At 39.1% G+C, this 115343-nt stretch carries 109 protein-coding genes, 3 tRNA genes and 2 pseudogenes (2 of these 114 only partly in view); 70 read left to right on the top strand and 44 right to left on the bottom strand.

Annotated elements, in window-relative coordinates; translation table 11 throughout:
* Positions 1-797: the 5' portion of a hypothetical protein gene (locus CAP51_RS12520; protein ID WP_087621095.1), read on the bottom strand. It extends 382 nt beyond the left edge of the window; 797 of the gene's 1179 nt are visible here — the first part of the coding sequence; the start codon lies at positions 795-797; its stop codon lies off the left edge, out of view.
* Positions 798-1174: 377 nt separating this feature from the next.
* On the opposite strand from CAP51_RS12520, the gene tauA reads away from it, so the two are divergent.
* From tauA to tauD, 4 genes are read left to right on the top strand one after another with little or no spacing between them, the layout of a single operon-like run.
* Positions 1175-2179 (top strand): taurine ABC transporter substrate-binding protein, encoded by a 1005-nt coding sequence (gene tauA, locus CAP51_RS12515; RefSeq protein WP_087621094.1) that lies wholly within the window; start codon positions 1175-1177, stop codon positions 2177-2179.
* A gap of 12 nt (positions 2180-2191) precedes the next feature.
* The gene (locus CAP51_RS12510) at positions 2192-3001 is read left to right on the top strand and encodes a taurine ABC transporter ATP-binding protein (protein WP_087621093.1); all 810 of its coding nucleotides are present in this window, start codon (positions 2192-2194) and stop codon (positions 2999-3001) included.
* Complete coding sequence (tauC, locus tag CAP51_RS12505) at positions 3001-3876, top strand: taurine ABC transporter permease TauC (protein WP_087621092.1); 876 nt, start codon at positions 3001-3003, stop codon at positions 3874-3876. The genes CAP51_RS12510 and tauC overlap by 1 nt, the downstream gene beginning before the upstream one ends.
* A gap of 17 nt (positions 3877-3893) precedes the next feature.
* Complete coding sequence (tauD, locus tag CAP51_RS12500) at positions 3894-4763, top strand: taurine dioxygenase (RefSeq protein ID WP_087621091.1); 870 nt, start codon at positions 3894-3896, stop codon at positions 4761-4763.
* Positions 4764-4770: 7 nt separating this feature from the next.
* Here tauD and coaE read toward each other — a convergent pair whose 3' ends face one another.
* From coaE to pilB, 4 genes are read right to left on the bottom strand one after another with little or no spacing between them, the layout of a single operon-like run.
* Positions 4771-5370: a dephospho-CoA kinase gene (gene coaE, locus CAP51_RS12495; protein ID WP_087621090.1), complete on the bottom strand. Its 600-nt coding sequence runs from the start codon at positions 5368-5370 to the stop codon at positions 4771-4773.
* Positions 5371-6228 carry a prepilin peptidase gene (locus CAP51_RS12490; RefSeq protein ID WP_087621089.1) on the bottom strand — a complete coding sequence of 286 codons (858 nt, stop codon included), beginning with the start codon at positions 6226-6228 and terminating at the stop codon, positions 5371-5373.
* Positions 6228-7457 (bottom strand): type II secretion system F family protein, encoded by a 1230-nt coding sequence (locus CAP51_RS12485; protein ID WP_087621088.1) that lies wholly within the window; start codon positions 7455-7457, stop codon positions 6228-6230. Before CAP51_RS12485 ends, CAP51_RS12490 begins: the two co-directional genes overlap by 1 nt.
* 21 nt (positions 7458-7478) lie before the next feature.
* On the bottom strand, positions 7479-9188 hold the full coding sequence (gene pilB, locus CAP51_RS12480; RefSeq protein ID WP_425426814.1) for a type IV-A pilus assembly ATPase PilB: 1710 nt from the start codon (positions 9186-9188) through the stop codon (positions 7479-7481).
* Between the two features lie 186 nt (positions 9189-9374).
* Here pilB and tpiA point away from each other — a divergent pair, with 186 nt between their 5' ends.
* The 9 genes from tpiA to CAP51_RS12435 all read left to right on the top strand — a co-directional run bounded on the left by tpiA (position 9375) and on the right by CAP51_RS12435 (position 16613).
* On the top strand, positions 9375-10142 hold the full coding sequence (gene tpiA / locus CAP51_RS12475; RefSeq protein WP_087621086.1) for a triose-phosphate isomerase: 768 nt from the start codon (positions 9375-9377) through the stop codon (positions 10140-10142).
* 9 nt (positions 10143-10151) lie between these two features.
* Positions 10152-10478: a preprotein translocase subunit SecG gene (secG, locus tag CAP51_RS12470; RefSeq protein ID WP_087621085.1), complete on the top strand. Its 327-nt coding sequence runs from the start codon at positions 10152-10154 to the stop codon at positions 10476-10478.
* A 55-nt stretch (positions 10479-10533) separates the two neighbouring features.
* A tRNA-Leu gene (locus CAP51_RS12465) sits at positions 10534-10618 on the top strand.
* A 325-nt stretch (positions 10619-10943) separates the two neighbouring features.
* A tRNA-Met gene (locus tag CAP51_RS12460) sits at positions 10944-11020 on the top strand.
* Positions 11021-11115: 95 nt separating this feature from the next.
* Positions 11116-11192, top strand: a tRNA-Met gene (locus tag CAP51_RS12455).
* 250 nt (positions 11193-11442) lie between these two features.
* On the top strand, positions 11443-11961 hold the full coding sequence (rimP, locus tag CAP51_RS12450; RefSeq protein WP_087621084.1) for a ribosome maturation factor RimP: 519 nt from the start codon (positions 11443-11445) through the stop codon (positions 11959-11961).
* 40 nt (positions 11962-12001) lie between these two features.
* Positions 12002-13486, top strand: coding sequence for a transcription termination factor NusA (gene nusA, locus CAP51_RS12445; RefSeq protein ID WP_087621083.1), 1485 nt, complete (start codon positions 12002-12004; stop codon positions 13484-13486).
* 14 nt (positions 13487-13500) lie between these two features.
* Positions 13501-16212: a translation initiation factor IF-2 gene (gene infB / locus CAP51_RS12440; RefSeq protein WP_087621082.1), complete on the top strand. Its 2712-nt coding sequence runs from the start codon at positions 13501-13503 to the stop codon at positions 16210-16212.
* On the top strand, positions 16212-16613 hold the full coding sequence (locus CAP51_RS12435) for a ribosome-binding factor A (protein WP_087621081.1): 402 nt from the start codon (positions 16212-16214) through the stop codon (positions 16611-16613). Before infB ends, CAP51_RS12435 begins: the two co-directional genes overlap by 1 nt.
* A gap of 74 nt (positions 16614-16687) precedes the next feature.
* Here CAP51_RS12435 and CAP51_RS12430 read toward each other — a convergent pair whose 3' ends face one another.
* From CAP51_RS12430 to lpxO, 11 genes are all read right to left on the bottom strand, one after another.
* Complete coding sequence (locus tag CAP51_RS12430; RefSeq protein ID WP_087621080.1) at positions 16688-17473, bottom strand: hypothetical protein; 786 nt, start codon at positions 17471-17473, stop codon at positions 16688-16690.
* A 127-nt stretch (positions 17474-17600) separates the two neighbouring features.
* Entirely contained in the window at positions 17601-18020 is a 420-nt protein-coding gene (locus tag CAP51_RS12425) for a Na+/H+ antiporter subunit G (protein WP_087621079.1), read from the bottom strand.
* Positions 18021-18031: 11 nt separating this feature from the next.
* Positions 18032-18307, bottom strand: a complete 276-nt coding sequence (locus CAP51_RS12420) for a monovalent cation/H+ antiporter subunit F (protein WP_087621078.1) — start codon at positions 18305-18307, stop codon at positions 18032-18034.
* Positions 18304-18849: a Na+/H+ antiporter subunit E gene (locus tag CAP51_RS12415; protein WP_087621077.1), complete on the bottom strand. Its 546-nt coding sequence runs from the start codon at positions 18847-18849 to the stop codon at positions 18304-18306. The genes CAP51_RS12420 and CAP51_RS12415 overlap by 4 nt, the downstream gene beginning before the upstream one ends.
* 3 nt (positions 18850-18852) lie before the next feature.
* On the bottom strand, positions 18853-20649 hold the full coding sequence (locus tag CAP51_RS12410; protein ID WP_087621076.1) for a monovalent cation/H+ antiporter subunit D: 1797 nt from the start codon (positions 20647-20649) through the stop codon (positions 18853-18855).
* Positions 20649-21017, bottom strand: coding sequence for a Na+/H+ antiporter subunit C (locus tag CAP51_RS12405; protein WP_087621075.1), 369 nt, complete (start codon positions 21015-21017; stop codon positions 20649-20651). Before CAP51_RS12405 ends, CAP51_RS12410 begins: the two co-directional genes overlap by 1 nt.
* Before the next feature lie 4 nt (positions 21018-21021).
* Positions 21022-23844: a monovalent cation/H+ antiporter subunit A gene (locus CAP51_RS12400; protein WP_087621074.1), complete on the bottom strand. Its 2823-nt coding sequence runs from the start codon at positions 23842-23844 to the stop codon at positions 21022-21024.
* A gap of 272 nt (positions 23845-24116) precedes the next feature.
* Complete coding sequence (locus CAP51_RS12395) at positions 24117-25052, bottom strand: tRNA dihydrouridine synthase (protein ID WP_087621073.1); 936 nt, start codon at positions 25050-25052, stop codon at positions 24117-24119.
* A 156-nt stretch (positions 25053-25208) separates the two neighbouring features.
* The gene (locus tag CAP51_RS12390; protein WP_087621072.1) at positions 25209-25475 is read right to left on the bottom strand and encodes a hypothetical protein; all 267 of its coding nucleotides are present in this window, start codon (positions 25473-25475) and stop codon (positions 25209-25211) included.
* Positions 25476-25623: 148 nt separating this feature from the next.
* Entirely contained in the window at positions 25624-25974 is a 351-nt protein-coding gene (locus tag CAP51_RS12385) for a hypothetical protein (RefSeq protein WP_087621071.1), read from the bottom strand.
* 86 nt (positions 25975-26060) lie between these two features.
* Complete coding sequence (gene lpxO / locus CAP51_RS12380; protein ID WP_087621070.1) at positions 26061-26975, bottom strand: lipid A hydroxylase LpxO; 915 nt, start codon at positions 26973-26975, stop codon at positions 26061-26063.
* A gap of 503 nt (positions 26976-27478) precedes the next feature.
* Here lpxO and fadB point away from each other — a divergent pair.
* Positions 27479-29632: a fatty acid oxidation complex subunit alpha FadB gene (fadB, locus tag CAP51_RS12375; RefSeq protein WP_087621069.1), complete on the top strand. Its 2154-nt coding sequence runs from the start codon at positions 27479-27481 to the stop codon at positions 29630-29632.
* Between the two features lie 12 nt (positions 29633-29644).
* Positions 29645-30817, top strand: coding sequence for an acetyl-CoA C-acyltransferase FadA (gene fadA, locus CAP51_RS12370; RefSeq protein ID WP_087621068.1), 1173 nt, complete (start codon positions 29645-29647; stop codon positions 30815-30817).
* A 45-nt stretch (positions 30818-30862) separates the two neighbouring features.
* Here the strand turns inward: fadA and CAP51_RS12365 are convergent, their stop codons facing one another.
* The gene (locus CAP51_RS12365; protein WP_087621067.1) at positions 30863-31357 is read right to left on the bottom strand and encodes a hypothetical protein; all 495 of its coding nucleotides are present in this window, start codon (positions 31355-31357) and stop codon (positions 30863-30865) included.
* Between the two features lie 215 nt (positions 31358-31572).
* Entirely contained in the window at positions 31573-32226 is a 654-nt protein-coding gene (locus CAP51_RS12360; RefSeq protein WP_245809154.1) for an RBBP9/YdeN family alpha/beta hydrolase, read from the bottom strand.
* Positions 32227-32301: 75 nt separating this feature from the next.
* On the opposite strand from CAP51_RS12360, the gene CAP51_RS12355 reads away from it, so the two are divergent.
* The 3 genes from CAP51_RS12355 to CAP51_RS12345 all read left to right on the top strand — a co-directional run bounded on the left by CAP51_RS12355 (position 32302) and on the right by CAP51_RS12345 (position 34496).
* On the top strand, positions 32302-32661 hold the full coding sequence (locus tag CAP51_RS12355) for a MerR family transcriptional regulator (RefSeq protein ID WP_087621065.1): 360 nt from the start codon (positions 32302-32304) through the stop codon (positions 32659-32661).
* A 132-nt stretch (positions 32662-32793) separates the two neighbouring features.
* Entirely contained in the window at positions 32794-33480 is a 687-nt protein-coding gene (locus CAP51_RS12350; protein ID WP_425426806.1) for a YidX family protein, read from the top strand.
* 188 nt (positions 33481-33668) lie between these two features.
* A complete protein-coding gene (locus tag CAP51_RS12345; protein WP_087621063.1) occupies positions 33669-34496 on the top strand; it encodes a DUF4198 domain-containing protein in 828 nt (275 codons plus the stop codon).
* Positions 34497-34604: 108 nt separating this feature from the next.
* On the opposite strand, the gene CAP51_RS12340 is transcribed toward CAP51_RS12345, so the two are convergent.
* Complete coding sequence (locus CAP51_RS12340; RefSeq protein WP_087621062.1) at positions 34605-34994, bottom strand: hypothetical protein; 390 nt, start codon at positions 34992-34994, stop codon at positions 34605-34607.
* Between the two features lie 87 nt (positions 34995-35081).
* Between CAP51_RS12340 and CAP51_RS12335 the strand changes: the two genes are divergently transcribed.
* Positions 35082-35480: an MAPEG family protein gene (locus CAP51_RS12335; protein ID WP_087621061.1), complete on the top strand. Its 399-nt coding sequence runs from the start codon at positions 35082-35084 to the stop codon at positions 35478-35480.
* Between the two features lie 113 nt (positions 35481-35593).
* Positions 35594-36121, top strand: a complete 528-nt coding sequence (ppa, locus tag CAP51_RS12330; protein ID WP_087621060.1) for an inorganic diphosphatase — start codon at positions 35594-35596, stop codon at positions 36119-36121.
* Between the two features lie 81 nt (positions 36122-36202).
* Here ppa and CAP51_RS12325 read toward each other — a convergent pair whose 3' ends face one another.
* Complete coding sequence (locus tag CAP51_RS12325) at positions 36203-37477, bottom strand: OprD family outer membrane porin (protein ID WP_087621059.1); 1275 nt, start codon at positions 37475-37477, stop codon at positions 36203-36205.
* 404 nt (positions 37478-37881) lie between these two features.
* Between CAP51_RS12325 and CAP51_RS12320 the strand changes: the two genes are divergently transcribed.
* Positions 37882-38631 (top strand): TorF family putative porin, encoded by a 750-nt coding sequence (locus CAP51_RS12320; protein WP_087621058.1) that lies wholly within the window; start codon positions 37882-37884, stop codon positions 38629-38631.
* A 106-nt stretch (positions 38632-38737) separates the two neighbouring features.
* On the opposite strand, the gene CAP51_RS12315 is transcribed toward CAP51_RS12320, so the two are convergent.
* Both CAP51_RS12315 and CAP51_RS12310 read right to left on the bottom strand, forming a co-directional pair.
* Positions 38738-40222 (bottom strand): YifB family Mg chelatase-like AAA ATPase, encoded by a 1485-nt coding sequence (locus CAP51_RS12315; protein WP_087621057.1) that lies wholly within the window; start codon positions 40220-40222, stop codon positions 38738-38740.
* Positions 40223-40283: 61 nt separating this feature from the next.
* On the bottom strand, positions 40284-40508 hold the full coding sequence (locus CAP51_RS12310; protein WP_087621158.1) for an accessory factor UbiK family protein: 225 nt from the start codon (positions 40506-40508) through the stop codon (positions 40284-40286).
* 233 nt (positions 40509-40741) lie between these two features.
* On the opposite strand from CAP51_RS12310, the gene glnK reads away from it, so the two are divergent.
* From glnK to CAP51_RS12280, 7 genes and pseudogenes are all read left to right on the top strand, one after another.
* Positions 40742-41080 carry a P-II family nitrogen regulator gene (gene glnK, locus CAP51_RS12305; RefSeq protein WP_087621157.1) on the top strand — a complete coding sequence of 113 codons (339 nt, stop codon included), beginning with the start codon at positions 40742-40744 and terminating at the stop codon, positions 41078-41080.
* A 62-nt stretch (positions 41081-41142) separates the two neighbouring features.
* A pseudogene (locus tag CAP51_RS17710) lies at positions 41143-41478 on the top strand (OmpA family protein); the annotation flags it as partial.
* A gap of 27 nt (positions 41479-41505) precedes the next feature.
* Positions 41506-42834, top strand: coding sequence for an ammonium transporter (locus tag CAP51_RS12300; RefSeq protein ID WP_425426813.1), 1329 nt, complete (start codon positions 41506-41508; stop codon positions 42832-42834).
* Between the two features lie 158 nt (positions 42835-42992).
* A complete protein-coding gene (gene nrdR, locus CAP51_RS12295) occupies positions 42993-43475 on the top strand; it encodes a transcriptional regulator NrdR (protein WP_087621056.1) in 483 nt (160 codons plus the stop codon).
* A complete protein-coding gene (gene ribD / locus CAP51_RS12290) occupies positions 43475-44545 on the top strand; it encodes a bifunctional diaminohydroxyphosphoribosylaminopyrimidine deaminase/5-amino-6-(5-phosphoribosylamino)uracil reductase RibD (RefSeq protein WP_087621055.1) in 1071 nt (356 codons plus the stop codon). The genes nrdR and ribD overlap by 1 nt, the downstream gene beginning before the upstream one ends.
* A 2-nt stretch (positions 44546-44547) precedes the next feature.
* Complete coding sequence (locus tag CAP51_RS12285; protein WP_087621054.1) at positions 44548-45843, top strand: DNA adenine methylase; 1296 nt, start codon at positions 44548-44550, stop codon at positions 45841-45843.
* Positions 45844-45906: 63 nt separating this feature from the next.
* A complete protein-coding gene (locus CAP51_RS12280) occupies positions 45907-46566 on the top strand; it encodes a riboflavin synthase (protein ID WP_087621053.1) in 660 nt (219 codons plus the stop codon).
* A gap of 418 nt (positions 46567-46984) precedes the next feature.
* Here CAP51_RS12280 and CAP51_RS12275 read toward each other — a convergent pair whose 3' ends face one another.
* The 3 genes from CAP51_RS12275 to CAP51_RS12265 are packed head-to-tail and all read right to left on the bottom strand — an operon-like array spanning position 46985 to position 50732.
* A complete protein-coding gene (locus CAP51_RS12275) occupies positions 46985-49180 on the bottom strand; it encodes a polysaccharide biosynthesis tyrosine autokinase (RefSeq protein WP_087621052.1) in 2196 nt (731 codons plus the stop codon).
* 21 nt (positions 49181-49201) lie between these two features.
* On the bottom strand, positions 49202-49630 hold the full coding sequence (locus CAP51_RS12270; protein WP_087621051.1) for a low molecular weight protein-tyrosine-phosphatase: 429 nt from the start codon (positions 49628-49630) through the stop codon (positions 49202-49204).
* A gap of 1 nt (position 49631) precedes the next feature.
* Positions 49632-50732: a polysaccharide biosynthesis/export family protein gene (locus tag CAP51_RS12265; RefSeq protein ID WP_087621050.1), complete on the bottom strand. Its 1101-nt coding sequence runs from the start codon at positions 50730-50732 to the stop codon at positions 49632-49634.
* 424 nt (positions 50733-51156) lie between these two features.
* Between CAP51_RS12265 and rfbB the strand changes: the two genes are divergently transcribed.
* The 11 genes from rfbB to CAP51_RS12210 all read left to right on the top strand — a co-directional run bounded on the left by rfbB (position 51157) and on the right by CAP51_RS12210 (position 61627).
* Positions 51157-52233 (top strand): dTDP-glucose 4,6-dehydratase, encoded by a 1077-nt coding sequence (rfbB, locus tag CAP51_RS12260; RefSeq protein ID WP_087621049.1) that lies wholly within the window; start codon positions 51157-51159, stop codon positions 52231-52233.
* A gap of 19 nt (positions 52234-52252) precedes the next feature.
* On the top strand, positions 52253-53164 hold the full coding sequence (gene rfbD, locus CAP51_RS12255; RefSeq protein ID WP_087621048.1) for a dTDP-4-dehydrorhamnose reductase: 912 nt from the start codon (positions 52253-52255) through the stop codon (positions 53162-53164).
* Complete coding sequence (gene rfbA, locus CAP51_RS12250; RefSeq protein ID WP_087621047.1) at positions 53161-54057, top strand: glucose-1-phosphate thymidylyltransferase RfbA; 897 nt, start codon at positions 53161-53163, stop codon at positions 54055-54057. The genes rfbD and rfbA overlap by 4 nt, the downstream gene beginning before the upstream one ends.
* A gap of 74 nt (positions 54058-54131) precedes the next feature.
* A complete protein-coding gene (rfbC, locus tag CAP51_RS12245; protein WP_087621046.1) occupies positions 54132-54710 on the top strand; it encodes a dTDP-4-dehydrorhamnose 3,5-epimerase in 579 nt (192 codons plus the stop codon).
* Positions 54711-54727: 17 nt separating this feature from the next.
* Positions 54728-55966 carry a flippase gene (locus CAP51_RS12240; RefSeq protein ID WP_087621045.1) on the top strand — a complete coding sequence of 413 codons (1239 nt, stop codon included), beginning with the start codon at positions 54728-54730 and terminating at the stop codon, positions 55964-55966.
* A 33-nt stretch (positions 55967-55999) separates the two neighbouring features.
* Positions 56000-56776 (top strand): hypothetical protein, encoded by a 777-nt coding sequence (locus CAP51_RS12235; protein ID WP_087621044.1) that lies wholly within the window; start codon positions 56000-56002, stop codon positions 56774-56776.
* A gap of 5 nt (positions 56777-56781) precedes the next feature.
* Positions 56782-57675: a glycosyltransferase family 2 protein gene (locus CAP51_RS12230; RefSeq protein ID WP_245809152.1), complete on the top strand. Its 894-nt coding sequence runs from the start codon at positions 56782-56784 to the stop codon at positions 57673-57675.
* 1 nt (position 57676) lies between these two features.
* Positions 57677-58564 carry a glycosyltransferase family 2 protein gene (locus tag CAP51_RS12225; RefSeq protein ID WP_087621043.1) on the top strand — a complete coding sequence of 296 codons (888 nt, stop codon included), beginning with the start codon at positions 57677-57679 and terminating at the stop codon, positions 58562-58564.
* Positions 58565-58586: 22 nt separating this feature from the next.
* Positions 58587-59783: an O-antigen ligase family protein gene (locus CAP51_RS12220; protein ID WP_087621042.1), complete on the top strand. Its 1197-nt coding sequence runs from the start codon at positions 58587-58589 to the stop codon at positions 59781-59783.
* 10 nt (positions 59784-59793) lie between these two features.
* Entirely contained in the window at positions 59794-60813 is a 1020-nt protein-coding gene (locus tag CAP51_RS12215) for a glycosyltransferase family 4 protein (protein ID WP_087621041.1), read from the top strand.
* Between the two features lie 16 nt (positions 60814-60829).
* The gene (locus CAP51_RS12210) at positions 60830-61627 is read left to right on the top strand and encodes a glycosyltransferase (RefSeq protein WP_087621040.1); all 798 of its coding nucleotides are present in this window, start codon (positions 60830-60832) and stop codon (positions 61625-61627) included.
* Positions 61628-61651: 24 nt separating this feature from the next.
* Here the strand turns inward: CAP51_RS12210 and CAP51_RS12205 are convergent, their stop codons facing one another.
* Complete coding sequence (locus CAP51_RS12205; RefSeq protein WP_087621039.1) at positions 61652-63073, bottom strand: mannose-1-phosphate guanylyltransferase/mannose-6-phosphate isomerase; 1422 nt, start codon at positions 63071-63073, stop codon at positions 61652-61654.
* Positions 63074-63141: 68 nt separating this feature from the next.
* Complete coding sequence (locus CAP51_RS12200; RefSeq protein WP_281249275.1) at positions 63142-64209, bottom strand: undecaprenyl-phosphate glucose phosphotransferase; 1068 nt, start codon at positions 64207-64209, stop codon at positions 63142-63144.
* Between the two features lie 236 nt (positions 64210-64445).
* Here CAP51_RS12200 and CAP51_RS12195 point away from each other — a divergent pair, with 236 nt between their 5' ends.
* The gene (locus CAP51_RS12195) at positions 64446-65918 is read left to right on the top strand and encodes a capsule assembly Wzi family protein (RefSeq protein ID WP_087621154.1); all 1473 of its coding nucleotides are present in this window, start codon (positions 64446-64448) and stop codon (positions 65916-65918) included.
* A gap of 374 nt (positions 65919-66292) precedes the next feature.
* Entirely contained in the window at positions 66293-67159 is an 867-nt protein-coding gene (locus CAP51_RS12190) for an outer envelope protein (protein ID WP_245809151.1), read from the top strand.
* A gap of 90 nt (positions 67160-67249) precedes the next feature.
* On the opposite strand, the gene uraH is transcribed toward CAP51_RS12190, so the two are convergent.
* Genes uraH through puuE form a run of 3 tightly spaced genes read right to left on the bottom strand, consistent with a single transcriptional unit; the run spans position 67250 to position 69080 of the window.
* Positions 67250-67576, bottom strand: a complete 327-nt coding sequence (uraH, locus tag CAP51_RS12185) for a hydroxyisourate hydrolase (protein WP_087621036.1) — start codon at positions 67574-67576, stop codon at positions 67250-67252.
* 9 nt (positions 67577-67585) lie between these two features.
* On the bottom strand, positions 67586-68089 hold the full coding sequence (gene uraD / locus CAP51_RS12180) for a 2-oxo-4-hydroxy-4-carboxy-5-ureidoimidazoline decarboxylase (RefSeq protein WP_087621035.1): 504 nt from the start codon (positions 68087-68089) through the stop codon (positions 67586-67588).
* Between the two features lie 19 nt (positions 68090-68108).
* Complete coding sequence (puuE, locus tag CAP51_RS12175) at positions 68109-69080, bottom strand: allantoinase PuuE (protein ID WP_087621034.1); 972 nt, start codon at positions 69078-69080, stop codon at positions 68109-68111.
* 256 nt (positions 69081-69336) lie between these two features.
* Here puuE and CAP51_RS12170 point away from each other — a divergent pair, with 256 nt between their 5' ends.
* The 4 genes from CAP51_RS12170 to dsbD all read left to right on the top strand — a co-directional run bounded on the left by CAP51_RS12170 (position 69337) and on the right by dsbD (position 73072).
* The gene (locus tag CAP51_RS12170) at positions 69337-69690 is read left to right on the top strand and encodes an HPF/RaiA family ribosome-associated protein (protein WP_087621033.1); all 354 of its coding nucleotides are present in this window, start codon (positions 69337-69339) and stop codon (positions 69688-69690) included.
* Positions 69691-69855: 165 nt separating this feature from the next.
* On the top strand, positions 69856-70395 hold the full coding sequence (locus CAP51_RS12165; RefSeq protein WP_087621032.1) for an ankyrin repeat domain-containing protein: 540 nt from the start codon (positions 69856-69858) through the stop codon (positions 70393-70395).
* A gap of 15 nt (positions 70396-70410) precedes the next feature.
* Positions 70411-71184 carry a transporter gene (locus tag CAP51_RS12160; protein WP_087621031.1) on the top strand — a complete coding sequence of 258 codons (774 nt, stop codon included), beginning with the start codon at positions 70411-70413 and terminating at the stop codon, positions 71182-71184.
* 109 nt (positions 71185-71293) lie between these two features.
* Entirely contained in the window at positions 71294-73072 is a 1779-nt protein-coding gene (dsbD, locus tag CAP51_RS12155; protein ID WP_425426812.1) for a protein-disulfide reductase DsbD, read from the top strand.
* Here the strand turns inward: dsbD and CAP51_RS12150 are convergent.
* The 3 genes from CAP51_RS12150 to CAP51_RS12140 form a co-directional block, all read right to left on the bottom strand.
* Entirely contained in the window at positions 73064-73936 is an 873-nt protein-coding gene (locus CAP51_RS12150; protein ID WP_171294777.1) for a GGDEF domain-containing protein, read from the bottom strand. The two genes, dsbD and CAP51_RS12150, sit on opposite strands and share 9 nt — an antisense overlap.
* 380 nt (positions 73937-74316) lie before the next feature.
* Positions 74317-74673, bottom strand: a complete 357-nt coding sequence (locus tag CAP51_RS12145; protein WP_087621153.1) for a RidA family protein — start codon at positions 74671-74673, stop codon at positions 74317-74319.
* Positions 74674-74762: 89 nt separating this feature from the next.
* On the bottom strand, positions 74763-75218 hold the full coding sequence (locus tag CAP51_RS12140) for a DUF441 domain-containing protein (protein WP_087621028.1): 456 nt from the start codon (positions 75216-75218) through the stop codon (positions 74763-74765).
* Between the two features lie 516 nt (positions 75219-75734).
* On the opposite strand from CAP51_RS12140, the gene CAP51_RS12135 reads away from it, so the two are divergent.
* Positions 75735-76490, top strand: coding sequence for a PA3715 family protein (locus CAP51_RS12135; RefSeq protein ID WP_140404439.1), 756 nt, complete (start codon positions 75735-75737; stop codon positions 76488-76490).
* 44 nt (positions 76491-76534) lie between these two features.
* Here the strand turns inward: CAP51_RS12135 and CAP51_RS12130 are convergent, their stop codons facing one another.
* Complete coding sequence (locus CAP51_RS12130) at positions 76535-77356, bottom strand: exodeoxyribonuclease III (RefSeq protein WP_087621026.1); 822 nt, start codon at positions 77354-77356, stop codon at positions 76535-76537.
* A gap of 47 nt (positions 77357-77403) precedes the next feature.
* Between CAP51_RS12130 and pyrE the strand changes: the two genes are divergently transcribed.
* From pyrE to CAP51_RS12110, 4 genes are all read left to right on the top strand, one after another.
* The gene (gene pyrE / locus CAP51_RS12125) at positions 77404-78054 is read left to right on the top strand and encodes an orotate phosphoribosyltransferase (protein ID WP_087621025.1); all 651 of its coding nucleotides are present in this window, start codon (positions 77404-77406) and stop codon (positions 78052-78054) included.
* Positions 78055-78808: 754 nt separating this feature from the next.
* A complete protein-coding gene (gene rpsO / locus CAP51_RS12120; protein WP_087621024.1) occupies positions 78809-79078 on the top strand; it encodes a 30S ribosomal protein S15 in 270 nt (89 codons plus the stop codon).
* Between the two features lie 267 nt (positions 79079-79345).
* The gene (pnp, locus tag CAP51_RS12115) at positions 79346-81448 is read left to right on the top strand and encodes a polyribonucleotide nucleotidyltransferase (protein WP_171294789.1); all 2103 of its coding nucleotides are present in this window, start codon (positions 79346-79348) and stop codon (positions 81446-81448) included.
* A 349-nt stretch (positions 81449-81797) separates the two neighbouring features.
* Complete coding sequence (locus CAP51_RS12110; protein ID WP_087621022.1) at positions 81798-83108, top strand: dicarboxylate/amino acid:cation symporter; 1311 nt, start codon at positions 81798-81800, stop codon at positions 83106-83108.
* 29 nt (positions 83109-83137) lie between these two features.
* Here CAP51_RS12110 and CAP51_RS12105 read toward each other — a convergent pair whose 3' ends face one another.
* Positions 83138-83356: an HP1242/YdcH family protein gene (locus CAP51_RS12105; protein ID WP_087621021.1), complete on the bottom strand. Its 219-nt coding sequence runs from the start codon at positions 83354-83356 to the stop codon at positions 83138-83140.
* Positions 83357-83609: 253 nt separating this feature from the next.
* On the opposite strand from CAP51_RS12105, the gene CAP51_RS12100 reads away from it, so the two are divergent.
* On the top strand, positions 83610-84695 hold the full coding sequence (locus CAP51_RS12100) for a magnesium transporter CorA family protein (RefSeq protein ID WP_087621020.1): 1086 nt from the start codon (positions 83610-83612) through the stop codon (positions 84693-84695).
* Positions 84696-84970: 275 nt separating this feature from the next.
* On the opposite strand, the gene CAP51_RS12095 is transcribed toward CAP51_RS12100, so the two are convergent.
* From CAP51_RS12095 to CAP51_RS12080, 4 genes are all read right to left on the bottom strand, one after another.
* Positions 84971-85291: a chaperone modulator CbpM gene (locus CAP51_RS12095; RefSeq protein ID WP_087621019.1), complete on the bottom strand. Its 321-nt coding sequence runs from the start codon at positions 85289-85291 to the stop codon at positions 84971-84973.
* A gap of 11 nt (positions 85292-85302) precedes the next feature.
* Positions 85303-86253, bottom strand: coding sequence for a DnaJ C-terminal domain-containing protein (locus CAP51_RS12090; RefSeq protein WP_087621018.1), 951 nt, complete (start codon positions 86251-86253; stop codon positions 85303-85305).
* A 210-nt stretch (positions 86254-86463) separates the two neighbouring features.
* Positions 86464-87336 (bottom strand): Hsp33 family molecular chaperone HslO, encoded by an 873-nt coding sequence (hslO, locus tag CAP51_RS12085; protein WP_087621017.1) that lies wholly within the window; start codon positions 87334-87336, stop codon positions 86464-86466.
* Positions 87337-87391: 55 nt separating this feature from the next.
* Positions 87392-89230 carry a monovalent cation:proton antiporter-2 (CPA2) family protein gene (locus tag CAP51_RS12080; RefSeq protein WP_087621152.1) on the bottom strand — a complete coding sequence of 613 codons (1839 nt, stop codon included), beginning with the start codon at positions 89228-89230 and terminating at the stop codon, positions 87392-87394.
* A gap of 456 nt (positions 89231-89686) precedes the next feature.
* On the opposite strand from CAP51_RS12080, the pseudogene CAP51_RS12075 reads away from it, so the two are divergent.
* The 8 genes and pseudogenes from CAP51_RS12075 to CAP51_RS12040 form a co-directional block, all read left to right on the top strand.
* Positions 89687-90916, top strand: a pseudogene (locus CAP51_RS12075) (acyl-CoA dehydrogenase family protein); the annotation flags it as partial.
* 171 nt (positions 90917-91087) lie between these two features.
* Positions 91088-92554 (top strand): MFS transporter, encoded by a 1467-nt coding sequence (locus CAP51_RS12070; protein WP_087621015.1) that lies wholly within the window; start codon positions 91088-91090, stop codon positions 92552-92554.
* A 526-nt stretch (positions 92555-93080) separates the two neighbouring features.
* A complete protein-coding gene (locus CAP51_RS12065) occupies positions 93081-94244 on the top strand; it encodes an AMP-binding protein (RefSeq protein WP_087621014.1) in 1164 nt (387 codons plus the stop codon).
* 10 nt (positions 94245-94254) lie between these two features.
* Complete coding sequence (locus tag CAP51_RS12060) at positions 94255-95076, top strand: ABC transporter ATP-binding protein (RefSeq protein ID WP_087621013.1); 822 nt, start codon at positions 94255-94257, stop codon at positions 95074-95076.
* Positions 95077-95085: 9 nt separating this feature from the next.
* Positions 95086-95967, top strand: coding sequence for a branched-chain amino acid ABC transporter permease (locus CAP51_RS12055; protein WP_087621012.1), 882 nt, complete (start codon positions 95086-95088; stop codon positions 95965-95967).
* 3 nt (positions 95968-95970) lie between these two features.
* On the top strand, positions 95971-97041 hold the full coding sequence (locus CAP51_RS12050; protein WP_087621011.1) for a branched-chain amino acid ABC transporter permease: 1071 nt from the start codon (positions 95971-95973) through the stop codon (positions 97039-97041).
* Between the two features lie 22 nt (positions 97042-97063).
* Positions 97064-98470 (top strand): ABC transporter substrate-binding protein, encoded by a 1407-nt coding sequence (locus CAP51_RS12045; protein ID WP_087621010.1) that lies wholly within the window; start codon positions 97064-97066, stop codon positions 98468-98470.
* Between the two features lie 15 nt (positions 98471-98485).
* Positions 98486-99229: an ABC transporter ATP-binding protein gene (locus CAP51_RS12040; RefSeq protein WP_087621009.1), complete on the top strand. Its 744-nt coding sequence runs from the start codon at positions 98486-98488 to the stop codon at positions 99227-99229.
* Between the two features lie 115 nt (positions 99230-99344).
* On the opposite strand, the gene CAP51_RS12035 is transcribed toward CAP51_RS12040, so the two are convergent.
* From CAP51_RS12035 to CAP51_RS12015, 5 genes are all read right to left on the bottom strand, one after another.
* Complete coding sequence (locus tag CAP51_RS12035) at positions 99345-100172, bottom strand: ABC transporter ATP-binding protein (protein WP_087621008.1); 828 nt, start codon at positions 100170-100172, stop codon at positions 99345-99347.
* A gap of 25 nt (positions 100173-100197) precedes the next feature.
* Positions 100198-100413 carry a TOBE domain-containing protein gene (locus tag CAP51_RS12030; protein ID WP_087621007.1) on the bottom strand — a complete coding sequence of 72 codons (216 nt, stop codon included), beginning with the start codon at positions 100411-100413 and terminating at the stop codon, positions 100198-100200.
* A gap of 188 nt (positions 100414-100601) precedes the next feature.
* Positions 100602-101651 carry an NADP(H)-dependent aldo-keto reductase gene (locus tag CAP51_RS12025; RefSeq protein WP_087621006.1) on the bottom strand — a complete coding sequence of 350 codons (1050 nt, stop codon included), beginning with the start codon at positions 101649-101651 and terminating at the stop codon, positions 100602-100604.
* Positions 101652-101669: 18 nt separating this feature from the next.
* Complete coding sequence (locus CAP51_RS12020) at positions 101670-102272, bottom strand: nitroreductase family protein (RefSeq protein WP_087621005.1); 603 nt, start codon at positions 102270-102272, stop codon at positions 101670-101672.
* A gap of 17 nt (positions 102273-102289) precedes the next feature.
* Complete coding sequence (locus CAP51_RS12015) at positions 102290-103639, bottom strand: LLM class flavin-dependent oxidoreductase (RefSeq protein ID WP_087621004.1); 1350 nt, start codon at positions 103637-103639, stop codon at positions 102290-102292.
* Between the two features lie 408 nt (positions 103640-104047).
* Here CAP51_RS12015 and CAP51_RS12010 point away from each other — a divergent pair, with 408 nt between their 5' ends.
* The 11 genes from CAP51_RS12010 to CAP51_RS11960 all read left to right on the top strand — a co-directional run.
* Positions 104048-105406 carry an LLM class flavin-dependent oxidoreductase gene (locus tag CAP51_RS12010; RefSeq protein WP_087621003.1) on the top strand — a complete coding sequence of 453 codons (1359 nt, stop codon included), beginning with the start codon at positions 104048-104050 and terminating at the stop codon, positions 105404-105406.
* 112 nt (positions 105407-105518) lie between these two features.
* Complete coding sequence (locus tag CAP51_RS12005; protein ID WP_087621151.1) at positions 105519-106076, top strand: chromate transporter; 558 nt, start codon at positions 105519-105521, stop codon at positions 106074-106076.
* Complete coding sequence (locus tag CAP51_RS12000; protein WP_087621002.1) at positions 106063-106581, top strand: chromate transporter; 519 nt, start codon at positions 106063-106065, stop codon at positions 106579-106581. The genes CAP51_RS12005 and CAP51_RS12000 overlap by 14 nt, the downstream gene beginning before the upstream one ends.
* Before the next feature lie 215 nt (positions 106582-106796).
* Complete coding sequence (locus CAP51_RS11995) at positions 106797-107234, top strand: GNAT family N-acetyltransferase (RefSeq protein WP_087621001.1); 438 nt, start codon at positions 106797-106799, stop codon at positions 107232-107234.
* Positions 107235-107326: 92 nt separating this feature from the next.
* Positions 107327-108190 (top strand): nitroreductase family protein, encoded by an 864-nt coding sequence (locus CAP51_RS11990; RefSeq protein WP_087621000.1) that lies wholly within the window; start codon positions 107327-107329, stop codon positions 108188-108190.
* Positions 108191-108441: 251 nt separating this feature from the next.
* Entirely contained in the window at positions 108442-109404 is a 963-nt protein-coding gene (locus tag CAP51_RS11985; protein WP_087620999.1) for a TauD/TfdA dioxygenase family protein, read from the top strand.
* A 144-nt stretch (positions 109405-109548) separates the two neighbouring features.
* Positions 109549-110262: a Crp/Fnr family transcriptional regulator gene (locus CAP51_RS11980; RefSeq protein ID WP_087620998.1), complete on the top strand. Its 714-nt coding sequence runs from the start codon at positions 109549-109551 to the stop codon at positions 110260-110262.
* A 408-nt stretch (positions 110263-110670) separates the two neighbouring features.
* Entirely contained in the window at positions 110671-112146 is a 1476-nt protein-coding gene (locus CAP51_RS11975) for a porin family protein (RefSeq protein WP_087620997.1), read from the top strand.
* Between the two features lie 30 nt (positions 112147-112176).
* Positions 112177-113277 carry an ABC transporter substrate-binding protein gene (locus CAP51_RS11970; RefSeq protein ID WP_087620996.1) on the top strand — a complete coding sequence of 367 codons (1101 nt, stop codon included), beginning with the start codon at positions 112177-112179 and terminating at the stop codon, positions 113275-113277.
* An 87-nt stretch (positions 113278-113364) separates the two neighbouring features.
* Positions 113365-114621, top strand: a complete 1257-nt coding sequence (locus CAP51_RS11965; RefSeq protein ID WP_087620995.1) for an MFS transporter — start codon at positions 113365-113367, stop codon at positions 114619-114621.
* A gap of 1 nt (position 114622) precedes the next feature.
* Positions 114623-115343, top strand: the 5' portion of a protein-coding gene (locus CAP51_RS11960) for an ABC transporter permease (RefSeq protein WP_087620994.1). 143 nt of this gene lie beyond the right edge of the window; 721 of the gene's 864 nt are visible here — the first part of the coding sequence; its start codon is at positions 114623-114625; its stop codon lies off the right edge, out of view.

The raw sequence follows: 115343 nt of genomic DNA, 5'->3' as shown, positions 1-115343 counted from the left end.
CCTGCCAGCAATTGTAGGTTCCATTGATTGTAATTGGTATTGCTAAACACCGAATATACCTGACGATCACCATTCTGATGTGTACGCTTATTTTCTATGGTTGAGTACCAAGCCGAAGCACCAATTTGACTTGAAAAATTTTCCTGATCAAATACGTGGTCAAAAGTATGTGCCGCCCGAATAACAAAACTATTTTTTTCTCGTGTATAGGTTCCATCTGTTACATAGTCATCGGCTTCGACAGGATTAATACTAAAACGACGGGCATCTTTACTGTGCCCTTGAAAATTGCCGCCATCTCGGGGGTAATAAGCGATCTGAATTTCATTTTTATCATTTTGGTAATCATATTTTATTCCTAGATTATGCACATCCTCCAGACCAGCGGCATTGCCAATTCCCAAATAATAATTATTGCCCCAGAATCGTCCCAGACCAAAAGGCACTGGATTCAAACCTGCAATGATTTTGTGCTGATCATTAATTTTATAGCCCAACCATGCATCAGTTAACCAGCTGGCATCGCCAATATGGCCATAGTATTCGTATGCGCGATAATCCAGACGGCCAATCCAGTGTGGAGAGCTATAGTCTAGCCATAACACAGCATCATTAAAGGATAATTTACTGGTCGTGGGTTCGGTATCAAAATTATAGATATATTTCGCCCTGATTGTTCCACTGACATTAAGTTGACCAGTTTCTGCATCGCCAAAACTTAGACCCGCATAACTCGGTACTGTGATCAGGGCAGCTGTACCCAAAATAAATAGTTTATAAAGACGTTTTAAAGACATTTTTCTCTGTGCTATGTCAACCTAGTTCAGCCATCAATATATAGATGTCATATTCAAGTCATAAAATATAAAAACAATATAATTTTATAATGAATAGATCATTGAATTTAAAGATAATTATATGTAATTTTATTAACGTGTTGATTTATAATAAATTAATCTGAAATTTTATGAGGGTGTATCGTAACAATGGCAAAATGATAAGAGGCAGAATATCTTTAATGGCTTGTGTATATCTAACTGTAATTACAGGTAATATTTTTATTCTCAAAAATAATATAACGAATTTGCATAAGGGCATGAATATAACTTATTTCGAGGCAGCAATACTGTTCCGTAAAATCTATTAATAAATCAGATAGATCTTGGATCATACAATGAGTTTAAAAACAAAACCTATTATTATTAGTGTGGTCGTATTAGTTGCGGTCGTTGCTTTTATCTGGGTGCAATTTAAAGATAATTTTGGACAATCAGATCAGCCTGTGGTGATTGCCTATCAAACTGGGGTAGACCCAAGTAAAGTTGCACAGGCAGATGGCGACTATGAAAAAAACAGCCATCGTAAAATTGAATGGAAAAAATTTGATGCTGGTCCGGATGTAGTCAATGCACTGGCATCTGGTGATGTGGTGATTGGTAACTTGGGTTCAAGTCCATTGGCTGCTGCGGCTAGTCGTAATTTGCCGATAGAAGTTTTTTTGATTACCTCAAAACTTGGTGCATCTGAATCACTGATTGTACGTAAAGATAAGGGTATCAATACACCAGAAGATTTGATCGGGAAAACCATTGCCGTACCGTTTGTTTCAACTACACATTACAGTTTGTTATCTGCGCTCAAGCATTGGAATATTCCTGAAAGTCAGGTAAAAATTATTAATTTAAGACCACCAGAAATCATTGCAGCGTGGGAACGTGGTGATATTGATGGCGCATATGTTTGGGAACCTGCATTAAGTAAACTGAAAAATGGTGGCACAATTTTAACTGATTCCAAGCAAGTTGGAGAATGGGGGAATCCTACTTATGACCTTTGGGTGGTACGTCAGGATTTTGCAAAAAATAATCCGGATTTTGTCAAGGCATTCAGCCAAACCACATTACAACAAATTGAAGAATATAATCGTAATCCAGATGGATATCTGAAAGATCAGGACAAACTCACAAAAATATCTCAATTAACTGGTTCAAATGCAGAAGATATTCCGCTGTTGTTAAGTGGTAATACATATTTGGACGAGGCGCAGCAAAAACAGACACTACAGCATGAGTTTGCGAAAAATATTCATGACACCGCAACATTTCTAAAATCACAAGGCAAGGTCGATCAGGTAAAAGCAGATTATCAGGAAAACGTGACAACTGCATATTTACCCTAAGAGGAGATTCTAATGAGTATTTTAACCGCACAAAATATTTCTCTGTCTTTTGCAGCAGATAAACCGCCTGTTTTAGAGGATATTAATCTGACACTAAAAGAAGCTTCATTAACGGTGATTTTAGGTGAGTCTGGATGTGGAAAAACCACCTTGCTCAATATTCTGGCTGGATTCCAGCAACCAGATGCCGGTGTAGTGAAGGTGGATGATCAGGTTGTGCAAGGTCCAAGTGCCTCAAGAGCAGTTGTTTTTCAGGATCATGCATTGTTACCCTGGTTAAATGTTGAGCAAAATATTGGTTTTGCCTTGCAATTGAAAAGGTTGAAAGAAAAAGAGATTAAACCTGTTGTCGATAAAATTTTGCAGACAGTGAGTCTTAGCCATGTGGCAAAAGCCAATATATGGGAGCTGTCCGGTGGGATGAAGCAGCGGGTGGGTATTGCCCGCGCATTGGTGAGTCATGCACCCTTTATTTTGCTTGATGAACCATTTGCTGCTCTGGATGCTTTTACGCGTGAAAATATGCAGCAATTGGTATTGGATTTATGGATTGAGCAACAAAAAAGCTTCTTTCTCATCACTCATGATATTGAAGAAGGTTTATTGCTGAGCAATCAATTGATATTGATGACAGCACGACCAGGAAAAATTGTTCAGACATTAAACCTTGATTTTGCCAATCGCTATAAAGATGGTGAACCGATTCGATCGATTAAGTCTGATCCACAATTTATTCAGTTGCGAGAAGAATTATTTGAACAATTAAGAGAGCAACAGGCTGAGCAGCAGTTATTTGCATCATCATCAGAGGCATTTGCATAATGAGTCTAAAAAAACAACCTGCATGGGCTGCGAATACCACAAGTACAGAATCTGCCCTAGGTTCAGAAAGCTCGACAGCATTTTCTGTATCTAAACAGGTTTTTATAAAATATAGGAATATTCTGGTCAGTATTGCCAGTGTAGCTACGGTACTGTTGATTTGGTCGATTATTTCTGCCTTGCATATTGTCCCGGAACTTTTCTTACCCAGTCCTCTTGCTGTATGGCATAAGTTCATTGAAATCAGTCAGCAGGGCTTCATGAAAGTCACCTTGTGGCAGCACCTTGCTGCCAGTATTTCTAGAGTATTGGTTGCTTTAATTATCGCTACACTGATTGGCGTGCCGATTGGATTGTGGATGGGATTGAATAAGTGGGTGCGTGCAGTGCTAGATCCATTGGTAGAGTTATTGCGACCTATTCCTCCATTGGCTTATTTACCTTTGTTGGTGATTTGGTTTGGTATTGGTGAGACAACAAAAATTTTACTGATCTTTTTTTCAATTCTGGCACCTATCATTATCAGTAGTACCCATGGTGTATTAAGCCATCAAATTAATCGGGAGCGTGCCGCTTTGTCTCTAGGTGCAACCCGATCTCAGGTCTTTTGGCATGTTATTTTACCCACTGCATTACCCAGCATTATGACAGGTATTCGTATTGGCCTAGGTGTGGGCTGGTCGACACTGGTGGCGGCAGAACTGGTTGCTGCTGATCGAGGTGTTGGTTTTATGGTGCAATCTGCTGCCCAGTTTTTAATTACTGATGCTGTCGTTCTGGGGATTATTATTATTGCACTTGTCGCTGTGGCATTTGAAATTTTCCTGCGTTGGTTACAACAGCAATTCTCCCCGTGGTATGGTCAGCAAGTATAAGGTGTGTGAAGAATAAAATGAGTTCAATTGGATATTTAAATATTGAAAAAATTAAGCCTGCCATCGGTGCGATTATTCACGGTATTGATCTAAATGATATAGATCAATATACCTTGGAACACATTAAGCAGGCTTTGCTAGATCATCAGGTTATTTTTTTTAGACAGCAAAAATTGTCCTCTGCCTCGCAAGCGACACTTGCCCGGAGTTTTGGGCAATTACACGTACATCCTGTCTATCCTTCTGTCGAGAATACACCCGAAATTATGGTATTGGATAGTTTACAACAGGATTTACGTGATAATGAGTTATGGCATACCGATGTCACCTTTAGCGAAACGCCTCCACTTGGCTGTGTACTACAGGCCATCAAGATTCCAGAATTCGGTGGCGATACCTTGTGGTCCAGCAGTACGGCTGCATTTGAGCAGCTAGAATTCGATTTACAACAACAATTATTCCACCTCACAGCAACACATGATATTCGTAAATCTTTCCCACTTGAACGATTTGCAAAGACAGCGGAGCAGCGCAAAAAACTTGAGCAGGTTTTTGAAAAAAATCCACACATTACCCATCCAGTAGTCGTCAATCATCCTGAAACCAAAAAACCAATTCTTTTTGTTAATGAAGGGTTTACCACTCAAATTAATGAACTTGATGCAGAGAACAGTGAGGCATTATTGCGCTTTCTTTTTCAGCATGCAACACAAGAGGAGATTTCTCTGCGCTGGAAATGGCAAGTTGGTGATGTAGCGATTTGGGATAATCGTTGTACCCAGCATAAGGCTTTATTTGATTATGGAGATGCACATCGTATTATGCATCGGGCAACAATCGTAGGCCAACGACCAACGCGTGACAAACTATATTTGGATACGGTGTAAGCGGTGGTTATGACAAGCTTTGCTGTAAATATTGTTGATGTAATTTTTCAAGTTGCTGATATAAATGCTCAAGGTGTCCATCATTGATGACAATGTCATCAGCGCGTTTTTGTTTGTCGGCACGGGACATCTGTGCGGCAATAATCTGTTTGATTTGTTCGATAGATTGTCCATCACGTTGGCTAGCACGCTGGATTTGGATGTCTTCCGAGGCATCTATCAGTAGGGTGCGCGCAGTTAGTTTGTGTTGATTGGTTTCAAAGAGCAGCGGTGAAACCAGAATGGCATACGGGCTATCGGCTTGTTGGAGTTGTTCAATGATTGATGCACGGATTGCAGGGTGGGTGATCTGCTCTAACGCTTTACGTGCTTGCGGTTGCTGAAAAATATGTTCACGCAAGGCGCGACGATCCAGCTCGCCATTGTCGAGTAAAACCCAGTCACCAAAAGCATGCTGTATTTGTTGCAGTGCTGGTTGACCAGGCTGTACGATTTCACGTGCGACAATATCAGCATCTACAATTCCAATGCCTTGTTGTTCAAACCAGTGACTTGCTGCGGACTTGCCGCTACCAATACCGCCGGTTAGACCCAGTACTAAACCCATTTAACCACCCAGATAAGCCGTCATGATTTGATCTCCCCATAAAAAAGCAATCCAACCGGCAATTGCAAGATAGGGACCAAATGCAAAAGGCCGATTTTCTTTGGTCACTTTTAATAAGATGATGCCAATGATTGCGCCTACAAGTGAGGATAATAATATAATCAAAGGCAATTGCAATGGTCCCATCCATGCACCTAATGCGGCAAGTAATTTAAAATCTCCATAGCCCATGCCTTCTTTGCCAGTAATCAGCTTAAAAATAATATACACCACCCAGAGTGATAAAAAACCGATTAAACAGCCCCAAATGGCTTGAGTGGGTGAGATAAAAATAGCATAGCTGTTGATGGCAAGACCCAAGCCAATCAAAGGAAAGGTTAATCGATCCGGGAGTAATTGGGTGTCAAAATCTATCCCTGTTAATGCAATGAGTACCCAGGTAAAAATCAATCCAAATACAGTTTCTATGCTGGCACCAAAATGATGGGCGATGACCAGTGAGCAAAGCATTGTCCCCAGTTCAACCAATGGATAGCGAATAGAGATGGGCTGTGTACAATTACTACATTTACCCTTTAATAACAACCAACTGATCAGAGGAATATTTTCATACCACCGGATTTTATGCTGGCAATTCGGACAACTCGATGCTGGTGTACTTAAGGTGAATTTTTCGATTGGTGTGATAGGCTGATCAGGATGCAAAAATGCCTGACACTCCTGTTGCCATTCGTTTTCCATGATTTTAGGGAGACGATAAATTAACACATTCAGGAAACTGCCAACGCATAAAGCTAAGAATGCAACGCTAAGATAAAATACAGTGGCATTCTCTTGTAAAAGTTGTAAAAATTGCATTAGACCACAGAACCCATCTGGAAAATTGGTAAATACATGGCAATCACTAAACCACCGACCAAGACACCTAAAACAGCCATGATCAGGGGTTCCATCATACTGGTTAGGCCATCAACTGCATTGTCCACTTCATTTTCGAAATGGGTGGCAACTTTATCCAGCATACTGTCTAGTGCCCCAGATTCCTCGCCGATCGCCACCATCTGAATTGCCATACTTGGGAATCTTTGAGTTTGGCGCATAGCAAATTGAAGTTGTTGTCCTGTTGCTACATCATCACGAATACGCATTACGGCTTTTTCGTAAACAACATTATTGGTTGCCCCAGCGGTTGATTCGAGCGCATCAATGAGTGGAACACCGGCAGCAAATGTAGTGGCAAGGGTACGGCTATAACGGGCAATAATCGATTTATAAACCAGATCACCAAAAATTGGTAATTTTAAAGCGGTTTGATCGAGAAAATCCTGAAACTTTTTACTGCGTCGTTTCGCTTCCAGAAAACCAAATACCAGTGCGCCGATACCAATAATAAGAAGGAACCAGTAGCTTTGCATCCATTTTGACATATTGACTACCATTTGGGTAAAGGCAGGTAAATCTGCACCAAATGAGCTAAATAAGTCCTGAAAGACGGGTACGACTTTAACCATCAAAATAATCGTGACGATGATGGCAACTACCACTACAGTTGCTGGATATTTCATAGCTTTTTTGATTTTTTGCTTGAGAAGTTCGCTTTTTTCCTTATAAATGGCCACACGATCCAGCATGGTTTCCAGCGCACCAGATTGTTCACCGGATTCAACCAATGAGCAGAATAATTCATCAAAATATTGTGGGTATTTACGCAAAGCTCCAGCAAAGGTATTACCCCCTTCAACTTCGGTTTTGATCCCGAGTACCACATCACGCATCGATGGATTATCCAGACCTTCTGCAACGATTTCAAAGGATTGTACCAATGGCACACCCGCTTTCATCATGGTTGCAAGCTGACGGGTAAAAATCGTGATATCTAATGTGGTCACTTTTTTCTTGAATAATTTATTCAAGAATTCAATTTCACGTTTTTGTGTGATTTTTCTAACCGTAATACCTTGTTTTCTAAGTGTGACTTTCGCCAATGCCATATTCTTGGCGGGAAGGTCCCCCTTAATTTTAAGCCCCTTACGATCTACCCCTTCATATGAAAACGTCGGCATCAATTTTGCTTTTTTAACTGCCATTTGCCTTTTCCTTAACTGTCATTATTCACTGGTGACACGGTTGACTTCTTGCAACGTGGTAATGCCTTGCATGACTTTGATCAAACCAGAACGCCTTAAATTATTATACCCCAAGCGATGTGATGCCTCTGCAATCTCAATGGCATTTCCATCTTCCATAATAATTTTTGAAATCTCTGGGGTGACTTTCATGACTTCATAAATACCCACACGCCCTTTATAGCCATCCCGACATTCCGGACAGCCCACTGCTTCAAAAATTTTAAAGTCAGGATGTTGTAAATCCTGTTCATTAAATCCCATTTCCAGAAGGCTGGGTTTGGGAATTTCAATGACACGTTTACAGTGTGAGCATAATCGACGTGCCAGACGCTGTGCAATCACCAGATTGACCGAGGTTGCAATATTAAAGGAAGGAACCCCCATATTGCGTAAACGGGTTAATGTTTCCGGTGCGCTATTGGTATGTAGTGTAGATAACACCATATGACCTGTTTGTGCTGCTTTAATGGCAATTTCTGCTGTTTCTAGGTCACGAATCTCCCCGACCATGATGATATCGGGATCCTGACGCAGGAAAGATTTTAAGGCAGCGGCAAATGTTAAACCGACTTTGGTGTTGACATTGACCTGATTAATCCCTTCCAGGTTAATTTCCACTGGGTCTTCTGCGGTAGATATATTGGTGTCTTCGGTATTGAGAATATTTAAACCAGTATAAAGTGATACTGTTTTACCGGAACCGGTTGGACCAGTGATCAATAACATGCCTTGTGGCTTTTCCAGTGCTTCCATGAACAGGGCTTTTTGTTCTGGATCATAACCGAGCGCATCAATACCCAACATGGCACTTGATGGGTCTAGAATACGCAACACAATTTTTTCGCCGAATAATGTTGGCAAGGAGTTAACACGAAAATCGATGGCTTTGGTTTTTGACAGTTTGAGTTTAATCCGTCCATCTTGTGGCATGCGTTTTTCGGAAATATCCATTTGCGACATGACTTTTAGTCGTGAAGCAAGACGTGTGGCAAGCTGTAACGGCGGTCTGACAATTTCACGTAATACGCCATCGACACGATATCTAACCCGATACATTTTTTCATAAGGTTCAAAATGTAAGTCCGATGCGCCCATACGAATGGCATCGACCAGTAGTTTATTGATATATTTTACAATCGGTGCTTCATCTTCGGCGGATTTCTCGTCTTCGGTTTCGGTATTGTCATGACCATCAGCTACTTCTAAATCAAAGTCTTCGTCACCAAAATTAAAATTATCCTGTTCCTGATAATGCGTGGAAATAAACTTGGCGAGTTTATTCTGTTCCACAATCACATTTTGTAAATTGAGTTTACTGTTAAAACGAATGGTTTCCAGCCCATCGAGGCGTGTAGGATCACTCACTGCAACAAATAAATTGTTGCCTCTTTTCATTAATGGAATAATCTGGTGTTGTACCACCAGTTTTTCTTCCACCAGATCTTTAGGAAGTTGCGCAGGATCGTAGCTGTCCAGATCGAAAATCGGTTCGGCGAATTCTTCTGAAATGGTCAGGGCAATGGTCAAGGCAGGAATGTTGTAGTCTTCAACCAATACTGCAGCCAAAGGTTGTTTATTCCTTTTGGCTTGCTCTTGCGCTTTTAGCATCGATTCAGTGCTGATCACCCCATCAGCAACTAGGCGTCGAATATAGCCCGTAAAATTTGCATGACTTTGCGCTAGCATAATATTAACGGCTCATTTAATCAGTGTTTTTGTTGATGAAAATCGTGTTTAAAACAATATAACACAAATTAATAACGATCAAACAAAAAACGCAATTAACGCCGTCCTGACGAAAAACATTCATGGCATATTTTGGTGAAATAAACATTTCAGTGTAAAATTGCCAAAATTGTTATTGAGCAGTGATGAATGGAAAAAACTTCCCCGAAAAAATGGGTCATTGGGAATTGGAAATTAAATCCTTATTTTCAGGATGCACAGGCTTTATTTCAAAGCATTACTCAACATATTGAAGGTCAATCTTTGGACTGTCAGGTTGCAATTGCACCTCCGACTGCTTATTTGGCATTTTTTTCGGCACAAAATTTGCCGTTGCCTATCGTCGCGCAGGATATTTCCATCGTCAATGGTACCGGTGCCTATACCGGAGAGATCAGTGCAGATTTACTGAAACATGCCAATGTGAATTATACGCTGATCGGTCATTCCGAGCGTCGGGAATTGTTTGGCGATCATGTGGAACGTTTGCAGCAAAAAATTAAAAATGCCATTGGGTCAGGATTGCACATTATTTATTGTGTGGGTGAAAGTCTGGAACAACGTGAAGCTGGTCATGCCAAGGATATTGTGATTCAGCAACTACAAGAATTAAAAGCTGTTTTATCCGAAGATGATTGGCAAAATGTGATTATTGCCTATGAACCGATCTGGGCAATTGGTACGGGTAAAACTGCTTTACCTCAGGATGCACAGGATATGCATGCGACTATCCGTAGTTATTTGCAAGATCATACCACGTGGGCAAATCGTATCTCTTTACTCTATGGTGGTAGTGTTAAACCTGAAAATGCGGTAGAGTTAGCAGCCTGCACAGATATTGATGGTGCACTGGTTGGCGGGGCATCACTGGATGCTTCAAGTTTTATTTCAATTATTCAAGCTTTTGCGCAAAAATAAGGTGATTTGATGTATACCTTTGTACTTGTCGTGCATATTTTACTTGCGATTTTAATGATTGCCCTGATTCTGGTTCAGCATGGCAAAGGTGCAGATGCGGGTGCATCATTTGGTGGTGGCGGTGCAGCAACTGTATTTGGTGCTTCCGGGTCTGCTAATTTTATGACACGCCTCACAGCAGTTTTAACCGCCTTATTTTTTGTGACCAGTTTAACCTTGGCTGTTTTTGCAAAAAAACAAAACCAGGCCATGTATACCTTGCCGGGCGCGGAACAAACCCAGCAAGTCCCGGTGTCGAATGAATCTTCACCAACTGTGCCGGTTAAATCAGAATAATTTTAAAATATGGCTTTTCTTTTAAAATAGAAAAGACTAGAATGCAGCCCTAATTGCGGTGGTGGTGGAATTGGTAGACACGCTACCTTGAGGTGGTAGTGCTTTCGGGCGTGGGGGTTCAAGTCCCCCCTTCCGCACCAATATTGTAAGATCTACAGTATTGGAAACAGACATAAAGGTTTAAGCGTTTGACGTTTAAGCCTTTTTTGTTGTCTGTTATAAAATCATTGAATTGATGATCGCGAATGCTTTAATTTATTCTAGCTTTTATATCGTAAGATATCTTTTGGAAATAAGATGTGATAGGGCATAGCGCTCGCTGATCATCAAAATAATGCTTTATCAATTTTTCTGTGTATTGCAGAGCTTTTGTACAAATAGCTAAAAATAAAAAAACATTGCCTTGCAATATGACAATCTTGTGTTAGACTGCGCATCTCGATAAAACGAGACAGTCAATTTCGATGCGGGATGGAGCAGTCTGGTAGCTCGTCGGGCTCATAACCCGAAGGTCGTTGGTTCAAATCCAGCTCCCGCTACCAATTTAATGTAACGTGTTTAATGAAATTTTAATGCACTAACATTGATCATCTAAATTGACTTTTGTAAGAAAAGCACTATAATATGTGCACATTGATGCGGGATGGAGCAGTCTGGTAGCTCGTCGGGCTCATAACCCGAAGGTCGTTGGTTCAAATCCAGCTCCCGCTACCAAGTTTCTAATTAAAGAGGCTCACAATGAATGGTGGGCCTTTTTGCACAGTGGAATTTAAAAACTGTGCAGGTAAAAAGGGGGCGAATGCGCCCTTTTTTGTTGGCTATCGTGAGTTAAGACATGAGCCATGTATGGTACACGGTTAAAACGTCATGCTTCACTATAGCGAATTATTCAAGGTAAGTTTGCAGGTTTTCATCAACCTTTAACAAATTTTGAGTCCAATAGATTTAGCAGTGACGAGAGTACATGAAATTATCGAGTAAAACTCAAGCGTTATATGAACTGATTGCACCAGCTGTGGCAGCGTGTGATGTCGAGTTGTGGGGTATTGAGTTTATTCCGCAAGGCAAGCGTTCTTTATTACGTATTTATATTGATAAAGCAGATGCAGTAGAAGAATTAACGACTGAGGTTCAAGACGAAGAACAGGGTCGAGGTATTGGTGTGCAGGATTGTGTTGCCGTAACGCATCAGGTGAGTGGTATCTTGGATGTACATGATCCAATTTCTGGTGAATATTCACTTGAAGTATCGTCTCCGGGTTGGGATCGTCCTTTCTTTAAGCTAGAACAAATGCAGCATTATCTTGGACAGCAAGTAGCCTTGCGTTTGATTTCTGCTGTAGATAATCGCCGTAAATTTCAAGCCAAGTTGCTTGCGGTAGATATCGAAAAAGATATGATTCAAGTTGAGGTCGAGAATCAGCAAGTTCTCGAAATAGATAGCCATAATATTGATAAGGCAAATTTGATTTATCAGGATTGATTTTTAGTACATTTTAGATAAATTTTGAAATAGGTGACTTATGAGCCGTGAAATTCTTACCGTTGTGGAAACGGTCAGTAATGAAAAAGGTGTTAGTCGTGAGGCGATCTTTCAGGCCTTAGAGCAAGCACTGGTTGCTGCAACAAAGAAAAAGTTTTATGAAAATACGCCATCTTCTGAAGCACAACTGCGTGTTGAAATTGATCGTAAAACTGGTGATTATCGTACCTTCCGTCAATGGGAAGTGGTTGCAGATGAAGACCATGAAATGCCAGCTTGTCAGGATGCAATTTCTGATGTAGATCCGGCAAAATGGTCGATTGGTGATATTCGTGAACTCGAAGTAGAGTCTATTGAATTTGGACGTATTGCCGCACAAATTGCCAAACAAGTGATTGTACAAAAGATTCGTGAAGCTGAACGTGCACTGGTTGCAGATGCATATGAATCCAAAGTTGGTGAACTGGTTTACGGCGAAGTAAAAAAACAGACCAAAGACGGTTTTATTATCGATTTGGGTGATGGTGCAGAAGCTTATCTGGCACGTGAAGAAGCAATTCCCAAAGAAATTTTGCGTCCGAAACAACGTATTAATGCGATTTTATTTAATGTGAATCGTGAAGGTCGTGGCGCACAATTATTGTTGTCGCGTGCTAAACCGGAAATGTTGATGGCACTCATGAAGAAAGAAGTGCCAGAGATTGCCGAAGAAATTATTGAAATCAAGGCAGCAGCACGTCAACCCGGTGTACGCGCCAAAATCGCGGTCAAAACCAATGACCATCGTATTGATCCGGTGGGTGCATGTATTGGGATGCGTGGTACACGTATTCAGGCCGTTCAGCAAGAATTAAATGGTGAACGTATTGATGTCGTGGTCTGGTCTGATGATCCAGCGCAGTATATTGCCAGTGCATTAGAGCCGGCAGATGTTTCAGGTATTGTGATTGATGAAGATGCGCATAGTGCTGATATCATTTTTGCAACCAATGAACAACTGGCTCGTGCAATTGGTTCGCAAGGTCAAAACGTACGTCTGGCATCAGAATTGACGGGTTATAAACTCGATATGATGCTAGAAGACGAATATCGTGCTCGTCAGGAAAGTGAATCGCAACAGTATGTTGATATGTTTGTGCAACGTCTGGATATTGATCAAGAACTGGCGATGGCACTGGTAGAAATGGGCTTCACCTCACTAGAGGAAGTTGCTTATGTACCGGTTGAAACTTTTGATGAAATCGGTCTGGATGAAGAAACTGTTGCCGTTTTGCAGGAACGTGCCAAGGAAGCTGCTTTGGCTGATGTCTTAAGTCAGCAGGAAAGTCTGCAACAAGCAACAGAAGAATTATTGGGTATGGAAGGTATGACACCTGAAATTGCTCAAGCATTAGCGCAGCGTGGCATTGCAACATTAGATGATTTAGCCGATCAAGCCATTGATGATATCAACGATATCGAAGGTTTGAGTGATGAAAAAGCCGGTCAACTCATCATGAAAGCACGTGAATCATGGTTTAACTAAGGAGGAGGTCATACATGACGGACAAAACGATACAAGAGTTAGCGAAAAGCGTAAACCGTCCAGTCGAAAAGCTCCTCGAGCAGGTTCGTGATGCTGGATTGCCACAACGCAAAGCGAGTGATGTGATTAGTACTGCCGAACAAGAAAAGCTGTTTGCTTCGATTCAAAGTTCAGCAGGGAATAAACTTGGTGCAGGAATTACTTTGAAACGTAAAACAACAAGTACTGCTAAGGTTGCAGATTCATCTGGACGTACCAAAAATATCAATGTTGAAGTACGTAAAAAGCAAATTTTTGCCAAACCGGATCCTGCCAAACTAGCAGCCGAAGCAAAAGCCAAAGCTGAAGCAGAGGCGAAAGCCAAGGCAGAAGCGGAAGCCAGAGCAAAAGCAGGCACAAAAGCCAAAACAGATAGCCAGCCAAAAGCGACTGATGGTGCCAGTAAAGCATCAGCAGCACTTGAAGCAATGCGTGCATCGCAGAAAAAAGATACCGCAAGAACAGCACCTAAACCTGAAGTTGTGGTGAAAAAACGCGGTGCGACCATTACCAAGGCGCCTGTTGCAAAAGTGACTGAAACCGCAGAGCAGAAAAAAGCTCGTGAAGCACAAGCTGCACAATTGAAGGCGACAGAAGAAGCTGCACGTCGTAAAGCTGCGGAAGAAGCACAACAACGTACGCTTGAACAGATGCGTAAAATGGCATCAAAATATTCAAGTGATGATAGCACTGCAACCATTCGTGTCGTAGATGATGCACCTTTGGCTGCCGGTCTGGTAGGTCAGGCTTACGAAGATTCATTTGAAAAAGAAGACCGTGAAATTAAACGTGGTGGTGCAAATGCCCGACCACAGAAAAAAGGCGGTCGTCGTGGTCAGGAAGAGCAAAACTTCAACCAGAATTCACATAAACGTGGTTTAAAAACCAGTCAAGGCAATAAACACGGCTTTGAAAAACCGGTTAAAAAACAAGTTTATGATGTGGAAATTGGTTCAAGTATCGTGGTTGCCGATCTTGCCCAGAAAATGGCAATTAAAGTACGCGAAGTTATTAAAACACTCATGAAAATGGGTGAGCTAGTAACACAGAATCAGGCAATCGACCAAGATACTGCTGCACTGGTTGTAGAAGAAATGGGACATAATCCTGTTCTGGTTTCTGATACTCAGGCCGAAGATAACCTGTTTGAAGCCGCAGAAGAAGCACGTGGTGAGCAAACTACTCGTCCACCAGTTGTGACCATCATGGGCCATGTTGACCATGGTAAAACGTCCTTGCTTGACCGTATCCGCCGTTCAAAAGTGGCTGCGGGTGAAGCCGGGGGGATTACTCAGCATATTGGTGCGTATCACGTTAAAACTGACAAGGGTATTATTACTTTCCTTGATACTCCGGGACATGCGGCATTTACTGCAATGCGTTCGCGTGGTGCCAAGGCGACTGATATTGTGGTACTGGTTGTTGCAGCAGATGACGGTGTAATGCCACAAACTGCCGAAGCAATTGATCATGCACGTGCTGCGGGCACACCGATTATTGTGGCCATCAACAAGATGGACAAAGAATCTGCTGATCCAGATCGTGTACTGAATGAATTGACTGCCAAACAAATCGTTCCAGAACAATGGGGCGGTGATGTGCCAGTCGCACAAGTGTCAGCACATACCGGTGCAGGTATTGATGAATTACTGGATTTGATCCTGATTCAATCAGAATTGATGGAGCTTAAAGCTTCTGCCGAAGGTGCAGCGCAAGGTGTTGTGATTGAGGCCCGTGTCGACAAAGGTCGTGGTGCAGTGACGTCTATTCTGGTACAAAACGGTACCTTGAATATTGGTGATCTGGTACTTGCAGGTTCATCTTATGGCCGTGTACGTGCCATGTCCGATGAAAATGGTCAGCCAATTAAATCTGCCGGACCTTCCATTCCTGTGGAAATTCTGGGTCTACCCGATGCACCAATGGCGGGTGATGAAGTACTTGTGGTCAATGACGAGAAAAAAGCACGTGAAGTCGCGGATGCGCGTTCGGATCGTGAACGTCAAAAACGTATTGATCGTCAAAGTGCAATGCGTCTTGAAAACATCATGGCATCCATGGGTAAAAAAGATGTACCAACTGTCAATGTGGTATTGAAAACCGATGTACGTGGTACCTTGGAAGCCCTGAATGTTGCATTGTCAGAACTTTCAACTGATGAAGTTAAAGTACGTATCATCAGTTCCGGTGTCGGTGCAATTACTGAATCTGACGTGACTTTAGCGGAATCTTCCGAAGCAGTATTGCTTGGCTTTAATGTGCGTGCTGATGCAACTGCACGTCAAAAAGCCGATCAGGATGGCGTAGATATTCGTTATTACAGCATCATTTATGAATTGATTGATGATGTGAAAGATGCAATGAGCGGTAAGCTGGCACCTGAACATCGTGAAACAATTCTGGGTGTGGCGCAAGTACGTGAAGTGTTCCGTTCAAGTAAGTTCGGTGCAGCGGCTGGTTGTATGGTGATGGAAGGTGTTATTCATCGTAACAAGCCAATTCGTGTATTACGTGATGACGTGGTTGTATTCCAGGGCGAACTTGAATCCTTACGTCGTTATAAAGATGTAGTCGACGAAGTCCGTGCAGGTATCGAATGTGGTTTGGCTGTAAAAGGCTATAATGACATTCAACCTTTAGACAAGATTGAAGTGTACGACGTTCAGCAAGTGAAACGGAGTCTTTAATGGCAAGTCAACGCTTAAAACGTATGGCGGATTCGGTTCAGAGAGAACTATCTGAATTGATTCGTCTAGAACTCAAAGATCCTCGTCTGGGTGGTTTAGTTACGATTTCAGGCGTGAAAGTGAGTCCAGACTTGGGTTATGCGGAAGTTTATGTCACTGTGATGGGACGTGAACTTGATGATGATCAGACTGAACAGGCACATAAGGAAACCTTGGATGTTTTAAACAAGGCATCCGGCTTCCTGCGTCAGGAATTGAGTCGTCGTATTAAAACACGTATCACCCCACGTTTGCGTTTTCATTATGACAAGACCAATGCATATGGTAACTATATGTTTGGTTTGATTGCTGAGGCAGTAAAAGATTTACCGGCCAATGAAGCAAAAGATCAAGATGAATAATCATGTTTCATGATGACATGAGCCAGATCAAATGATCTGGCTTTTTTGTATGCGCTTTTATAGCAGTTTTTATATTAAATCACATCAATCTGCATGATCTCATCGGGATCGTACTGATATTTTTGACCATCAAATGGGAGGGTAAATTTAAATTGCTGTGTTCCTTTTTGTTGTTTGCAGCCTGTGGATTGATGTGCTTCGTTATGTGTATATGTCTGTTTGAAAATTAAATCCTGTAAGCCATGTTGCTCTCGAGTTCCGAGTACAATGACGCTGTGAATATTGGCACCCCATTTTGCTTGTGTCGTTGGACATTCACCTCGGCTATAGTAGTGGGATTTGGTTGGTAGATCATTCAGTACGAAACGTAATTTTGCATTGGGTTGAAGTTCAATCAGTTCCAGATATTCATCCCCTGAATTGGTTTGCGGTTTATAGTTTGACCATTGATGCCTTAGACCGATCACATGCTTATTGGTCAACGTAGAAAAATGTACCAGATCAAAAAAGATACCTTCAAAATCTTGATAGGATGAGTATAACGTATCCTGTTTTTGTAGCATGGTCAGTTGTTTGGGAGCGGTATAATCAAATAGATAAATTCTTAATAAATAAGGTGAATCAGGCTGATTTTGTTCAATCGGTAATGCCACAGCAAATAAGGCTTTGTGCCCATCAATAATCAGACAATCTTTTTCTTTTTGTTTAAATGCATAAGAGGATTTGAGTTGTGTGAGAATTTTCTGCGCAACTGCATCAGAACAATTTTGATAAGGTGTTTGAATTTGCATCGGTTGCGCTGCGTTTGCATAGACCACAGCACAGCAGATCCACATAAAAACCAGAATAAATTTTTGCATATTTTTGATTGAGCTATTTTTCTATAGACTGTAAATAACTACAAACCATGCTGTCAATCAAAATATATGCAGTGGAAATAGGATGCCAGTATTTATTGTATGGTTGGCAATTAAATTTAAACTCGCTTTATTTTTTTTCATCCTCTGGTGTAAGCTCTGAATATTTTTGATTACGGGTATTCATAAAAATAGGGCGTTTCACTTGTTGCCACGGGAGTGGACGATTTAATGCTTCCGGAACATCACCACTACGGGAACGTAAATTGAGATGAATCGCTGCTTGTGCTAGCAAATTGGCAGAAACAGGGGCAGTAATAAAAGCGAGTAGAGTAATTAATAATTCAGGAAAACCAAAGCGTAGCTCAAATGCCGAATAACTAATGGACGCAATTAAAAAACTACCTAAGCCCAAGGTGCTGGCCTTTGTCGGTGCATGCAGACGCATAAACAGATCGGGCAAACGGATCATGCCAATACCGCCGACAATAATGAAAAAAGAACCGATAATCAGGAAGAAAGAAACCAGAATTTCCATAAATAACTGCATGACTATTCTCCTTAATCGATCACATGACCTGTGGTGAAATAACGTGCCAGAGCAGCAGTCGAGACAAAACCAAGCATGGCGACCAGTAAAGCACCTTCAAACATGTCAGTGGTTGCCCAGTAAATACCCAGCACAATAATAAGACAGGTGGCATTTAGAAATAAGGTATCTAGTGCCAATAATCGATCAATCACCGATGGCCCAATAATTAAGCGGAATAAACAGCAAAACACAGAAATCGAAATTGCCAGAATACTAAACGCAAGCACATAGGGTAGAATCATCATGATGCATTCTCCTGATTTTGCTGATCTTGTGCATGAAAAATCCGAATAAGCGGTTGTTCATAGCGTTGTTTGATGTCATCAATATCCGCCTGCTCATTGTCGGTACTTAAACTATGGACTAGGATATCACCGCGTTGTTGGTCTATACCGGCGGAAATTGTACCGGGTGTAGTAGAGATAATCATTGCCAGTAAACTATTGACTTGGTCATGATTGGTATCCAAGGGCACCCGAAACCATTTCGGATGTAATTTGTCTGAAGAGCCAAGGACCAGCTTTGCTACCCGAATATTACTGATGATTACATCCCAGAACACCACAAAAAATAATTTTAGTGCCTCAAGCCAGTTGATATCAGGCGTGCGTACCACAAAACCTTGCATCATTTTGGGAATAGACCAACCCAGTACAACTGCTAGCACAAAATTACCTGCGGAAAAACTGTGTTGCAGCATTAGCCATGATACAGCCAGAATAAAAGACACCAACGGATGGGGAAATATCCGGAAAATAAAATGATTTGTAGAGAATAATTTACGCATCATTTACTCCATCGGTTCAATTTTGGCATCATCATTTGGCAGTTGATTTTGCACAGGTTGAGGGTGCATTTTTTCCTCGGGAATATGTTCACCTGCCAAGGTATTTGGTGAAATAATATAAGGAATATAATCCTGATACTGATCAGGTTTAGTTTGTATATATTTCAATTCAGGCAGATAGCTGACATCATAAGGTTGTACACTGATGACCTCACCAGTCGCATCTTTTTTCAGTAAACTATCCTGATAAAGCTGTTTATCCTGTAATTGTTCTGCTGCTGCATAGGTATATTTATAAACCGGGTCGGCAAAGACAGCATATGCAGTCAGGAATAGCAAAAACGCATAGACCACTTTATCCAATCGCGGTCCCGGATGATCGGGTAAGGCCTGATATTTTTCATATTCAGGATTTGCCGGATTATCTTCGGGCGTGCTAGCGCGCCAGAATAAAATAAAGCCGACACGGACAAATGCCAGAATTGATAACAGACTCACCAATAGGATAATTAAAATAATACCGACTTGCCATGGATGATAGAGCGTACCTTGTAACAAAAACACTTTACCAATAAAGCCACTAAACGGTGGCAAACCCGCCATCATTAAACCGATCAGCATAAATAGAATACTGAGTAAGGTATTTTGTTTCATGACTGGGGCAATTTTAAAATGATCCTTGAATTCGCCACGTTGTGCACAGATCCATTCGGTCAGGATATAAAAAGTTGCTGCAATAATGGTACTGTGGATGAGATAATACAGTGCGGCAGCCCAAGCCTGCATGGTAAATAATGAAAGTGCAATTAAAATGGTACCAATTGAGGATAGCACCATAAACCCGATAAAACGACGTAGGCGCTCCGAACCAATCGCACCAATAACCCCGTAAACACTGGTGATGATACCAATTGGTAATAACCATTGTTCCATCAGATATTGACCCTGTGCATCACTAAAGATCGTGCCATTCACACGTAAGATCGCGTAGATCCCGACCTTAGTCATGAGGGCGAATATTGCTGCAACAGGAGTCACGGCAACAGCATAGGTTTTGGGTAACCAGAATCCGACCGGTAACATGGCAGCTTTGATACCAAATACCATGAATAATAACATTGCACCGGTAAGTGCCATTTGATGATTATCAGTAGGCAGTGTTGGAAAAATTCGGGCAACATCGGCCATATTCAGGCTGCCGACATTACCATAAATTAATCCGAGGCCAATCAGGAATAATGCCGAAGCAAACAGATTGATGATGACATAATGTACACCCAGCTTGAATCTGGCTTTATTATGGCTATGCAACAGCAACACATAAGATGCCATCAATAAAATTTCAAAGAATACAAACAGGTTAAATAAATCGCCAGTCAGGAAGGCACCACACATACCCATCAGCAAAAACTGCATCATGGCATGAAAATAACGTCCTTTTTGATCCCATCGATAGCTGGCAAACCACAGAATGGGTAATGCCAGAATATAGGTGAGTAGTACCATCATCGCCGCAAGACGATCAACCACCAGAACAATACCAAAAGGTGCAGACCATTCACCCAAGCGATAGCCGAAAAGCTCTCCAGAACTGGCAAAATTTACCATGCAAATTGCAAGGATCAAGCCGATAATGGTAGATGCTAGACTAAGGCCATGTCGAATAGGCTGACGCCAGTCACTTTCCAGCGATCCTGCACCGGGATTGCCCAACAAAATCAAGGCAAATGCTGTAAATGCCGGCAGTAAAATACTAAAAATCGGAAAATGGGTTTGCCAGAACTCCACAAAAACATTCATCAAGGCTCATCCTCTCGTGGATCATAGCTATATTTTGCATCTTCCTTGGCATCAACATGATCATTACCGGTTTCAAAACGACTGCGTAATGCTAGTTGCACAATAAAAGCTGTGGTGGCAAACCCAATCACAATTGCAGTTAAAACCAGTGCCTGTGGTAGAGGATCGGTGACTCTTGTCGTTTCGGTTAAAATTGCTGGTGCGTTGAGTTCCAGCCGTCCCATGCTAAACAGGAAAATATTCACGGCATAGCCAATCATGGCCAGTCCAAGCACCACCGGAAAGGTACGACGACGTAAAATGAGATAAATACCAGTTGCGCTTACAACACCTACACCTGTCGCAATCAAAAATTCCATACTGATCATTTTATTACCCCCGTATCGGACCAGACATTGAGGAATGTCTGGAGTCGCCTAAAACTGAAATGAGTAACATGGTTGCACCCACCACAGTGATATATACCCCGACATCAAATGCAGCAGCAGATGCCAAATGCAGATCACCGATCAATGGTGGATGTACATGGACGTGCGCGCTGGTGAGAAAAGGACGTCCCCAAGCCCATGCTGCCATACCGGTTAAACCAGCGATAAACAAGCCGATGCCAATCCATTTTTCGTATAGACGACCCGAATTGGCTTTTAATAAGCGTTCCGCTTCATCCTGACCGAGCGCAATATATTGAATGATCAATGCCATGGCAGTAATCAGACCTGCAATAAAACCACCACCCGGTAAATTATGCCCACGCAGGAAAATATAGAAACTGATCACCAACGCCAGAGGTAAAACCCATGACATGGTAATACGTAACATCAGTGGCGAAGGATTAAAACGGTAGGTTAGTCCCTGTGTCATGGTTGCACCATGAGCACGCATGCCATCCATCATCGACAGCGCACCAATTGCGGCAATACCGAGTACAGTGATTTCGCCGAAGGTATCAAAACCACGGAAATCAACCAAAATGACATTGACCACATTTGAACCACCACCCAGTGGTAAGGACTGCTGCATAAAGAACCAGGAAATAGATTGATGGTCACGTGTTAGCACCAGCCAAGTTAGCCAGCCCAGTCCCAGACCACCAATTGTTGCCAGAATGGCATCACGCCAGCGTCGGCTGCGTGTAGACTCATAAGGGGTGAGTTGTGGTAGTAAAGATAGACTCATCAATAATAAAACAGTGGTCACTACATCAACTGTGATTTGTGTCAGTGCAAGATCCGGTGCAGACATGGTAATAAAGACCATGGTCACTACCAGACCGACTGCACCACTGATTAATACAGCCTTAATACGTTCATGATGGAACCACAGCATCATCCAGCAGGCAGTGATCAGTAACAACCAGAAAATAATGGCAATTAAGGGCGCATGGATCAGTTCTCTTGAGCCTTTGTCGATTTGGAAGCCATACATTGGGATGATAGCCATCAACAATGTAAAACTAATAATGATGAATAGGTAATTTTGCAAGGCACCTGTTTCGGTATGCTTTTTGATATAACGGCTGAACAGCAGTAAATATTTTAGAAAATAATCGAATAATACCGTACCACGAAATTTACCCAGAACAGGATCAAGATCGACTTTGCGTAATTGACCATGTCTTGCCATCTGGAAATAAAACAGTGTTCCACCTGCAAGTGCCACAATACTCATCAATAATGGCATATTAAAACCATGCCAGAGTGCTAAATGGACCGGTTCAAGCTGGGTCAGTTGCGTGGTTGCCGCAGTAACACTGTTGACAATATTTTCAGCCAGTAATGCCGGAAAAATACCGACCAAAATACAAAGTACAGCCAGCAATGCAACCGGTGCTAGCATGCCTTTGACGGGTTCATGGATATCGGTATTGGGTAAAGGCTTGCCATGCTGTGCATCAAAAAATACGCCATGAACCAGACGAATCGAATAAGTCACGGCAAAAATCCCTGCCATCGTGCCGAGACTGACCATCAGTGCAAGTAATAATCCAGATTGACTGGCAACCAGCTCGGTAAAGAACATTTCTTTGGACAAAAAGCCATTGGTAAAAGGCACACCCGCCATCGCTGCACAGGTGATCATGGCCAAGGTACCGGTAATCGGTAAAAACTGCCATGCACCACTTAAACGTCTTAAGTCCCGAGTGCCAGTTTCATGGTCGATAATTCCGGCGATCATAAACAGGGCTGCTTTAAAGGTCGCATGGTTAATGATATGGAAAATCGCCGCTGCAATGGCCAGTGGTGTACCAATCCCAATTAGACACACAATCAGTCCGAGATGGCTGATAGTGGAATATGCCAGTAAGCCTTTTAAATCTTCTTTAAAAATTGCAAAAAATGCGCCCATGCACAGTGTCATTAAACCGACAAAAGTGACAATGCTATGGAATAAGGAAGCCCCGACAAAAATAGGAGAAAGACGCAATAATAGGAAAATCCCAGCTTTAACCATGGTCGCAGAATGTAGATAAGCTGACACAGGCGTAGGCGCTGCCATTGCATTAGGCAGCCAGAAATGAAATGGAAATTGCGCGCTTTTGGTAAAAGCACCCACTAAAATTAATAATAAAATCGGCACAAAATATGGGCTGGATTGAATCAGATTAGCTTTTGCGAATAATTGATCAATTTGATAGGTACCAGTGATTTGACCAAGGAGAATAAAGCCTCCCAGCATACATAGGCCACCCAGACCGGTAATGGTGAGCGCCATGCGTGAACCACGTTGTGCTGCTTCATAGCGTTGCCAGTAACCCACCAGCAAAAATGAAGAAATACTGGTCAGCTCCCAGAAAACCAGCAATATCATTAAATTATTAGATAAAGCGATACCCAGCATGGCTGCCATAAAGAGCATGAGTAAGCTATAAAGTTTAGCCAGAGAATTCTTTTTATTTAGATAATAATAGGCATAGATAAAAATCAGTGTACCAATTCCGGTAATCAGTAAACTAAAGAGCAAACTGAGTGCGTCAAGCCGAAAGTCAAAATTAATACCAACACTGGGCAGCCAATTCAGGCTATAGCGAATCACCTCGCTTTGTTGCAAGTTTGGAATATAGCTTGCGAGCCCGACAAAACATAAAATGCTGATGCTACAGGCAGCAATCGCCGTCACCTGTCTGGAAATTTTTTGCAATCCCCATACCGAGGTTGTGCCGATCAGTAAAGGCAAAAGAATAATGACAAAAAGCACAAGCGGTTCCCATATAAAACTTACGTGTGCTAATACCGAAACATTAGCAGTTTAACTGTAAAGTATTTGGCAAAGAATGCCTAACTTTAGCTACAAATTAAAAAATAAAACAAAAAGATTGTATTGCGCAATCTAAAAAATGAAACTTGATGAACGGCGGTTTGCTACGCAACAATGTATCATTGAAAAACTCGATAATATTATAGTTTTGCATCGAGAACAAGGTTTAATTACATAAATTCAATATGCTAGTCATCGAGCCAATAAAGGGATTATTGCAATGGATGTTGCAGTGCATTTAACAGCTCCGGCATAGTTTTTATCTTCTTAACCACTTGCCACAAGTCCTGTGCTTCGGGATAGGCTTTAGTCATCATGCCGAGCCATTGTTTGTATCGGCCAATCAGACCAATTTCGGTTTTATACTGACCGTTTAAAAATGCAATTTGTAATTGTAGTAGTTGTGACCAGTTCATGCCAAGATCAGGATTATTCTGCCGAATGGCATTGACCAAATCCGGTGTGGTGACTGCACCACGACCAATCATTAAATCTTCACATTGGGATTGTTGTTGACAGCTTCTGGCATCGGTAACTGTCCAGATTTCACCATTGGCAATTATGGGAACAGTAATAACCTGTTTAAGTGGTGCAATTTTTTCCCAGTATGCTGGCGGTGTGTAGCCATCTGCTTTGGTGCGGGCATGAATCGTAATCCAGCTTGCACCTGCATCTTGTAAGGCACGGGCATTATCAAGCGTATGTGCTTCATCTAGATAACCCAGACGCATTTTTGCCGAAACAGGAATATGTGATGGCACAGCATCACGAACTGCCTTGACGATGGCATATAGTGTTTCTGGTTCATCAAGCAAAACGGCACCGCCACGATGACGATTAACCGTTTTTGCCGGACAGCCAAAATTAAGATCGATGGCAGGCGCACCAAGTTCTACTGCTTTATAGGCATTGGCTGCCAACATATCCAGACGATTTCCCAAAAATTGTACATGCACTGGCGTCTCGGCAGGGGTTTTGCCGTGATTTTTTAATTCTGGACAATAATGGTGATAAACATGATCTGGTAACAGACTATCTGTGACGCGGATAAATTCGGTGACACACCAGTCATATTGTCCAACCTGTGTAAGAATGTCCCGCATTAACGGATCGGTTAAGCCTTCCATTGGTGCAAGTACAAGTTTCACGGGACAATCCTCAAAAAATTTTCGCTGTTATACGAGTTTTAAGCGGGATTGTCCAGTCGGGAATATGTGTGCTTGAGAGATAGTGAATATATGTTCGCATGCAATGCGATGTTTCACTTGCAGATTGGAATAAATCTCCACATCTGATAAGCAGGATTATTGAAAAGCAGTTTTTTTGCAGTGCTGGCGATTTAAAACTTTTGCAGTGATTCCACCGACAATTGCGCCAGTTACTGTATTAAATACAGGTAAGAAATGTCCAGCGACTGCACCAATTAATGCACCTTTAACAGTAGGGGACAACAGCTGTGATGATTTTTTTGCAGTCTTGGAGGGTTCGGTGTTGTCATTGCGATTTAATGCTGTTTCAGCGACAGGCGCATCTGTAGGCAAATTCGCATTATGAAGATATGTAGTGCTCATGATCATTATCCTTGTTGATGATTGATGACATTTATCTTAGGCGCATTACAGATTCATCATGTAGCCATGTTGTATGGCTTATTGTAATAAAGGTAACGATAGCTATAACAATTGTGAGCAGTGTATCGTCCCTTTAACATCGATTTGTTTAGATCGGGTGCGAGGTGTTCAAGCAGCTTTGATATTTACCTTGTTTAAAGGCTTCCATGGCTTTTTCCTTATCCGGTTGCTGATCCAGTTTTTTCACCTGATGTGCCTGTTTGACCAGATCAATCAGCATGTCACGTTGTTGACCGGCAGGGCTTTTGTTCAGATGTTCAATTGATTTTTCCATCGGAATATCATTTTGACGATCAAACATAATATTGTAGGCAGCCCCTTCGTAGGTTTTACAAAATGTTTGCCATTGTTCTTCTGCGCTGAGTTGTTTTTTTTCACCGCAACCTGCGATCAGCGTCAAAGGAATATAGATCATCAAGACAGAAATGCTTACTTTCATTATAAAAAACCATTGTAAATAGATAAACTCAATTGAGTTTAGCATAGCCTAAACAGCGGCATGTCGAAATGTACTTTTACATTGTATTAAAATACATAAGGACGAATAAAAATTAAAAAGAAAATGCCCAGCATAATTAACCACTTCAATACATAATACAGTGTGCGATTCCGGGCTTTTAATGCTTTGGCTTTGATTCGAATTTGATAAATATAAGCAAAGGCTTTGTTTAATCCGCCTGTTTGATCTCCAGACTCATTCGGAGAACTGGCCGCGGTCATGACATTTTTGCCAAACCAATGATTAAAGCGTTGCATCCAGCGTGTTTTAAGCGGACGTTCCACATCACAAAACAGAATAATCCGATTTTGATCTGTGGTGTTTTCGGCATAATGAATATAGGTTTCATCAAAAACCACACTTTGACCATCTCGCCATGCATATTTTTCGCCATCAACATCAATAAAGCAGCGATCATCGTTGGGTGTGATCAAGCCCAAATGATAACGTAATGAACCTGCATAGGGATCACGATGACGTACCAGCCGACTATGGGGTGCAAGCTCGGTAAACATAGCTGCTTTAATGCTGGGTAGGGTTTTGAGTAATGCTGTAGTTTTTGGACATAAGGTGCTGGCAGAAGGATGACTGGAGTCATACCATTTTAGATAAAAGCGTTTCCAACCAGTTTTAAAGAAGGAATTAAAACCCAGATCGTTATATGAACTTGCTGCCTTGATTCCGCCTTGGGCATAGAGCGCCTGTGCTTCTTCACGAATCATTTGCCAGTTTTGATCGAGAACTTTGAGATCCTGAAAATATTGGGTATCAATATAAGGTTGATTAGGCACTTTAGAAAATTGATACATCAAGAAATTAACCGGTGCAAGTAAGGTCGAGTGATCGAAAAACTGACGGTAAAAACCATGCCGTACACGACCACGATATTGAATATAGATTGCACTGATAATAAAAACTGCAAGTATGATCCACTTGATCATTATCACACCTGTTATATGTCGAAATTGTTACATCACAAACCCAAAAGGTAATTTTAAACCACTCAGTATAAAAAATGATAATCACGTCCTAAAAAAATTGTAAGTAATGAGAATGGTTGGAATTTACCTTATTTTACGGACGAACTTGAGTATCGATTTTACTTAATGATATTTGCTTACTCCCTTAGCGATGATTAAATGGGGTGGTGAGAAAAACTTTATAAAAAATAAAGCATAGATGTGTTGAGGATAATGCAAAGATGTCTAAAGAACTGATTTCTATTGGTTTGTTTTTATCTAAGTCATTGGTTGTAAATATAAAATAACATAATATTCAAAAGTATTTTTTGCTCTAATTGGCGATGACCCTTGCGTCACGCCTTGATACAACTTGTATGTCATTTTTTAGATATAGTTAGCGTAAGATTAGGCAAGCAGATATGCATATTTTTGCATAGGCTTTTTAATTCACCATAAGTCCTCCAAATAAAAGGAGATCAGGCATGATCCACAATGGCAATGCCATTACCGTCCAACTACTTTCGGATGGAATTGCAGAACTTCGCTTTGATTTACAGGGCGAGTCAGTTAATAAATTTAACCAAGTCACTTTAGAAGATTTAAAAGCCGCAACTGATGCGATCAAAACCAATAGTGAAGTCAAAGGTTTGATCGTAACCAGTGGTAAACCCGTATTTATCGTTGGTGCAGATATTACAGAATTTGGTTCATATTTTTCTGCCGGTGCAGAAGTAATTGCCGAAAAGACACTGGTTGCTCACGATATTTTTAATGCATTTGAAGATCTGGACATTCCCAAAGTGGTGGCAATCAATGGTATTGCCTTAGGTGGTGGTTTTGAGATATGTCTGGCATGTGATTATCGAGTGATGTCTACAGCAGCACAAGTTGGCTTACCAGAAGTGAAGCTGGGCATCTTCCCGGGCTATGGCGGTACGGTACGTTTGACACGTGTGATCGGTATTGACAATGCGTTGGAATGGATTGCTGCCGGTGCGCAACAAAAACCGGAAGTAGCATTAAAAGTTGGTGCGGTAGATGCAGTCGTTGCACCAGAAAAATTACATGATGCAGCCATTGATCTGGTGAAAAAAGCCCTTGCAGGCGAGTTGGACTGGAAAGCCAAACGTCAGGAAAAACTGGTTCCTGTAAAATTAAGCCCGATCGAACAAATGATGGCGTTTAATTCTGCCAAAGGTGTGGTTCTTGCCAAAGCAAATCCGGCACAATATCCGGCACCAAAACTGGCGATTGATTCTATCCAGATTTCTGCAACGCAAAACCGTGATGATGCAGTCAAAACCGAAGCTAAATTCTTTGGTCAAGCGGCAGCAACACCACAGGCAGAAGCATTAATTGGTTTGTTCTTGAATGACCAGTTAGTGAAAAAAGTATCCAAAAAACATGAGAAAGGTGCTCATCCAGTCAATCAGGCTGCGGTATTGGGTGCGGGTATCATGGGTGGCGGTATTGCCTATCAGGCTGCTAGTAAAGGTACACCAATTATCATGAAAGATATTGGTAATCCACAACTTGCACTGGGTATGGCAGAAGCCAACAAATTATTGACCAAACAGGTTGAGCGTAAAAAATTAACACCTGCCAAAATGGGTGAAACCCTTGCACGTATCCGTCCATCTTTAAGCTATGATGAGTTTAAAGAAGTTGATATCGTGATTGAAGCGGTGACAGAAAATCCAAAAGTGAAAGAAATTGTACTGGCGGATACCGAAAAATACGTACGTGAAAACACGATCATTGCGTCTAATACCTCAACGATTTCCATTACGCGTTTGGCTAAAGCCTTACAGCGTCCGGAAAACTTTGTCGGTATGCACTTCTTTAACCCAGTACATATGATGCCACTGGTAGAAGTCATTCGTGGTGAAAAGACTTCCGAAGAAGCGATTGCAACCACTGTTGTTTTAGCGCAGAAAATGGGTAAAACGCCAATCGTTGTCAATGACTGCCCGGGCTTTTTGGTCAACCGTGTTTTATTCCCTTATTTTGGTGCGTTTGACCTGCTACTTAAAGACGGTGCAGACTTCCAGCAAGTGGATAAAGTCATGGAAAAATTCGGCTGGCCGATGGGTCCTGCATACCTGATCGATGTCGTTGGTATCGATACCGGTGTACATGGCGCAGAAGTCATGGCAGAAGGCTTCCCTGACCGTATGAAACCTGATTATAAAGGTGCCATTGAAGTCATGTACGAAAACAAACGTCTAGGTCAAAAGAATGACGTTGGTTTCTACAAATACGAACTTGATCGTAAAGGTAAAAAAGCCAAAACTGTTGATCCAACAGCATATGAGCTTGTGGCAACGGTTGCGACCAGTGACAAACGTGAGTTTGATGCACAAGAAATTATTGATCGCATGATGTTGACGCTGTGTAACGAAACTGTTCGCTGTCTGGAAGACAATATTGTGGCAACTGCTGCTGAGGCAGATATGGCAATGATCATGGGTATTGGCTTCCCGCCATTCCGTGGTGGACCATGCCGTTATATTGATCAGACTGGTGTAGCTGAATATGTTGCACTGTGTGACAAATACGCACATTTAGGCAAGGCTTATGAAGCGCCACAATTGTTGCGTGACATGGCTGCAAACAATAAAAAATTCTACGGTTAAGGAGCAACGTGAATGACTACTTTAAATCCACGTGACGTTGTGATTGTTGATGGCGTGCGTTCTGCCATGGGCAAATCCAAAAACGGTATGTTCCGCAATGTACGTGCTGACAGCTTATCTGCTGAATTAGTACGTGCACTTGTTGCTCGTAACCAGTTTGATACAAATGAAGTTGAAGATCTGATCTGGGGTTGTGTAAACCAGACCTTAGAACAAGGTATGAACATTGCCCGCAATATCGGTTTATTGGCTGATTTGCCAAAAACTGTTGCAGGGCAAACAGTGAACCGTCTGTGTGGTTCTTCTATGCAGGCGATTCACACTGCGGCAGCGCAGATTGCAACCAATCAAGGTGATATCTTTATCATCGGTGGTGTCGAGCATATGGGCCATGTTGGTATGATGCACGGTATCGACCTGAATCCAGAGGCGTCCAAGCATTATGCCAAAGCCTCTAATATGATGGGCTTAACTGCGGAAATGCTAGGTCGTATGAATGGTATTTCCCGTGAAGAACAGGACAAATTCGGTGTGGAATCACACTTACGTGCCTGGGCTGCAACACAAGAAGGCCGTTTTAAAAATGAAATCATCGGTATCAATGGTCATGACCAAAATGGTTTCTTACAGCGTTGTGATATTGATGAAGTAATTCGTCCAGATGCCAACCTTGCTGCTTTTGAATCATTACGTCCAGTATTCGATCCAAAAGGTGGTACAGTTACTGCGGCAACATCTTCAGCGCTGTCTGATGGTGCATCTGCAATGTTATTGATGTCTGCGGAACGTGCACAATCTTTGGGCTTAAAACCGCGTGCTGTGATTCGTTCAATGGCCGTTGCTGGTTGTGATGCTGCGATCATGGGTTATGGTCCTGTCCCTGCAACACAAAAAGCTTTAAAACGTGCCGGTTTAAAAGTTGAAGATATTCAAACAATTGAATTAAATGAAGCTTTTGCTGCACAAGGTTTGTCTGTACTTAAAGCATTGGGTCTTTATGAGAAACAGGATATTGTGAACATCAATGGTGGTGCGATTGCGTTAGGTCATCCACTTGGCTGTTCTGGTGCTCGTATTACCACAACCTTGTTAAATGTCATGGAACAACAGGATACACAAATTGGTCTTGCGACCATGTGTATTGGTTTGGGTCAGGGTATTGCCACGATTATTGAACGTGTTTAATTCATAATCGATGTAAAATCCTCGCTTCGGCGGGGATTTTTATTATTAATATCGACCTCTTAATCCATCTTGAATCAACTGTTGCAATCTTAATGCATCATCAATATTTACTTTCAGGGTTCCTTCACGAATATTATCTATATTATTACGATTAATGTTCAAAGGTTCGAGCATATTAAAAAGACCATTGCTTGGGTCAGATGACTGTAAACCTGTTGCTACGGCTAAAATATATTGTTGTAAGGCTGGTGAAAACTGACTCATATCAGGTTCAGCGATTTTCGGCTGAAAGTCAATATTGCCAATGCTTTCACTTGCACTGGTATTTTGTAGGTCACTCTCAATTTTATACAAACGATGTTGTAGCGCCTGACGTGTCTTTTTATCTTCCTGAAATGGCACAAATCCGACTTCTTCGCGTAGTTCAGATTCTGCCATTACCTTAATGGTGGGTAAGGTAACGACATCATTTGCCTGTACGGTAGATAAGGCAAAATTTGAAAATACGATGATAAAGCATGAGCATTTAAAAAGGTTCATCACGTGCTCCCAAAATCAGTCATCCAATAAAATAAAAGATGATTAGCTAAATAGCATGCATTATAAAATAGGCTACAACAAAGTTAGATTTAATTCAGTAAAGCTCGGATAAACGGTAATGGTCATTAAAATTTAACCTGAGTAGCCTACAGCTGTGCTGTTAAAGAAAATATAATTTCTTTAAAAAAATTAAAGAGTTGTGGTGAAAATCTTCGCTAAGGCGAGGATTTTTTGTGTTTTAGCATCTGTTGCATTAATTCAACCAATTGCGGAAATTGCGTATAACCATCGCTGCCAAGGAAATGTCCCGCATTTGGCAATATGCGATACGGAATATTTAGCTTTCTAGCAAATGCCAGACTATATGCTTTGGGGACGATGCTGTCATTGTCAGAAATTAGCATATAAGTCTGGTCAGCATGTTGAAAATGAGTTGGGTTGATTTGATTTGCCAAGATATACTCATCAAGATCGGGAAAACCGGGGATTGGATCAGAAAAACCGGAGATGAGGATAATACCACCCACTTTTTTAATCTGATGCCGTTCTAAAAAATGCAGTAAAGTGATTACACCTAAACTATGTGCAACAAAATAGGTATGTTCATCCACTTTAGCAATGGTTTGATCCAATGTCTGTTGCCATTTTTTTGCATCTGGATGCTGTGAGTCCGGAAATTCAATAAGGTCAACTTGTGTATATTCATTCTCAAGGGACTGTTTGAAATCCATAAACCAGTGATCGTGAATACTGGCAGTATAACCATGAAGTACATATATCTGCTGTTTTGTCTGCGTGTGTATGAAAGGCTGTGCTTTGAGTGCAAAGGGTAGTGCAAACAGGGCTAAGGCAACCAATATCTTTTTCATCATTTTATTCCTGATTTTGGTTAGAGTTTGTTATGCTAAACATTGACAGTTGTGTCAGAGTCAAGAGGAAAAATAATGAATCTTGCCAAAGTTGCTGAACGCACCGGAATTAGTCCGCGTATGCTGCGCTATTATGAAAATATGGGTTTGGTTTTACCTTTGCGCCGTAGCAATAACTATCGTGATTATTCTGCAAAAGATATTGAAAAAATTAATAAAATTAAACTACTTAATGATGCTGGCATGCCATTAAAAGATATTCAGTTATTACTGCCATGCTTCGATTTGAATACAGCAAATTTTAGATTGTGTCCGATTGTTCAGGAAAAATTAGTTCATGAGTTGGACAAAATTACTGCACAATTAATCCAGTTACAACGTTCTCACAGTTTGTTGACGTCATTTCTCGATAACGGAACGCATGAGGATTCTTAATAAAGTTTCTAGGATTTGTTGCGCCCATAGATAAAATTTCAACAGATCTTAAATTATGGAATGAATTACTATATGAATAAAAGAAGGGATTGCTATAGTGTTTTTTAATTAAAATCGTGTAGGAGAATATACGTGATTAAGAAAGTCATTCTACTGGGTTTAGTCAGCAGTGTATTGGTTGGTTGTGCCACGTCAACTTTAATTAAAAAAGAACATCGTACCTATACCCAGACGACCAAAATTCCTCTGGTTGAGGATCAGGTGATCGCCTTTGGCAAACCTGCACAAACACTAACAAATTTACCTGCCGATAGTATTGTGATTGCTGGTTATAAGAACAGTTATATATTGACACAAGGTGGGGCTCAATTTGTCACTTTAATCAATAAGCTGGATGCAAAAAATATTCAGATTAATAAAGACTTGAATTTTTACTCGGAAAAAAATGATGGGCATTTTTCAGGAATCTTGCCTTTATCTTATGTGAAATTAAAACAGGATATTAGCAAGCAGGATTTGGAGTTTTTTATTGAAAATGGTGCGAGGGAGTGTTCTACCTCAAGTGATGAACGGATGCAGGCCCAGCGCTTTTGTTTCGAGATTAAACTTGCCGGTGTGGTATATCCGGTGGCCAATAATGTTGCCAGTTTAAAAGCCTTGAGTAAACCTTATCAGGTGACCATTTATACGCCAGGTAAGGAAACCTATACTTCCTCATCCGGACTAAATCCATTACAAAAATTGGTCCTGTTCCCTTTTGCAGTGGCAATTGATGTGGTCAGTTTGCCTTTTCAGGCCGCAGAGAAAATTTTTGATTAATGAATGATATAGAGATGAATTAATCCTCTATGATTTATAGGGGATTATTGAAATAGGCTTTATAGCATAAGAAAGTATTTGGCATGACCTCAATTCCCCAATAATATGAAATAAGCCTGTATCCTTATCTTGACTTTCTTGTTGAAAGTTTGTTAAATAATAATCATTTTCAAAAATACGAATAGCCAATGAAATTTAATCCATTTTCTCAACTGACAGCGGTTTCTGCTTTATTCTTTGCTGCATCTATGACGGTGCAAGCCCACTCTCCATTTATTGCACCACAAGCGTATACCATTGATGGCGATGGTACGGCAGTCATTGGTGGCTTTGCCGAAGCGCCATTTGCTTCTGAATTTGCTTTAAGTGGTTTTGCCGTTGCAGTGAATGATCCAAATGGACAAGTGCAACAATTAGAGCTAAAAGGTACAAAGTTCCTGACCGCTGCTGATGCAGAAACCAAAGCAGAAGGAACCTATAAAATCACGGCAACTCGTGAGAATAAACTGGAATTTGCCAATGTAAATGGTAAATGGCTGCGTGTCATGGAAAGTCATAATGAACAACTTCCACCATTGGCAGAACGCAATTTTATTACCCCTGCTGAAGTCACAGCTAAAATCAAGAAAGTGAGTAGCACACGTTATGAGCAGTTGATTGGCTATTTTAGTAAAGCAAAATTAACAGATACTGTATTGCAAGCTAACCAAAAAGGTCTGGATGTACAGTTTTCTCAACATCCAAATAGCCTGACCACAGCACAACCTCTGACCTTAACTTTTACTGTAGATGGTAAAGTACACAAAGGCTTGGATATTGTTGCGATAAAACAATGGGCTAGCGTTGATGAAAAAGAAATAGAAATTAAACAGACCAGCAATGAAAAAGGTCAGGTGCAATTAGCTTTTCCACAAGCAGGACAATATATTATTGAAGTTAACTCTCCTGCAACCGCAGAAAAGGCACAACCTGCTGCACAAACCTATCGTTTAAATATTGCCTTGCAGGTAAATTAAACACCTAATACAAAGTACATAAATGGAGGATGCTTTCTGATCATCAGGATTAGAAATGGTCCTCCATTTTTCTTGTACTGTGACTTGAAGATTGGAGAGGAGAAGACTTTATTTTTTCATCATGGCGCGTTCAGCCATAGGGCGAACCAGACCAACAATTGCAATAAACAGCACCATTGAAAGCAACTGGCGTTTTAGGCCTGTGATGTTAAATTGAAAACCGTAACTTAAATAATTATCGACCAGACAATATAACAAGGTGATTGCCAAAGTAGCAGCCAGAGACTTTTTCTTGATCCCTACCGCAATAAATGCAATGGTCAATACAAAGGCAGTACCAATGGTTGATAGAATATTCCAGTTGGCAAAAATGGTACTTAATAGCAATGCTAGAATCGGTAAAAATATCCATAGAATACGATCCAGCGTTTCGCTATGTTTTTGCTGTTGTTTGAGTGCCTGTTGCAGCTCGTCTTGTGATTCGGGTTGCCTAGCCATAGCTATCTTTCCAGTTGCAAGATTACAATTCTTTAATGTTAGGCATGGTATCATGTCTGCATTTATTTTTAGACAGGATTTACCTACATGCACAGTCTAAATATCATCATTATGATTATCTTAGCAGCATGTCTGTTGCCGTATATCTTTACGGTTATTGCACGCATGAGTGCCGGTTATAATCCCAAATTACATGATAACCCTAGAACATTTCTAGAGAATGCAACAGGTTTGGCAGCACGAGCCAATGCGGTACAAAAAAATAGTTTTGAGGGTTTGCCCTTATTTATTGCCGCGATGCTTATGGCTGATTATTTGGTGGTGCCGGATTATCTAGTTATTCTTCTGGGCATTGCCTATCTGTTTTTTCGGGTGATTTATGGACTTTGTTATCTGGCAAATTTATCCAGATTGCGATCAGTATTTTGGCTATTGGCGACCCTATGTCCTATTCTCTTGCTGATTTTGTGTATTAAATTAAATTAATCGCGGTGCGTGTTTCTACAAAATTTCAATAGATAGTGCTGATATAAGCACTGTTTCCTGTGACGTTTCACGCTATAATCCACCCGTTAATTATTTTGTCTAAGAGTGTTGGTATGAGTTACAACAATATTCCTCCAGGTAAAGATGCACCTAATGATATTTATGTCATTATTGAAATTCCAGCAAATGCTGCACCGATCAAATATGAAATTGATAAAGATTCGGATGCGTTATTTGTAGACCGTTTCATGGGAACAGCAATGTTCTATCCGGCAAACTATGGTTATGTACCCAATACGTTATCTGAAGATGGCGATCCATTGGATGTATTAGTGGTTACACCATATCCTGTAACAGCTGGTTCAGTAATTCGTTGTCGCCCAGTTGGTAAATTGAAAATGGAAGATGATGGTGGTATTGATGCAAAACTGGTTGCAGTGCCGCATGAAAAATTATCACCACTGTATAAAGATGTTCAGGAATATACAGATTTGCCAGCATTACTGATTAGTCAGATTGAACATTTCTTCTCACATTACAAAGATTTGGAACCAGGAAAGTGGGTGAAAATCAGTGGTTGGGAAGGTGCTGATGTTGCCAAGGCTGAAGTGCTTAAAGCCATTGAAGCAGCGAAAAAATAATAGATTATTTTTGCTTTGCTGATATAAAAAACCTGCATTAAATATGCAGGTTTTTTATGAATTGATCCAAACCGTTGTCAATTAGAATAATTTTACTGGGAAATCTACAAAGATACGCCATTCGTTGGTATCTGGCATATATTGATCGGCATAGGCTTGATCATTGCGATAAATCGAATTACGTACACGTAATTTTAGATCTTTGGCAAAGCCACTTTGTACGGTATAGCTCAGCTGATTAAAAAATTCACTTTCTTTGGCTGTATCATTCGAGTCCTTAAGATTGATATCCCAGCCATAAACATAAGCTGTGGTCCAATTTAGTGCGGGTAAATTAAATGCACCAAAATTGAGCGAATATTGAGCTTGAACAGATTTTTCATCATTACCAATAAAGTCTGATAAGTAAGAGTTTGGTAAATATATACTTTGACCGCCATCAGCATTTTGACCATAGTCATAACCGACATTGCCTGAGTTTTGTTGATAGGCAAGCATGATGCTATGTGGTCCGGTTTTATAAGTACCTGATAATGCCCAGATATTATTTACAGTCTTTTCATTTTCCGGAATGGTTGCAGAATAAGTGGTGTAGGGTTCAAACTTGGTATGGTAACCACTTAAATCGTAAGTTAGGGTGCTGTCATCAGCCAGAGCGTACTGATAATTCACATTGACATAATGACGCTCAAGTTTATCTTTAACATCAACGCCATAATAAGATGCATTGAGTTGATCATTAATCTTATATTTAGCACCCCAAACTACGGCACGATCCAGTTGGTTTTGATCAGATGCAATTTGATCTGGAAGTTGGTTTTTGGTGAATTTACCAGCAACCAATGCCAAGTTATTAATTTCATTACTTGTTACTAATGCACCCGTGAAATATTCAGGGACATTCCGTGTAGTCATACTGGCCAGAACTGGTAAATCAAGAACTTGTGTACCATAGCGTACAGTAGTATTGGAAATACGTGCTTTAATACTGCCACCACCACGTGTCCATTGGTCATAAGGTGAACCATCATCCTTACGCGGAATCATGCTATTACCAGAATGTTGATTATCACCAATTTTAAAAGAAAAATCGCCAATCACATCTACACCAAGGCCAATAGTTCCTTGGGTAAAGCCTGATTCGAGATTAACCATGGTTGATTGCACCCATGAATTATTGTCAACACCCGGAGCAACATTTTTTTTATCCCGCTGGATAAAGCCATTACGGAATAGAACCGTACCCGAAGCATCTTCTACAAATCCTTTTGACTCACTTTGCTCACTGGCGAAAGTGGTTGAAATAAGTGCAGTATATACACCTAAAATTAATGCAATATTATGTTTTTTAAACATTTCTTAACCCTAAAGCAGATTGAGAGAGTTGAGAGGCAAGTGACCTGTCAAATAGATGCGGTACTCTATAGTAAAAGTACACTTTCTATCAAATTCATTTAAATAATAAACGGGCAAATTTGCTTAATAATGATGCAAACAATAGCCTGATCTTCCATATTCATTATTTTAAGTTGTGATATGTTTATTCCTTTTTATGAAATATGAGATTGAAGTAACCTTAAGCGGATCCCAATAAATATTTGTAATATTTATTTCATCTTTATGGTTTAAACTATTAAAAACTATATTTATTAAATATTTATCCTTTCAAAATTATAATTGGCATAGGAATTGCTAAATACCCATTGAGGTCAGAATTATCTGAATAAATTAAAGCGTTACGACGTTTGGGGAGAACAAACATGACTTTCAAATTCACAGTAATTGCAGGTGCTTTGGCAGCAGGGGTATCTAGTGTGGCTATGGCAGATGATACTGCATTACCATTTCCTGGCGAAATCACTGGTAATATTGGTGTTTATTCTGATTATGTATTACGGGGTAATACTAATTATTTAGAAAATGATGGCGCAACCATTCAGGGTGGTATTGATTATGCGCATCCATCAGGCTTTTATTTAGGCTATTGGGGTTCTACACTGGATTATTCTCTGACTGATAGTGGTTCAAGAGATGCATTTGAAAACGATTTTAATATTGGTTATAACGGTAGCATCACTGAAGATCTAGGTTTTACAGTGGGCGGTACTTACTATTATTATTATGAGTCTGATGTTGATTCAGATGTATTTGAAGTATTATTGGGCTTAAACTATAAAGATTTTAGTTTAACCACACAAACTATTACTCAAGATGTTGTTTGGGGTAATGCTGGTGATACCTATATTCTGGGTAGCTATTCTCATCCTTTACCTAAAGATTTTACTTTAAATGCGGCTGTAGGCTTATATTACTATAAAGACAGTGGCGATTACGAAGCAGATTTAAATACCACAGAAACATTTAATTTCCGTCATGCAACACTGGGCTTAAGTCATCCATTGGGTACAACTGGTGCTGATTGGAGTCTGAACTATATCATTGGTGGTAAAACACGTTCTGATGAAGATCTGAAAAACAAAGTGGTATTAGGTTTAAGCTACGCATTCTAAACTCATATCATGCAATAAGGAAAAGCAGGACATAAGGTTCTGCTTTTTTATTATAAAATAATAAGTTCTCAATTAATTTCATGATTAAACAGATATCAGTATTGATTTAATTTGTAGGGCGATATGAAAGGGCTTCGGTAATATGCATGCTGGAAATGGTTTCACTGCCAGTTAAATCGGCAATGGTTCTGGCGACACGTAAAATTCGATGATAAGCGCGAGCTGAAAGCTGCAATTTTTGTTGAGCAACTGCCAGAATATTTTGGCTCATTACATCCAACTGAACAAACTGATCCAGACCTTGTGGAGAAAGTTCGTTGTTTAAATAACCCTGTCGTTGTATTTGTTTGTGATGCGCCTGTAATACACGTTTTCTTACTGTTGCCGAGTTTTCGCCTGCCTTTTGCTGTTGTAAATCTTGTGCAGACAATGGCGGGACTTCGATATGCAAGTCAATACGGTCTAATAACGGTCCGGAAATGCGATTTTTGTAGCGTTTGATGGCATCGGCAGAACATTGGCAACGTTGATCATGATGAAAGGCATAACCGCAGGGGCAGGGATTCATGGCTGCAATAAGCTGAAAATTGGCAGGAAAACAAACCTGTCGGGAGGCCCGTGAGATCACGACTTCTTTTGATTCTAGCGGTTGGCGTAGAACTTCAAGCACTTTGCGATCAAATTCTGGCAACTCATCCAAAAAAAGCACACCTAAATGGGCCAGAGTGATTTCCCCCGGTTTGGGATGTGAGCCCCCACCTACTAAAGCAACTGCCGAAGCGGTATGATGCGGTGATCGAAAAGGTCGTACCCCGAATGGATGCTGCATATTGGCAATCGAATAAATACTGGCGACAGCTAAACTGTCCTCATCGGATAATGGCGGTAAGATACTGGGTAATCTGGACGCCAATAAAGTTTTACCCGTTCCCGGAGGTCCGGTAAACAATAAAGAGTGTCCACCGGCTGCGGCAATTTCCAGCGCTCGTCTGGCTTTTAATTGACCTTTAACATCAGCGAGGTCGGGGAGATTTAATAATTCCTGCGGGGGAATTTGATATTGATGTGGTTCGATTTGAATGGTATGGCAAAGAAATTGACAAACCTGTTTTAAATTTGCGGTGGGAATAACGTTTAGTGGTCGAATACATGATGCATCATTGGCATTATCCATCGGCAGGACTAAGGTATGTCCAGAGATTTTGCAGGCATGGGCAATACTTAAAATTCCTGAAACTGCCCGTAGTTGTCCGTCTAGAGCAAGCTCACCGACAAATTCAAACGTATTTATATTTTTTTCATCAATTTGACCTGATGCCACCAGAATGCCCAAAGCAATTGCCAGATCAAGACGCGAACCATCTTTAGGTAAATCTGCCGGGGCAAGATTAATCGTAAGACGTTTATTTGGAAACTGAAAGCCACTATTAATGATGGCTGATCTTACCCGATCCTTACTTTCCCTCACCGCTGCTTCAGGTAGACCGACAATGGTCAAGGCTGGTAAACCTTGACTTACATGGACTTCAACTTCAATTAATGGCGCATTTAATCCCAAAACGCTGCGTGAATATATCTTTGCAAAACTCATATTGATCCATATTGGTGCATTTTTAATTATTAAAGTTTATTTTGATCAAAAAGAAGGCAATTTATAGCTGTTTGATACGATCTTCAAGTTGATCTAGTTGCTGTTGTAGTGCACTTAAACGCAGATTGGCTTGTTCTAGTGCGATTTTTTGCCGATCCAGCTCTTGTTGAGAGACAAGGTCTATTTTAGATACCATTTCATTGAGTAGTGCACGAATATTTTTTTCCAGATCTGCTTTTGGTGTGGCTATTTGTTCCCGTAACGCATCTACAAAAGTATCAAGCATTGCTGTCATGATCTTTAACCTATATTTGTAAGTTTTATCTTCCTCCAAGATACAACAAATCTTGCTGATATGGTAGTTAAGTGATGGATAAAAAATACAATACTGTTAAACTGTATGAGATATTCACGACAATGGATTGTGCTGGCTTTGAAAAATATCCCCAACCTTTTCTAAAGCTTGGCACGAAAATTGAACAGAAAACTATTGGTATGAGAAACCTAAAGGAAAATAACATGAAGCTCGTAACAGCAATCGTAAAACCTTTTAAATTAGACGATGTTCGTGAGGCACTTTCTGAAATCGGTGTGCAAGGCATCACCGTAACTGAAGTCAAAGGCTTTGGTCGTCAAAAAGGCCATACTGAACTGTATCGTGGTGCAGAATATGTTGTCGATTTTTTACCTAAAGTAAAAATCGAAATTGCAATTAAAGATGACATGGTTGATGGTGTAATCGAAGCGATTACAAGCGTGGCGAGTACTGGCAAAATCGGTGATGGTAAAATCTTTGTTTCTAATCTGGAACAAGTGATTCGTATTCGTACCGGCGAAACTGGCTCTGATGCTGTTTAAAACATGGCATGACTTTTGCTGATTGAAAATCAGCAACTTATTCAAAGAGGTTGGGGATACGAATGAAAAAAATGCTCTTAGCACTCAGTTTAACTGGTGCGCTGTTTACATCAGTTGGAAGTTGGGCAGAAGAATCCGCTACGGTACAAACTCCTGTCGCAACATCAACAGTGGCAAGTTTTCAACCAGCAAGTGTTGAATTTGGCTTAGGTGAAACGGCTGTTTCGGCTACAGATATTCAATCCGTTGTGGATTATGCCAAGGCAAATCCTGACGCAAAATTTAAACTCAGTGGCTATGTCGATAGTACAGGTGATGCTGAGACCAATAAAAAAATTGCCAAAGATCGTGCAGAAAATGTAAAAGCTGCATTGGTTGCTGCGGGTGTCGCAGATGCAAATATTGAGTTACAAAAACCAGATGATATCGTCGCTGGTGATGAAAATAGTTCTAGAAAAGTTGAAATTACTTTAGCAGATGATACGAGCGCACCGATTGCTGCAACTTCTGATGAAGCAGCAACCGCAGAAGCAGCCCCTGCTGAAGAAGCTAAAGCACCACTTGATAAAGCAGATACCATGCTGATTTTCGTATCAACAGCTTTGGTGTTGTTTATGACATTACCTGGTTTGGCACTGTTCTATGCTGGTATGGTACGTAGAAAAAATGTACTTTCTACCATGATGTATAGCTTTGGTTCTGCTGCGGTTGTGAGTGTGGTCTGGGTCATCATTGGTTATTCAATTGCCTATGGTGAAGGAAATGCCTTCATGGGTGATTTCAGTAAGATCATGCTGGCGGGAATTTCCTCTGATACCGTTGATGGTATTCCTGAAATTATCGATGTAATCTTCCAAATGACCTTTGCGATCATTACAGTTGCGATCATCAGTGGTTCTGTCGCAGAACGTATGAAATTTTCAGCCTTCTTGATTTTCTCTGCACTTTGGGTTGTGCTTGTATATGCGCCAATCTGTCACTGGGTTTGGGGTGGCGGCTGGTTAGGCAGCGATGGTGCACTTGACTTCGCTGGTGGTACAGTTGTTCATATTAACTCTGGTGTTGCAGGTCTGGTTGCCGCTTATATGATCGGTAAACGTATGGGGCTTGGCAAAGAGTCTATGGCACCGCATAACCTGACTTTAACACTGGTTGGTGCGAGTATTCTTTGGGTAGGCTGGTTCGGTTTCAACGGTGGTAGTGCATATGCCGCTGATGGTACTGCGGGTATGGCGCTGGTTGTGACTCAGGTTGCTGCTGCTGCTGCTGCATTATCATGGTTGGCTGCGGAACGTATTGTACGTGGTAAAGGTTCGGCTCTGGGTGCTGCTTCCGGTGCGATTGCTGGTTTGGTTGTCATCACACCTGCTGCTGGTTTTGTGACTGTTGGCGGTGGTTTGGTCATGGGTCTGATTGGCGGTGTAGTATGTTTCTGGGCTGTAACTGGACTTAAACGTCTTCTTAAAGCTGATGATGCTTTGGATGCATTTGGTTTACATGGTATTGGTGGTATCGTTGGTGCATTGCTCACCGCTGTTTTTGCCAGTGAATTTATTATGGGTTCAGATGCGCCTGCTTCTGTCATGACACAATTATGGATTCAAATCAAAGGTGTCGTTGCTACAATCGTCTATAGTGGTGTATTAACTTTCATTATCCTGAAAGTTATTGATCTGGTGGTTGGTATCCGTGCAGAAGTTGATGATGAACGTATGGGGCTGGATCTTAGCCAACATGGCGAACGTGTTGAATAATAATCTTTAATAAATAATTGTTAGCGATAATTGAAATAAAAGCAGTCGTAAGGCTGCTTTTATTTTGTCTGAATTGTTGCTAAGTCTGAATACACGTTCTATCATTTTTAGTTTTTTGCTACACTATGACATCTGTTAAATAGATGTTTAGCTAAATCATGCATTGTCCCTTTTGCGATACACCTGATAGTAAAGTTATCGACTCTCGCCTTGCTGCACAAGGTGCACAAATTCGTCGCCGCCGAGAGTGTACGAAATGTGGGGAACGCTTTACAACCTTTGAAAGCTATGAAGTGGTGATGCCAAGGGTGATTAAGTCAAATGGCAAAAATGAACCTTTTGATGAACAAAAATTACGTCGTTCTTTGATGCATGCTTTACAAAAACGTCCTGTTACTCAGGAACAGATTGAAGAAACATTATCAGATATCCAGCAGAAAATTCGTCGTTTGGGCGAACGTGATGTGAAATCCCTGACCATTGGTGAAATTGTGATGCAATCACTATATGTATTGGATCATGTCGCTTATGTACGGTTTGCTTCGGTGTATCATGATTTTCAGAATGTGGATGCTTTTCGTAAACAGATTGAGCAAATGCAGCAACGTGAATTGAATACGTCATCAGGACAAAGTAAATAATGTCTGAACATGAAAAATGGATGGCAGAGGCACTAGCGCAAGCTAAAACGGCAATTTATCGTGCACGTCCTAATCCGGCTGTAGGTTGTGTGATTGTTAAAAATGACAGGATAATTGGACGTGGTGCTACGGCGCCTGTTGGTGGCTCACACGCGGAAGTTTTTGCCTTAACTGAAGCCGGCGAACAGGCTGAAGGTGCAACAGCTTATGTGACATTGGAGCCTTGCGCGCACTATGGTCGTACGCCACCGTGTGCAGAAGCCTTAGTCAAGGCCAAAGTGAGCCGAGTTGTGATCGCAACTCTGGATCCGAATCCTTTGGTTGCAGGTAAAGGTCAAGCGATTTTACAGCAGGCAGATATTGAAACAATTGTCGGTGTACTTGAGACGCAGGCGATAGAATTAAACCGTGGTTTCCTTAAAGTGATGGCTGGCGGATTGCCTTATGTGCGTTTAAAAATTGCTGCAAGCCTGGATGGGCGTACTGCAATGGCATCAGGTGAATCAAAATGGATTACTGGGAAAGCAGCTCGTCAGGACGTACAGCATTTTCGTGCGATTAGCGGGGCAGTCATCACCGGGATTGCAACGATTCTTGCCGATGATGCCCAGCTTAATGTAAGACATTTAGAAAATATTGATTTAAATCAGATTGTTCAACCTTATCGCATTATTCTGGATCGTCAAGGTCGGTTGCCTTTAGATGCCAAAGTTTTACAAAATCTTGAAACTGTGATGGTGATGACGCCACATCGTGAAGATTTAGCTAAGCTGGGTGTGCTACAATTGCCAGTCCAGTCGTTAACTGATCTACTAGGATTGCTTAAATCACAGTATCAAATTTACGATGTGTTGGTAGAGGCAGGCGCAACTTTAGTGAGTAGTTTTTTGACAGAGAAATTGGTGGATGAGGTGATTCAATACATTGCACCAATGTATTTGGGCCAAACTGCTCGCCCACTGAATCAATTTTCGTTTAGCACCATGCAACAGCGTTTAAATTTAAATTTATTTGAAATTACTCAAATCCATCCCGATGTCCGTTTAAGACTAAAACCTATTTACGAGTAATCATGACTGCCGAAGTCTCCGTATATCATAAGCGTCGTCATGCTGCACGTACTACAGATGAGTATTTATTTCATCAACTTGTACCCTATCTGGGGAACAAACGTCGTCTATTGCACCTGATTTTAGAAGCCTTGGAACAAACAGGTACCCTAGAGCGTAAAAAAGGCAAAGCTGCACCTATATTTGTCGATTTTTTTGCGGGTAGTGGCGTGGTGTCTCGGCTTGCTCGCCAGAATGGTTATCGGGTTATTGCCAATGACTGGGAACCTTATAGTCACGCCTTGAATCATGCCTTATTGGCATGTGTCGAAGCACCCGAATTTAAACAGTTGGGTGGTTATCAGGCTGCAATTGATTATTTAAATCGTTTACCTGAGGTCAAAGGCTGGGTCACGCATAACCTGTGCCCTCGTAATGATGATATTTATGATCCAAGTCGGGATAGGCTGTTCTTTAAACGTCGTAATGGGATGCGTATTGATGCCATTCGTCAGCAGATTGCAACATGGCAAACACAGGGTGCAATTGATTCGGTAGAAATGAGTGCATTACTGGCACCATTATTATATTCGGCAAGTTTTGTCAGTAATACCAGCGGCGTATTTAAGAGTTTTCATCAAGGCTGGGGTGGAAAAACCAAAACAGCTTTGGAGCGCATTGATTCTTTGCTTTGGCTCACGCCCAGTAAATTTTGTGAAATCGGTGATCCCGCGCGTTTACAGGCAGAAATGTGGTGTGTAGATGCTCAGCATCTTGCCAATCAAATGACAGATTTTGAAGTGGATGTGGCTTATCTTGATCCACCATATAATCAACATGCTTATAGCAGTAATTATCATGTCTTAAATTCATTGACTTTATGGGATCAAGTGGACTTGCCTTCACCAGATACCAAAGGTTTTAAAAGCGGTATTGATCGTGCGTGGCGTAAACAACGTCCAAGTGCTTATAACTCCTCCAAGCATGCCAAAGAAGCCTACCAGAAACTATTGGCAACTATAAATGCACGCTATATTCTTACCAGCTACAGTACTGATGGTAATATTGCGCCTACTGATTTACTCGAAGCCAATCTGGCACGTGGTAAAGTGATGTTATTAACTCAGGATGTGCCACGTTATCGGGTCAGTAAGCAGCGTCAGTCCGAGCGCGCCCGAGTACTGGAATTTATTGTTATCACCGATACTCATGCAAAGTCTGGACCGCCATTGCGACAATTACTAGGACAGTTATATCATTTTGCAGAATTGGGTGGCGTGGATACCAGCGGCCCCAATACACAGTTGGCGTTATGGTAGTGTGGCAAACTGCCAGGAACTAAATATTTACAGCATTTCATGATTAAAAATGGGACGTCATTCATGTTTACCGGAATTATCGAAAGTCTAGCGAAGGTTGAAAATATTCAGAATATTGGTGGTGATGTGCGGCTGCGTATTCAAACTGCAATGGATATGTCTGATGTGCATTTAGGCGATTCTATTGCAACCAATGGTGTTTGTTTGACTGTCATTGACTTTGGTTCAGATTGGTATGCGGCAGATGTCTCCAGAGAAAGTCTAAATCGCACGACTTTGGCAGATTGGAAAACTGGACAAGTGGTGAATGTAGAAAAAGCTATGCTACCAACAACCCGTTTTGGTGGCCATATTGTTAGTGGACATGTGGATGCTATTGGTGAGATCACCTTATTGCGACAGGATGCGCGTTCACTTTATTTTGAGGTCACGGCCCCGGTTGAACTGGCAAAATATTTGGCAGAAAAAGGATCGATTACAGTGGATGGCATTAGTCTGACGATTAACCATTTACGTGGCAATTTATTAAGTTTAAATTTGATTCCTCACACTGCCGAAAGAACCAATATCCATACATGGAAATTAGGTACTAAGGTCAATCTTGAAGTCGATATTTTGGCCCGTTATCTTGAACGATTAATCCTTGGCAATAAAGCCGCAGAACAAAATAACAGCTCAAACATTAGTATGGCATTTTTGGCGCAGAATGGTTTTTTAAAATAAGAATTTAGCAATTAAATAAGCTATTTGAAGTATCTGTTAAGACAAAAGGCTAATTCTATAATAAGTGCGAATCACTTAAGGTGTTTGTTTTCAGGCCTAAAAAGGTACGATTACAAAATGAGACGTATCTTATATATTGCTATTTTCAGCCTTATATTTCTTTTGGCTGGACTGTTTTTGCAATTTTATTTAATCGAAACACTGCCTATTGCATTATTGGGTGGATGTTTGGGATGGGCTGTTGCTGAGTTTAGACGAGAAACCAATAAAGCATAGAGTGAATTGGTTAAAATAAGACCGATTATCTGTTTGCTATATAAATTTTATTTAATCCACTGATTTTAAAATAATTAAGCCATCATTGTTTCAATTGAAATAGCAATGATGGCTTAGTAAGTTGATCTAAGTATGATTTTAATTAATCATCCTTATGAGACTTATAGGCATAAGCATAATTATAGTTATAGCTTGAACCAGAACTACGTTGTACATCATTGAATATAATACCATTAACCTTGCTTCCTGCATGTTCAAAACGATTAACCGTTAATTCAAGTTCTTTAATATTGGTCTTGCCAAAACGAGCCAATAGCAGATTGATACCAACATAGTGTGAGATAATAATGGAATCAGTCACTGCCAGTACGGGTGGTGTATCAATAATAATATAGTCATATTGTGTTGATAGTTGTTCTAGAAAATCTTTAAATTTTTGTGAACTCAGAAGTTCAGAAGGATTTTTTGGGCTTTTACCCCGGCTGATAAAAGACAGATTTCCGACTACAGAAGAATGATAGGTAATTTGCTCTAATGTTGCATCATCAGTTAAATATTCAACTATACCCGGATAAGCATCGGTATTAAAATATTTATGAATATAACCACGACGTAAGTCGGCATCAATTAATAATGTACGTTTACCATTCTGGGCAAAAATAGTGGCCAGGTTGGTGGCAATAAAAGATTTACCCAGCTCTGGTGCGGGCCCACTGATCATAATAATATTGTTTTTTGCATTTTCCAGCGCAAAATGAATGGCAGTACGAATACTACGCAGGCTTTCAATGGCAATATCATCACCATGTTTTACTGCCAAAATAGGCAAGGTCTTTTTCTTTCTTAAAACAGAAATACGACTTTCTTGTATCGGCGAACGAGGTACAGTGGCATAAACTGGTAAATCCATTTCCTTTTCAATCTGAGTAGCATCTTTGACCCCGGTTCTTAATAGATTACGCATTAAGGCAATCAGTATCCCAATAAAACCACCAACAAAAATGGAAAGTACTAAAATAATTAGTTTTCTTGGTTTAATTGGCTTAACAGGTTTTACTGCTGTATCGATAATTCGTACACTACCGATTTCACCAGCTTTAGAAACCTGTAGTTGCTGATAACTTTTAAGCAGTTCCGTATAAAGTTCTGTTTGAACCTCTACATCACGATACAGTTGCATATAGCGACGTTGTAATTCTGGTAAACGATTAATAGATTGTTTAAGTTCTGCTATTTTATCATTCACTGTTTTCAACTGTGAATTAATTTCGGCCATTAGGGGATGGTCTGGTGTATATCTAGCAGCCATTTCAGCTTGTTTTTGTTGTAGTTCAAGTTTTACGGTTTCTAGTGCAATATTTTGCTTTAAAAACAGTTCAGACTCAGCGGTGACATCTACGGTCTGATTTTTTTGCCGGAAGTCATTAAAGACAATTTCCGCTTGTGTCAATTGTTGCTTTAACTCAGGCAGTTTTTTGTTTAGAAATTCTAATGTCTGCTCTGACTCTAGTGATTTACGCTCAATATTTTGTCGATGGTAAACTGTTAGAATATTGTTTAATACCTGAGTAATGTGGGTTCGATCTTCACCTTGATAATTTAAACTAATCACCCCTGTCATTTTGCCTCTTTCAGTAGCTGAATAAGCATTGCTAATTGAATTTACCGCTGTTGGTAAAGCCTGTTTTGTAATCGTAAAGTCATGTTGAGGGATTTTTTGTGAGTGGATTTCAACAATCCATTTACCTCTAGAGGAGCTAAGCGTATTTTTTTGATTTAAATTACCTTTAAGTAAAATCGCATCTTTGTAACTTATTGTAAATTGATTGCTATCTAAAAATTTTAAGATCAATTTTTTATCCTGATAAGATTCAGGCACGTTTAAACTTTTAATGAGGAAAGAAGACTGATTATTTTGATAGGTTACGCCATTGGGGTTATATTGTAATACACTTTCTTCGGGTGTAATCAAGCGAGAGAGCAAGGTATCCTGATTATCTTTAATCTGGATATCTAGATTGAGATCTTTAATCACTCGACCTAGAATCATGCGCGAGCTTAAAATTTCAATTTCTGCCTGTGCTTCGGATTTTCCGCCAAGATTATTACTTAAGTCCCCTAATTGTCCAAGTAATGCTGCAGATGCTGCACTTTTACCCTCTTCTACCTGAACTAATGCATCAACAGAATACACATCAGATGCGACCCGTAAATAAAGTAATGCACAAATTAAACTTAAAATAATGCATAGTGTAATAATTTTCCACTGGGCTATTAAGTAAAAAAGTAATTCCTTTAAATCAATCGTATCATCTGGGGCTTGAGAGTTTTGTGTCATGGCGAATACAACTATTTTAAATTAAATATGTGATGTCCAATCTTGGACATAAGATTGAATATTAAGACAAGTCTGATCAAAAAAAGCCTGATCATGCTGATAAGGATCAGGCACATTACGATTTTGCCAGTGTCCCAAGCGAAAGGTTTTTCCTTTTGCAAAAGGCCAAGTTTTTTCCAGATGTGACTGTTGATTATTGCTCATCACCAAAATTAAATCGGCTTTTTTAATTAAATCTGCGTTTAGCTTTCTGGCAATATGAGAACGCATATCAATATTTAAGCGATCCATACATTGCAGTGCTTTGTCATCAGCCGGGTGTCCAATCAATCCCGAGATACCAGCAGAGCTAATTGATAAATTTGGGAATTTTTGTTTTAAAAAATATTCTGCCATTGGACTACGGCAGATATTTCCAACACAGACCACCAGTATATTCTCAATCTTCATGCTATTTCCCTAGCTGATCAAATGAATATAAGGCACTTGAGAACGGTATAATCTGGTTAATAATACGTTGCCAGCGTGTTAAACCTGTTGCATCAATATAAACGATATCATTTTTTTGCATCTGGAACTGGTTAGCAAGTGCCAGATTACCAAGACTACTTAGATTTAATTGATAAATCGTTGAAGTTCGAGCTTGTAAATCAGAGCGCATAACATAGATACGAGCAGCACTAGCCGAGTATGGGTTAATGCCTGCACTTTCGCCTAATACATCACTTAAAGTCATGCCTTGATCGCGTAAAGCGACTGCTTGGCTATTATTGGACTCTCCCATCACATAAAGTTTTTGATTTTGTTTAGTATTGACATAGATTGTATCGTTCGGCTGAATCAGTAATTTGTGTAAAGAATAGCCATTTTTTTCAAGATTAATGGCATTTAGATCGTAAGTCATTCCATTACGAATGAGTTGAATGGAGGTATTATCTCCTGTTTCGGAGTTTACACCACCTGCCATACTGAGTGCAGTATAGACACTAATAGGTTGATCATTCAAAGTGTATTGGCCACTTTTCATTACCTGTCCATTGACATAATAGCGATTACCTTCATAAGACAATACACGAAGGATTACATCAGGCGTTTTTAAATATTTGGAAAATTGTCTTTTTAATAATTGATTAAGTTCCGGTACAGTTTTACCTGCTGCTTTGATTTGACCAACTAAAGGGAGGGAAATATAGCCATTACTGTCAATCGGAAAACCAATACTTTTGGCATCGGTTGCATTTGTGATTGGCGGTGTAAGCTCCGGATAAGCCCAGAGTTGGATTGAGAGGATATCCCCCGGACTTAGGCGATATAAATAATGTTGATTACGAAATAGTTGAGAAATATCTGCTGTAGATGTCAGAGTAATCGCTTCAGTTGATGGAATATTATTCTGATTGAGTTGTACTACATTAATTTCTGCACCCTGCTCGGTACGAAACTCACCCTGTTCTGGCAAATCATATGTCTGCAAACCGGGAGCAGTTGCACAACCGGATAAGGCTATAATGCATGAAGTGAGTAGTAGTAAAGCTGGATTCTTTTGAAGCACACTGAAACCCTATGATTCTAATTAAAGTTGTTAGATAATCTGAATTATAAATGGCTTTGCAACACAAATCCATCTTTCAGTCACGCTTGATGTGAAGTAACTATCTTTTAATTATATTTTTTGAAAAATATATTATTTTTATTTAGAATTTGAAGTCCTTTATTTACATATTTATAGTTGAAAAATATTGCAATTTTATTTATTTGTAAATAAAAAATTGAATATTGTTTTTTTGTAGTATTTTTCATCACCAGTGTAACGATGCTAAATATCTTGCATATAAACTGTATTTTATACTGAATTTTTGTTGTTTCACTATTTTATAGATTATACTATTTATCAGTTTGCTTTGCAGAAACGATCGAATACTGCGACTGCAATAAATTTTTACTTAAAAATTATTTTATCTAAGAAAAGGTAATTTATGAAACTTTTGGTGACAGGTGGCGCAGGATTTATTGGTTCGGCGGTTGTGCGTCATATTATAAATAACACAGCGCATAGCGTGTTAAATGTAGATAAATTGACTTATGCTGGAAATCTGGAGTCTTTAGCAAGTGTGGCAGAACATCAACGTTATCAATTTTCACAAACAGATATTTGTGATCGTACTGCACTTGATGAATTATTTTCTAATTTTCAACCGGATGTAGTCATGCATTTGGCAGCAGAATCTCATGTGGATCGTTCAATTACCGGTTCTGCAGATTTTATCCAAACTAATATTGTTGGCACCTATCAATTATTGGAAGCTGCACGTCAGTATTGGAATAATCTGGACGACGATAAAAAACAGGCATTTCGCTTTCATCATATTTCTACGGATGAAGTATATGGTGATCTGGAAGGTATAGAGGATCTGTTTACCGAAACGACTTCTTATGCACCAAGCTCTCCGTATTCTGCTAGTAAAGCCAGTTCAGATCATTTGGTTCGTGCATGGCATCGTACTTATGGTTTACCAGTTGTATTAACCAACTGCTCAAATAATTATGGTCCTTATCATTTTCCAGAAAAACTAATTCCTTTAGTTATTTTAAATGCATTAGCTGGTAAGCCTTTACCTGTCTATGGTAATGGTGCACAAATTCGTGACTGGTTATTTGTTGAAGATCATGCCCGTGCTTTATATCTAGTAGTGACAGAGGCAAAAGTAGGTGAAACTTATAATATTGGTGGACATAACGAACAAAAAAATATTGATGTAGTGAAGTCGATTTGTCAATTGCTTGAAGAGCTTGCACCAAATAAACCGCAAGGGGTTGTAAATTATCAGGATTTAATTACTTATGTGACGGATCGTCCGGGACATGATTTGCGTTATGCTATTGATGCCAGCAAAATCAAACAGGATCTTGGTTGGGTGCCGCTTGAGACATTTGAAACAGGTTTGCGTAGGACAGTACAGTGGTATTTAGATAATCAGGATTGGGTGCAACGAGTACAAAGTGGTGAGTATCAAAATTGGGTAAAACAACAATACCAGACTAAACAAGCCTAATTTAAGTGGAGGAATAGGAATGAAGATTCTTTTACTGGGTAAAAATGGTCAGGTAGGTTGGGAGTTACAGCGATCATTGCAGCCACTGGGTGAGGTGGTAGCTTTGGATCGTCAACTTGATGGCAAAAAACAATGGAGTGGTGATGTTGCAAATTTTGCAGCGATTACCACAGTCATTGAGCAGTTCCAGCCTGATGTTGTGGTCAATGCTACAGCCTATACAGCAGTAGATAAAGCAGAAAGTGAATCCACGCAAGCAAATTTAATTAATCACCTTGCGGTTAAGCATTTAGCTGAGCAGTGTAAAGCCATTGATGCTTTATTGATTCATTATTCAACTGATTATGTATTTGGTGGACAAGGTGCAGCGGCTTGGCATGAAGATGATAGTACTGCGCCAATTAATATTTATGGTCAAACGAAACGAGATGGTGAAATTGCTTTAGAGCAAAGTGGTGCGAAATTTATTAATTTTCGTACCAGTTGGGTCTATGCGGCACGTGGTCATAATTTTATTAAAACCATGTTGAAACTGGCGCAGAGTAAAGATGAATTAAGTGTTATTGATGATCAAATTGGCGCACCTACGGGTGCAGCACTCATTGCTGATATCACTGCGCAAGCCATTGCAGCTTATGTACCGCATGAAGCTGCCCAGCAACATAAATTACATGGTCATTATCATCTGGTGGCAAGTGGTGAAACCTCATGGTTTGCCTATGCACAATATATTTTTGCAATTGCCAGAGCAAAAGGTCTTGACTTACAGATTAAAAAATTGCATCCGATTGTAACCACTGCTTACCCAACACCAGCAAAACGGCCATTGAATTCAAGATTGAATACTGACAAATTACAATGCAATTTTAAGCTACATTTACCACATTGGACATCAGGCGTTGAGCACGTCTTGGGAGAAATTATTTTATGAGTCAAGTTAAACGTAAAGGGATTATCCTTGCCGGTGGTTCTGGTACACGCCTGTACCCAATTACCATGGGAACCTCCAAGCAACTGTTGCCAATTTATGATAAACCAATGATTTATTATCCATTGTCCGTGTTAATGCTGGCAGGGATTAATGAAATTTTAATTATTTCTACCCCAGAAGATTTGCCAAATTTTGAAAAACTTTTGGGTACTGGTGAAGAGCTTGGCATTAAACTCTCTTATAAAGTACAGCCTTCTCCAGATGGTTTGGCACAGGCATTTATTCTGGGTGAGGACTTTATTGGCGAATCACCCGTATGTCTAATTTTGGGCGATAATATTTTTTATGGACAGCATTTTAGCGAGCAACTAAAACGTGCCACTGCACAGGAAACGGGGGCAACCGTATTTGGTTATTATGTCAATGATCCGGAGCGTTTTGGTGTGGTGGATTTTGATGCGGCAGGTAAGGCATTAAGTATTGAAGAAAAGCCTGAACAGCCGAAATCCAACTATGCAGTAACAGGGTTATATTTCTATGATAATCGTGTTGTAGAAATTGCCAAAAACATTAAGCCTTCTCATCGTGGCGAGCTTGAAATCACCGATGTGAATAATGTCTATCTACAAAAAAATGAATTGAGTGTAGAAGTATTAGGCCGTGGTTTTGCATGGCTGGATACTGGAACACATGATTCATTGCTTGAAGCAAGTCAATTCGTACAAACCATTGAAAATCGTCAAGGCTTAAAAGTTGCTAGTCTGGAAGAAATCGCCTTTAATAATGGCTGGATTAATGCAGATCAACTTAAAGCACGTGGTGAGTTCTTCAAAAAAACTGGTTATGGTCAGTATTTATTAAAGCTGTATCAAGAAAATGCCGGAAAAGCCTAGATTGTTATTGATGCCTAAATATAATGTTTAGGTATTCCTTTACGCTATATTGTAATTAAAAAGTAGATGAAAAAATGAATGTTATAGAAACCAAAATCAAAGATCTATTGATTTTTGAACCAAAAGTATTTGCTGATGACCGTGGCTGGTTCATGGAGAGTTTTAATCAGCAAGGATTTGAACAGGCATTAACGGAGCGTGGTTTGGAAGTGCCACAGTTTATTCAGGATAATCATTCTTTTTCTAAAAAAGGGGTATTGCGTGGTTTGCATTATCAGTTGAATCCGCATGCACAGGGTAAACTGGTGCGTGTCGTGCAAGGCAGAGCATGGGATGTTGCAGTAGATATTCGTGAAAACTCACCAACATTTGGACAATGGGTTGGTGTGGAGCTGACTGGTGAAAATTATAAACAATTCTGGATTCCTGCCGGTTTTGCCCATGGTTTTATTGCGCTTGAAGATAATACACAGTTTTTATATAAAACCACAGATTATTATTCTAAAGAATGTGAAAGAAGTATTGTTTGGAATGATCCTGACTTTGCAATTGATTGGCCTGTAGAAGATGGCTTAGAGTTAAAGTTAACGGACAAAGATCGTTTGGCAGCGAGTTTAAAGCAAGCAGTTGCAAATAAACAAATTTTTAATTAATTTCGAATTGGGATAGTATGAGTTTAGTTCGAAAAAATATTTTTGTACTCTTTTTAATTCAAGGTACAAATTATATTTTCCCATTGCTTACTATTCCTTATTTATCAAGGATTTTTGGACCTACTGGAATAGGTGCGTTGTCTTTAGCGCAGGCAATTATTCTTTATTTAGTGATGGTTATTGATTTTGGATTTAATTTAACGGTTACTAGAAAAATAAGTATCGCATATCAGACCGAAAATCAGATGGAAATTAATAAACTATATACACATACAATTTTCATGAAAATGCTATTTCTTTTAATAGTAATAGGAATAATAGTTATATGTTGTCAGATTATTCCACAATTAATTAATATAAAAATACTATTATATATAGGTTTTATTTCATTGTTAGGTGCTGTTTTGAATCCAATTTGGTTATTTCAAGGGGTTCAAAAAATGGCAATTCTTTTAGTGCCAACAACATTATCCAAATTAATTTCTCTATTATTAATATTTGTTTTTGTAAAAGATAAAGGTGATCTAAATTTTGCAATGTTTTTTAATTGCTTAGGTTTGCTTCTTTCTGGAATAATATCTTTGTATTATGTGAAAAAATTGAATTTAGCAAAATTCACTAGAATAAATTATATTTTTGCAAAAAAAATCACAAAAGAATCTTCATATATTTTTATGAGTTACTTAGGTTCAAGTGTATATACCACAATGAATACGTTTATTATGAGTTTCTTTGTTAGTTTAAAAGATATTGGCATTTATTCATCTGCTGATAAAGTAACTACAACAGCACAGTCTTTAATGACCCCAATGCATCAGGCTATCTTTCCCCACTTATCTAGTTTTACAAATAAAGATGAATATCTAGTAAAGTTAAAAAAGTTTGGAATCATTTTGGTGGGTTTTGCAGTTTGTATATCTATATTCATTTTTTTATTTGCTAAAATCATTGTATCAATTTTATTCGGAAATGAGTTCTATGAATCATATAGAGTGCTTCAAATTCTATCTTTATTACCTATAGTAATCAGTCTTGGAATTTTATTTGGGCAATGGGGACTGATAGTTATTGATGAAGCAAAAATATTAGGTAAAATTTATATATATGCTGGTTTTTTACATCTTACATATATTTTTCTTTTACTACATTTTTGGGGAATATACGGTGCAGCTATTTCCATAGTGATTACAGAATCAATAGTTTCTTTGGTACTTTTCCTTGTTTTTCTTAAAAGAATTTCAAAGTTAAAGAGCTAACTAATTGTTTAAATATTAATGGATAAGTTTAATATGAAAGAAGTATCTTATGAAAGAAAATATAGTAAAAAAATTGCGTTTTATACATTAGTCACGCGTATGGAAGAATACAGAGAAATGGTGGAAAGTGCTAAAAATTCAGGTTTTGATAGAGAAGATATTGAATTTAATTATTTTGATAATAAAAAAAATAATACGTTTGATGGATTTAGTGGATTTAATTTTGCAATTAAGAACACAGATGCAGAATACTTAATATTTTGTCATCAAGATATTATATTTAAATATGATGATTTTAAAAAATTAGAGGTTTGTTTAAATGAGTTAGAGGATTTAGACCCTTTGTGGGTGCTTGCAGGTAATGCAGGAGCGAATGAGTTCGGTGATGTTTTTATAAAAATAATTGATCCAAATGGTTTTCATGATCAAGGACCATTACCACAAAAAGTTAAATGTTTAGATGAAAACTTTATAATTATTAATATGAAAAGAAATATAAGCTGTAGTTATAATTTGAGTGGATTTCATTTATATGGACTAGATATTTGTCAAAATGCAGATTATTTAGGTTTAAATAGTTATGTTATTAATTTTTTGATAGAGCATAAAAGTGCAGGAAAAGTCGATATAACGTTTCACAACGGTTTTAAAAAATATATGGAATTACAAAGAGAGAGAAAATCTATGAGATTATATACTACTTTGTGTGCAACAAAATTTGTTACAAGTAGTTCATTTTTAAATATATTTTTAAATATTAGATTGGTGCGAAAGATTTTTATATACTTAATAAAACTGAATAAGGCATAAAAATTATGAATCCTATGGTAACAATACTTGTCCCAAGCTACAACCATGCTAAATTTATAAAATTTAGAATAGATAGTATATTGCAACAAACTTATCATAATTTTGAACTAATTATTATGGATGATGTTTCCCCAGATAATAGTAGAGAAATTATTGAGCAATATAGAAACCATCCAAAAGTTAGCCAAATTATTTTTAATAGAAAAAACTCAGGATCAACATTTCACCAATGGAATACTGGAATTTTAAAGTATGCTAAAGGTGAATATATTTGGATAGCAGAATCTGATGATATGTGTGATAAGTTTTTTTTAGAAAAAATGGTTGAAAAATTTATTCTTAATAGAAATTTGGTAATAGCTTATGCTCAATCTGCACGTATAAATAGTAAAAACGAAAGAACCGGTTCTTGGAAGACTTGGACGGACTCTATGAAAAATGGAGAGTTGTTTAATAAATCTTTTGAAATGAGTGGTGTGGAATTTATTAAGAATTTTATGTTATTTAAAAATGTAATACCTAATGCGAGTGGTGTAGTATTTAAGAAAGATGTCTTTATTTTTTTTGAAGGTGCGCTTCCAAACCTCAAAACAAATGGAGATTGGGATATTTGGATCAAAATTTTATCAAAAGGTGATGTATATTATTGTTCCGAAGAGCTGAATTATTTTAGATATCACGATAATAGCGTAATTGCTAATTCGGTTAAAGGAAGTATGTTAAAACATAAATATAAAGAGTACAAAGAACAAGTACTCTTAAAAAAATCTGTTCAACAAACAGTAAAAGATTTTCCAGAACTTGCAATAATTAATAAGGTGTTATTGTTAAAAGCAATTTTTATGTGTAATAGTTTGGCTTTGGCTAATTTTCTAATAGGAACACGTAAAGGAGTATAGAATGACTGAATGTGTAGATATTATCATGGCAACTTACAATGGTGAAAAATATATTCGTGAACAAATTCAGTCTATTCAAGCTCAGCCATTTACTAACTGGATTCTAATTATTAGTGATGATTATTCACAAGATGATACTGTAAAGATCATTAAAGAAATGCAAGGTCTCGATAAAAGAATTGAACTGGTTAATTGCGAGAAACAGGGCGGCATAGTAGAAAATTTCAATAAAGCGCTAAGTTTCTCAAAATCTCAGTATATATTTCTAGCAGATCAAGACGATATCTGGGTTGAAAATAGACTTAATATAATGTTGGACAATTTTAAAAAAATTGAAGCAGATAATGCAAAGAAAAGCATTTTAATGTTTACTGATTTGGAATTGATTGATTCAGATGGAAATATAATAGCAGAGAGTTTCTATCAATATAATGATTTAAATCCATACACTAATATGAAGCCTAATATGCTAATTTGGCGATCTACAGTTTACGGTTGTTCAACATTATTTAACCGAAAGCTTTTAGAAGAGAGTTTCCCTATACCGAATTATGCTTCAATGCATGATCAATGGTTGGCTCTTAAGGCTCATATGAATAATGGTTTATTTTACTATGATTATAAATCGTTGAAATACAGGCAGCATTCTAACAATGCAGTAGGTGGGGCTGGAAATGGTTTCATCGGTAAAATTAAGAAATCAAAGCGAAATTTTAAATCAATTAAATTGAATGTAGAAAAAGTAAAGAAAAATTTAAACTATAATGAAAATCAATTTTATTCATTACCCTCGTATTTTTTTCCTTTTCAGGTTGTTCTTCCAACTATCATTTTGGGAGAGAAAAGGTTACAATCATTTCTTTTCTTTATTATATTCATATTGTTGTAATATTTTATTTCAGGTGATTTTTTTGAAGAAAGATACTATATTAACATTTTTGGCTCATTTAATAGTGTGGATGAATATAGTTCTTCCTTCGGGCAGTTTATTCGGCATCAATGTTAAATTTGTTATTTTAATAATATTTATAATTTATCTAATTCTTTTTAATAGAAGTTACATACTTACAAAAACATTTTTAAGTATGATACCAATTATTTGTTTTTTAATGTTTGAGATAGTTTATGCAATTTTGTTTAAAGAAATTGATACTAATTCAATGTTGGGACAAACAAAAGATATTTTTATTTTCTTTACATATTTTTATTTATTAATATTCTATTTTAGAAATAATTTGATATCTTTAAGTAATTCCATTGTTAGTGCAGCTGCCTTTGTAGGGATTTTGAAATTTATCTTACTTTTTTATGGATTTGCTTTTGGTGTATCAATTTCAGAATTAATGAATAATATTGCACAATACACAAATACTGCAATTATGACTTTGGAAGTTTCAGGTGGTTTTTTGTTTAGAATTAATTATATTTCTGATTCAATTATTTCTGTAGCAGTTTTTTATCTTTTAACAGAGATATATAATGCAAAAAAAATTGATAAATTTATGTTGATTAAATTTATTGCACTTTCGTTTTCTGCATTAATTACTATGTCAAGGTATCAGTGGGCAGCTTATTTGATGTCTATTATTCTTACGAACTTATTGTATTTCAAATCTAAAAAAGCAATTGCAACTTTAATTATATCCTCTGTATTCATTTTTATAGTTTTATTACAAGAAAGTGTACAGGAAATGATTTTATTAAGATTTGATAGCAAAACTGTTGATGTATCTGATATTGAAAGAGTTATACAGAAAAACAGTATATTTTCTGCTATTTATGATTCTCCCCTACTAGGAAATGGTATTGGATACTATATTCCAAATTTAATAAGAAGTGATGTTGCAAAATATTTATATGAATTGCAAATTCCAGCTTTAATTATGCAGTTTGGTGTGTTAGGTTTTATAATTTTATTATTAATAACATTATTTCCTCTTTTTAATAACTTAAAAAGAAAAAATGTTCTTTGGTTAATAGTATATTGTTGTGTTATAGGTATATGGTTAGGTGGTGCAATGATTAATGCTATTCTTTTTTCATCATCATCTGCTTTAGTTTTTGTATTAATATATATTTATAGTCAGAAATCACGATTAGAAAATTAGGAATCTAAAAATGTATCTAAATACTAGAAATTTAGTTGGACACACGACAGGGGTTCAGCGTTATACCAAAAAAATCATTGATAATTGGAATGACTCATTAATTCAACCAATTAGTCCTCAAGAAAATTTTGCTTCGGGTTTAAAAGGACATTTTTGGGAACAGTTCATTTTACCGAGACAATGTAAAGACCAAAAACTATTGTGGTGCCCTAGTAATACTGGTCCGTTATCTTACATGAATCAAGTCGTAACAATACACGATACAGTTCCGTTTGATCACCCAGAATGGTTGAATCCAAAATTTGTATGGTGGTATAAATTTTTACAACCCAAATTGGCACACAAGGTTAAGCATATTATTACTATATCAGAATTTTCTAAAAATAAAATTATTGAACATTTAAATATTTCTGAAGAGCAAGTTTCTGTTATTTATAATGGAGTAGATCTCGTAGAAAGAAACTTTAATGATCAAGAAGAAAATAAGTTTTTAAATTTACCGCCATATATATTAAGTGTAGGTTCTTTGGAGCCTCGGAAAAATCTTTTGCGCCTAATTTCTGCTTTTATTCAATATAAAAAGGAAACGAAATCAGAAATTCAATTGGTAATTGTTGGGAAAAAAGGGGTGAGTCGCGTTTTTAGTGATGTTGGTTTTAATGAGATTGATACTGAGGACATCATTTTTACTGGTCATGTATCTGATAGTGAACTTCGACACTTATATAAGAGTGCTTTAGGTTTTTGTTATCCTTCATTATATGAAGGTTTTGGTTTGCCGCCTTTGGAAGCAATGCAGTTTTCAGTTCCTGTATTGACAAGTAATTCAACAGCAATTAAGGAGCTATGTGAAAATCGAGCAATTCTTATTGATCCCACATCCATTGATTCAATAGCAGAAGGTATTTTTGATTTACTCAATGGTGGGGTTTCTCCAGATATTATTAACTCTAATTTGGAATATGTTCAAAGTTTATCATGGGATAATTGTGCTAGGCAAACTCTCCAAGTTTTATCAAAATATAAGTAAATGGTAGGTTTATAAAATGGTTATTGCTTCGATAGTAATATATAAACATTCTTACAAAGATTTAGAACAAACTTTAACAAGTTTGCTTTGTACCTCGGTAATTCAAAAAATTATTTTAGTTGATAATGATCAATCAGATTGGGCTAAAGATTTCAATCATGAAAAAGTTATATATTTAAAAACAGAAGGGAACTATGGTTTTGGTTATGGTCATAACTTCGCAATTAAACTTTATGCAGCGCAAAGCGATTATTTTTTAATATGTAACCCAGATATTTTCTTTGATGAAAATGAGTTTGAAAGTCTCATTAATTTTGCAGATACTCGGCCTGAGAGTTTATTTTTACCTAAAATCATCTATGAAAATGGTGAAAACCAATATGGTGCTCGTTTACTACCAACACCATTAAATTTGTTTGCTCGACGGTTTTCTCCAAAATTTGCAGAAAAACTAGATCAAAACTATTTACTTAAAGATTTTGATCTGTCAAAACCCATTTTTACACCATATTTACATGGTTGTTTTATGTTATTTAAATCCAAACCATTACTTATATTGAATGGTTTTGATGAGCGTTTTTTTATGTATATGGAAGATGTTGATCTTTCCCGTCGTTGTGCAGAAAAATTTGGGAGTGTGTACTATCCTTTAGCGAAAGTTATTCATTTACATGAACAGGGATCATATAATAATAAAACATTATTAAAAGCCCATTTAAAGAGTGCTTGGCAGTATTTTAATAAATGGGGGTGGATTTATGATAGTCAGCGTAAAAAACTAAATGAAAAGTGTTTATGTGAAATAAATGGGTAATGTGAATATTACCCTTAGTGTTATTTAACACCGCCCATACAAATCTTCAAAACGGACAATATCATCTTCACCAAGATAAGAGCCAGATTGTACTTCAATCAGTTCTAATGGCACTTTGCCGGGATTTTCCAATGCATGGATTTCACCAAGGGGAATATAGGTGGACTGGTTTTCTGTGAGCAGAAAAGATTCTTTACCTTTATGAATTTTGGCAGTACCGCTGACCACGATCCAGTGTTCAGAACGATGGTGATGCATTTGGATTGAAAGTTTTTGCCCCGGTTTTACAGTAATTCGCTTGACTTGATAACGATCTGCATGATCAATACTGTCATATTTACCCCATGGACGATACACTTCACGATGGCAATAATGTTCAGTTCGCCCTTCTTGTTTTAATTTTTCTACAATCTTTTTAATATCCTGTACTTTGTCTTTATTTGCGACCAATACAGCATCTTTAGTTTCAATTACCACTAGATTTTCCACACCAAGTAAGCCAACCAGTCGACTTTCTCCATAAATGTAGCTGTTCTGACTATTCACAGTAATTACATCACCATGGATTACATTACCTTGATCATTTTTAGTCTGGATATTCCAAAGTGCAGACCATGAGCCAACATCATTCCAATTGGCATCTAGGGGTACGACTACAGCATCTTGGGTATGTTCCATGACTGCATAATCAATTGATTCAGAACGGCATTGACGAAATGCCTCTTTATCAATACGGATAAAATCCAGATCTGGTTTTGTTTCTTTGATTGCTGCTAGGCAGGATGTATAAATATCATCAGCATAATGTTGCAGTTCTTTTAGGTAAGCATCGGTTTTAAACATAAACATGCCACTATTCCATAGGAATTGCTGGCTATCAAGGTATTGCTGTGCAGTTGTTGCATCTGGTTTTTCAACAAAACGTTTTACGACAAAGCCTGAAAGTTCAACTTGCCCTTTTTCGATATAACCATAACCAGTTTCAGCATGTGTGGGTACAATACCAAAAGTAACTAGTTTATTATTTTGTGCAAGCTCAAGAGCTTGTTGAATACTGTGTTCAAAATTTTCTTGCTCAGTAATGACATGATCGGCTGCCAGTACTAGCAAAACGGTATCAGAATCTATTGTAGCAGTTTGTGTTTGATAAAGTGCTGCAAGACTAATTGCAGGTGCAGTATTTTTTCCTTCTGGTTCAAGAATAATCTTGGCATGAATCCCGATTTCACGCATTTGTTCTGCCGCGAGAAAACGATGTTCTTCATTGCAGATTAGAATTGGAGCGGCACAATCCAGATTTTTTAAACGCAATAATGTTGCTTGTAAAAGAGTATAACCATCAGGAGAAAGTTTTAAGAATTGTTTGGGATATTGTGTGCGGGATAATGGCCATAAACGGGTGCCACTACCACCTGCCATAATTACTGGTAAAATTTTTGCTGCCATATCAAAACTTTTCCTATGAATTGAGCAATTAAATAAAAAATATATTGATGGAATATTAGAAAATAAATCTAGTATGCAGATTTATTAATAAAACCTTTAAAAATAGTTAAGAATATGATTTTAATGTCTAACCATAAACTCCAGTTTTTGATATACATTAAATCACATTCGACCCTTTTTTCCATTTTATCGAGTGTATCTGTTTCACCTCGCCAGCCCCGGATTTGTGCCAGTCCTGTTATGCCCGGTTTAACTTTATGACGTAACATATAGCCTGGAATGAGTGCACGATATTGCTCATTATGTGATACAGCATGTGGGCGAGGCCCAACGATAGACATATTGCCAGATAGTACATTAAAAAATTGCGGTAGTTCATCGAGCGATGTTCGTCGTATGAAAGCACCAACTTTGGTCACGCGTGGATCATTTTTGGTGGCCTGTTTAACTTCATGACCATTTTCCATGACTTTCATTGATCTAAACTTAAAGACGGTAATGGGTTTGCCATTTAGACCATTGCGGGTTTGTTTAAATAATACAGGACCTGATGAGGTCAGTTTGATCGCAAGGGCTACGGTAAGCAAAATGGGAGAGATCAATATTAAAATTATTATAGAAAGTATAATATCTTCTGCTCGCTTAATAAAACGATTAAATCCATAAAATGGTGTATCAAATAATTTGATTAAAAAGATATCATTTACATTTTCTAGTTTTGGATCTAATAAAAAATAGTCTTTGGTGCTGATATGAATAGTGTTGAGACAATTAGTATTTGAAATCAAAATAATAGAACAAGTAGTATTTTTTAATTGGTCAATGATATCGTTGATCATTATTATAGATTCAGGATTAATATAAACAACATCTATATTTTCTGTATTGATATCTTCAAGTAAAGCATATAGATTCCCGAGATATGGACATTGCATATCTTGTATATTGTGATCGTCATCATCATAATAACCTATAATTTTAACATTCGAGAAAAAATGGCGATATGTTTTATCAAGTGTGATTGGAAAAGAACCAACTAATACAGCATTCTTAGTATCAAGGTGTAAGATAGCATTCATCTCAGGAATAATAATAAATTTATTTATATGAGATGAGATCATACTCGAAGTACACACTGAAATCAAACATGCTACTGTTCGCTTACTTTGAAGTTATTTTTAAAAATTATATAAAATACAATTCATTATGATTATATTTTTTAGTTCTTAAAGCTTGGTTTCTTGTCGAAATTTTAATGTTTTGTATGTTTTTAATGGACTACTGTTTAGAAGTGTGCATATTCTTAAATTAAGTTGCTGTACTGTTACGGTTAAGATAAGATCTGAAAATGAAAAATTTGGATCTTACTGATATGTTTTCAAAAACAAAATCTGTAATAGCAATCTCTATTATAATTAGCAGTGCTTTTTCGTCTTTGGCTTTGGCTCAAGGCATCATAGTAAATAATAAGGCATTGTCCACAGATTTAATCTGGTTGAATCAACAAGGCGTTATTAACATTAGTACTTCAACTTGGCCGTTAAGTGGTGATGAAATTGAACGAGCCCTCTCACAAGCCAATATTTCCAATCCAGTACAGCAGAAAGTTGTTAACGCTGTTCTAAACGCCATTAAAACTGATAATAACCAGCTTAAAGTAGGTTTGTTTGCAGAAAGTGATCAAAAATATTTACCTCAGACATTTGGGGACGCCCAAAAAGCACAATATCAAGCAAGCTTGGAGTTGAATGCTGGGAGTGAGAATTGGGATGGAAAACTTAGAGTCAATGTTGAGCATGATCTTCAAGTAGATAATTCGGAAGATGTGAATGTTGAAGGATCATATCTTGCTGGAAAACTTTGGAACCAATGGTTAATTGCTGGGCAAATTCCAACTTGGTGGGGCCCTGGTCATGATGGCAGTCTGATTCGTGGCGATGCTAGTCGGCCTGTATATGGTGTAACAGTACAACGTGCTGTGCAAGATGCATTTGAAACAAAATGGTTGTCATGGATTGGTCCGTGGCAATATCAGGCATTTGCAGGACAACTAAAAGATTATAAGGCTGTTCCTGATGCAAAACTTTTAGGTTTACGCATGACTGCCCGTCCATTACCTTATCTTGAGCTTGGTGCTTCAAGAGCTATACAAATCGGCGGTAAAGGGCAACCAAATAGTTTCAATGCATATTGGAATGCGATTATTGGTAAAGATAATAATTGTGATGATCAGGGTTGTGTTAATGATAAAAATGCATCAAACCAACTCGCTGGATTCGATGCACGATTGAATTTGGTAAATTTAATTCAGGTGCCAGTTGGTCTATATGCACAATATGTGGGCGAGGATGAATCTGGGCTATTACCATCAAGAAAATTATATTTAGCCGGTCTGGATTTCTCTTCAAGCTATAAAAATATGCCTTATCAGCTTTATGCAGAATGGGCAGATACCAAAACGAATGGAGATGTATGGGGATATTCTTATAACCATCATCAATATACCGATGGATTTTATCAGCAAGGTTATCCATTAGCCCATGCCATAGGTGGTGATGGTGAAATGTATTCTGTTGGTGGTCATATCCGTTTTGACCCAATGAACCGACTTGATGGGCGTGTTTTATATACCAAAGTAAACCAATCCAATTTATCGATTAATCATGCTTTTCCGGAAAGTGATAAGATTAAAGCATTGGATATTACCTGGTCGCATTATTTAAAGCCTGATGTACCGTTAAAAATTAATGGATGGATCAGTGATTCAGACCTCAAGGGTAATAACAGTGGTGTATCAGTAGGGGTGGAGTTTCCCTTGGACTTGAAGGCAATCGGTTTACATTAAATTTTAAACAAGAAAATACCCTATTTTTATCAAAATAGGGTATTTAAAAATAAAAGATTTTTGTTATTAGCTAGACCATATTTTAATGATTCAATTTGTTATCTTTTTAGTATTGCAATGATTGAAAATAATAATTGTGTTAATTGTCACATTTTTTTAACTTTCTATTCTCTTTTAGACATTCAGTAGAGATTAAATTTCTTCAGATTCATTTTTTTAATTGTAATGTTAAAAATTGGCTTCTTTTTTGCATTCGTTTGTAAAGTAAACGCATGTATTGTTATCGACATGGTGCAATGTTGTCTTCATTGCTTGTTTTGATTGTGCACAAACATGCGCGTCGCGTTTTTTTAATCTCATATAAAGGAAACACCATGAAGATAGGTACTTTTTTCTCTCCCCATTCTTTAATGATTGGTGCTTTGACACTTATTGGTGCAACTGCTGCGAATGCTGCAACATGGAGTGACACATCGGTTGGCTGGCGTTATGGTACAAAATTCGCAGAACCTTACAAAAATAATGCAGATGGCAGCCGTATTGATATCACAAAACAGATTTTTAGCTTAACTCATGTCAGTGGTTATAAATATGGTTCAAATTTCTTTAATGTAGATTTATTGCAGTCTAATGACGAACCAGCAATTGGTACAGATAAAGGTACACAAGAAGCCTATGTGGTTTATCGCCATACCTTGGATATTGGTAAGGTAATAAATAAAGATCTGTCATATCCTGGTGTTATTCGTGGTGTGGGATTAACTGGTGGATTGGACTGGAATACGAAAAACGATACATATGGTTCAAAAAAACGTATGTGGGTGGTGGGGCCAACAGTCATGTTTGATGTTCCAGGTTTTCTGAATTTTAGTGTGCTTGCTTTAATGGAGAGTAATGAGCCAACAGGTTTGGGACATCGCTATACCTATGATACTCATCCTGCATTACAATTAACCTGGGGTGTTCCAATTGGCGATTTGCCACTATCTTTTGAGGGTTTTGCCTTATGGATTGCCGATAAAGGTAAAAATGAATACGGTGGTGATACCAAAGCTGAAACCAATATTGATGCCATGGTAATGTATGACCTAAGTTCTTTGGTTGGTAAAAAAGATAAAACTTTCCGTGCCGGCTTTGAATATCAATACTGGAAAAATAAATTTGGTAATGATGAAAAAGGTGCTGCCGGAGAAGGTGCTACAGCAAGTACACCAATGTTCCGCGTTGACTATCATTTTTAATCAGGTATGAAAAGTTGTATTGTTTGATCAAATGATACATCCAAAAAGAACCTCTGATTGAACAGAGGTTTTTTTATAAGCCGAAAAATTTTAACTACCACGATAAGTGGAATAGGCAAACGGGCTAATTAATAACGGCACATGATAATGTTCATCAGGTTGGTCGACAAAGAATTGTAAACAGACCTGAGGAAAAAAGGTTTTACTGCCGAGCTGTTCAAAATAAGGCAAAATCTCAAATACCAGTTGATACATACCAGCAGGAAATTCTTTTACACCGAAGTCTTTTAGGCGGCCATCAATATCAGTTTGCCCTTCACCTAGTAGCGTATTGCTATCAATATGTAATAATTTTACGTTTACTCCCACGGCAGGCTTGCCAAGATTGGTATCTAAAATATGGGTACTAATGCTCATAAAAATTCCTTATTCGGTGACGGCTTGAGAAAGACGTAACAGGGCAATACCCGCCAGATTCTGCTTGACGACGGTTTGTTCCAGCTCTGCTGAATGATTAAGACGCGCATGAAGTTGTGCCAGAATTTGTTCGGCAGTTAAACCGGCTGCTTTAATTAAAAAGATATAGCCAAATTTTTGTTCATACGCGATATTGCCTTGCAAAAGCTGTTGTTCGGTGGTTGTACTCAGCTGGACATTGGCCTGTTCCTGATTGGAAAAAGCCTCTTCCTGATTAGATAAATCTTTTGCTGCCTTTTTTTCACCAATGCGTGGATGGGTATCTAAAGCTGCTTTAATTTCTTGCCAGGTCCAGCTATCCGTCTGATTTTTTGCAAATGCCAATAATGCCTGTTGTGAGGTAAATGGACGAGCTTGGCTAATTTGCGTAATCCAGGATGGAATATTGACACAATGTTGTAAGCATAATTCCGCTTCAGACAGATCATGCTGATTAAATTCTGAAAGTTTCATGAAAATTCCTTAAACAGACTTATTGTGCTTGAAACGGATGATGCGTCTGCCAATGTTGGGCAATATCACCACGACGGCAAATCCATACCCGATCACGGCTTTGGATATAGTCAAGGAATCGTTGCAGTGCTTTAAAGCGACCGGGACGACCAAGAATTCGGCAATGCATACCAATTGACATCATTTTGGGTGAAGTTTCACCTTCGGCATATAAGACATCAAAGCCATCTTTTAAATATTGAAAAAATTGTTCGCCACTGTTAAAGCCACCTGGTGAACAAAATTTCATGTCATTGCTTTCCAGCGTATAAGGAATAATCAGATGTGGTTGTGTATCGCCGTGACTATTGGTTAACGTCGTCCAGAAAGGCAAGTCGTCGCCATAATGGTCACAATCGTACTGAATTTGGGGAAATTCTGCCAAAAGCTGTCTGGTGTTTGGACTGTCCCGTCCGGTATACCAGCCAATGGGTGCATGGCCGAATAATGTTTCGAGTACAGAAATTGCCTGATCCATATATTGTTTTTCTAGCGCAATTGGCATGTCTTGATAATGAATCCAGCGTTGTCCATGTGAGACCACATCATAATTTGCTTTTTGAATAGCCTCGACCACATAAGGATTACGTACCAGTGCCATTCCTACACCGAAAACCGTCATTGGCAAGCCACGTTTTTCAAATTCCTGATGAATCCGCCAGAACCCTGCACGAGAACCATATTCATACATGGAATCCATCGACATATGTTTGGCAGGATAACTTGCGGCACCAATAATATCCGATAGGAATTGTTCTGAACCTGCATCCCCATGTTCAATATGATTTTCACTACCTTCCTCATAATTCAGTACAAACTGTACTGCAACTCTGGCCTGATTTGGCCATTGAACCTGTGGGAGTTGTCCATGATAGCCAATCAAATCACGAGAATAAGGTGCTTTTAAAATATCATCGATTAAGTCTTGTCCACGTAAGTATGAACTTTGCATTACAATTTCCTGAAACAATGCTACGTAAAAAGAAGTTAAGCATGTTTTATGCCGAGATTGAATAAAAAAATTGTACATTGACAAGTTATCTAATTGATGTATAAAAGAATTGAAAGACTTAGATTGTTATGAACGCTTGTGGTAAGCAAGGTTACAAGTTCATTACAGTTTGTTGGTGTACAACAATCGCATTTTGGCGCAAGCTAAAAATGTAAATGATTCTTAGCTAAGTTAGAGAGAAAGAGGGACATTATTTATGAATATTGAAATCCGTACAGATAAGAACATTAACAGTAGTGATCGATTGATTGATTATGTGAGAACCGAATTAAAACAAGAGTTTCAACGCTATAGCGAAAAAATTACGCATTTTGAAGTGCACTTAAGTGATATTAATGGTGACAAGGGGGGAGACGAAGACAAACGTTGTATGATTGAAGCCCGGCCAGCAGGATTAAAACCTGTTGCAGTGACCCATAAAGCGGCCAATATTGATCAGGCCATTCATGGTGCAATTGATAAATTAAAACGTGGGATTGAACAAGTCTTTGCTAAGCGCGAACCACTTCGGGGCACAAAACCTGAATGGGTTGAAGATGATGCATCATAATATATAAGTTTGGCACATAAAAAGGGCATTTATGCTCTTTTTGTGTGCGTAAAATTTTCAAGTAGTACAGTTTGCATTTACGTGATGTGGGGCATTGGCAAATAAGGCACTAGGCAGATCGATAGTGATGAATTAGACTGCTCTTTTTATCTAGGTAATATCTGTATGTTAAATTCACAACAGCAACAATTCGTACAGAGTATCGAACAATTAGATCTTGCCACGATACAGGCATTATTGGCACAAGGTCTGGACCCAAATTTTATTGATACAGAAAAAGGCCCACCGATCTCAATTTTATGTGATGGTTTATTTGTGTGGTGGGAACGTATTTGTGAAGCCTATGAAGCTGGACAACCATTTTCTGATGCAGAAAAACAGCAACAATTACAAATCTATCAGGATATTTTAGAGGCCTTGATCGCAGCCAAGGCCAATTTGCATTTGTGGGATAGTGAAGAGTTTTATGGCCCACTTTGGGATGCAGCCAGTGCTGCTTGTGTACCGATAGTACAACGTTTGTTACAACAAGGTGTTAATCCGAATACTATTGATGATCAGGATTTAACAATTTTAAGCTCAATCAGTCAGTTATGGTTTGATTGTGATTATGATGAAATCGACTGGAATGATGCTTTGCCAGAAGAACGTGCAACACTCGAGTTACTTCGTGATAATGATGCTAAAATGTCAAAAGAAATGTAATGTATGATGATGCCTATGAAAAATATTGTCGCGAAGACTACAGCAATTCTTGCTGCTGGATTGATTAGCCAGATTAGCAATGCGGATGCTTTTGGTTTTGACCGTCCTGGTGCAGGATTGGGAACTGATATTGTCCCGCAAGGTCATCTGGCATGGGAGCAATCCTTGCCAAGTGCAAGCTATGATGATTATTCGGTAGATGGCGAAAAACATAGTGTGCTTACTGTACAGGGTGATATGCTGGCCCGTATTGGTCTTGGTTCCGATGTTGAGTTTCGTGTAGGCTGGGATGGTCCGATCTGGCAAAAAGAAAAACTCGGTGCGAACAGTAGTGAAACGCATGGTGTTGGTGATGTCACGCTGGGGCTTAAAAAAGCCATTAATACCCATGATGATGCCTTTAAATGGGCATTATTGGCACAGGTTAATCTTGCCAATGGTGATGATGAGTTTACGGTTGATAAAAAAATCTATACTTTGGGTTCGGCCATTAGTTATCAGTTCAATGATAGTGTAAGTACTGGAATGACCATGTACTATGATTATCAGGACGGTGATCTCGCTTGGTCGGCGATTCCTTCATTACAATATAAGATTGTAGGAAACTTATCTGGCTTCTCCGAATATGTTTATCGTAAACAGGAAAGTCAGCATAAAGAATCGATCTTAAACAATGGTTTAATCTGGTCAGTAAAAGATAATTTACAGTTGGATGCATCCATTGGTTATAGCTTTAATCGTGAAAATCCGAGATTGAATGCAGGATTAGGTGTGGCTTATTTATTTTAAGATTTAACTTATGACGAATGTTTCCACATTTTCTGGGTGTCCAGATAGCAGTTGCATAAGTGGATTAAAATGGTGGTCTGGTGTGCAGACCGCCATTTTTATACTACTGATGATCACCGGTTTGCAGATCACACATGCAGAACAGCAATTTTTGCCAAGTGATCAGGCATTTCAGTTTGATGCCCAGTCCCTGAGTCAGTCACAGGTTGAACTGAAGTGGAAAATCGCGCCAGAATATTATCTATATCAACATCAATTTGCTGTCCATCAGGGACAACAGGCTTTGGCTTTGGAATTGCCCCCGGCAAAAGCCAAACATGATGCATTTTTTGGTGATACACAAGTCTATTATCAAACGGTTGCCTTTAATATTCAGGTGCAACCCAATCAACATTATCAGGTGACCTACCAAGGCTGTGCAGAAAAAGGATTGTGCTATCCGATTAGCAAGGCAGATTTTCAGACTGATCAAGACGGGCTGGTGATCTTGGCTGATTCCGCTTCCCAACAAAGCAGACAACATGGTTTATTCCAATCTTCCCAGCCGTCAGTTTTTACCCAAACTACTGCTACCGATCAGCAAGGTCAAACACCACAAACAGCAATTACAACTGAGACTAAGGCGAATATCGGTAGCAATGCTGGAACTGATTTACAACATCAGGCACAAGATGAAATATGGTCTGCGCGGTTACATCAGCAGTCCTTGTTCTGGAGTATTTTGTTATTTTTGGGATTGGGCTGTTTACTGGCATTTACGCCTTGTTCCTTGCCGATGTTACCCATATTGTCGAGTTTGTTGATTCGTAAGCATAATGGTGTTAAAGCAGGGCTGATCAGCTTGATTTTTGTGCTGAGCATGGCATCGGTCTATGCCATATTAGGTATTATGGCGGCGAGTGCAGGTAATAATTTCCAGCGTTGGCTACAACAGCCGGCTGTACTGATTGCATTTAGTTCGATTTTTATCTTATTTGCGTTAAATTTATTTGGTGTATTTGAATTAAAACTGCCCCAGTCTTGGTCAAATAAACTTGACCAACTGCAATCACGGCAAAAAGGTGGTACGTTGGTCGGCGCTGCCTTGATGGGCATGCTATCGGCTTTGTTGGTTGGCCCGTGTATGACGGCACCATTGGCAGGCACGCTGCTTTATATTTCACAAAGTCAGAATGTTTTTGCTGGCGCAGTATTATTATTCTCCCTCGGATTGGGGATGGGCGTGCCTTTAATTTTACTCAGTTTGATTGGTGAGCGTGCGATCCCGAAACCGGGAATCTGGATGATTTATGTACGGCATGTTTTTGCATTTATTATGCTGGGGCTTAGTCTGTATTTTGTCCGTCCGTTGTTGTCGATTGGTGTTTTTAATCTGTGTTTATTGCTTGTTGCCATCGCATTAGCCCTTTATTTGACTTATCTTGTGCTGCGGGCACATCACTGGATTCGTTATCTTGCCAGTCTATGTCTGGTGATTTTAATTGGTTTGTCGATTTGGAAAGGGACACAATATTGGCAATACCAAACCCAGCAACAGCAAATTTGGCAGGTGGTGACCACCCAAGCCGAGTTTAATCACGCCTTGAAACAGGCAAGGCTTGAACAAAAGCCTATCATTATCGATTTATATGCAGATTGGTGTATTGCCTGTCAGCCGATTGAACGGAATGTTTGGCATAATCCAGACGTCCAGCAAAAACTTCAAGCGATGACCAAGATCAAACTGGATTTAAGCCGTTATGATCAGAGCCAACAGGCTTTATTAAATGAATGGCAAATCCTTGGGCCACCGACAGTGCTATTTTTAGATGCTCAAGGAAAAGAGCAACGGCATTTACGTTTAACAGGTGAATTTAATACCACAACATTATTAAACCGGTTACGCTAATACAATGCTATTGCGTCCGGCAGATTTTGCCCGATACATGGCGGCATCAGCATGATGCAATGCCTGTTGTACAGAAGTGCCAGATTTTAAATATGCGATACCAAAACTGGCTGTAATCAGAATGTTTTGGCCATCGGTTGTGGTCAGATTTAGTTGACTCAGTGCGTGTCGGCAGCGTTCTGCGATATGTCGGGTCAGCATCTGATTGTTATCATTGATGATCATGATAAATTCCTCCCCGCCATAACGTCCTACAATATCGTGGAGACGAACATTTTGCCGGAGTGTCTGTGCCACCTGAATTAGTACCTTGTCACCAACTAAATGTCCATAACAATCATTAATCGACTTAAAAAAATCTAGATCAAGTAAAATAATGCCATATGATTCTGTGGAAAAAATTAAATTCTGTTCGATTTTTTCAAGTTGCTGATAAATACTTCTTCGATTAAATAGTTCGGTTAAAGGATCAATGGTACTTAAGGTCTTAAATATCTGTTCTCGATGACGCCATTGGCTAAGCATGATTTCCTGTAAAACAAAGCAGCTTACAACAATGGGAATCATAAAGAACAGCATGCTAAAGACCCAGAATTGATTGGTAAATGGAAAAAAAGTGATCGATGATGCAGTATTAAATTGTGGTGCATAAGCGATTTTTCCATTAAGAGTCAGATATACAATACTGCCCAGAAAGATCAGGCTAGGGATCAGCGCAGTATAAATTACTTTACGTTCAAATAAAATTAATCCTACGGAAATCACGCTGATTGCACCAATGGCCGTTGCAGGACTAAGGACGCCAATCAAATAGCCATCTCTACACAAGGTAATACCAAACATTCCGACGCAGATGAATGGCATGATTTTTTGTGCAGTTAAGGAATGTCGTAGCTTTCGACAAAGATAAATCAATATCCCAAACATCAGGATAAAGCCTATATTTAATTTGATTTGGAAATATAGAAGTTCAATATTGACGTATTGATAAAGTTTTGGGTTAAATAATATAAAAAACTTCCAGCTTAACCATAATGATAATACACAAATTGCTAAAAATAACATCAAGATACAGCGACTTAACGGATTCCAGTTGATAATCGCTGTATTGTAATTATCAGATTTAATTGCTTTTATGCTGCTTAAGATTTTATTTAACAATATGTCTATTCTTCCCGTCAGTAAGGTCGCATTTATATTTTAAACGCTGAAAAAGCATACAAGGTGAATAGCGTATCACCTATTTATTGCGCAATTGCTGCAATCACTGTAATTTCAACCAGTACTTGAGGATGATAGAGTTTTGCCTCGACACAAGTACGGGGTGGGGCTTTAACATCTTTAAGCCATTCATCCCAAACTTGATTCATGGCATCATAATCATCATCAATGTGTTTAAGATAGATGGTTGCAGAGAGAATATGCGCTTTATTACTGCCAGCATCCTCTAGAAACTGATCAATTGTTGCCAGTGTCTCTTTGGTTTGTTGCGTAATATCACCTGAAAAATCAGTAGCAAGCTGACCTGCAAGATAAACTGTGCCCTGATGGATGGTCGCTTCACTAAAACGTTGTGAGGTATGTAAATGTTGAATGGTCATAAGCATCATCATTGTCAAAGGATTTACAAATGATGATAAAAGAATTTCCAATCTTTAGAAACGCTTATTGGATTTAATTTTTTGAAAGATTATTTCCAGATCAGTAAGGACAGGATTCCCGCAGCAATTAAGGGCCCTACTGGAACGCCGCGTAAAAAGGCAACGCCAAGTATTGTTCCCACAAGTAATCCGGTCACAACCATGGGTTCCTGAGTCATGAGATGTGCCCCACGTCCACCTAACCATGCAACCAGAAGTCCAACAAGCACAGCAATAAAGGTTTTCCAGTGGGTAAATACCTGAATTAAATCTTCGGTCTGGATTTTTCCACTGATCAGTGGTGACAGCACACCGATGGTGAGAATGACAATGCCCAGCTTTAGGCCATATTGCTCAATAAACGGAGCATACTGGACCAAAGGCGTTTGTTGGATTAGAAGCAATATACATGCTGCAATCGTCACCGAATGGTTATTGCCAAGAATACCGAGTGCAATAAACACCAGTAATAACAGTGAGATTGAATGAGTGGCTAAAAAGGACATAAGGCGATCACAGAAAAATGCTAGGGGGGCAAATGTTGCCATGGAGCAGTTTATCGTGTTTTTGGCGGGAACAACAATCTAAATGAGCCCTGTAAAACTGTGTAGAGGTACTACCTATGCCTTACAGGACGATCAAATGATTTAAGCAATCGGGTCTAGGCTTAAATACGTCTTACATCGGATAAAATGCAAGCGCAGTAAGTTTACGCTATTTTTATCAAAAATCCAGTCTTTCAGGGAGAAGGATGTCTTTTCTGGCAAATAAAGTAGGTGTGTAAGTTCATAAAGAAGATGATTAAACATACAGTAAGAAGATGATTAAATATACAGTATTTTTTAGATGCGAACAGATTGGATTGTTTTTATTAGATCAATATTGCTGTAATTTTATCGAGTGAATTGTGTCGAAAATAAAGCATATTAAATTTTGGCAATATCGTATTTTTGATGCAAATAAAAAGATGCATGGAAAGAATTGGCATGCTAGATTGATACAAAAAATAGACGAGTATAACAATGAACGTCATACGTTTTATTCTATTGGCATGCGGTGTAATATTCTCGAATACAAGTATGGCAAATCTGTGCCAGTTGCCTGTGGATATCCAGTATATTTTAACACAGCAGCAGATTCAGCAAGAGGATCAGGGAAATCTGGTGGCATGTGATACGATGCCTGAGCAAAAAGGGGTGACATTGCTGGCAGCAGTGCAGCCACTGACCTTTGATAGCGAATTGGAATATGATTTTCAAATCATATTTCTGGCAATTAATGATCAAACCCGCAAAGTCCTTTGGCGCTATCAGGATCCGACAATTTATATCTCTGATGCAGTGGGTTTATATCAGATTCGTCTAGATACAGCCCCTTATCGATTAAATGCCAAACTTCGTGCTGTCGGCTTACGAATCAGTTATCAAAATGCTTCGCGTGTTAGTCCTTACTATCAAACGACTTTGAATCTTTATGATTTTGGTCAAAAACGAAAACAACTCGATCAATTGGTGGTGATGAAAGACAGTGGAGAGTGGGACATGAATTGTTATGGTGAATGGTATAAGCAAACATCCAGTATTCAGGTGCTAAAAAAACAGCATAATGGTTTTGCCGATTTACAAGTTAAAACCAATATGAAACATCAAAGCAGTCAGGAAACTTTTGATCATTGTACAACACAGAATGGAAAACAGTGGCAGGAAAGTTTTGTATTAAAATTTGATGGCAAGCAGTATCAAATACCGGAAAAATATCGGCAGGATTATCAATATTAACATTCAGGTTATGCAAAGGCATAACCTGAAAAACGTGCGTTTGATTAGGCAATTTTATAATCAATGATCACTGGTGCATGGTCACTAAACCATTGTTCCTTATAGACCCATGCATTGACTGTACGGTCTTTCCAATCCGGTGAGCAAGCCTGATAATCAATCCGCCAACCAACATTCTTGGCACGGGCCTGTCCGCGATTTGACCACCATGAATATAATTCTGCTTCCTGACGTACCACACGAAAGGTATCGACATAGCCTAATTCATCATAAATATGATCTAACCAGGCACGCTCATGCGGTAAACAGCCAGAAGATTTCTGATTGCCAGACCAGTTTTTAATATCAATCCGTTTATGCACAATATTGTAATCGCCACAGACAATGATAGAACGATTTTGATCCCGCCATTGTTTTAATAACTGTTGATATTGTTCTAAAAAATGATCCTTACGGGTTTGTGCTTCTTCACCTGATGAGCCGGAGGGCAAATATAATGAAGCAATTTCCACCGGTTTTTCTAGACCAATCTCAAAGGTGGCGACGGTAAAGCGACCTTGCGTATCGGCCAGATCAAAACCTAATCCATCTTGAATATGTAAAAACGGTAATCTGCTATAAATTGCTGTACCGGCATAACCAGCACGTTCGGCGGGAAATAGGTGAGCATACCAGCCTTCGGGCTTAAAGGCATCAGTCCATTGATGATCGCTGATGCGGGTTTCTTGCATACAAATAACATCAGCTTCGGATTGTTCAATCCATTCAAACAGACCTTTTTTATGAGAAGAACGTAGTCCATTGACGTTAATTGAAACCACACGAAGAATTTTTACATCACGCGGATAGTGATCCTTTGGTATCATGCGCAGGTTAAACCTCATTTTGTTATTTCAAAGATACGGAGCATAGCATGACCACGACAACTACATTTAATCCACAGGCATTTATCGATTTGGCATTGTCACGTGGTGTGCTTAAGTTTGGAGAGTTTACTTTAAAATCGGGCCGTGTGAGTCCTTATTTTTTTAATGCAGGGCTATTAAATGATGGCGAGGCCTTGTCATTACTGGCGCAAGGCTATGCCGATCAATTAATCAATTGTGAACATGTTGATGTAATTTTTGGTCCAGCCTATAAAGGTATTCCATTTGTTGCAGCGACCGCAGTTGCGTTGATGCAGCATCATCAAAAAAGTGTGCCGTGGGGTTTTAATCGTAAAGAAGCCAAAGATCATGGTGAGGGCGGCGTATTGGTTGGTGCTGCGGTTGCAGGTAAAAAAGTCTGGATTATTGATGACGTGATTACTGCGGGTACGGCCATTCGTGAAGTGGTGAATATTCTTAAAAATGCCGGTGCAGAAATTGCCGGTGTACTGGTGGCACTGGATCGTCAGGAACGTGGACAGGGTGAATTATCTGCGATTCAGGAAGTTCAAAAAGAACTGGATATTCCTGTGCATGCTTTGATTAGTATGAAAGATTTAATGGATTATCTTGATGCAAAAGGCGAAACACAGGCACTCGCAGCAATGCAGGCTTATCGTGCGCAATACGGTATTTAATAGATTGTTTATCGTTAAAATGATGGAATCTTGCCTATTTGTAAGTGATAACTTACACATGAATAGGCTTTTTGCTCTATGCAGGATTTCGATCAAAAGATAGGATATATTAAACGCCAAATCTAAATAGATATTTTAGTAGATCTAAAGAGTTGTGTGATTCTAAAAATAAATAACAATAAACAGCGCAGCTCGAACCTAAATATGCAAATATTTAGGTTCTATTTTTTACCTATATTTTAGCGTGAATCCGGGATAAGGTGAGTAGAAGAAATTGGTTTCGTAGCAGCGTCCGCTGCTTGTTCGAGGTCAGCAAATTATTTGCAAGACAATGTTTTTCAATTAACTTGTTCTTTAGCGGTATTTGACCGAGTTCGCAGCGGACAAATGGTTTTGCCTACTTTTCCCGAAAGAAAAGTAGGTCGAACCGAAGGTTAATCCTAACATATTCCTAATCTTGTAAGACTCCGTCGTGATTCTTTCATTGAAATTAATTTTATTTATACAAACAAATACTTTTATTCAGAGGTGGTGTTATTTTAACCAAAATGTCATTGCGCTATGCCATGATCCTGTCCAAATGAGCAGACCATATCTTCTATCTCAAGCCAGTTGAATTTTAGTTTTTGCATTCATGGTTAAATTCATTTAAAATAGTGCGCTTGCTGTAGTGATGCACGGCAAAAGTTTTTCCAGAACAGGAAAACTTAATCTTATCGCTTCTATTGAATTTTTAAGCATCTCGGAGAAAACGATGGCTTTAACTAACGAACAACGTGCTGAAATTATTGCAAAATTTGCACGTGCTGAAAACGACACTGGTTCACCAGAAGTACAAGTTGCATTATTGAGTGCACAAATCAACGATTTACAAGGTCATTTCAAAACCCACAAACACGACCATCATAGTCGTCGTGGTTTGATCCGTATGGTAAACCAACGTCGTAAATTGCTTGATTACTTAAATGGTAAAGATCACGCACGTTATACAGCGTTGATCGGTGCATTAGGTTTACGTCGTTAATACCTAAAAGTAATACATTGATGCTAGGTGTTTTACCAAATTCATTATATTGTATTACTGCTGTGCTTAAGTTAGCTATGGTGATATGAGAAGGGGCGATTACGCCTCTTCTTTTTGTGTTAAAACTTGTGAAAGACTGGTAAGAAGCGGCTTCTAAGCTTTGTCATCACATCCCATCATTTGCTTAAAAAATGATGTTGTGGATGGAATGCCAAACCTTAGGGGCCTTCAGCCAGCATAAAATTTAGGAAACAATAATACATGTCAATGTTTAATATCATTCGTAAAGAATTCCAATATGGTCAACATACCGTCGTACTTGAAACAGGTCGTGTGGCGCGTCAGGCAAAATCTGTTGTCATCACTATGGGCGGTGTCACTGTGCTGGTTGCTGTGGTTGCCCAACCGACTGCAAAAGCAGGTCAGGACTTCTTTCCACTTACAGTAAATTATCAAGAAAAACAATACGCTGCTGGGCGTATTCCGGGTGGTTATGGCAAACGCGAAGGTCGTGCCTCAGAGGCCGAAACACTGATTTCCCGTTTGATTGACCGTCCAATTCGTCCATTGTTCCCGGAAGGTTATTACAACGAAATTCAGGTGACTGCAACTGTTGTATCTTCTGATAAAACCATGGATGCAGATATTGCTGCGATGCTGGGTACTTCGGCTGCATTAGCGATTGCTGGTACACCGTTCCGTGGTCCGATTGCTGCGGCGCGTGTTGGTGTGATCAATGGTGAATATGTTTTAAACCCAAACTATGAACAACTTAAAGAGTCTGACCTTGACCTCGTGGTCGCTGGTACAGATACTGCGGTGTTAATGGTTGAGTCTGAAGCAAAAGAATTGTCTGAAGATCAAATGCTGGGTGCGGTATTGTTTGGTCATGATGAAATGCAAATTGCAATTCAGGCAATCAAAGAATTTGCTGCTGCCGCAGGTGCGGTGGAATCTGACTGGGTTGCACCAGCGCATAACGAAGAATTACGTGAGAAGTTAAAACAAGCATTTGAAGCCAAAATTTCTGATGCTTATACCATTGCAGAAAAACAGGATCGTTATGCAGCACTAGATGCATTACATGCCGAAGCAGTTGCACAGTTCGTTCCAGAAGAAGATGTGGACGGCATTGCAGACGAAGTCGATTTCCTGTTTGAAGATTTAAAATATCGCACCGTGCGTGACAATATCCTGTCTGGTAAACCACGTATTGATGGTCGTGATACCAAAACTGTACGTCAATTGGATGTACAAGTGGGTGTCTTGCCACGTACCCATGGTTCTGCATTGTTTACCCGTGGTGAAACACAGGCATTGGTGACTGCAACATTGGGTAATACCCGTGATGCCTTGATGGTAGATACATTATCAGGTACAAAAACTGATAATTTCATGTTGCACTATAATTTCCCTGCATATTCTGTCGGTGAAACAGGCCGTGAATCTGGACCAAAACGTCGTGAAATTGGTCATGGTCGTTTGGCTCGTCGTGGTGTACAAGCAGTATTGCCACCAGTTGATCGTTTCCCTTATGTGTTACGTGTGGTATCTGATATTACAGAATCGAATGGTTCATCTTCCATGGCATCTGTCTGTGGCGCATCTCTGGCATTGATGGATGCTGGCGTACCGTTGAAAGCACCTGTTGCAGGTATTGCTATGGGTCTGGTCAAAGAAGGTGATCGTTTTGCTGTATTGTCGGATATTCTAGGTGATGAAGATCATCTGGGAGACATGGACTTTAAAGTTGCTGGTTCTGCCAATGGTATTACTGCACTGCAAATGGACATCAAGATTGAAGGGATTACCGAAGAAATTATGGAAGTGGCACTGAATCAGGCATTTGCAGGTCGTATGCATATCCTGAATGAAATGAATAAAGTCATTTCCCGTGCACGTCCAGAAATCAACATGTTCGCGCCAACCTTCCAAGTGATTAATATCAATCCAGACAAGATTCGTGACGTAATTGGTAAAGGCGGTGCAACTATCCGTTCAATCACAGAAGAAACTGGTGCAGCGATTGATATCGAAGACAATGGTACAGTTCGTGTCTTTGGTGAGTCTAAAGCTTCTGCAAGTGCTGCGGTTGCCAAGATTCAGGCACTGACCGCAGAGATCGAACCAGGTAAAATCTACACAGGTAAAGTGATTCGTATTGTTGAATTTGGTGCGTTTGTGAACATCATGCCGGGTACGGATGGTCTGTTACATATTTCGCAAATTTCAAATGAGCGTATTGCCAATGTGACAGATGTCTTGACTGAAGGTCAGGAATTGCAGGTTCAGGTGCAGGATGTAGACAACCGTGGTCGTATTAAATTGACCATGAAAGACATTCCACAGCAGGGTCAAGTACAAGCCTAAGTAAGAGTTCGCATCAAATGTAAATTTACATTGTAGTATTTTGATGCAATCTTTTTATTAAGTGCCGATTTATTGTTTAAATGAATCGGCGCTTTTTTTTGCCATAATTTTGCCATATTTTTTATTTAAAATATTGTTTTATATGTTTTATTTATATTAAAAATAATGAAAATATATTGATGTAGACTTAAGTGTGAGCTATTAGACATTAGTCTAGCTTTGTTTTATTCAGGTAAAAATAACGTAAAATTCAGCAAATTTTTTTAACACTTCTACTCTCTCCCCTTATCGCAATAAACTGCACGACTTTTGTATGCAAGGGAAAGAGTTTTTGAAAAAGGTGCATAAGATGCATATAGATGTTTCTTCTACGGGGGATCAGACCCCGAAAAAGCCACAGAAATTTTATCAAATTCTTTATGTGCAGGTTGTTTTTGCGATTGTAGCGGGGATCCTGTTAGGGCATTTTTATCCAGAGACTGGGGAAAGTTTAAAGCCACTGGGTGATGCTTTCATTAAACTGGTGAAAATGATTATTGCACCGGTAATCTTCCTCACGGTGGTAACAGGTATTGCCGGGATGAAAAATATCGGCAGTGTTGGTCGTGTAACTGGTAAGGCAATGATCTACTTTATTACCTTCTCAACGCTGGCACTGGTGATTGGTTTAGTGGTTGCCAATGTTGTTGAGCCAGGTAGTGGCTTGAATATTGATCCAAGTACATTGCATAGTGACAAAGTGGATGAATACGCTGCCAAGGCGCATGAATCTACAGTGACTGGCTTTTTGATGAATATCATTCCGGATACTTTGGTTAGCCCATTTGTCTCTGGTCAGATTCTGCAAGTACTTTTTGTTGCGGTACTATTTGGTTTGGCATTGTCCAAAACCGGTGATCTAGGTCGTCCAATTGTAGAATTCCTACAACAGCTGACTTCGCCTGTATTTACTCTGGTTGGTATGCTGATGAAGTTTGCACCAATCGGGGCATTTGGTGCAATGGCATTTACCATTGGTAAATATGGTATTGGTTCAATCGGTAACTTGATGTTATTGATCGTGACCTTCTATGTGACTTCATTACTGTTTATCTTTATCGTGCTGGGTGCTGTTGCGCGCTATAACGGATTCTCTATTCTCAATTTGATTCGTTATATCAAAGAAGAATTATGGCTGGTATTGGGGACGAGTTCTTCAGAAGCCGCTTTACCTTCATTGATGGCGAAAATGGAAAAAGCCGGTTGTGAAAAATCTGTGGTGGGTCTGGTGATCCCGACAGGTTACTCATTTAACCTGGACGGTACCAATATTTATATGACGCTGGCAGCATTATTTATTGCTCAGGCCTGTAATATTGAGCTGACCTTGATGCAGGAAATTACCATCTTGCTGGTTGCAATGTTAAGTTCAAAAGGTGCGGCAGGGATTACTGGTGCTGGCTTTATTACCCTTGCGGCTACTTTATCCGTAGTTCCGGATATCCCGGTTGCAGGTATGGCATTGATTCTAGGGATTGACCGTTTTATGTCTGAATGTCGTGCATTGACCAATCTGGTCGGAAATGCCTGTGCAACGATTGTTGTTGCACGATGGGATAAGGCACTGGACAAGGAACAGCTTGATCGTACCCTGAAACAGCATAACGTCACAAATGACTAAATAAAAAAGCTGCCAGATGGCAGCTTTTTTTACGCTTGATCTGCTCGCTTTAGCATGACATACAGTTCATCTTTTAATTTCAGTTTTTGTCTTTTGAGTGTTTCGATTTCCTCCAGCCCACTGGTCACAGGACTTTGTTCTAGGCGAATGATTTCATGATCAATCGCATTGTGTTCATCAAATACTTTGGAAAAATGGGCATCTTCCTGTTTTAATTTGCTAATCAAAGTACGGTATTCCGGAAACATATTTTCACCTGCTTGTTGTTAAAACCATTCTTTTCAATTTTATTATCAGCTTATTTGGCAGGATTACGAGTTGATTGTGTAAACAGATCGTTCAATTTTATTCCTTAAATTTTTTATGGTTTTATGCTATAATATGACAGCAAAATTAAACATGACTAAAACTAAAAATCAGTTATAGTGATTTTAGGCGATCACTTAAATAACAATCGGATGCGTATTTTCTTATCCTTCATTATGAGCCTTTGATGCAGACATGAAACAATATTATTTTTATATTCATTCAGAATCGCAGGTGATTTTCCTGAGTTCTAAACCTTTGGAAAATAAACAACTGGTCTTTGTCTGGCTGGAGTGTACGCTGGATGATCTGGAACATCCCGAACAATGGCAGCAACAGGTCTATGCACAGACCCATTTGATGATGAATGAATACCATATTGAAGATATTTGTAATATTGATCATCCTTCCAATTATGATACGACTGAAGATTATGATTTATTAATCTTTCGCAAACTGGTCACGCCTGAAGATGGTTTTAAGCAAGTGCCACAACCCGATCATGATGACAAAATAAAAATGTTAAATCCGGCGGAATTACTAACCACACCGATGAGTTTTTGTATTTCTCCCTACTATTTGATTAGTGTCAGAGATTCCCGTAATTTGGCGACCAAACAATATGTAGATCGTTTAAACAGTATGTTGGATAAGGATATTAGCCAACTCGGAAAGAATATACGTTTACCCAGTTCACCATTGGATCTGACATTACGATTGTTAAATGTGGTGATTGATCGTTATCTGGATATTCGTTTACCTTTAACCCAGCGGGTAACATTCTGGCAAAACCAGCTATTGCAAAGTTCAGCACGATTTACCCAGTGGCAGGATCTGTTTCAGGAAAATATGGCCTTGCAGCAAATTGAATATTTGTGTGAAGAACAGATCGATGTCTTGCAGGAATTACGGGATGATATTATGGAAAACCAAAGCCAGTTAACAGGTGAGTTTTCTCTAGAAAGTCAGGATATTACCTTGGTTCGTGTGCATGATCTATTAAGTCATGTGGAACGGGTACAAAAACATGTTACTCGTCTGGAAGCGATGATTAAAACGGCGATAGATTTACATTTTTCTGCAATTGCCAATCAGACCAATGAAAACATGCGGATTTTAGCCATTATTACCGCAATTTTCTCGCCGCTTACTTTGCTAACGGGGATTTATGGGATGAATTTTGAAGTTATTCCCGGTTTAAAAAATCCATATGGTTTCTGGTTTCTGGTTTATGGTGATGACCATGATTCTGACCACATTGATCCTGATGTATATTTTTAGACGGAAACGGCTGATGGGCACAAGCCAGCGTAGTATTCCCGAGTTGTTATCTCAAAATCAAAAAATTGATTTAAATAAAATTCATTAAATGAGGCGATATCTACAAAGAGTTTAATGACTGCTATGAACCTCAATCCATAGGTCACTTTTAAAGTCGTTTATCTTAAAAATAAAAAAGATGATTTTGAAGTTATTATTAGACTCTATGGTTTGACTTAAATCGAGAACAGACCCAATCTCAAAGTGAAGGATTGGGTCTGGATAAAATCAAAGGACTAGCGTAATTGTTTGCGCAAATGCTGAACTTCATCAATCAGATCCAGCATCACTGCAACTGCGCGGAAGCTGGCATCAAAATCACGTTGCAGGCGGTAGACTTTGCGTGCCCGAGCCAGATCCTCACCTAAAAATTGATAGTGTTTTGGATCATTATTGGGGCTTGATAAAATATCGTATTCAAATAGTTGAAAGACCCAGGATTCATCTTGTCCGCAAGCCTGAACAAATTGGATGAAATTCAGGCTACTGTGTTGGTCCACAATTTCACTGTCACAAACATGTGGAATCTGGATCTCACGAATGGTGATTTTACTCATGGGAAACTCCTTTATGCTCGTGGGTTATAGGCGTTAAACGCTTGGGCTAATTGTTGATAGGCTTGTTTTTGTTGGTCATTTTGTGCAGTAGGCAACACAATATTAATGATCAGGTATAAGTTACCGGCTTCTTTGCTATTGGGAATACCTTTGCCTTTTAAGCGTAATTGTTGCCCATTTTTGGCATTGGCCGGTAAGTTGATTTGTAAACGACCTGCCGGTGTATTCACTTCAACTTGTCCGCCAAGTGCTGCTTCCCAAGGACTGACATCGATAGTGGTATATACATCTGCCCCTTCGACATAAAGACGTTTATCTTCTTTGTATTGAATTTCAATATAAAGATCACCAGCTTTACCGCCATTGATCCCAGCTTGACCTTGTCCAGACAAACGAATTTGCTGGCCTTCTTTCATACCTTTTGGAATTTTAACCTGTAAGGTTTTACGCTGAATTTCAGGTTCGCCGTGGGCATTATAGGTTGGAATTTGCAAAGTGATTTGTTGGGTGGTGCCAGTATAGGCAACGTCTAAATCCACTTCGATTTTTGCATGTTGATCTTCACCCTGAAAACTCTGTTGCTGGCGACGGCTGCCACTGCCACCAAAACCTGCGCCAAAGCGACCAAATAGATCTTCAAAACCACTGAAATCAGCATGTTCACCGCCACCTGTACTTTGACGATAAAAATGTGCACCATCAAAGCCGCCTTGTCCCTGTGCACCTTGTCCAAAGCCAGCAAAACCTTGTGGATTATCCAGCATCTGGTCATATTCGGCTTTTTTTTCAGGATTATTCAAGGTGTCGTAAGCCACATTGATGGCTTGCATTTTTTCCTCGGCATCGGCTTCTTTGCTGACATCGGGGTGATATTTTCGGGCAAGTTTACGATAACTTTTTTTGATTTCCTCGGCACTGGCATGACGGTCAACACCGAGGGTTTGATAATAATTTTCTGCCATAATTTATATTCACTATTTAATGTTCGTTTGAAGTTAAATATGGGGGTGCATCTGCTATTTTAAAGCAGGAATATTTTAATAAAGCAATATTTTAAAGGAGGAAGTTTTGGTGAGGTTATGAAAAATGTAAAAAATAACCCTGAATCTGGAAGGTGATTCAGGGCAGGGGATAATTCAAGACTTAACCATCATGTGATCAACAAATCACAATTAACTGACATGTCGTCCAAATAATCCCAAGGCTTCTTCTGCGCTAAAGGTATATCTGCTATTACAGAACTGACAGTGCATTTCTATCGGGTTTTGCTCAAGCAGGGTTTCCTTAACTGCTTCTTCACCAATTTGAATTAAGGCATTGGCACAACGTTGTTTGGAACAGGTACAGCCAAAGCTCAGGACTTCACTGTCTGGTAAACGGACATCTTCTTCATTATATAAACGATAAAGAATTTCCTGAGCAGGCAGGGAAATCAACTCTTCTGCTTTTAGGGTTTCAGTCAACATGGTTAAGCGTGGCCATAAGTCGCTATCAACGCTTTCTTGTTCTTCCTCGGTACGCGGTAAAAGCTGAATAAGCAAACCACCTGCCGATTCTTCAGAACTTGCCAATACAATTCGTGTTGGGATTTGTGCAGACAAATCATAGTATTGCACCAGACATTGCGCCAATGTGGCATGTTCAAGCGGAACAATGCCCTGATAGCGTTCGCCTACATCGGGCTCAATATTGATAAATAATACGCCGCCTACCAGACTAGATAAGGCCACACTGCTATCGACTGCTTCTACAAAGCGTGGATCTTGTTCAAATTCTGCCAACGCCCGTACTTCACCGAGATGATTACACTCGGCCATGGCCCATTTCAATGTACCAGTACTCTGGATTTGTATGCTTAAACGTCCCTTAATTTTTAACGTACTCGCCAGTAAGCTGCTGGCAACCAACATTTCTCCCAACAGCACTTTAATGGCTTGCGGGTAATCACGTTGTGCCAAAATTGTTTTTAGCGCTTGTTTTAAATGCACAACTTCACCACGAACAGGACAATCATAGATATAAAAGCGTTGGCGGATATCAGACATAAATTTCTCCATTTAGGCTTTATATAGTGGCAAATCAGAAAATCTCAAGTCTTTATTATGCTGATGGATCAGAGGTTTTGGGTTGATCTGGATTGCCAGAGAATGTTTCTTCAGCCAGATTCTTTTCTTGTACAAATTCATCATTTTCAAACAGGTTTTCAAGTTCATGCAGCATATCCCGATTGGATTCAAGCAATTTTTGCGGATCGGCATAGATGCCTTGCTGGCGTTGTAATAGCTGTTCATCATATTCAAAAAATTGTTGAATATGTTTTTTGGCAAGTTGTGGATCTGTGCCGAGTGAGAGCAGCATTTGTTCACCCATGGCAAGTGCCGACAGATAAGTTTCCCGCCAGATATGGGTGATGCCGAGTTCACGTAATAAATACACATGATGACGATCCCGTGCCCGTGCCAGAATAGGCAGTTCTGGATGATAAAGGCGAATATGACGTGCGATATTCATGGAATCCTCTACATCATCAATGGCAAGGACCAGTAAACGTGCCGAAGATAATCCGGCGGAATGTAAAATTTCTGGAACAGTTGCATCGCCATAATAGACTTTGCCACCATATTTGCGGACAAAGTCAATATTGTCGATATTATTATCAATGGCAGTAAAGCGAACATGATGTAAATGGGCAATACGGGAAACAATTTGTCCGAAGCGGCCAAAACCGGCAACCACGATATGATTTTCATGTTGCGGTATTTCATCATATTGTTTGCTGTGTTCATGTTTGGCAAATACAGGTTCGATCCAGCGATCCAGAATGGCAAATAGTGCTGGGGTTAGCATCATGGAAAAAGTCACAATGAGCGTGAGCGGTGCCAGCATGGCAGCACTGATCATTTTCTCTGATGCGGCGACACTAAATACTACAAAGGCAAATTCACCGCCTTGCGCCAATGCAACACCAAGACGAAAACTATTGGCTAGGCGATGCTGTCGCAAATAGGCAATTAAAGTGACGCACACTAGCTTGATCAGGATCAGGGCAAACGTCCCGGCAATAATTAACAAGGGCTGTTCGATAATAATATTCAGACTAATGCCCATGCCGACGGTCATAAAGAATAGACCGAGTAATAAGCCTTTAAAGGGTTGAATACTGCCTTCAAGTTCATGACGAAATTCGGAATCTGCCAGTAAGACACCCGTTAAAAATGCGCCTAAAGTTGTACTGATGCCAATCGCATCCATGAGCACCACCACTGCCAGTACGATAAATAAACCGACCGCAGTGAGTAATTCGGTTGCCCCACTTTTTGCCACAAAGCGAAACAGGGGACGTAAAATATAACGGCTAAATAAAAACAAACCTGAAAATGTTGCGATGACTGCGGCAAAATAGGCAATGCCATGATGTGCACCTTGATGACCGGCGAGCAATGGAATCAATGCCAATAACACCATTGCTGCGATATCCTGAAACAGTAAAATAGCAAATGATTGTTGCCCGTAAAAGCTTTTTAATTGTTGTCGGTCCCGCAGTAATTGCAAGACAAAAGCCGTAGAAGATAAGGCCAGTGCAAAGCCAACCACAAAACTGGTAGAAAAAGAAAAGGGCAGAAATAACCATAACAGTAGCATCAGCACACCACCGGTTACGGCCATTTGCAAGCCACCCAGTACAAAGATAGATTGACGCATTTGCCAGAGCCGTTGCGGACGCAGTTCCAGACCAATCAGGAACATCAGCATGATGACCCCATATTCAGCCAGTTTCATTATCTCGTCAGGATCATTGGCGATATTGAATACACTGGGGCCAAGCAAAATACCAGTAAACAAATATCCCAAAACGGTTGGGATACCAATACGTTTACCGAATGGCACCAGAATCAGCGCCGCAGCAATAAAAATAGTGATTTGTACGAGCATTGGCATAAGCATATACGAGAAAAATTACATCACTTTTAGTTTACTACGGTTTGCAAGGCTAAAATTCATAAAATCTTTTTAATTAGTCGCTTCATATTGATCGGCAGTAAAAATAATATCCAAACTATCTTCAATCCAGAGAATTAGCATACCGAATGTTGCTGACAAAACATGAGTTCAACAAACAAATGGCATTTAGATGCAAATTATGATGTGTGAAATTTTTAATATATTGAAAATTATATAAATTTTAGTTGGCACATAAATTGACAATATTAGTTGACAGTTTATTTCGGCTTTTTCCATGATTTACCGACATTGATGATCGAAAATTATCAGAATTGATCATATCTGGATTTAAATCATGGCAATTATCATAAAGAGGAATTTATTATTATGACACAGTCAGGTCATACCACTACGCTTGCGCCAAACCTGAATTTAGATCCCAATACAAGCGGTTGGGGGGAAGCACCCACTTCTCGTTATGAAGCACTTGCACAACATTTTCGTCCGGTATTTGCTCGTATTCAGCAACAGGCTTTACAACGGGAAGTTGAGCATATTTTACCTTTTGAACAGATTCAATGGCTGAAAGAGAGTGGATTTACTCGTTTACGTTTGTCAAAACATCATGGTGGCTTTGATGCAACCATTCCTGAACTATTTAAACTCATTAGTGAACTGGCAGAAGCCGACTCGAATTTACCGCAAATATTACGGGTACATTTTGGTTTTACCGAAGATATTCTAGTTTCAAAAGATGAGGAGTTTAGACAACGTTGGCTAAACAGATTGGCAAAAGGAGAAATTATTGGGAGTGCTTGGTCTGAGGGGGGCAAGGAAGATCAAAACCAATTTCAGACCCATGTATATAAAGATGAAATAGGTGCAATCCGACTTAGCGGGCAAAAATTTTATACTACGGGGAGTCTATTTGCGGATTGGATTGAAGTCGGGATCAGTGATTTGCAAGGTGAATCTGCTTCGGTCTTGGTCAGCAGATATGCCGCAGGTGTATCTGTTGTTGATGACTGGAATGGTTTTGGACAGCAGTTAACTGCGAGTGGCACGGCTTTTTTTAATGATGTATTGGTAGATGCCCGTGAAATTCTACCAAATGATGTGCGGTTTAAATATTCAGCAGCATTTTATCAATTGGTGCAATTGGCCATCATAACGGGTGTAGGGCATGCGGCAACACGTCATGTTTCCCAAACGGTGAATAACAGAACACGAAATTATAGCCATGCCAATTCACAATTTATTAAAAATGATCCGCAAATTTTACAAATCATTGGACAAATTCGCAGTGCTGCTTATACCGCAGGTGTGCTGGTAGAGAAAGTTGCGCAAAGTTTGCAACGTACTTATCTTGCCGCGCTTAGGGATGATTTATATCACGAACAACAACAAAATGTTTTGGCAGAGCTAGAAAGTGCACAGGCGCAATCTGTCATTACCTCTTTATTGTTAAATGCTTCCACCATTTTATTCGATGCACTGGGCGCATCAGCAACGGATAAACGCTTAGGTTTTGATCGGTATTGGCGCAATATTAGAACCTTATCATCCCATAATCCTCGCGTGTTCAAAGAACGGATTATCGGTGACTTTAGTGTGAATGGGACATTGCCACCGTATCAATGGCGGATTGGTGATGTTTCTAAGCTAGAGCGTGCTACGGCGTGATCATCTTCATCGCATATTAAAAATAAAGCTGGCCTATGGTGATTGGTATTCAACTGTAATGATCCATGCCTCGCTTATCTATTTCTCCCACGAGAAAAGTAATCCATTAAAAAACTTAATATTTTTCTCGGTTTTGTGATGTCTTGATATAGAGATAAAAAGGATAGTGTTATGAGCAGCGTATCTGAACTAGAAAGTCAACGCTATGAAATTAATAGCCCCAATGATGTATCGTCATTGGTGTCAAAGTTTGCCGGGCAGGGCAAAAGTAATAAAGTGATTTGGTTAGCATTAATCGGCGTATTTATTGATGCCTATGATCTAACCACTTTATCTTTTGGTATTGATCAGGTGGTGGAGGAATTTTCCTTAACACCGGTAATGACCGGTGTCGTCGCATCGGCAATCATATGCGGTACCATTGTTGGGAATATTCTTGGTGGCTGGCTGACAGATAAGATCGGCCGTTATCGCGTATTCATGGCAGATATGGTGTTATTCGTAATTGCTGCCATTGTGGCTGGTTTTGCACCAAATGTATGGGTACTAATTCTGGCACGATTTATTATGGGCATTAGTGTTGGGGTGGATTTACCAGTTGCTATGTCCTATTTATCCGAGTTTTCAAAATTTAGTGGCAAAAGTAATAAAGCGGCACGTTTAGCGGCATGGTGCCCGATGTGGTATGCAGCATCTTCAGTGTGTTTTGGTATTGTCCTTGCGCTGTATTTTTTACTTCCACCTGAACATATTAATTGGCTATGGCGAGCATCTCTGATTTTTGGTGCGGTACCTGCATTGTTGATTATTTTTATTCGGGGTAAATATTTGACTGAGTCGCCGATTTGGTTGGCCAATCAAGGTGATCTGGCAGGGGCTGCCAAAGTGTTGCGCGAGTCCTATCATATTAATGCCCATGCCAATGTTGCCCGGGTAGAGAAGAAGCAGATTGAACGCCAACAAGAAGGTTTTTTAGTTTTATTTAACAAGACATATTTATCTCGGACTATCGTCTCTATCGTGATTCATATTTCAGTAGCCTTTCAATACACCACTATTGCATTTTTCTTGCCGTCTATTTTAAGCCGATTTTTCCATACAGATGTATTAACCACAATTTCTACGACGTTGGGGCTAAATCTTCTATTTGCCTTTACAGGTGGTTTATTGGGTGTTTATGTTGCGAGTCGATTTACTTCGCGGCATGTTTTGCTGGCAGGATTCGTTTTGCAGTTCATCGCACTTGTTGTTTTGGCATGGATTGGACAGCCGGCAAATTCTGTCTTGCTTTATCTCGCGATCGGTATGTTGGGACTATGGTTGTTTTCGGAAGGTTTTGGTCCTGGCGCTCAAATGATGGTCTATCCTACCATGGCCTATCCTGCATCCATTCGTGGCGTGGGTGTCGGATTTAATCGTGCGGTAACTGGGGTGGCGCAAGCAATCGCAATGTTTGTATTGCCAATCTGGATGGCAAATTATAAAACTGATGTCTTTTTGATCATTTCTATTTTCGCAATTGTACCGGTTATTGTTATTGGTTTCTTAATTAAATATGAACCTACAAAACAGGATGTCGATGCAGTGATTGAGAAAGATCTGGATAAAAAAATCGTAGGGCATGCGATCCCTGATTAATATCAGTTAACTTTATGTTTTTTTGATGACCAGATGGATTACTGTTGGACAAGAACATTATTCCAGTATGATTCACACCTTTTAGGCTGTCATGTATAGGTTAAAATGATGGAGATTTGTGATATGTATAAATCTCCATTTTATTGTTTATTTACTCATATGCTTCTAAATCCCACTATCTTATCGACTATATGGCAGAGTTAAATTTATTCGCCAAAGAAATTTCATGTTGTTCTATCTTAGCTATAAATTCTTGATCATAAAATTACACTTAGATGAAATATCTGGCGTGGACATATAACACGATAATATCCGTTAGGACTTTCAGATTTTAATGTTGCCCTTACAACAACAGTTCAACAATACGGCATAAATAGTATGCAAATTGCCTTTGAGAGTTAAATATAACAATATGAAAAATATATAAATTTTAGTTGGCATATAAATTGAAAACATCACAGTAATATTTATTTTTAAATGGATAAAACCAAAACAGGTTTTGTCCTGTGAGGGGAAGTATTACACGATGTCAGATCACCTTCAAAGCCTTGCTACATTATTGGCATATCATGCACAGGTACGTCCGCATGCGATCGCATTACGCCATAAGCAACTGGGTTTGTGGCGGCAATGGTCATGGCAACAATTACTGGAGATGAGCCAGCGCTATGCATCGGCTTTAACCCTCTATGGTTTTCAAAAAGACCAGACCTTTTTTATCGCCAGTTCCCCTAATGTAGAGGTGGTGGCAATCAGTATTGCGGTACAGGCGTTAGGTGGTCGGGTGCAATTACTGGATCAAGCCGCAGAAGAGCTGGATGCGGTACAACTCCATCAGGATTTAAATATTTTACAGCCTGATTATGTACTGGTTGAGCAGTTGCAACAACTCAGTCCGTTGGCTTCTTTGAATTATCATCCGACATATATTTTTTATATTGAACAAAATAATTTAAGCGCATTTGATCATGAATATATTGTTGATCTTAAAACTTTATTTTCTGAATTAAAGCCACAGCATCAGATTGAATTCAAACAAATTCGTACACCCTTGACGCAAACCGCATTTAGTTTTGAAAAAGTTGAAGATGGACAGCGTTTTCGGGTGTATTACGCGCATCAGGAATTAATTGAAGAAGCGCAGCGCTTAGTAGATGCCTATCAGCTTGAGGCAACAGAACAGGCTTTTATCGCACGTGCATTTTCCAGTGTTGGGCATATTCGTTATTTATGGTCGGCATGGTTATATGCCGGTTTTTGTTTGAATATCCCGGAGTCATTACAAACACGCGATCAGGATCGGCAAGTGATTTCACCGAGTTTGGTGCTGGGTACCAAACAAACCTATGAACGGGTAGAACAACTGATCCTGGCACGCTTACCAAAATCCGATTCATGGCTATTTCATCAGTATCAGGCTGCAATTCAGCAAATTGGACAACAACGTACACCATCTTTGATACAGCGACTGGTATTTGCATTGTTTAAACAGGCGATTTTAGAAGAGCTGGGATTCTCACAGTTAAAAACTGCATTGATCGTAGGAGAACCGGTATCTGATCAAACAGCACAATTTTATCAGGCATTGGGTATTCAGTTACAACACTGGGGCCAACATGCAGCATGGCAGGCCATGACCTCTACGATGTCATTAAACCTCGCATCATCTTCCACAATAACAATACATTAGGAGAATCTGTATGTCTGGTGGAATACAACAGGAAATTTTGCAGCTACAAGATATTGATCTATCGTTTGCAGCATCTCAAGTCCTGAAAAAATTGAATTTTCAGGTGCGCACAGGGGAAATTTGTGCCTTGATCGGTCCCAATGGGGCCGGTAAAAGTTCAGTAATTAATATTATTAATGGGATTTATCGACCACAGGCTGGGCAGATTATTTTTGCGGGTAAAGCACTTAAACAATATAAGGCAAAGCATGCACCATATCTGGGGATCGCGCGAACCTTTCAGAATTTGGCCTTATTTAAGCATATGTCGGTGCTGGATAATGTGCTGACTGGTCGGGTGTTAAAAAGTCGTTATTCCGTGCTTGGTGCAATTTTACGTTTACCTAGGAGTAAACAGGATGAGGATTTACAACGCCTAAAAGTTGAAGAAATCCTGAAATTGCTGAATCTACAACAATATCGCGACAAGGTGGTAAGTACCTTGTCCTATGGTTTGCAAAAACGGGTTGAACTGGCTAGAGCACTGGCTGCTGAACCGAAACTGTTGCTCCTTGATGAACCGATGGCAGGCATGAATCATGAAGAAAAACAAAGTATTGCCGAGTTTGTAAAAAAAATAAATCAACGGCTCGGCATTACTGTACTGATGATTGAGCACGATTTGGCTGTGGTGATGGAGATTTCAGACCATATTGTGGTGCTGGATTACGGTAAAAAAATTGCCGATGGAACGCCACAGCATATTCAGCAGCATCCGGAAGTATTGAGTGCCTATCTTGGGGTACAACGTGTTGATGTCACGCCTTCCCACTCGAATGAATTAAAAATATGAGGGTTTAGCATGTCATTTTTTTTAGAGGTTTTGCTGGGTGGCACACTTGCTGGGGTGATGTATTCACTGGTGGCAATCGGATTTGTGCTGATTTATCGTGCATCGGGCGTGTTTAATTTTGCTCAAGGATCGTTGGTACTGTTTTCGGCATTGACCTTTGTCAATTTGACCGAACGTGGTGTGCCATTTGTGCTGGCATTTATTGCGACCATGCTGGTGATTTTTTTGCTGGTATTACTGATTGATGCCTTGATTTTAAAGCATTTGATCAATCGCTCGGTGATGACTTTATTTATGGCCACACTGGGTTTGAGCTATATCATCGAAGGTCTGGCACAAACTGTCTGGGGCACACAGGTTCATGGTTTGGATCTTGGAATTTCCGATGCGCCGATTAATTTGTTTGGCATCATGCTGAGTAAATTTGATTTATTTGCTACAGCAATCGCTGGCAGTCTGGTGATTATTTTGTCGCTGCTATTTAGTAAAACCCGTTTTGGTATTGCCTTGCGGGCCGTTGCAGATGATCCATTGGCTGCACAGTCTGTCGGGATTCGTTTAAATAGAATCTGGATTCTGGTGTGGACCGTTGCAGGCTTTGTTGCACTGGTCGCAGGTTTGTTGTGGGGCGCACGTCTAGGTGTGCAGTTCTCATTGTCACTGGTGGTACTTAAGGCTTTACCTGTACTGATTATTGGCGGTTTTACCTCAATTTCAGGCGCTATTGTTGCGGGCTTGATTATTGGTGCAACCGAGAAACTGGCAGAAATTTATCTGGGTAGCATCATCGGCTCTGGGCTTGAAAACTGGTTTCCTTATGTGCTTGCCATACTCTTTTTATTGGTACGTCCAACGGGTTTGTTTGGACAGCAACAGGTAGAGAGGGTCTAGCACATGTTTTTATTTAGTCAGGCACGACAATTTACTCAGCATTATCAAGATGAACAGCGTATTTTTCGCTTAAAAGAACATCGTATTCTGTTTTTATTTGCCTTATTGATTGCCTTTGTTTTTGTCCCTTTTGTCGGTTCGGATTATTTATTTAATGCGATTCTTGTGCCTTATCTGGTGCTGGCACTTGCAGGTCTGGGACTTAATATTCTCACTGGCTATACCGGACAATTGTCTTTGGGTTCGGCGGCATTTATGGCAGTTGGGGCATTTGCCACCTATAACCTTGAGCTACGAATTCCACAATTACCCTTATTACTCAGTATTTTTCTGGGTGGTGTGATTGCTGCATTATTTGGTGTTCTGGTTGGCTTGCCAAGTCTAAGGATCAAAGGCTTTTATCTGATTGTATCGACACTGGCTGCACAATTTTTTGTGCCCTGGTTATTTACCCAATATGGCTGGTTTACCAATCATAACGCTTCGGGCGTGATCACTGCACCTCGATTAGAGATTTTAGGATATTCCTTAAATAGTCCGGTCGGACATTATTTATTGACTTTAAGCATTGTCGTACTTCTCACCGTAGTAGCGCGGCATTTAATCCAGAGCCAATATGGACGTAATTTTTGTGCAGTACGTGATATGGAAACAGCAGCGACCACATTGGGTATTCCTGTTGGACGGACCAAATTGTTCGCATTTGCCGTGAGTTCGTTTTATCTGGGGATTGCAGGCGCGTTGTGGGCATTTGCTTATCTGGGAACGATTGAAGCCAATGGTCTGGATCTGAATCGTTCTTTTCAAATTTTATTCATCATCATTATTGGTGGTTTAGGCAGTCTGGCGGGCAGTTTTTACGGTGCCGCTTTTATCGTGCTATTGCCGATTGTGCTCAGCATTTTAGGTCAGGCGGTCTTTGGTCAAGCGATTGATCAAGCGTTATTACAAAACCTGCAAAAAATTATTTTTGGGGCTTTGATTATTTATTTTCTGATTAAAGAGCCAGAAGGGCTAAGCCGTTTATGCCGCAATGCATATCAACGACTGAGAACATGGCCGTTACGTTATTAATTATTTTTTTAAAAGGTATGCGATGAAACTATTTAAATCTTTATGGTTTTGGCTAGCGGTGATTGCACTGATCTTAATTTTGATCGTGCTTTTAACCAGCAATAAAAAGACCAGTGAACAGCAGCCAGTACAGGCGCAGCAAGACACGGCAACAGGGGCTCAAAGCACCTTGTCCGATCAAAATGCTCAGTATTTTCCTTTGCAAAGTTATCGGGTTGGTCCTTATGCAGCAGCGGGAACGGGCTTTTTCGGCGGATTTATTGATTATATGAAAGCCATTAATGCACAGGGCGGTGTTAATGGTGTCAAGCTGGTGTGGTCGGAATGTGAAACCGAATATGTGGTGGAAAAAGGTGTAGAGTGTTATGAGCGTTTGAAAAAAGGCCTGAATGGTGCACCTGCCGCTGCAACTAATCCTTTGTCAGTCGGGATTGCTTATGCCACGCTGGAGCGCTCAACGCAGGATAAACTGCCATTAATTACCATTAACCATGGGCGTACCGATTCTACCGATGGCCGGGTTTTTCCTTATGTATTCCCCTTACAGCTTAATCCCTACAGTGAAGTCTCAGCCATCATTAATTATCTGGGACAACAAAGTGGTGGATTGGATCAGCTAAAAGGCAAAAAAATTGTGGTGCTGTACCATGGTTCACCTTATGGTAAAGAAACCATTCCGGTGATTGATATTTTATCGAAGAAATATGGTTTTAGCGTGACGCATATCGAAGTGCCGCATCCCGGCAATGAACAGCAGTCACAGTGGTTAAATATTCGTCGCATTCAACCTGATTGGGTAATCTTACGTGGATTTGGCGTGATGAACCCTGTGGCCTTAAAAACTGCACAAAAAGTCGGTTATCCCGCGGATAAAATTATTGGCAATATCTGGTCGAATTCTGAAGAAGATGCTGCGCCAGCGGGTGATGCGTCCAAAGGCTTTATTTCGATTACTACGCATCCATCAGGTACCAATTTTCCTGTCTTACAACAAATCAAAAGCCTTGTGGTGGATAAAGGGCAATCTGATCTAAAAGATCCGAAACAGTTTGGTACGGTGAATTATAACCTAGGTGTTGTTAACGGGATTTTGAATGTGGAAGCGGTACGTGTGGCGCAAGAAAAATTTGGTCATCGTCCACTGAGTGGTGAGGAAGTACGCTGGGGCTTTGAAAATATTCATTTAACTGATGAACGTCTAAAAGAATTGGGTGCTTATGGTTTGGTGCAGCCTTTAAAATTGTCATGTGAAGATCATGAAGGTGGCGGTGCAGTACGTTTTCAGCAATGGGATGGCACAAAGTGGAATGTGATCAGTGACTGGGTGCAGGCAGACCGAGCACTATTGCGTCCCATTATTGAAGAATCTTCACAAAAATATGCCAAAGAACAAGGCATTACCATCCGTGATTGTGCCACGGAAAGCTAATAGGGAGTAATCGCTATGACCATACTGCTTGATGTACAGAACATTGAGGTAGTCTATGACCAAAGTATTTTAGCCGTCAAGCAGGTGAGTCTGGCTGTGCCACAAGGGGCAATTGTGGCATTGCTGGGCGCAAATGGTGCAGGCAAAAGTACCACACTCAAAGCAATTTCGCAGTTGATTGCGGCTGAGAATGGTCAGATTTATCGTGGAGAAATTATCTATCAGGGCGCGTCCATTCTTGGACAGAATCCCAGTGATATTGTCAAAAAAGGTTTGGTACAGGTACTTGAAGGTCGACATTGCTTTGCCCATCTGAGTGTAGAAGAAAATCTACTGACTGGCGGCTTTATCCATCGGCCATCACAAGCAAAATTACAGCAGGCATTGCAACAAGTTTATCATTATTTTCCACGTCTGGCAGAGAAGAAAAATACTTTGGCCGGATATACCTCTGGCGGTGAGCAACAAATGCTGGCAATTGGTCGGGCTTTGATGACGGAGCCCAAACTAATCTTACTCGATGAACCTTCTATGGGACTGGCACCTAAAATCAGCCACGAGATTTTTGAATTGATTGGCAATTTACGGGCAGAGCAAGGGATGAGTTTTCTGGTTGCAGAACAGAATATCCAGTTGGCACAGGATTATACCGATAATGCCTACGTGATTGAAAATGGAGTAATTCGCTTATCCGGACAAACCAAAGCGCTATATGAAACAGGCGCAATTCAAAGGGCTTATTTGGGGCAAACGGCTTAGATTACTGCGTTATTATGATGATAAAAGCACTGAACGGATATTTCGTCAGTGCTTTTATTTTTTATAATTAAAATTTAGTTAGTTACTTCATAAAATGCTGAATCGGCAAGAGAAACTATACCGAAAATTGATATTCATTAAACTTACGGCGAGTTAACTCAAGGGAGTGTAATTCTTCGGAAGAAAATTGACTAAAATCTTTGAGAATTTCATTCTTGATATTGTTAAGTCTAAAGTCTTCCCGATGTCTTGGATGTGGTACATCAACAGGCAAAATATGTTTAATGATGCCAGGATTGGGTTGCATTACCACCACACGTTCTCCTAAAAATACTGCTTCTTCAATATCATGGGTTACGATGATCATGGTGATTTTTTCAGTTTCCCATATGCGTTGTAGTTCTTGCTGTAACTTTGCTCTGGTCAGTGCATCCAACGCACCAAATGGTTCGTCTAAAAGTAGAATTTTAGGACGGTTGACCAATCCTCGGGCTATGGCAACACGTTGACTCATACCACCAGAAAGTTGTGAGGGATAAGCATGTTGAAATGCTGTTAAACCAACGAGTTCAATATGTTCATCAATGGTTTTATCCTGCTCATCACGGCTTAAAGGGCTATTTTGTAGCGCAACCCGAATATTTTCTCGCACCGTTAACCAAGGAAATAGACGGTGGTCCTGAAATACAATTCCTCTTTCCAGACTAGCTCCTGCAATAGGCTTACCATCAATTAAAATTTGACCAGAAAAGTCTTGTTCCAATCCGATCAATAAACGTAATAATGTTGATTTGCCACAGCCACTACTTCCTACAATACTAATAAACTCACCTGGTTGTATATCGAGGGAAATTTGATGTAGTACAGGTAAAGGTTGATTGTTTTTTTGCCGATAAAATTTACTGACGTTTTTTATTGACACTGCGCCTAATGACTTTGCCATGATAAATTTACCTTTCTATTATGGATTATAGTTTTGCCAAAGACACTTCGGTTGCTTTAATGAGTACAACAACTTCATTACCTATTTGTAAATCTAAGTCTTTTACTGAACGGGTAGTAATCACTGAGGTAAATAATCCGGCAGGTGTTTCAACATCCACTTCTGTTACAACGGAACCTTCAATAATTTCTTTAATAATACCTTTGAATTGATTGCGTACATTAATTGCTTGAATAGTCATAATAATATAATTCCTATATTGAAAATAATAAAATGATTGTATAGATTTAATTTGTATTTAAAAAATAATAATAATTGATATAAAATGCATAAAATATATTAAGGGATCTATTTTTTTATATTTATTCACGCTATATGTTTTGTTTTTATAAAACATATAGTGTGATGTCTAAAATGAATTAAATATATTTATGGACTTGGATTTGGATAATGTTGGTGAATTTTATCAATTTCCAAAAGTATCTCTTCAGATAAGTCGACGTTAATACTATCAATATTGGTTTTTAGTTGCTCTAAATTGGTTGCCCCAATAATATTACTAGTAACAAAACGCTGTTGATTAATATATGCCAATGCTAATTGTGCTGGATTTAAATTATGGGCTTTGGCTAGATCGACATATAATTGAGTGGCTTTTTCTGCATTTTTACTTTTATAACGACTAAAACGTTGCCATTTTGTTACCCTTGCACCTTCCGGTAATGCACCATTGAGGTATTTTCCTGTCAGATGTCCAAAAGCCAAAGGTGAATAAGCTAATAAGCCGACTTGTTCCCGAATGGCAATTTCTGCATTACCAATTTCAAAGCTACGATTTAATAAATTATATGGATTTTGGATAGAAACAATCCGAGTAAGATTGTATTTTTCTGCAAGATGTAGAAATTGTGATATGCCCCATGGTGTTTCGTTAGATAAACCAATATGACGAATTTTTCCTGTTTTGACCAAATCATCCAAAACAGTTAATGTTTCCAGGATTGGGGTAGCATTTTCATCATCATGATGTTGATAACCTAATTTACCAAAAAAATTGGTACTTCGATCAGGCCAATGTAATTGATATAAATCAACATAATCAGTTTTCAAGCGTTTTAAGCTATCGTGTAATGCCTGCTCAATATTGGCTCGATTATGGCGGCTCTTACCTTCACGGATATGGTCTGTCCCGCCATTTGCTGATGATGGCCCTGCAACTTTACTGGCAATAATAACTTTGTCACGCTGTTGTGATTTTGCTAACCATGTTCCAATATAGCTTTCGGTTAAACCTTGAGTCTCAGGTTTTGGCGGAACTGGATAGAGTTCTGCCGCATCAATAAAATTAACACCTTGATCCGTGGCATAATCTAGTTGTGCATGTGCTTCTTGCTCGGTATTTTGTTCACCCCAAGTCATGCTACCTAGTGCGATAATGCTCACGTCTATCTCGGTTTTGCCTAATTTTTTATATCGCATTACGTATTCCTAAAATAATTAAAATGATGTTTCAACTGAAAATTTACCTTCGTAAGTAAATTGCTCAGTTGGGTGCCGAGTACTTGGAAATTCACGAGATTGAAGATGATCGGGCAGATTTTTTTTATTACCCTGTTTACCAATAACAATAATCGCCTGTATGGCATAGTTTTCGGGAATAGCCAAATTTTGACGTACCTGATCTTGATCATAACCACCAATGGCATGGGTTTTCCAGCCTTTTAGATCGGCTTGTATGGCTAAATGTGACCATGCGGCTCCAGTATCAAATGCATGACTACGTAATTCCTGCTCAGTGTTTTGTCCTGGAACTAAAAAGTTGGTTTTTGAGATTACTACGATTAATGCCGATGCATCTTTGGCCCAAGATTGATTATATTCAGTTAATGTACTAAAGATATTGTCCCAATGTGGTGTATCTTTACGTGCATAAATAAACCGCCAGAGCTGTGAGTTCCATGCCGAAGGTGCCCAGCGAGCTGCTTCAAATAGTTGTTGGAGGGTAGATTGATCAATTGTTGCTGCACTAAAACTACGAGGCGACCAGCGTTGTAAGAAAAAATCTTCAATATCGTGGTTGGATTGGCGAATATTAGTCATGGTATTTTCTCTCTTATTTAAGATACTTTGTGTTGTTGCTTTTGTAGAACATATTGATTTTCTGGACGAGCTAGGCCCAAATTCTCCCGTAAAGTATTGCCTTCGTATTCTGTACGGAATAAACCACGGCGTTGCAACTCAGGTATCACTAGATCGACAAAATCATTTAGACCTTCAGGTGTGGTGGGGGGTAGGACGTTAAAGCCATCAGCAGCCTCATTTTCAAACCATTCCTGTAATTGATCCACCACCTGCTCTACTGTACCAATCAGTTGCCAATGTCCACGAACACCTGCAATCCATTCATACAATTGACGGATGGTGAAGTTATTTTTCTTGGCAATATCAATAATTAATGCGCGACGACTGATTTGTGTTTCTGTTTCTGGTAGTTCAGGTAAAGGTTGATCCAAGTCATATTGTGATAAATCCCAGCCACCTGCCAGAGAGCTTAATAGGGATAAACCTGCTTCAGGACGGATTAATTTTGTCACTCGCTCATATTTTTCCCGTGCTTCTGCTTCTGTTTTACCTACAAAAGCAGAAACTCCAGGCAAAATAAGCAATTGATCAGGGGTACGTCCATATTTGGCTAAGCGACTTTTAACATCACGATAAAACTCCTGTGCACTGGCCAATTCTTGATGGGCAGTAAAAATGACTTCTGCATAACGCCCGGCTAATTCCCGACCTGGTTCAGATGAACCCGCTTGTACAATAACAGGATAACCTTGGGGTGGACGTGATACATTTAATGCACCTTTTACTGCATAATATTTACCTTTATGATTAGGTTGATGTAGTTTTGCTGGATCGTAAAACTGTCCGGTTTCTTTATTATAGACAAAGGCATCATCTTCCCAACTGTCCCAAAGCTTTTGAACCAGCTCAACATATTCCTGTGCACGATCATAGCGCTCGGCATGTGTGGGTTGTGTTTCATAGCCAAAATTATATGCCGCAGCTTCAGACGCTGTAGTGACCACATTCCAGCCAGCTCGCCCTTTACTGATATGATCGAGTGATGCAAATTTACGTGCGAGTAAATAAGGTTCTTCATAAGTCGTAGATGCTGTGGCAATAAAACCTATATGTTTAGTTACAGCAGATAAGGCTGAAAATAATGTAACAGGTTCAAAGCCGACAACCTTATCACTTGTACCATTGTCTTTTAAATTGCCAAAGTTCACGGATAAACCATCCGCAAGAAAATAGGCATCAAATAAGCCGCGTTCAGCGGTTTGTGCAATTTCAATTAAATAATCTATATCCAGTACACGCTCTGCCTGAGATTCTGTTAATCGCCAGCCTGCGGCGTGTTGACTTGTGGCAGGGATAAAGGCACCCAATCGAATTTTTCTGCTCATGATATCTTCCTTTTTAAATATAGAAAAAAATTTAATGTGTTATCGCTATATCAAGAAGCATGCCATATTTTTTTAATATATAAATCAATTGGTTAAAATTATTGGCTATATTGGGTGATGAATTTTAAACGTAAGTGCTGATAAATAAACACGCAGTTGATGAATATGCGTAAGAATACGCAATATTTATTGATCATCGAATACAGAATAAGAAGGGTACGTATAGATCAAAAAACATGCGTATTTTTCAACGTAGTATCAACACAATTTTGATGAATAATCAGCATGATAATTTTTTATAAATTTAACTATATGAAATTTATATAGATAATTATTGGCATGTATTTTGACTATTTACTTAGTGCTTAACAAGTTTATTTCATAAAGTTTAATTTAATGGAGATTATAATGAGTAGAAAAATTCGATTAGGTGCGTTTCTTCCTGCAACAGGACAACATCTTGGCGCATGGCGACATCCCGAAGCTTCACCTGAAAGACATTTGGATATTGACTATTTAATTGAAATTGCACAAACCGCAGAACGAGGTTTGTTCGATGCTTATTTTCTAGCAGATTCCCCCGCCATTAATTTTGGTGGTTCGGCAGGGGTGGATCATGTTGGTGTTAGTAGTAAAGTCGCGGGTTTTGAGCCAGTCACATTATTCTCAGCCTTATCTGCTGTAACTAAACATATAGGTTTTATTGCCACAGCATCTACGACTTATGAAGAACCTTATTTACTCGCACGTAAATTTGCATCACTAGATCATATCAGTAAAGGGCGAGCTGGCTGGAATGTGGTTACTACAGCATCTGAAGCTGCGGCATATAATTTTGGTTATGAACAACAGATTCCACATACCGAGCGTTATGATCGTGCGCAGGAATATGTTGATCTAATTCAAAAGCTTTGGGATAGTTGGGAAGATGATGCCTTTGTTTATAACAAAGAAACCGGACAGTTTTACGATCCAGCAAAACTACATCAACCTAATCATAAAGGTAAATATTATGCAGTGAAAGGCGCATTAAATGTATCACGTCCACCCCAAGGTTATCCTGTTATTGTACAAGCGGGTTCATCTGAACCAGGTCGGGAATTAGCCGGGCGTTATGCAGAAGTCATTTTTACTGCCCATCAAGAACTGGCCAGTGCACAGGAGTTTTATCGTGATGTTAAAAGTCGCTTAGCCAAATATGGACGTACCCCTGATCAATTGCTTATTTTGCCTGGTGTATCTATTTTTGTAGGTAAAACAGAAGCTGAGGCGCAAGCAAAATATCAGCAATTGACACAACTGATTCGTCCCGAAGCAGGCCTTGCCTTGTTGAGTGGTCTGGCAGGTGGAATAGATTTTTCTGGATATGATTTAGATGCACCTTTCCCAGAAATTGAAACGGATGCCACAGTACGTAGTCGTCCTGCATTGATTGCTGATATTGCCAAGAAAAATAATTTTACTATTCGTCAACTATATGAATGGGTCGCAGGTGTTCGCGGACATTGGCAAATTATTGGTTCGGTAGAGCAGGTGGTGGATCAACTGCAAGAATGGTTTGAAAATGAGGCTGCTGATGGATTTAATATTTTGCCACCAAGTACACCTGCAGGTCTAAATGATTTTGTTGATTTGGTAGTGCCTGAGTTGCAACGCCGTGGTTTATTCCGTACAGAATACGAAGGCAATACTTTACGGGAAAATTTGGGCCTAGCTCGTCCAGAAAACCAGTATGTATTACAGCAACAACAGACGAAAGTATCTTGATACTGAAGCTTTGTTCGATTTATCTGGAGCACTGATTTTTATGAATGATAAAAAAATTAGTGCTCTGTCATGGTCAGTCGTGAGGTTATCAAGCACAAATTTTAGGATAACAATGAACCCTATAATTTTACCAAATTGCAAGGCCATATTTTTAGGTTTTTTTAAGCTCGGATTACTGGGATTTGGTGGTGTTTTACCTTTGGCACGCTATATGATTGTTGAAGAAAAGAAATGGATTAGTGCAGATGAATTTACCAATTTATTGGGTATTTGTCAGATTCTACCTGGTGGAAATATTATTAATATGTCGCTTGCGATTGGTCTGCAATTTCAAGGTATTAAAGGGGCCATCAGCGCTATCATCGGCTTATTTTTTGCACCGACAGTTATCGTGGTGCTAATTTATCAATTTTATCTACAGTTTCAAAATATTATATGGGTACAGCATTTTATTCTAGGGTTAGCAGCGTCTGCTGCAGGCTTGTTGATAGCAACTGGTCTAAAAATGCTTAAACCAATAATAAGGAATAATCTAACAATAATTACGCTTGCACTTACTTTTATTTTGATTGTAGGCGGCAAGTTGCCATTGCTCGTTACTTTGTTACTGCTACTGACAGTAAATCTATGCATAATCAGGATGAAAAAGAATCAATATGGTATTGATTAGTTTAGCAATAATCTTTATCCAATTATCATTGCTGGCTTTTGGTGGGGGCAATGCGATTTTACCTGAAATGAAGCATCAGGTAGTGGATCTACAACATTGGCTGACTGCACAGCAGTTTGCTGTTATGTTTGCCATGTCACAAGCTGCACCAGGTCCAAATATGATGATTGTGCCATTAATTGGTTGGTATGTTGCAGGATTGCCAGGTTTATTGGTGGCAACATTTGCCAAGTTAATTCCTTCATCCTTGATTATGATTTTTTCTATGCAATCTTTGGGAAAAATCAGGCGTCATCTTTTTTATCGTTATTTTGAAATGGCATTAAAACCGATTACTGTCAGTCTTATTCTGGTTAGTGGTTATTTGATTGCTGAAGCTGCGGCACAAAACCAGCGATTAATTGCAATTATTATACTTATCACGCTATTAAGTTATTTTAAAAATTTACATCCATTTTGGCTAATGTTATCAGGTTCAGGTCTGGCCATCTTATTGTTAAATTGAAATGTAGATAAATCTAAAATCATTAATTTTTTTAAAAGTAATTATTGCGTATTTTTACGCACATTAGTAGCAACATGTGAGCAAAGCAGCAGGGTTGTATCGAGATTTATATTTTATTTTATTGAAATATATGATTATTTATTTTGGCATGGAAGTTGATTGATTATTAGAACAATGATTGGTTTGCAATTATTCAACTGTTGTATGGTGAAGAAATGGTTGATTTAAACAAGATAAAATATTCTACAGATAAGGCTACATTTGACTTAAATGTTATTCATACCTTCTTAAAAAATAGCTATTGGAGTAAAAATATTCCTCAAGTTGTCGTTGAACAAGCTATTAAAAATTCGTTTTGTATCGCTGCATTTATTGATGAACAGCAGATAGGTTTTGCACGTTTAATTACGGATTATTCGACATTTGCCTATTTGGCAGATGTCTTTATTTTAGAAATGTATCAGCAACAAGGCATCGGCAGTGCCTTAATTCAGCATTTGATAAAAGAAGCTGAATCCATGAATTTAAGGCGAATCCTCTTGGCGACTCGGGATGCACATGATTTATATGCAAAATATGGTTTTACATCATTAAATCATCCACAGAATTTTATGGAAATTGTTCGACCAAATATTTATCTCGATGCAGGATGATTTTGCAAAAAAATTGCCATGAGAAATATTCTAGTTTTTATGGCAAAACATTGAACTATAACATATTTACTTGGAAACCGAAGGAATTCAATATGACAAAAATTCAACCATTATTACAGCAGCGTTATGGTAATGCTCAGGCATTACCTGATGTTTTACAAGATACAGATTTATCAAAGCTTGATAATCTAGTATTGACGACGTTGCTCTCGCATGCTTCATTACGGCATTTTAGTGACCGTGCAATCGGTGCCGAAATATTATCGGTATTAATTGCGGCAGCGCAATCAGCCTCTACTTCATCCAATTTACAGGCATGGAGTGTGATTGCGGTACAAGATCCAGCACATAAGGCAAAATTATCTGAACTTGCTGCCCATCAGGCATTTATCCGTGAAGCCCCTTTATTTTTAATCTGGACGATTGATCTACATCGTTCTACCGAAGTGATTGAATTGGCTCAGCCAAATGGTGGGGTGGAACAAGCTCTAGGTTTAGAATCTGTAGACAGCTTATTAATTGGTACAATCGATGCGGCATTGGCAGCACAAAATCTCACGGTTGCTGCACGCTCATTAGGGCTTGGTACCGTATATGTTGGCGCAATTCGTAATAATTTACAGGATATCACTGCATTATTAAAATTACCCCAAGGCGTTATCCCTGTATTTGGTTTGGCAGTAGGATATCCACAGGATCATTTGCCACAAGCAATCAAACCTCGTTTGCCACAACAGATCATTTTACATCATGAAGTTTATCAAAAAGAGAATACTCTGGATGAAACAGCATTAAGTCGTTATGAAGAAATACTTCACCAATTTCAGGGACAAGTTGGTCAAGTACAGGATCGTTGGCGTGATAAAGTGTTGCAGCGTCTTAGTGCTTTGAATGGTCGTGAACGGTTGGCGGAAGCATTTAATCAGCAAGGATTAAATGTTTTTACTGAAAAATAATAATCTGAAATAATATTATCTGTTGTTTTATGAATTTATAGATGAATATACTTATTTAGCGAAGTAATTAGACTACTTCGCTATTTTTATTGTTAATAAATAGTATTATGATAAAAATTTTAAAGTTTATAATTTATTGTTCTGAGTAATGTTAATTATTTGACAAAGTTGTATATATAGATTCTATAGACTGAATTTGTCAGTTGAATTCAAAGGTTGTTTTGAATCAATATAATTAAAGGAAATTTAAAATGAGTCAAATTGAATTAGTACATCCATCCAAATATGAGTATCAATACCTTCAGGTTAAACCCCTTACGGGACGTATAGGTGCTGAGATTTCTGGTATTAAATTAAGTGGTCAGTTAGAAGATCAGGTTGTTACGGAAATTAATCAGGCATTATTGCAATATAAGGTTGTATTTTTCCGGGAACAGCAACATTTAACGGATTTGGAACAGGAGGCTTTTGCTGGACTGTTGGGTACACCATTAAATCATCCAAGTGTGCCAATTAAAGATGAAACCAAACATACATTAGCAATAGATTCCCGTGGTGGTCGTGCATCTTCATGGCATACAGATATTACTTTTTTGCCGAATTATCCAAAATATACCATTTTAAGAAATGTTGTTGCACCTGATGTAGGTGGAGATACTGTATGGGCAAATACTACTGCTGCCTATGAGGATTTGACACCAGAACTAAAAACTTTGGCTGAAAGTTTGCGGGCTATTCATACCAATGTTTATGATTATGCAAGTCGTGTATCTTCTATAGAAGAGAAAGAAGGGCGTAAATTATTTACTACAGCTGTGGAGATTGAGACAGAACATCCATTGGTACGTGTTCATCCGGAAACAGGTGAAAAGACCTTGGTATTGGGACATTTCTTTAAAAGTTTTAGTGGGTTGAATAATGAAGACTCACGCTTATTATTTACTTTATTTCAGAATCATATTGTACGCTGGGAAAATATTGTACGCTGGCGCTGGGCAGTGGGTGATGTGGCGATCTGGGATAATCGTGCGACTCAGCACCGTGCGATTGATGATTATGGCGATGCTTTGCGAATTGCAACACGGGTAACTCTTGAGGGGGATATACCAGTAGGCGTTGATGGTCGATCAAGTCAAGTGATAAAAAATATTGTGAATCAGGATATTTCAGATTTACGTCGAGATGAAGGACGTATTTATAAAAAGGTTTCTTAAAAGCATGATCAAGTATAAAGTTTTCACTAGAAATAAAGGAAATATTGAATAAAGATAGTGAAAAATAATCGTTTATATTGCTCATCGGAAGACTTAATATCAAGTGAATATTAAGTCTTTTTGATTAGAGTAGATGTGGTTTTGATGGCGAATGATCAGATTAATTCCAAAGAGCGACTAAAACATATATTAAGTGAGGATGCTATTTTTACTGGCTTTAGTCATGAATCAAGACAATTAATATTACGATATGCTTCTTTTCGACGGTTTTTATCTGATCAGTTGATTCTTGATCATGATCAAATTATCAAAGATGTATATATCTTATTAAATGGTACATTACAGGTTGGGTGGCTACAAACCGATGGTCAGTTAAAAATTAATAATTATATTGCGAGTCATAGTGTTTTTAATCTGGTCGCTTTTTTGCAACAAAAACCACTGAATTATGATTATTTTGCCATTGGCTCAGTTGAGATTTCAGTTATTCCTGGGCAATTATTTTTACAACAACTAAGACAACAACCTGAAGCAATGTGGCATGTTATACAACTTCTTAGCCAACGTATGTATACTTTATTTGAACAATCACGTTATGTCCACACTGCAAATTTGATACAGCGTATCGCCTATCATTTAAATCGTTTAGCCATACAATACGGGGATTGTCAACACAATACTTGCTTAATTGGTATCCGTATTACACAACAGGAATTTGCAGAATTATTTGGTGTATCAAGGCAAACATTATATAAAAATTTACAATTCTTTTTAGAACAAAATATATTGGAATGGAGTTATAGTCAGATTCGTATTTTAGATATGGCTCAATTGCGGAAGATATGTGATCTGGATTGATTTTTATATTTAATAGTGTTTTTTTTAAATAATTTTTTATTAAAATCATATATTGTATTTTTATATAGTCTTTATTTTTTTAATTTTCTTTTGTTGCTAAATAAATTTACTTCTGCTTGATATAATGCATTATGCTTAATATAACGCATGGTGTTGTTTTATCAGCATATAACTTAATAATAAATTTAATAAAATCAATGGTATTGAGTTGGTATGGTTTTTGATTAATATAATTCGAATGAGTTAATTTTTAAACTTAAATGATGGGGTGAATTTATTTTATATCATAAAATTTTATAAGTATCTTTAATATTTTTATTGAGCTTATATTGATTTTTTGTGATGGAAGATAAGAGAATTCAAGCATGAAATTTTGGTTTTTTAATTAATTTTTAATAATATATTTTTATGAGTTTTTCAGGAGTTATTGTGAAACAAAATAATCTTGCAATATCTATTGCATTGGGTATGACATTATTATCATCTAGCAATATTGTATTTGCTGCTGATGAAGAAATATTAGCAAAATTACAAGCACAGATTGATGCCTTACAACAGCAGGTAAAAAATTTGCAACAGGGCAGTTTGTCTGAAGAGAATATTCAACAGGTAAGTGTACGGGAAGAAGGGGAGGTTATTGAAGAAGATAATAGTCGGGTGATCGCAACTAAAGCTGATGTTGAGGGTGTGCAAGCAGCACTGGAAAGTTATAAGTATGATCAGGATCGCTTGCGGGAGCGTAATACTGCGAAAACTACACGTGATACCACCTTGTTTGGTACAGTGCAGTTAAGAGCACAAAATGACAGTGTTCCGACCTCAGCAGGTAACAGTAATACTTATGAGACACGTAAGCTAAATTTTGAAGTCCCTTTAGCACAGTTCGGGGTACGAGGTAATCTATATCGGGACTATAAGGAAGGTAAAAATTTAACCTATCAACTGTCATTTGCTTATGCCAAACGTACAGGTAGTAATACCAGTGATGTAAATTTGCAGGATGCTTGGTTGCAGTATAGTTTTGCACCGACCAATGGTGGGCTGGAAGATCCCAAGTTAACATTGACTTTTGGTCAACAACAGATCCCATTCGGACAGGAAGCACAATCACCAGAAGATTTAAGACCAACGATTACACAATCCCGTGCGGTTGGACAATTAGGGTTGGCGACTCGACAAATTGGTCTAGTTTTACGTGGTGATCTTAAACCATATACCGATTATGCAGCGAATTACCGTGCACCTTTATTGGAATATGCTTTGGGTATTACCAATGGTAATGGTTGGAATAGGAATGATGATAATAATGCCAAAGATTATATTGGTCGATTGGCTTTTACCCTACCAGTTGATTATGCCAGTATTTTTCGTGAATTGAAGTTTGGCGCATCTTATAAAAAAGGTACAAATAATATTGCCGGCGGTACACCAGTCGGTTTGATTACGGATAAAGGTAAGAACGATGTGCTGGGTTTAGATATTTATTATAACCATGCCCCGTTTGGTGTGACCTATGAATATTATAAGGGCACACGAGATGCGCTAATTTCAGGTACAACCAATACTCAAGAAATAAAATCTGAAGGCCAAACAGCCACTCTATTTTATACCATTGGTGATCAGTTTTATAACAGTATCAAGGCTGCTGCCAAGTTTGATGACTTCTGGCCAAAATCTATTCAAACCTACTATCGATTTGACACTTTTGATCCGGATACCTCGGTAAATAAAGATGCTGGAGAAGTCGATATCCACTCTTTGGGTCTGAACTTATTCTTTGCGCAAACCACCAAATTTCAACTGGGTCTTAGTCGCTGGATTTATGCAAGCCCATATGTGAAAGATAACAATCAGGTACAAGCACAGTTCCAGTATGGATTTTAATTTATTAACTTTTATTTAGAGAGTCTAGTTATGAAACAATTAACACAACGTCTATTACTTGCAGCCAGTGTTGCGATTTCATTCATTCCTTTATCTACAGTTTTTGCCGCGGATAATCCCACTGTAATTCGTTTTGGTGTTCCAAGTGCTGGTGAAGGAGGGAGACCAAAAGCGGGTGGCAGTTTTAATGCAACTGCACATTTACGTGGCGTATTGGAAGAAGAGTTTAAAAAGGATGGCATCAAAGTCACGTGGACATTTTTTCCTGGTGCTGGTCCACAGCTGAATGAAGCTTTTTCCAATGGAAAAATTGATTTTGCATCACATGGTGACTTACCAGCGATTGTAGGACGTTCGACAGGGTTGAAACATAAAGTTATTTTTTCAGCAGGTCGATTTACCAGTGCCTATTTTGTTGTGCCAGCGGACTCAACCGCAAAAAATATTCGGGATTTGAAAGGCAAAACGATTTCTATTTTTAAAGGTACCAATGGTCAGCTGGCTTTGGGACGTTTATTGGAAAAACATGGTTTAAGTGAAAAAGATTTCCGTGTTATCAGTCAAGATACATTCTCTGTGCGGACTTCATTAGCAACGGGAGATATTGATGGAACGATCACCACACCTTGGTCATTAGAAGCACGTGGTGTGGCCAAACGTATTTATGATGGGCGTAACGATCGCACTACATATGGACCAAGTGTATTTTGGGTTAGTGAAGATTTTGAGAAAAAATATCCACATATTGTACAACGGGTTGTAGACACCTTTGTGAAACAAGCCTATTGGAGCACTCTGGAGGCAAATCGTGATAATCAATATCGGTTATGGGCGCAATCAGGGATTCCTTATTTAGATTATAAGCGTGAATGGGATGGTGTAAATCTAAAAGAAAAACTAAATCCTTCATTAGATCAATACTTTTATGCAGCTACAAAAAAATCGGTTCAACAGGCAAAAAGCTATCGGTTGATCCGTCGTGATGTGGATGTAGATAACTGGGTTGAACCAAAGTATTTGAAAGTTTCTTTACAGAAGTTGGGGCTGGAAAATTATTGGCCACAATTTGATGCAAATGCCAAACAAATTGCTGGTACAGGCACACAAACTAAGCCGACAAAAGCATGGTAAGTGGGCTTGAAAATAATCAGGGAAGATTTTTATCAAATTTTGTAAGTGAAGAAGTTACATCGCTGTTTTGCTGCTGGAAGATGATTTATGTCTAGGCTGATGTTGCCAAATTTTTCTGATAATACTCGTTTTATGTTGAGTTTTATCTTAGTTGCTTCAACTGCTGGTCTTGGAATAGGTACAGCTAAAGTTGCGACATCACTATTTGCCATTGAGTTAAATGCTTCAGAGTTTGAACTGGGATTAGTTGCAGCAGCCCAAACAATTGGCATTTTGTTTATGGGACTACCAACTGGGGCATTAATCAATCGTTTTGGTCCATTAATCCTATTTAGTACAGGGAGTTTGCTATCTGGACTATGGTATGCCTTAACTCCAATGTTGCATCAAGCATGGTTTCTCATCATATGCAGCACTTTAGTGAGTTTTTGTATGCCTTTACGTTTTGTGTCACTCAATACCGTATTCATGAGTCAGCTTTATCAGATTGGTGCAGCCAAAGCAGGCTGGTTTCGGGGCGCACATATGATTGGCTTTATGTTACTGGGCCCCATGCTGGCAGTGTGGTTGATACATGGTTTGGGTTTTGTGGGGGCTTTCTGGGCTTTGGCAACTTTGTTTATTGTGCCTGTTTTTATCGCGCCAATGATGTTTCGTAACTATAAGGTGGATCGGAAAACTGCTCCTCGTATTAGCTGGAAATCTTTGGTCGAACCGCTATCGCTGCTAAAACAGGAACGGGCTTTACGCTATGTTGCATTGATTGAGTTTGCCAGTAATGCAGCCATGAGTTATTTCACTTTTTTTATTGTGGTGATTGCGATTCAGCGTTATGACTTTCATCCAGCCGCAGCAGCAAGTTTAGTGACCTTGTATGGGCTGATATATATGACAGCATTGTTTAGTGCAGGGCTGTTATTAGCACAGTTAGGAGAAAAGCGCTTTTACCAGCTTGGTTTTATGGTGGTAGGGATAGGGCTATTTTGTTTGGCAGTACCTTTTACTGCCTACTGGTTGTGGTTGGGCGCACCGATTCTTGGACTAGGGCTAGGCATTGTTAATGTCGTAAATTTATCGGCATTTGCACATATTGGTCAGCGTGTAGGAATGGCAAATGTATCAGCCTTGTCCTCATTCTCTGGTCCGGTGGGAAGTTTATTAGGCAGTATCTTGGGTGGCTTGTTCGGGCATATTTGGGGATTACAAATACTGTTTTTTCCATTAGTAATTTTATTTTTAGCTTTGATTGTGTTGGTACAGGTTAAGTATCCATTTATACAAAACAGCCGTCCTCAAACTAGTGATTCAGAAATTGATATTTTAACGAATGTGGAAGGGCAATGAAATGAGTATTGCAAATGAACAAAAAATTAGCCAGATCACTGAACGGAACCAGTTTCGTTTCCTCCCAGGATTTGCACCGATAAAAAATAGTTTTATCTATCTGGGACGTTCTAGTCTGAGGATTTTTTTAGGTGTTTTGGTGCCGATCGCATTGCTGGCGTTTTGGTATTACGTTTATCAAAAACAATGGATACCAGAACAGATTTTACCTAGTCCTGTTTTGGTTTGGGAAACTTTTTTGGAGTTACTGGAAACAGGTGAATTGACGGAAAATTTGCTGATTAGTCTTGAAAGAATAGGCTGGAGTGTATTATTTGGAGGCAGTGTTGGGCTGTTGATCGGTTTCGTAATAGGTTTATCTCGTAAAGCTTATGCTTATTTATATCCAACGTTTAATTTAATTGCCCAATTTCCCGTTATTGGCTGGATTCCGTTGTTGTTAATTTTTCTAGGTATTGGTGAAAGTTTAAAAATTGTCGCGATTTCACTTGCTGTCGTTGTTCCTGTGATGGTGGCGACTTATAAAAGTGTTGCGAATGTCTCTGAAAAATTAATTGAAGTGTCAAAAGTTTATGAGTTTAGTCAATGGCAAACTCTGCAAAGAGTGATTATTCCTGCTGGATTGCCCAATATTGTCAGTGGCTTACGTCAAGGCGTCATGCAAGCGTGGCTAGCATTGGTTTTTGTTGAATTATTAGCAAGTAGTGAAGGCATTGGCTATT

It is taken from the genome of Acinetobacter populi (assembly GCF_002174125.1).
Taxonomy (GTDB): domain Bacteria; phylum Pseudomonadota; class Gammaproteobacteria; order Pseudomonadales; family Moraxellaceae; genus Acinetobacter; species Acinetobacter populi.
The sequence above is the reverse complement of the archived record's forward strand: the minus strand, read 5'-3'. Positions and strand labels throughout refer to the sequence as shown.

What these genes read in the sequence shown, in the direction of transcription:
- CAP51_RS12205 (WP_087621039.1), bottom strand. Translation starts at nt 63,073, where the DNA reads ATGGCAGCAAAAATTTTACCAGTAATTATGGCAGGTGGTAGTGGCACC.
- secG (WP_087621085.1), top strand. Translation starts at nt 10,152, where the DNA reads ATGTATACCTTTGTACTTGTCGTGCATATTTTACTTGCGATTTTAATG.
- CAP51_RS12420 (WP_087621078.1), bottom strand. Translation starts at nt 18,307, where the DNA reads ATGATGATTCTACCCTATGTGCTTGCGTTTAGTATTCTGGCAATTTCG.
- CAP51_RS12435 (WP_087621081.1), top strand. Translation starts at nt 16,212, where the DNA reads ATGGCAAGTCAACGCTTAAAACGTATGGCGGATTCGGTTCAGAGAGAA.
- CAP51_RS12015 (WP_087621004.1), bottom strand. Translation starts at nt 103,639, where the DNA reads ATGAGCAGAAAAATTCGATTGGGTGCCTTTATCCCTGCCACAAGTCAA.
- coaE (WP_087621090.1), bottom strand. Translation starts at nt 5,370, where the DNA reads ATGGGTTTAGTACTGGGTCTAACCGGCGGTATTGGTAGCGGCAAGTCC.
- CAP51_RS12215 (WP_087621041.1), top strand. Translation starts at nt 59,794, where the DNA reads ATGTATCTAAATACTAGAAATTTAGTTGGACACACGACAGGGGTTCAG.
- tauC (WP_087621092.1), top strand. Translation starts at nt 3,001, where the DNA reads ATGAGTCTAAAAAAACAACCTGCATGGGCTGCGAATACCACAAGTACA.
- CAP51_RS12130 (WP_087621026.1), bottom strand. Translation starts at nt 77,356, where the DNA reads ATGATACCAAAGGATCACTATCCGCGTGATGTAAAAATTCTTCGTGTG.
- pnp (WP_171294789.1), top strand. Translation starts at nt 79,346, where the DNA reads ATGTTTAATATCATTCGTAAAGAATTCCAATATGGTCAACATACCGTC.
- CAP51_RS12285 (WP_087621054.1), top strand. Translation starts at nt 44,548, where the DNA reads ATGACTGCCGAAGTCTCCGTATATCATAAGCGTCGTCATGCTGCACGT.
- CAP51_RS12335 (WP_087621061.1), top strand. Translation starts at nt 35,082, where the DNA reads ATGCACAGTCTAAATATCATCATTATGATTATCTTAGCAGCATGTCTG.
- nusA (WP_087621083.1), top strand. Translation starts at nt 12,002, where the DNA reads ATGAGCCGTGAAATTCTTACCGTTGTGGAAACGGTCAGTAATGAAAAA.
- CAP51_RS12490 (WP_087621089.1), bottom strand. Translation starts at nt 6,228, where the DNA reads ATGCAATTTTTACAACTTTTACAAGAGAATGCCACTGTATTTTATCTT.
- CAP51_RS12345 (WP_087621063.1), top strand. Translation starts at nt 33,669, where the DNA reads ATGAAATTTAATCCATTTTCTCAACTGACAGCGGTTTCTGCTTTATTC.
- CAP51_RS12150 (WP_171294777.1), bottom strand. Translation starts at nt 73,936, where the DNA reads ATGCCATTCATCTGCGTCGGAATGTTTGGTATTACCTTGTGTAGAGAT.
- tpiA (WP_087621086.1), top strand. Translation starts at nt 9,375, where the DNA reads ATGGAAAAAACTTCCCCGAAAAAATGGGTCATTGGGAATTGGAAATTA.
- tauD (WP_087621091.1), top strand. Translation starts at nt 3,894, where the DNA reads ATGAGTTCAATTGGATATTTAAATATTGAAAAAATTAAGCCTGCCATC.
- CAP51_RS12195 (WP_087621154.1), top strand. Translation starts at nt 64,446, where the DNA reads ATGTTTTCAAAAACAAAATCTGTAATAGCAATCTCTATTATAATTAGC.
- CAP51_RS12070 (WP_087621015.1), top strand. Translation starts at nt 91,088, where the DNA reads ATGAGCAGCGTATCTGAACTAGAAAGTCAACGCTATGAAATTAATAGC.
- CAP51_RS12000 (WP_087621002.1), top strand. Translation starts at nt 106,063, where the DNA reads ATGGTATTGATTAGTTTAGCAATAATCTTTATCCAATTATCATTGCTG.
- CAP51_RS12280 (WP_087621053.1), top strand. Translation starts at nt 45,907, where the DNA reads ATGTTTACCGGAATTATCGAAAGTCTAGCGAAGGTTGAAAATATTCAG.
- CAP51_RS12235 (WP_087621044.1), top strand. Translation starts at nt 56,000, where the DNA reads ATGAAAGAAGTATCTTATGAAAGAAAATATAGTAAAAAAATTGCGTTT.
- CAP51_RS12190 (WP_245809151.1), top strand. Translation starts at nt 66,293, where the DNA reads ATGAAGATAGGTACTTTTTTCTCTCCCCATTCTTTAATGATTGGTGCT.
- CAP51_RS12060 (WP_087621013.1), top strand. Translation starts at nt 94,255, where the DNA reads ATGTCTGGTGGAATACAACAGGAAATTTTGCAGCTACAAGATATTGAT.
- rfbD (WP_087621048.1), top strand. Translation starts at nt 52,253, where the DNA reads ATGAAGATTCTTTTACTGGGTAAAAATGGTCAGGTAGGTTGGGAGTTA.
- CAP51_RS12240 (WP_087621045.1), top strand. Translation starts at nt 54,728, where the DNA reads ATGAGTTTAGTTCGAAAAAATATTTTTGTACTCTTTTTAATTCAAGGT.
- CAP51_RS12025 (WP_087621006.1), bottom strand. Translation starts at nt 101,651, where the DNA reads ATGCGATATAAAAAATTAGGCAAAACCGAGATAGACGTGAGCATTATC.
- rfbB (WP_087621049.1), top strand. Translation starts at nt 51,157, where the DNA reads ATGAAACTTTTGGTGACAGGTGGCGCAGGATTTATTGGTTCGGCGGTT.
- rfbA (WP_087621047.1), top strand. Translation starts at nt 53,161, where the DNA reads ATGAGTCAAGTTAAACGTAAAGGGATTATCCTTGCCGGTGGTTCTGGT.
- CAP51_RS12485 (WP_087621088.1), bottom strand. Translation starts at nt 7,457, where the DNA reads ATGGCAGTTAAAAAAGCAAAATTGATGCCGACGTTTTCATATGAAGGG.
- CAP51_RS12160 (WP_087621031.1), top strand. Translation starts at nt 70,411, where the DNA reads ATGAAAAATATTGTCGCGAAGACTACAGCAATTCTTGCTGCTGGATTG.
- CAP51_RS12105 (WP_087621021.1), bottom strand. Translation starts at nt 83,356, where the DNA reads ATGTTTCCGGAATACCGTACTTTGATTAGCAAATTAAAACAGGAAGAT.
- pyrE (WP_087621025.1), top strand. Translation starts at nt 77,404, where the DNA reads ATGACCACGACAACTACATTTAATCCACAGGCATTTATCGATTTGGCA.
- rfbC (WP_087621046.1), top strand. Translation starts at nt 54,132, where the DNA reads ATGAATGTTATAGAAACCAAAATCAAAGATCTATTGATTTTTGAACCA.
- CAP51_RS12310 (WP_087621158.1), bottom strand. Translation starts at nt 40,508, where the DNA reads ATGCTTGATACTTTTGTAGATGCGTTACGGGAACAAATAGCCACACCA.
- CAP51_RS12360 (WP_245809154.1), bottom strand. Translation starts at nt 32,226, where the DNA reads ATGAAAAAGATATTGGTTGCCTTAGCCCTGTTTGCACTACCCTTTGCA.
- dsbD (WP_425426812.1), top strand. Translation starts at nt 71,294, where the DNA reads ATGATCACCGGTTTGCAGATCACACATGCAGAACAGCAATTTTTGCCA.
- CAP51_RS12040 (WP_087621009.1), top strand. Translation starts at nt 98,486, where the DNA reads ATGACCATACTGCTTGATGTACAGAACATTGAGGTAGTCTATGACCAA.
- CAP51_RS12145 (WP_087621153.1), bottom strand. Translation starts at nt 74,673, where the DNA reads ATGACCATTCAACATTTACATACCTCACAACGTTTTAGTGAAGCGACC.
- CAP51_RS12315 (WP_087621057.1), bottom strand. Translation starts at nt 40,222, where the DNA reads ATGAGTTTTGCAAAGATATATTCACGCAGCGTTTTGGGATTAAATGCG.
- rpsO (WP_087621024.1), top strand. Translation starts at nt 78,809, where the DNA reads ATGGCTTTAACTAACGAACAACGTGCTGAAATTATTGCAAAATTTGCA.
- CAP51_RS12415 (WP_087621077.1), bottom strand. Translation starts at nt 18,849, where the DNA reads ATGCGTAAATTATTCTCTACAAATCATTTTATTTTCCGGATATTTCCC.
- CAP51_RS12210 (WP_087621040.1), top strand. Translation starts at nt 60,830, where the DNA reads ATGGTTATTGCTTCGATAGTAATATATAAACATTCTTACAAAGATTTA.
- CAP51_RS12170 (WP_087621033.1), top strand. Translation starts at nt 69,337, where the DNA reads ATGAATATTGAAATCCGTACAGATAAGAACATTAACAGTAGTGATCGA.
- CAP51_RS12030 (WP_087621007.1), bottom strand. Translation starts at nt 100,413, where the DNA reads ATGACTATTCAAGCAATTAATGTACGCAATCAATTCAAAGGTATTATT.
- CAP51_RS12165 (WP_087621032.1), top strand. Translation starts at nt 69,856, where the DNA reads ATGTTAAATTCACAACAGCAACAATTCGTACAGAGTATCGAACAATTA.
- infB (WP_087621082.1), top strand. Translation starts at nt 13,501, where the DNA reads ATGACGGACAAAACGATACAAGAGTTAGCGAAAAGCGTAAACCGTCCA.
- CAP51_RS12135 (WP_140404439.1), top strand. Translation starts at nt 75,735, where the DNA reads ATGAACGTCATACGTTTTATTCTATTGGCATGCGGTGTAATATTCTCG.
- CAP51_RS12270 (WP_087621051.1), bottom strand. Translation starts at nt 49,630, where the DNA reads ATGAAGATTGAGAATATACTGGTGGTCTGTGTTGGAAATATCTGCCGT.
- CAP51_RS12230 (WP_245809152.1), top strand. Translation starts at nt 56,782, where the DNA reads ATGAATCCTATGGTAACAATACTTGTCCCAAGCTACAACCATGCTAAA.
- CAP51_RS12355 (WP_087621065.1), top strand. Translation starts at nt 32,302, where the DNA reads ATGAATCTTGCCAAAGTTGCTGAACGCACCGGAATTAGTCCGCGTATG.
- CAP51_RS12510 (WP_087621093.1), top strand. Translation starts at nt 2,192, where the DNA reads ATGAGTATTTTAACCGCACAAAATATTTCTCTGTCTTTTGCAGCAGAT.
- CAP51_RS12365 (WP_087621067.1), bottom strand. Translation starts at nt 31,357, where the DNA reads ATGAACCTTTTTAAATGCTCATGCTTTATCATCGTATTTTCAAATTTT.
- nrdR (WP_087621056.1), top strand. Translation starts at nt 42,993, where the DNA reads ATGCATTGTCCCTTTTGCGATACACCTGATAGTAAAGTTATCGACTCT.
- CAP51_RS11990 (WP_087621000.1), top strand. Translation starts at nt 107,327, where the DNA reads ATGACAAAAATTCAACCATTATTACAGCAGCGTTATGGTAATGCTCAG.
- CAP51_RS11985 (WP_087620999.1), top strand. Translation starts at nt 108,442, where the DNA reads ATGAGTCAAATTGAATTAGTACATCCATCCAAATATGAGTATCAATAC.
- CAP51_RS12430 (WP_087621080.1), bottom strand. Translation starts at nt 17,473, where the DNA reads ATGCAAAAATTTATTCTGGTTTTTATGTGGATCTGCTGTGCTGTGGTC.
- CAP51_RS12320 (WP_087621058.1), top strand. Translation starts at nt 37,882, where the DNA reads ATGACTTTCAAATTCACAGTAATTGCAGGTGCTTTGGCAGCAGGGGTA.
- CAP51_RS12405 (WP_087621075.1), bottom strand. Translation starts at nt 21,017, where the DNA reads ATGATCAGTATGGAATTTTTGATTGCGACAGGTGTAGGTGTTGTAAGC.
- CAP51_RS12340 (WP_087621062.1), bottom strand. Translation starts at nt 34,994, where the DNA reads ATGGCTAGGCAACCCGAATCACAAGACGAGCTGCAACAGGCACTCAAA.
- CAP51_RS12325 (WP_087621059.1), bottom strand. Translation starts at nt 37,477, where the DNA reads ATGTTTAAAAAACATAATATTGCATTAATTTTAGGTGTATATACTGCA.
- CAP51_RS12050 (WP_087621011.1), top strand. Translation starts at nt 95,971, where the DNA reads ATGTTTTTATTTAGTCAGGCACGACAATTTACTCAGCATTATCAAGAT.
- ribD (WP_087621055.1), top strand. Translation starts at nt 43,475, where the DNA reads ATGTCTGAACATGAAAAATGGATGGCAGAGGCACTAGCGCAAGCTAAA.
- CAP51_RS12425 (WP_087621079.1), bottom strand. Translation starts at nt 18,020, where the DNA reads ATGCAGTTATTTATGGAAATTCTGGTTTCTTTCTTCCTGATTATCGGT.
- uraD (WP_087621035.1), bottom strand. Translation starts at nt 68,089, where the DNA reads ATGAAACTTTCAGAATTTAATCAGCATGATCTGTCTGAAGCGGAATTA.
- CAP51_RS12275 (WP_087621052.1), bottom strand. Translation starts at nt 49,180, where the DNA reads ATGACACAAAACTCTCAAGCCCCAGATGATACGATTGATTTAAAGGAA.
- CAP51_RS12090 (WP_087621018.1), bottom strand. Translation starts at nt 86,253, where the DNA reads ATGGCAGAAAATTATTATCAAACCCTCGGTGTTGACCGTCATGCCAGT.
- tauA (WP_087621094.1), top strand. Translation starts at nt 1,175, where the DNA reads ATGAGTTTAAAAACAAAACCTATTATTATTAGTGTGGTCGTATTAGTT.
- CAP51_RS12390 (WP_087621072.1), bottom strand. Translation starts at nt 25,475, where the DNA reads ATGAGCACTACATATCTTCATAATGCGAATTTGCCTACAGATGCGCCT.
- CAP51_RS12065 (WP_087621014.1), top strand. Translation starts at nt 93,081, where the DNA reads ATGTCAGATCACCTTCAAAGCCTTGCTACATTATTGGCATATCATGCA.
- CAP51_RS12005 (WP_087621151.1), top strand. Translation starts at nt 105,519, where the DNA reads ATGAACCCTATAATTTTACCAAATTGCAAGGCCATATTTTTAGGTTTT.
- fadB (WP_087621069.1), top strand. Translation starts at nt 27,479, where the DNA reads ATGATCCACAATGGCAATGCCATTACCGTCCAACTACTTTCGGATGGA.
- CAP51_RS12385 (WP_087621071.1), bottom strand. Translation starts at nt 25,974, where the DNA reads ATGAAAGTAAGCATTTCTGTCTTGATGATCTATATTCCTTTGACGCTG.
- ppa (WP_087621060.1), top strand. Translation starts at nt 35,594, where the DNA reads ATGAGTTACAACAATATTCCTCCAGGTAAAGATGCACCTAATGATATT.
- glnK (WP_087621157.1), top strand. Translation starts at nt 40,742, where the DNA reads ATGAAGCTCGTAACAGCAATCGTAAAACCTTTTAAATTAGACGATGTT.
- CAP51_RS12100 (WP_087621020.1), top strand. Translation starts at nt 83,610, where the DNA reads ATGAAACAATATTATTTTTATATTCATTCAGAATCGCAGGTGATTTTC.
- CAP51_RS12225 (WP_087621043.1), top strand. Translation starts at nt 57,677, where the DNA reads ATGACTGAATGTGTAGATATTATCATGGCAACTTACAATGGTGAAAAA.
- CAP51_RS12140 (WP_087621028.1), bottom strand. Translation starts at nt 75,218, where the DNA reads ATGTCCTTTTTAGCCACTCATTCAATCTCACTGTTATTACTGGTGTTT.
- puuE (WP_087621034.1), bottom strand. Translation starts at nt 69,080, where the DNA reads ATGCAAAGTTCATACTTACGTGGACAAGACTTAATCGATGATATTTTA.
- CAP51_RS11995 (WP_087621001.1), top strand. Translation starts at nt 106,797, where the DNA reads ATGGTTGATTTAAACAAGATAAAATATTCTACAGATAAGGCTACATTT.
- CAP51_RS12045 (WP_087621010.1), top strand. Translation starts at nt 97,064, where the DNA reads ATGAAACTATTTAAATCTTTATGGTTTTGGCTAGCGGTGATTGCACTG.
- CAP51_RS12020 (WP_087621005.1), bottom strand. Translation starts at nt 102,272, where the DNA reads ATGACTAATATTCGCCAATCCAACCACGATATTGAAGATTTTTTCTTA.
- CAP51_RS12055 (WP_087621012.1), top strand. Translation starts at nt 95,086, where the DNA reads ATGTCATTTTTTTTAGAGGTTTTGCTGGGTGGCACACTTGCTGGGGTG.
- CAP51_RS12095 (WP_087621019.1), bottom strand. Translation starts at nt 85,291, where the DNA reads ATGAGTAAAATCACCATTCGTGAGATCCAGATTCCACATGTTTGTGAC.
- CAP51_RS12080 (WP_087621152.1), bottom strand. Translation starts at nt 89,230, where the DNA reads ATGCCAATGCTCGTACAAATCACTATTTTTATTGCTGCGGCGCTGATT.
- hslO (WP_087621017.1), bottom strand. Translation starts at nt 87,336, where the DNA reads ATGTCTGATATCCGCCAACGCTTTTATATCTATGATTGTCCTGTTCGT.
- fadA (WP_087621068.1), top strand. Translation starts at nt 29,645, where the DNA reads ATGACTACTTTAAATCCACGTGACGTTGTGATTGTTGATGGCGTGCGT.
- CAP51_RS12110 (WP_087621022.1), top strand. Translation starts at nt 81,798, where the DNA reads ATGCATATAGATGTTTCTTCTACGGGGGATCAGACCCCGAAAAAGCCA.
- CAP51_RS11980 (WP_087620998.1), top strand. Translation starts at nt 109,549, where the DNA reads ATGGCGAATGATCAGATTAATTCCAAAGAGCGACTAAAACATATATTA.
- CAP51_RS12035 (WP_087621008.1), bottom strand. Translation starts at nt 100,172, where the DNA reads ATGGCAAAGTCATTAGGCGCAGTGTCAATAAAAAACGTCAGTAAATTT.
- CAP51_RS11975 (WP_087620997.1), top strand. Translation starts at nt 110,671, where the DNA reads ATGAGTTTTTCAGGAGTTATTGTGAAACAAAATAATCTTGCAATATCT.
- CAP51_RS11970 (WP_087620996.1), top strand. Translation starts at nt 112,177, where the DNA reads ATGAAACAATTAACACAACGTCTATTACTTGCAGCCAGTGTTGCGATT.
- rimP (WP_087621084.1), top strand. Translation starts at nt 11,443, where the DNA reads ATGAAATTATCGAGTAAAACTCAAGCGTTATATGAACTGATTGCACCA.
- CAP51_RS11965 (WP_087620995.1), top strand. Translation starts at nt 113,365, where the DNA reads ATGTCTAGGCTGATGTTGCCAAATTTTTCTGATAATACTCGTTTTATG.
- CAP51_RS12010 (WP_087621003.1), top strand. Translation starts at nt 104,048, where the DNA reads ATGAGTAGAAAAATTCGATTAGGTGCGTTTCTTCCTGCAACAGGACAA.
- lpxO (WP_087621070.1), bottom strand. Translation starts at nt 26,975, where the DNA reads ATGATCAAGTGGATCATACTTGCAGTTTTTATTATCAGTGCAATCTAT.
- CAP51_RS12410 (WP_087621076.1), bottom strand. Translation starts at nt 20,649, where the DNA reads ATGAATGTTTTTGTGGAGTTCTGGCAAACCCATTTTCCGATTTTTAGT.
- uraH (WP_087621036.1), bottom strand. Translation starts at nt 67,576, where the DNA reads ATGAGCATTAGTACCCATATTTTAGATACCAATCTTGGCAAGCCTGCC.